We start from the raw sequence: 109,802 nt of genomic DNA, 5'->3' as shown, positions 1-109,802 counted from the left end.
GGCGTAGGCGTCGTCGCCGAGGTCGCAGGCCTCGGAGTAGTCGCCCGCCAGCCGTACCGCGCGGGCCAGGCCGTTCAGCGCGTTGAGCATGCTGGCCATGACGGTACGGCTCTCCTGCTGCTTCCAGCCCATGAACGACCGGTGGTGCAGCTCGCGGGCCCGCCCGTAGTCGCTGATCAGGCCGTAGTCGATGGCGAGGTTGTTGACGGCGCGGAGCGTGCCGGCGTCCTCGGGACCGTACTTGTCCTCGTAGCGGCGCAGCGCCTCCCGGTCGCGGTCGAGCGCGGCGCGGAAGTCGCCGGCGGCGCGCAGGTCGGCGGCCGACCCGCGCAGCGCCAAGAGGGTGACGTCGTGGTCGGAGCCCAGCACCTTCTCCGACGCGGTGAGGATCTCGGCGTTGAGCGTGGACGCCTCCTCGTAGTTCCCGAGTTCGCGCAGGGTGTTGGTCTGCGCGAGCTGGACCTCGATGACGTCGCGGTGCTGCGATCCGGACTCGGCGCTCCACCGCTCGATGAAGTCGTCGGCCAGGGTCTGGGCGGAGTGGTAGTCGCCGGAGCTGAACAGGTAGCGCAGCATCCGGATGGCGAACGCCCGTACCTCGCGCGTCGGGCAGTCGGACACCTTCGCGGGCGCCAGGTGGCCCAGGAGGTCGCCGTACTTGGGCCAGCTCGTGTCGTCGTCGGGGTCGCCGGCGTTGTACGCGGCCAGCAGCAGGTGGACCTCGTGCTGGATCTGCTCCTGCTCCTCGGGGGACAGCTCGTCCTGGACCAGCTTCTGGACCAGCCGGTGCACCTGGATGGTGCGGCCCGGGATGTCGAGCCGGGCCAGCGCGTACCGGCCGAGTTCTCCGACCGCGCGGCCCAGCCGGATCGGGTCGGAGATCAGGCCCGCGACCTCCGGCCGCAGCCCCGGCGGCGCCTTGCCGATGGCCTCGCGCGGGATGGGCTCGGAGCCGAAGAAGGCGCAGATCCGCAGCAGGTCGACGGCCTCCGGGAGGCTCTCGCTGAGGTTGGCCACCGACACGCTCCAGGCGGCCGTCATGGGCACCGGGTACTCCGCCGGGCGGCCCTGCGAGAGCAGTTGGCTGGTGCGGTCGGCGAGCTGTTCGAGGTACTCCGAGGCGCTCATGCCGCGTTCGAACAGCAGCGCCCCGGCCTGCTCCAGCGCCAGCGGCAGGTCGCCCAGCTGTTCCGCCAGCCGCGCGGCGTCCTCGGGGCTGATCGCGCCGCGCACCCGCTTGGTGAGGAACTCCACGCTCTCCTCGCGGCGGAACACGTCGACCGGGACCGCGTCGAACAGGCTCTCCCAGCGATGGTTGCGCGAGGTGATGAGCACGTGCCCCGAGTCGCGCGGAATGCTGTCGAGCAGGTCCTCGGGCTGGTCGGCGTTGTCGAACACCAGCAGCCACTTGTCGTACGGCTCTCCGCGGCGCAGGGCGTCGAGCACCTCCCGGGCCGCGTCCTCGATGCCGCTCACCGCGGCGGGCGGCAACCCGAGGTGCGGGGCGAGGTCGGCCAGGGCGGTCTTGACCATGAAGGGCTGGTCGGAGGGGATCCACCAGACGACGTCATAGGTGTGCCGGTAGCGGTAGATGTACTCGACCGCGGTCAGCGTCTTGCCGACTCCGCCCAGTCCGTGCAGCGCGTGCGGTTGCGGGACCACGGCGGTGACCTGGCTGGCGATGCCCTCACGGAGGGCGGCCAGGAGTTCCTCGCGACCGGTGAAGTTCTTGTTGCGCTGGGGAACGTTCCCCCAGACCGGGGGGACGCGCATGTCCTGCGTCGCGCCGGTCTTCTCTGGGCCAGCCACTCGGTTCGCCTCCGCATCACCCGGTCCAACCGATGATTAGCAAGACTATGTCCGAAACGGCGCATTCCTCTACGCGGCCGGAAAATCTTCGCGCGCGTGTGTGTCAAATGACATAGACGGACCACGGGTGCGCCAAAACTTGGTTAACGCCACATGCAGGAAAATGCAGGAAAACGAGTTATATTGTGGTGACAATCCGGACCGGGCAGCGGACTCACCGGGGAGGCATCATGCCACCGCTCACCATCGACCTGCGGGGAGTCACCTCCGACCTCCTGCGATCCGCCGACAACCCCGTGCTCAAGAGTGCTGTCCTGGAGGCGATCCAGCCGGCCCGAGAGATGGCCGACGGAGCGGGATTCGACAACAAGCTCTGACGTCCGGGGTTCCAGCGGGCCCGGCGACTTCCACATTCGGCCAGATTTCCGCCTTGACTTCGTTGGCTCGGCGGCAGGGGCGGGTGTAGGTGTAGTCGTCAATCACCCCGCCGAAGCTCGACCCGTTGGTCATCCCGGTAATGACGTGATCATGCTATGAGCACGCGTTCCCCTTTCGTCGGCTCACGTCCGTTCGACACGGCGGATGAGGCGATCTTCCACGGCAGGGCCCGCGAGGCGGCGGCCCTGGCGAAACTCTGGCGCGATCACCGGGTGACGATCCTCCACGGCCCCGCGGGGGTGGGGAAGACCTCATTGCTGCGCGCCGGCGTGCTGCCCGCACTGGGCGCGGGCTCACGCGTGCTGCCCATCGGACGGCTGGCGTTCCTGGCCGACTTCCCGCTCGCCGCGCTGCCCGACATCAACCCCTTCACGTTCGCGCTGCTGGCGTCCTGGTATCCGGAGGACCCGCCCACGCGCATCGCGGGTTCCTCGATCCGCGGTCTCGTCCGCAAGAACGCCGGCGTCGACCGGCACGGCGACGCGATCCCCGTGTTCGCCGCGATCGACCAGACCGACCTGCTCTTCTTCGGCACCCGCGAGAGAGACGGCCATCGCCGGCGGTTCGCCGACGAGCTCGTCGAGGCCACGGCGGCCCGGCACGAGCTCCATCTGCTCATCACGGTCCGCACCGAGAACCTCGACGAGCTCCAGGCGCTCCTCGTGCGCTCGGGCCTGCCGGTCCGGCAGGTCACCCGGTTCCCGCTGACCGCCCTCAGCCCGTCCGCCGCCCGTCAGGTGGTCAGCGGGCCGCTGGGCGACACCGGCCACCCGCTCGCGGCCAGTGCCGGGCGGCTCGTCGAGGAGCTCGGCGCCGGGGAGACGTCCATCGATCCGGCCTTGCTGCAGATCGTGTGCAGCCGCCTGTGGGACGAGCTCCCGCCGGACGGCGACGACGAACGCCTGCCGAAGGCGGTCGACCGCATCCTCGGGGACCACTGCCTGCGGTCGCTGGCGACCGTCGCGACGGCGTACGGCGAATGGCCGAGCGCGCTCACCACGTGGTACCGCCACGTCTTCGGCCGCAAGCCGGACGCCGACGGGGTCACCGAGGGGCGGCGCCTCACCCGCGACCTGCCCAACGCCGTCGTACGGGCGCTGGAGGACGTGCGCCTGCTCGTGGCCGACCGGCACGCGGGCCGGCGCCGCTACCGCCTGCCGCAGGCGCGGCTGCGCCCGGTCGTCCGGCGTCTCGACGCGGAGGCGGCGGTGTCGGCACGGCACGAGCGGCCGCGGCTCGACGCGGCGGAGACGGCCTTCACGGCCGGCGATCTCGATCTGGCCCGGCGTCTCGCCTCGGCGGTGGCGCGCGAGGCCGGCGCCGACCGGCCGGTGCGCGGGGCGGCCGAGTGTCTGCTGGGCACCATCGCGTACGGCCAGGGACGGATGGAACGGGCCGCCGCGCACTATGAGGCCGCGATCGGCGTGTTCGGCGCGCTCGGCGACACCGCGCACGTCGGCATGCTCCTGGCCGCGGTGGGCCGGTTGAAGATCGGCAGTGAGACGACCGAGGCCGTGAGCCGGCTGCGGGCCGCCCTCACCCAGCTGCCCGGTGACACGTTCGTCAAGACCGCACTGGCCCACGCGCTCTGGCACGCCGGCCGCGCCCAGGCCGCGATCGCGATCCTCGACGACGCGCTCAGCCAGAACGGCGCGACCCCGGAGGCGATCCGGCTCCGGGGCGAGATGCTGGCCGACCTCAACCGCGCCGAGCCCGCGCTGCGCGACCTCGACCGGGTCAACTACGGCGACCGGCCCTCCAGCCGGGCCGCCTGGTTCCTGGCCAAGCGGACCTGTGAGGACACCGGGGTATCCGGCGCGGAAGAGCGTGAACTCGTCGACGACGCCGATGACAGCGGCCCGGTGCTGCTCCGCGTCGCCCGGGTCCTCCGGCTGGAGGGTGACGCCGACACCGCGGCGGGGCTGGCCGAGCGCGCGGTCAAGGCCCGGCGGCCTCCGCTCCCCGAGCACCTTCGCAAGGAGGCGGAACGTCTCATGGCGCGTTGAAACAATTTCTCCGAGCGCCTTCCGACCGCGTGGACGGCGCTCAGGAATCACGTGCCAGACGTTCCATTTGTCTTTGGATGAATTCGGTTGGTCATCAGGTGAAGCGCTTCAGGCACTGGTACGGTGCGTAGCCGGGTATCTAGGTGACGAGCGTGGCGCCGTACCCTGGAGCGCCATTCCTTGCGTCCATAAAAAATGTGGATATACAGCAGATGCCCGTTTTGTCCGGCAACGCGCCGGAATAAGCGGTTGCCGTCATTCGACGGTGCTCTCATCGCCGGACGAACGGCCGGTGAGAGCGGTCGCTCCGGAGGAACCCAGCGCCGATGAGATGGCGTGACTTCACACTGCTGTGGAGCGCATCAGCCGCCTCGCAGTTCGGGGGGATGTGCGCCGCGACCGCCAACCCCCTGCTGGCGCTCGTCCTGACCCACTCGCCGGTCTTCGCCGGTTACGTGGGCGCGGCGAGCACCATCCCCGCCCTGCTGATGTACCTGCCCGCGGGCTGGTTCGTCGACCGTTTCAACCGGCGGCTGCTGATGTTCGTCGGCCAGCTCGGGCGGCTCGCGGCCTGCGCCCTGGTCGTCTACGCGCTCGGGTTCGGCAGCCATCCCAAGCCGGTGCTCATCGTGGCCTCACTCTGCGAGGGCTCCTTCCTCGTGCTCTACAGCGCCGCCGAGATCACCGCCGTACAGCGCGTCGTGAACCCCGCCGAGCTGCCGTCGGCCCTCGCGATGAACGAGGCGCGCGGCCACCTGGCGTTCATGGCGGGCAAGCCCCTGGGCGGTTTCCTCTTCGGCCAGCGGGAGTCCTATCCCTATTACGTGAACCTGCTGGCCTCCCTGTGGTCACTCGTCGCCCTGCTCATGATGGACAAGACGAACTACCAGCCGCAGGGGGCCGATCAGCCGGCGAACACCCGTCCCCGGATCTCGCTGTTCGACGGCCTGAAAATGGTGATCCTCAACTCGTTTCTGCGCACGGTCGTCGTCGTCTGTTCGGTGGGCAACTTCCTTTTCCAGACCGTCCTGCTGCTCCTCGTCGTGCTGGCCGAACAGCAGCACCTGTCGAGCGCGCGGATCGGCGTGCTGCTCGCCACTTCCGGCGTCGGCGGGCTGATCGGATCGGTCGCCGCGCCCAGCGTCGGCAAGCACGTGCGCGACGAGCGGAACATCATCAAGGTCTGCGTCGTCGCGTGGGCCGCGCTGACCTTCATCGTCGCCGTGTCCGCCCAGCCGGTCGTCGGGCTGGGCGCCTGGGGCGGCCTGAGCGTCACCGGCGGCTTCCTCAACGTCGCCATCGTCAACCACCAGACGAAACAGGTCCCCGAGCACCTGCTCGGCCGGGTGATCGGCATCAACCGGTTCCTCACCAGCGGCGCGGTGCCCCTGGGCGCGCTCAGCGCCGGCTACATCGTGGCCGAGCTGCAGCCACGGGCGGCCGCGTGGTTCGTCTTCGGCGCGATCGTGCTGACGGCGTTCGCGGTGCCGTTGCTGATCCGGCCGGGACGGTGGCTGCCCGCCCGTACGGTGGCGCGGATCAAGAAGCGCCTCGCCCCGGAGGAGATCCGGGAGCCGGTCGCGGTTCCGTGACGTTCTGCGTCATCTGACCTTGACGGGCTCGCGGCGGTTCGTGCTACATGGTCTCGGGGGATCGTGAGCGGACAGGGGACCGAGGCGACGGCGCATGCCCAGACGTTACGGCGAGTGGACACCCAACGGCCTGTGCTCGCTGTTCGTGTGCGACATCGCCTCCTTCGGACACCGTTCGCGCACCGACCTCGACCGCCGCAAGATCCGTACGGCGCTCTACGAGGGCCTGCGCGCGAGCTTCGACGACACCGGCGTCCCGTACGACGGGTGTTACCGGGAGGACCGCGGCGACGGCGCGATGGTCGTGGTCCCGCCGTCCGTCGACACGGCCCTGCTGCTGACCTCGGTGACCGGGCGGCTGCGGGCCGAGGTGCGCCAGCACAACGACGTCTCCGTCGAACCCGCGCGGATGCGGCTCCGGCTGGCCGTGCACATCGGCGTCGCACGGTCGGACGCCGAAGGCCTGGTGGGCACCGACGTCAACCACGCGTTCCGGATCCTGGAGGCGCCCCACCTCAAGGAGATCCTGCGGATGACCGGCGCCGAGCTCGCGCTGATCGCCTCCGAACGCGTCCACACCGACGTCATCCGGCACGGCCTGGGGCTGGTGAACCCGGCCGAGTACCACCGGATCGAGCTGCGGGTGAAGGAGACCGTCACCACCGCGTGGATCACGGTGCCGGGGCTGGCGGCACCCGTCCGCCCGGTGCCGGCGGCGCCGCCCACGATCACCGACGCGGGCGTCATCGTGTCCGCCGTGCCCACGGCGCCGGACCCGCCGCAGTTGCCGCCGCCCCCGGCGGCGGTCACCATCGCCGAGCGGTCGCCCGCCCTCGACGACGTCGTCGACCGCGCGCTGAGCGTCCGCCAGCTGCGCAGCCGGCACCTGCGGGACCAGATCGTCGCCGAACTCCCGCTGGCCCTGGCGAGGGTGATCACACCGCGCCGGTCCGACGACGACCGCACCGACATGACCGCGATCCTGCGCACCTGCGAGGAGCATCCGAACGGGCTGACCGACCTGCTCCGCGTGGTGCGGCAGTTCGCAGGCGACTCGATCCAGGTGGACGACCTCAGGAAGTCGATCGCCGAACTGGGACGAACGTAGCGTGCCGGGCCCCTATCCCCGGCGACCCGGCGACCCGGACCGGATCGGGGACCACCAGGTGATCGCCCGGCTGGGTGAGGGCGGCCAGGGCGTCGTCTACCTGGCGACCACCTCCGACGGCCGCAAGGTCGCGATCAAACTCCTGCATCCGTCGTTCAGCGGCACCGTACGCGGCCGGCGGCTGTTCGCCCGGGAGATCGAGGCGGCCGGCCGGGTGAAGAACTACGCCGCGCGCGTCCTCGACTCCGGCGAGCTCCTGGGCCGGCCGTACATCGTCAGCGAGTACATCGCCGGGGAGTCGGTGCTGGAACGGGTGCACCGGGACGGGCCGTACGACTCGGCCGGGCTGCTGACGCTCGCCGCCGGCACCGCCTCCGCGCTCGCCGCCATCCACGCGGCGGGTCTCGTGCACTGCGACTTCAAGCCGGCCAACATCCTGACCGGCCCCGACGGCGCGCGCGTCGTCGACTTCGGGATCGCCCGCGCGCTGGCCACGATCGCCCAGCCGGACCGCGACCGGCGGGGTACGCCCCCGTACATGGCGCCGGAGCAGGTCACCGGAGGGCCGCTGGGGCCGCACACCGACGTGTTCGCGTGGGCGTCGACGATGGTCTTCGCCGCGACGGGCAAGCCGCCGTTCGGGTTCAGCGACGACGACTACGGCCACGGCGTGATGTACCGCATCACGCACGACGAACCCGAGGTCGGCGGGGTGCCCGAGCCGCTGCGCGACGTCGTCTCGGTCTGCCTGCTGAAGAACCCGGCCAAGCGGCCCAGCGCCACCGACGTCGTGTCCATGCTGAACAACCGGACCACCTCCGGTTCGCTGCCGGCCGGCACGCCGATCGGCGATCCGCTGACCGGGCACACCCGCACCATCGCCTGCGTGACGTACGGGCGGCTCGGCGATCGCCCGATCGCGGTGACCGGAGGCCACGACCGCACCGCGCGGGTGTGGGACCTGACCGCGCACCAGCAGTACGGGCCGCCGCTGCGGCACGACACCGCCGTCCTCGCGGTGGCCTGCGGGCGGCTGGGCGACCGCTCGATCGCGGTCGCCGGCTGCCAGGACCACGCGCTGTACCTGTGGGACCTGGAGTCCGGCGAGCCGGCCGGCGAGCCGCTGCGCGGCCACACCGGCGCGGTCGTCTCGATCGCGCTCGGTGTGCTCGACGGCCGGCCGGTGGCGGTGAGCGTGAGCGACGACCGTTCGGTACGCCTGTGGGACCTCACCTCGCACCGCGAGGCCGGTCCTCCGCTGGTCCGCAACAACAGCGTCATGTCGGTGGCGTGCGGCGAGGTCGACGGGCGTGCCGTCGCGGTCGTCGGCGGCGCGTGGGACCAGTCGGTGCGCGTCCTCGACCTCGGCGACCGGCGTGCGACCGGACTGCCGCTGACCGGGCACACGAACTCCGTCATGTCGGTGACGTGCGGACGGCTGGCCGACCGGCCGATCGCGATCACGGGCGGGTACGACCAGACCGTACGCGTGTGGGACCTGGCCACCCGGCACGAGACGGGCGAGCCGCTGGTGCACACCTGCGCGGTCATGTCCGTGGCGTTCGGCGTACGCGGCGGACGGCCGACCGTGCTGACCAGCGGCGCCGACCGCGCCGTCCGCGTGTGGGACCTGGCCACCCGGGAGCAGCTCGGCGACCCCCTCCCCGTCGAACCGACCGTGCCGGTCGCCTTCGGCGAACTCTCCGGTCACCCGATCGCCATCACCTGCGGGGAGAACCTCGCGATCACCCTGTGGAGCCTCGGCGAATCCTAGGTGTCCTGAGCCGTTGACTCGCAGCCGGCTGTGTGCAGGATGATCCCCGGATGAACCCGGAATCGGTCACGGCCACGGTGATCGGTGACGTCGCCTTGGTCGTCGTCGTGTCCTGGCTGCTCGGCACGCTGGCGCGCCGGTGCGGTCAGCCGACCGTCATCGGCCAGATCATCGCCGGCGTCGTGCTGGGACCGACCCTGCTCGGGCGGCTGCCGGGCGATCTCACCGACCGTCTCTTCCCCGCCGACGTACGCCCCTTCCTGTCGGTGCTGTCGCAGGTCGCCATCGTGATCTTCATGTTCGTGGCGGGCTATGAGATCGACTCGCGGATGCTGCGCCGTGGCGGCCACAGTGCGGGAATCGTCGCACTGTTCGCGCTGCTGATCCCCATGGGGCTCGGCGCCGGAGCGGTGCAGATGTTCCACGGTGTGTTCGCGGCCGTCGATCCTCATCACGTCGACGCGCGGCCGTTCCCGCTCTTCATGGCCGTGGCGGTCTCGATCAGCGCGCTTCCGGTGCTCGCGGCCATCGTCCGCGAGCGCGGCATCGCGGGCACCCGAGCCGGCACGGTGGCGATGTCCGCGGCCGGGCTGATGGACGTGGGCGCGTGGCTGATGCTGGCCGCGGCACTCACCGGCACCGGAAGCGCGCCACGCCGGCACTGGCCGGTCGTGCTCGTTCTCGTCGCGGCGTTCGTCCTGATCATGTTCCTCGTGGTGCGTCCGGTCCTCGCCTGGTGGCTCGGGCGCTCCGGCGCGCTCCTCGCCGAACGCGTCCCGATCGCGCTGGGCCTCGCGCTCGGAAGCGCGTGGGTCACCGCCTCACTCGGCCTGCACGCCGTGTTCGGCGGCTTCCTCGCCGGACTCGCGATGCCGCGTGAGAACGGCGTGCCGGATGAGAGGGTGCTCCGCCCGATGGAGCAGAGCGCCGAACTCCTCCTGCCGCTCTTCTTCGTCGCAACGGGCCTGTCGTTCGACATCGGCTCGGTGGACGGCGACGGCGTCCTGCTGCTCGCGATGATTCTGGTCATCGCCGTGGCGGGCAAGCTCGGTCCGGCCTACGGGGTCTCGCGGATCAGCGGACTCGACCCGCGCCAGTCGGCCCTCGTCGCCGCCCTGGTGAACACCCGGGGCCTGACAGAACTGGTCGCGCTCAATGTCGGACTCGCCTCCGGGATCATCAACGGGGAGCTCTTCGCGGTACTCGTCCTCATGGCGCTGATCACCACGCTTATGACCGGCCCGCTGCTGTCATGGATCGGCCTCGCCGAGGACGTGACGTGCGCGGAAGAGGCGGATGCGGCTGGACACGGGGTTTAGGGAGTCGTGGCGTACGCCAGGGCCGCACCGTACGGAGGGGATTGGGTCCTTCACAAACCGGAGTTTCAGCGTTACAGTCCTATCCGTTGCCGAACGTAGGCATCTGAATACTGAATCGCCGTTATGTCCACATAGTTCCTTCGATTCGACGGATGTTCGTCGACCGGAGAATGCTCAGCGGCATCTTTGCGTGCCGCGACATATGTTCCATAACCCCGGGCGGCTCGGTCCCGGCATTCTCGGGCTGGAACGCGCCAACGTCATGACCTCGCGTCTATCACGTCTAACCCCCCTTGCAGGGCTGAGCTGTGGCTTGTCCCGAAGTGGCGTCGCCGAGACAGGTGAGGAACGGTGAAGACACAGCCCCAAGGTCTCCGGTCGCCCGTACTCGACACAGGACGGGTCGGCCAGGGGACGCCGGCCATCCCGTCGGTGGTCTATTTCCCGCCGGCGGGCGGCTCGAACTGGACCTTCCGTACGCTGGTCGCGGCGGGTCCCGTCACGCGATCGTCCACCGTGCGGTACACCACCGCTGAGGATGCCGGGCGGCCCGTCCCCGAGGTTCCGACCGTGGCGGAAGCGGTGGCGGATCGGCTGCGGACCAGCGCCGATACGGCCCCGACGATCCTGGTAGGAGCCAGTCTGGGCGCATTGGTGGCCCTGGAGACGGCGCGGCGGCTCGCCGGCGACGTGGCGCCGACCGCTCTGGTGGTGGCGGGATGCGCGGCGCCGCGATGGTGCGGTTTCGCGCGAAACCAGCCTCTCGACGACGCGTCGCTGCTGGAGTTCATGGCCCGTTGTGGCGACACCGATCCGGCCGTTCGGTCCCGTACGGCGGCGGACCCGTCCTTCCTGGCCCGGCTGCGCCGCGACCTGGAGATGATCCGTCGCTATGACTCGCCACCGGTGGAGCCACTGGCCTGCCCGATCGTCGCGGTACGCGGAGAGGCCGACCGCCTGGTCGCGGACTGGACCGTACGCGACTGGGCGGAGTGGACCACGGGTTCGTTCGACTCGTTCACGGTGCCGGGTCCGCACCTCTTCTTCTCCCACGATCGCGCGGGAATCGCCGCCTTCTGGCAGGAGCTGGCTCGCCACATCGAGGTCGGCTCGTGAACGGCGGACGGGTCGCGCGGGCATCGGTCCTGGGACTGTTCGAACACCAGGCGAATCGGCGGCCGGACGAGGTCGCCGTGGTCTGTGGATCGCAGTCCGCGACCTTCGGGGAGTTGAACACCGCGGCCAACGCGCTGGCCCGCCGGCTGGTCCGCCATGGCGCCGGCGCCGAGCAGGTGGTCGGATGCGTGCTGAATCGTTCCATCGCCTCCGTACAAGCGCTGCTCGCGGTGCTCAAGGCGGGTGCCGTCCACCTGGCGATCGATCCGCGCGACCCGCGAATCGCCCTCATGCTGGGGGACGCGAACCCGGCCATTGTGCTGACCGACGAGCGGAGCGCTCCGCATCTGGCGCCCTCAGTCGACCGGATCATCGTGAATGGACCGACGGCGGATGAGGACACCCGGAACCTGACCGATGCCGAACGCGGTGGGCCGATCCTGCCGCACCACGCCGCGTACGTCGTCTACACGTCCGGATCGTCCGGCGCCCCCAAAGGCGTGGTCGTCGAACAGCGCAACCTCACCAATCTGTACGCCGAGCACGAGCGCTCGCTGTTTCCCGTCGCGGTCGAAGCCGCGGAGCGTGAGCGCCTGAACGTGGCGCATTCATTCGCGTTCTCCTTTGACGCGTCCTGGAATCCCCTGATGTGGATGCTCGCGGGGCACCGCCTGGTGCTGGCGGACGGAAGCACTCATCGTGACCCTCGCGCGTTGGTCGACCTCGTCACGGAGCATGACATCGACGTCATGGAGGCCGTTCCCAGCATTCTTGAGCCGATGATCACCGCCGGGCTGCTGGAGACCGCCCGGCCGCCGGCGATGGTGCTTCTCGGCGGTGAAGCCGTCGGACAGGGACTGTGGAACCGCCTGCGGGAAGCCCCGCGCACGATCGCCGTCAACCTGTACGGCCCGAGCGAGTGCACGGTCTTCGCCACCTCGGCGCGCGTGGCCGATCACCGGCAGCCGGTGATCGGGACCCCGATCACCGGTGCCGACGTCGTGGTGGCGGGCCCGGACGGACGACCGGTGCCCGACGGTCAGGCCGGGCAACTCCTGATCAGTGGCGCGTGCGTGGCCCGCGGATACCTGAACCGGCCTGAGCTCACCGCCGAGCGATTCGTGGGAGATCCCGCCGCCTATCAGACCGGTGATCGTGTCCGCATGCGCCCTGACGGTGCACTGGAGTTCCTCGGCAGAGTCGACCAGCAGGTCAAGGTCCGGGGACATCGCATCGAGCTCGGCGAGGTCGAGCGAGCGCTGCTCGCCCACCCCGCGGTGAGCCAGGCGGCCGTCGTCCTCGTGACGCGTGGCGGCGGACGGCAGTGTCTCGCCGCCTACCTGGTGGCACAGGGCGAACCGACCGCCACGGACCTGCGCGCGTTCCTGGGCGGGCGGTTGCCCGGCTTCATGATCCCCGCCGTGTACGTCCTCCTCGCCGCACTGCCGTCCACCGCGCACGGCAAGGTGGACCGGGCGGCGCTGCCCGCTCCCGAGTTCGCCCGCCCGGCGCTCACCACCCCGTACGTGCCTCCCGGCGACGGCCTGCAGCAGACGATCGCGATGCTCTGGTCCGAGCTGCTCAACGTCGATGACATCGGCGCCGACGACGACTTCGTCGACCTGGGAGGGGACAGTCTCCTGGCCGCGGAGTCCGCGGCCCGGCTCACCGCGATGGGTGTCCGGTGCGAGCTGGAGGACCTGCTCGACTTTCCCACCGTCGCGAGCCTGGCGGACCACCTGGGGCCGGACGGTCCGGCCGTCCGCCGATCGAGTTGACAAGGAGCCATTCATGACGGCATCGCCCACTGAGGTCTTCGATGTGGTCGTGGTCGGTGGCGGGCCCGCCGGCTCGACCGTCGCGACGTTGGCCGCCCAAGCAGGTCACCGGGTGCTCGTGCTGGAACGGGAGACCTTTCCCCGTTACCAGATCGGCGAGTCGCTGCTCCCCGCGACCGTGCACGGGGTCTGCCGCATGCTCGGCGTCGCCGACGAGATCGCCGAAGCCGGATTCGTCCGTAAACGCGGCGGCACGTTCCGATGGGGGGCCAGCGATGAGCCGTGGACCTTCACCTTCGCCACCTCCCGCCGCATGGCGGGGCCGACCTCACACGCCTACCAGGTCGAGCGGATGAAGTTCGACGACATCCTGCTGCGGAACGCCGCGCGCAAGGGAGCCGAGGTCCGCCAGGGCCATACGGTCACCGGCCTGGTCGAGGATGACGACGCCGTACGCGGCGTACGGTTCACCGACCCGTCCGGCGACGAGCGGCAGGCCGACGCCCGCTTCGTGATCGACGCGTCCGGGCACACCAGTCGCGTACGGAAGGGTGTACGCGGTGAGCGGCAGTACTCCGAGTTCTTCCAGAACATCGCCCTGTTCGGCTACTTCGAGGGCGGCAGGCGCCTGCCCGCGCCCAACGCCGGCAACATTTTCTGCGCGGCCTTCTCCGACGGCTGGTTCTGGTACATACCGCTGAGCGCCGAGCTGACGAGTGTCGGCGCCGTCGTGAAGCGGGAGATGGCCGCACGCGTGCAGGGTGACCCGGAGCAGGCCCTCATGGCGCTGATCACGGACTGCCCGGAGATGGCCGACTTCCTCAAGGACGCGAAACGGGTGACGACCGGGCCGTACGGCCAGATCCGGACGCGGAAGGACTACTCATACCGCAACACGGCCTTCTGGCGGCCGGGCATGGCCCTCGTCGGCGACGCGGCGTGCTTCATCGACCCGGTCTTCTCCTCGGGCGTGCACCTGGCCACGTACAGCGGGCTGCTCGCGGCCCGTTCCATCAACAGCGTCCTGGACGGTGGCATGGAGGAGGCACGGGCCTTCGCGGAGTTCGAGGCCCGCTACCGCCGGGAGTTCGGCCTCTTCTACCAGTTCCTGATCTCCTTCTACCAGATGCATGTCGACGAACAGTCCTACTTCTGGGCGGCGAAGAAGGTGACGAACTGCCCGGACAGTGAGATCGAGGCCTTCGTCGACCTCGTCGGCGGTGTCGCCTCCGGCGAGAACGCCTTGGTGAGCCGATCCGCCCGAGAGCGTGTCGCCGGGGCGGCCCGCGAGTTCGGTGACGCGGTCGACCGGATCGCGGGCCGGCCCGACGGCGAGGTGGGCGCGGTCGGCCGCAGACCGTTCGTCCCGGGTCTCATGGACGAGGGCTCACGGCTGCAGTCACGGGCCGCGCTCGGCGAACTCGCCGAAGAGGCGCCGTTGTCCCCTGGCGGCCTCGTCCCCTCGTCCGACGGACTGCGCTGGGAAGAACCGCCCAGTTCATCGTCCACAACCGTTTCCCCGGCCTGACCAGAGGAGAAAGACGATGCCCGCCGAATATCCCGCCGAGCCCTGGCGGATCAAGGTCGTGGAACCGATCCGGACCAAGAGCCGGGAGGAACGCCGGCATGCCATCGCGGAGGCCGGCTTCAACACGGTTCTCTTGCGGTCCGATGACGTCTATATCGACCTGTTCACCGATTCGGGCACGAACGCCATGTCCGACCGGCAATGGGCCGCGATGATGATCGGCGATGAGGCCTACGCGGGGGCGCGGAGCTTCGACCGGCTGGAGAGCGCCGTCCGTGCCCACTACGGCTACGAACACATCATCCCCACCCACCAGGGGCGGGCGGCGGAGAACATCCTGTCCCAATGCCTGATCACGCCCGGCGACCACGTCCCCGGGAACATGTACTTTCCCAGTACCCGGCTGCACCAGGAACGCAACGGCGCGACCTTCCACGATGTGATCATCGACGAGGCCCACGATCCGGCCGCCGAACTTCCGTTCAAGGGCGACGTGGACCTGGCGAAGCTGACCGCCGTCATCGACGAGGTCGGCGCGGACTCCGTCCCGTACGTGTCGATCGGGGCGCCCGTCAACATGGCCGGTGGCCAGCCCATCAGCATGGCCAATCTGGCAGAGGTCCGCGAAATCACCCGGCGGCGAGGCATTCTCCTGATCCTCGACGCGGCCCGGGCGGTGGAGAACGCCTGGTTCGTGCAGCAACGTGAGCGTGGCTGGGAGGGCCGCACGATCGCCGAGATCCTGCGCGCGATGTGCGACCTGACCGACGGCGCGACCATGTCGGCGAAGAAGGACAGCTTCACCAACATCGGCGGATGGCTGGGGGTGCGCGATCCGGATCTCGCGGCGAAGGCCCGTGACCTGTGCGTCGTCTACGAGGGCCTGCACACCTACGGCGGCATGGCGGGCCGCGACATGGAGGCGCTGGCAGTCGGCATTGAAGAGTCGATCGTCGATGAGAGCATTCGGGCACGCGTGCAGCAGGTCGCCTACCTCGGCGAACGCCTGATCGATATGGGTGTGCCGGTGGTACGGCCCATCGGCGGGCATGCGGTGTTCCTGGACGCGGCGGCGATCCTGCCGCACATCCCGCGCGCCCAGCTTCCCGCCCAGACTCTCGCCGCCGCGCTTTACGCCGACGCCGGGGTACGCGGAGTCGAACGCGGCATGGTGTCGGCCGGCCGCGACCCGATCACCGGACAGAATCGCGTCCCCGCCCTCGAACTCGTCCGGCTGGCCATCCCGCGACGCGTCTACACCCGCAACCACATCGACGTTGTCGCCGAAAGCGTCATCCGTGTCTTCAAAGAGAGGGACGCGATCACCACCGGTCTCACGTTCGTCCACGAGCCCGAACACCTCCGCTTCTTCCAGGCCCGTTTCGCGCCGGTGGAAGGAGACTCGATCTTTTAGGTCGTGGAGCCGCGGGACTGGTCGCGGAGGACGCCGGCGACGTCCGGTGGGGTGTAGCGGCCGGACTTCATGACCTTGCCGTCCTCGCGCAACAGCACCCGGCCGTCGGCGTCGAGCTTGGTCATGTTCGACCGGTGGACCTCGGCGAGCACCGCGTCGAGGTCGATGCCGTAGGTCACGGCCGCGCCGTAGGCGACGTAGACGACGTCGGCCAGCGCGTCGGCGATGCCCACGATGTCGCGGTCGTCGGTGGCGGCGGCGAACTCCTCGACCTCCTCGGCGAGCAGGCGGACGCGGAGCGCCGCGACCTCGGCGGGCACGTCGACCGTGGGAGTGTCGTTGCGGGGCAGGCCGAACGCGGCGTGGAACGCGGCGACGTCGGAGGCGATGCCTCCGACGTCGCCTCTGGAGCGGGACGATGGCATGCGACCAGCCTGGCACAGCGACGGCGCCCACTCTCGCCATGGGACCGTTGCGCCCTGTCGCCACCCGCGAGTGAGTTCACGCTCCACGAAGACGTGCGGCGGACCTACGCCACGGTGAGTGCCGGCTTGCCGCCGGTCGCCTCCAGCACCGTGCCGTTCACATAGCTCGCCGCCGGGGTGCACAGGAAGGTGATCGCGGCCGCGATCTCGGCCGCGTCGGCGGGACGGCCGGTGATCGTCGTCGCCCCCAGCGCGTTGATCATCTCCCCGAAGCCCTCCGTGCCGGGCGTGTACGCCGGCCCGGACGAGACCGCGTTCACCCGGACGCCCGACGACCCGAACTCATCGGCCCACACCCGCGTCAGCAGTTCCAGTGCCGCCTTGGACGCTCCGTAGATCCCGCCGCTGCGAACCGGGGCCGACGCGGCGACCGTGGAGACGTTGACCACCGAGCCGCGCCCGCGTGCCGCCATGCCCGGTGCGAGTTCCTGGACCAGGATGAACGGCGCCCGCAGGTTCGTGTCGATGTGCTCGTCGAAGGTCGCGTCGTCGACCTCCGACGTGGCGCCGAACCGGTAGACCCCGGCGTTGTTGATCAGGATGTCCACGTCGCCCGCCTCCTTGGCGAGCCGGCGCACCTCGTCCGCGGCGCCCAGATCGGCGGCCACGAAGCGGGCCCGGCCGCCCGCCGCCTCGATCTCCGCCACCGTCTCCCGCCCGCGCGCGGTGTTGCGGCCGTGCACGATGACCTCCGCGCCGAGCTCGGCGAGCTGGAGCGCCACCGCCCGGCCGATGCCGGCCGTCGCGCCCGTGACCAGCGCGATCGATCCGTCCAGTGATCCCATGACTCCTCCGGGGCTCTCATTGGAATGACCTTTCCAGTCCTAGCCGACGGCGATTGGAATGTCAATTCCAGTCGGATACGCTGATCACATGGCGCAACCGGGACGCGAGGTGACCAGCCGAGGACGTCCCACGCGCGATCGGATCGTCCGCGCCGCCGCGGAGCTGATGTTCCAGAAGGGCGTCGGGGGCACGAGCATCCCCGACGTGCAGGAGGCCGCCGGCGTCAGCGCCTCGCAGATCTACCACTACTTCGGCGACAAGCAGGGCCTGGTCCGGGCGGTGATCGCGCACCAGATCGACGCCACCCTCGAGAAGCAGCGGCCCGTCCTCGACTCCCTCGACAGCTTCGAGGCCCTCGAGATGTGGCGTGACGGCGCCATCGCCGCACAGGAGGCACGCGACTGCGCCGGCGGCTGCGAGATCGGCTCCCTCGCCGGCGAACTCGTCGAGACCGACCCCCTCGCGCGCGAGGACCTCGTCGCGGCCTTCAACCGCTGGGAGGCCCCGATCCGTACGGGACTGGCCCGGATGCGGGAGCGCGGGGAGCTGTCCGCCGACGCCGACCCCGCCTCGCTGGCCACCGCGATGCTGGCCGCCGTGCAGGGCGGCCTGCTCCTGACCCAGATACGACGGAGCACCGTGCCGCTGTACGTCACGGTGACCGCCGTGATCGAGCACATCCGGAGCTTTGCCACTTAACGCCAAGACCGCACAAATCGCGCAATCCCGTACAACACTGGGTCCTGGCCGCATCGCCGCGAACGGCCGGGAGGTCAGATGAAACGCCCGACGAGGCGCCGTGCCTGAGGGGATCGACTACGCCTTCGGGCGTCCCTCCATGTCCGCGCTCACGTCCGCCGGCATCAAGTTCGTCTGCCGGTACCTGTCCCACAGTCCCTCGAAGAACCTCACCGCGTCCGAGGCCCGCAAGCTGACCGACGCCGGCATCTGGATCGTCGTCGTCTGGGAGACCACCGCCAAGCGCGCGCTGGCCGGCAAGGCCGCCGGCGCCGCGGACGCCACGGACGCCCGTACCCAGGCACGGGCCTGCGGAATGCCCGACGGCCGCCCCGTCTACTTCGCCGTGGACTGGGACGCCTCGTCGGGTCAACAGAGCGCCATCAACGCCTACCTCGACGGCGCCGCCTCGGTCCTCGGCCGGGACCAGGTCGGCATCTACGGCGGGTACGGCCCGGTGAAGCGCGCCCTGGACGGCGGCCACGCCACGTGGGCGTGGCAGACGTACGCCTGGTCCGGCGGGAAGTGGGACAAGCGCGCCCACCTGCAGCAGTACAGCAACGGCCACACCATCGGCGGCGTCGGCTGTGACTACGACCGGGCCGAGAAGAGCGACTACGGACAGTGGCGCGTCGGCGCCACACCGGGAGGAGACGACGACATGGCCCTGGTCTGCAGCCTCGGCGTCGACGGCACGCAGGTCATCGACGCCGGCACGAACGCCGACATCAAGTTCACCAAGGAGTACAGCGACAAGCACGGCCTCCACGGCGAGAACGGCGTGTCGGTGGCGATCGCGACCGCGGCGTACTGGGTCAACGCGGACGCGCTGTTCGAGCTGGGCGGCCTCGCCCCCGGCACGAAGATCGACGTGGCGTGGACCCGGGTCAAGGACGACGGGACCTTCATCGACGACCCGTGGCGGCTCACCTACACCGCCGACGAGAACGGCACGATCCGCGACCAGATCGGCGGCCAGTTCGGCGTCGACGCCACGAACCGGCTGCGGATGTGCGTCTACAACACCTCCGACCAGGCCGTCACCGTGCACGGTTGCCTGGCGAAGGTCTCCCTGCTCAAGTACTAACGCAGGTAGGAGGCGCCGTTGAGGTCGATCACCGCGCCGCTGGCCCACAGCGCGTCCGGCGAGGCGAGCCAGGCCACCGCCGCGGCGACCTCCTCCGGCTCGGCGACGCGGCCGAACGGGCTCTGTGCCCGGACGGCGTCGCCCGCCGGGCCGGAGAGCAGGGTCTCGGCCATGTCGGTCCGGACGAACCCCGGGGCGACGGCCGCGACGCCGACGCCGTGCGGCGCCAGGGCGACCGCGAGCGACTGGGTCATCGCGTGCACCGCCGCCTTGCTCGCCCCGTACGCGACGGCGACCGGCTCACCGCGGTAGGCGCCGCGCGAGCCGACGTTGATGACCCGCGCGCCCTCGGCGCCCTCCGGCCGGGTGCGCAGGTGGTCGACGACGCACCAGGTCACGTTGGCCGTGCCGTGCACGTTGACGTCGATGACCCGCCGCCAGCCCTCCTGCCACTCCTCGTACGAGGTCGCGTCGATCGGCTGCGCACCGTGGACCGCCGCGTTGTTGACCAGCACGTCCACGCCGCCGAGCCCGGCGATCGCCTCGCCGACGAATTGCTGGACCTGTGCCGGGTCGGCGAGGTCGCCGGCGACGACGACATGGCCCTCGCCCGGAAGCCCGGCGGCGACGGCCCGCGCGGCGGCGACGTCGGACCCGCAGTGGACGGCGACGGTGAAGCCGTCCCCCGCCAGCCGCGCGGCCACGGCCGCGCCGATGCCCCGCGAACCACCGGTGACGAGCGCACGCTTTCCGGACACGCGATCCCTCCCTGGAAGACGTCCGATAAACGTAGCGTGCCGCCCTGTAAGAAACCGGTCCCACCCGTCACTGCACCCATGGAAGGCGCCAACCACGACGAAGGGGCCCGATGGTGACAGACGCGGACGCGGTCGGCCGGTTCACCGCCCTGTACGACGAGTTGTATCCGCGCGTGCACGCCTACGCGGTCAGCCGTACGGGGCGGACGCTCGCCGAAGAGGTGACGAGCGAGACGTTCTGCGTCGTCTGGCGGCGTTTTCACGACCTGCCGGACCCGCCGTTGCCCTGGATCCTCGGCATCGCACGGAACGTCCTGCGGGAGAACTACCGCGCCAAGGCCCGCGAGGATTCGCTGGCCGCCGAGCTGCGGCACTGGACCTCCTCCGTCCCCGACATCGGGGAGGACGTGCAGGAGCGCGCCTCGGTGCTGCGGGCGCTGGCGGCGCTCTCGGACGCCGACCGGGAACTGCTGACGCTCGTGGCCTGGCACGGCCTGTCGACCGACGAGGCCGCGAAGGTCATCGGCTGCTCGCGCGCCGCCTATTTCGTACGGCTGCACCGAGCACGCAAACGCCTCGAACGGGCGATGACCGACGAAACGCCCGCGCCCGTACGCCGCCAGGCCACCGCCTACCGAACGGAGACGACGCGATGAAGATCATGGATGCGCTGGCCGCGGCACGGCCGGCGGACCTGGAGGCCACTCCGGACGCGGACCGCCGCTACCGCGACCTGGAGAAGGCGCTCGCCCAGCCGGTCGAGAGCCCGCGGCGTCGCGGGAGGCCGGTGCGGCGGCTGGCGATCGGCGTCGTGGCGGTCGGCGCGGCCGCGGCGGTGACCGTAGCGCTCACCGGACACCAGAGTGGCACCCCCACGCCGGGGAAGACGCCCGGCGACGGAAAGGTGGGCGGCGAGCCGATCATGCTGGCCGCCGACAAGGCCGAGGCGCAGCCGCTGGGCCGGTACTGGACCTCCGACACCGTCTGGGGCCAGTCCTACATCGTCTCGGCGAAGACCGGGAACTACGCGATCACCGGTGCGGGGTGGGAGACCTTCGAGTGGACCGCCGTCAAGGCGGGAGGCGGCAACCTGTTCTACGGCCGTGACCTGCCCGCGCGGCCACAGACACCCGAGGACAAGGCGGCCTGGCGTAAGGCGGGCTCGCCGAGCAGCTTCCGCGTCTGGTCCAACGACCACTACCAGACCTACTCCCGGGCGGCCGGGAGCTGGAGTGCCGACCATCCGCAGGCCAAGCCCGGCGGCCGGTTCGAATTCTCCGGAATGGGCGACGAGTCGAGGGCCGACGGCGTGACCTTCGACCAGCTGAGGCATCTGTCCACCGACCCTGACCAGCTACGCCAGAACTATCTCCAGAGCCCCGGGAACCCGGCGCAGCGGCTGCTCTCCGTCTCCGAGGACCTGATGAGCGCGCCGGTGCCGCCCAAGCTCCGGGCCGGCATCATGCGAATGATCCCGCGGCTGCCGGGCGTTTACTCGGTGGGCACCGTGACCGACCCGCTCCGCCGGAAGGGCATCGCGTTCGCCGCCGACTGGCCGGCCAGCGGCCCGCTCAACCATGGGTACGGCAGCCGTACCGAGATCGTCTTCAGCCCGGACGGGGAGTTCCTCGGCTCGGAGGACGTGCTGACCAAGCCTGGTGGTGAGTACGCCAAGCAGCGTCCCGGCTTCGTGATCAACTATCACGTCGCACGCGGATCGGCGTGGAGGGACAAGAAGCCGTCTCCGCCCGCCAAGCTGCCCTTCTGACCCGGCAACCGGCATCGCCCGTTCGTCACAGAACGGGCGATGCCTAGCATTAGCGACAATTCCCCACATACAAAAAGGATCACATTGCCATTTCTTGATCCGGGTATTGCCGACGTCGCCATGGGGTAAGCCTTTTTCCATGCAGCCTTTCGTGATGCCTGACTTCTACATGCCGTATCCCGCCCGAATCAACCCGAATCTTGAGCGTTCACGAGAGCACAGCACCGCCTGGGCACGGAAGATGGGAATGCTCGACGCTCCCAAACCCGGAGGCGGTCTCGTCTGGGACGAAACGGACTTGGCACGGATGGACTACGGCCTGATGTGCGCCTACACCCATCCCGACTGTGACGGCCCGACGCTGGATCTGATCACCGACTGGTACATCTGGGTGTTCTTCTTCGATGATCAGTTTCTCGAGGAGTTCAAGTACTCACGGGATCTCCCGGCCGCCAAGGCGTACGTCGACCGGCTCGAATTGTTCATGACCGAAACTCCACCGGATCCGGAGAACGCCGCCGAGGCCGGGTTGAAGGACCTGTGGGAGCGCACCGTCCCGGCGATGTCGGACGACTGGCGGCGTCGCTTCGTCCTCAGCACCCACAACCTGATGGTCGAGTCGATGTGGGAGCTGGACAACATCGACCAGGGCCGCATCGCCAACCCGATCGAGTACGTCCAGATGCGGCGGCGCGTCGGCGGCGCACCCTGGTCGGCCAACCTCGTGGAGTACGCCGCCGGCGCCGAACTCCCCGCGCGGTTCGCCCGCACGCGGCCGATGCAGGTCCTGTCGGACACCTTCTCCGACGCCGTCCACCTGCGCAACGACCTGTACTCCTACGAGCGCGAGGTACGGCAGGAGGGAGAGAACTCCAACGCCGTGCTGGTCTTCGAGCGCTTCTTCGGCTGCCCGACGCAGGAGGCCGCCGAGCTGGTCAACGACCTGCTGACCTCACGGCTCCAGCAGTTCGAGACCACCGCGCTGACCGAGGTGCCGAGCCTGCTCGCCGGGCACGGCGCGTCGCCCGCCGAGCAGGTCGCGGTCGCCGCGTACGTCAAAGGCCTGCAGGACTGGCAGTCCGGCGGGCAGGAGTGGCACGCCCGGTCCAGCCGGTACATGAACGACGCCGCCTCCCTGCCGTCCGGGCCGACCGGCCTCGGCACCTCGGCGGCCACCGTCGCGATGGGCCTACGACACCGCATCCGGCAGCACTCCTTCCGCCCGTTCGAGCCGGTCGGCCACCTGCCGCTGCCGGAGCTGTACATGCCCTTCACACACCGCACGAGCCCGCACATCGACGACGCACGGCGCCACTCCGCCGGCTGGGCGCGGGCCATGGGTTTCTTCGACTCGGTGCCGGGAGTGGAGGCCGGCGGGGTCTGGGACGAGAAGCGATTCCTCGGGCTCGACCTGGCCCACTGCGCCTCGATGATCCACGCCGACGCCGAGCCTGAACAGCTGCGCCTGTCCACCGACTGGCTGTCCTGGGGCACCTACGGTGACGACTACTTCCCCGCCGTCTTCGGGCCCAGCCGCAACCTCCCGGCGGCCAGGGTCTGCAACGACCGGCTGTCGCTGTTCATGCCGCTGGAGGACGACCGGCCGGTCCCCGAGCCGGCGAACCCGCTCGAACGCGGCCTGGCCGACCTGTGGGGCCGTACGGCCGGGCCGATGACGCCCGCGGCGCGGTGCCGGTTCCGCACCGCGGTGGAGGACATGACGGCGAGCTGGCTGTGGGAGCTGGCGAACCAGGCGCACCACCGTGTGCCGGACCCGATCGACTACGTCGAGATGCGGCGCAAGACGTTCGGCTCGGACCTGACCAGGAGCCTGGCCCGCCTCCCCCACTCCGAGATCGTGCCCGAGGAGATCTACCGCACCCGCGTCGTGCACGAGCTGGAGACGGCGGCGCAGGACTACGCGTGCTTCACCAACGACCTGTTCTCCTACCAGAAGGAGATCGAGTTCGAAGGCGAGCCGCACAACATCATCCTGGTCATCCAGAACTTCCTCGGCGTCGACCGCCTCGCCGCCCGCGACATCACGGCCGAGCTCATGGCCGCCCGCATGCGCCAGTTCGAGCACATCGCGGCGGACGACCTGCCGGTGATGTTCGAGGAGCACGACCTGGACGAGCGGACCCGCGCCATCCTCACCCGTGACGTCGAGGACCTGAAGGACTGGATGTCCGGGATTCTGGAGTGGCACCGCCGATGCGTCCGCTACACCGAGCCGGAGCTCCTGCGCCTGCGGAGCGAGGCGATGTCCCCGCCGCTCCCGGCCGCTCCGGAACCACCGGCGCCCCGCCCGCTCCCCACCGCACCCACGGCTCCGCCGCCGACGACCCCCGCGCCTTCGTCGCTCCTGAACACTCCGGGAGCACCCACGGTCCCGGCGCCGGCTCCGGTGTCGCCCGCGCCCGCGGCGTCGTCCGGGGCTCCGGTGCCGCGGGCGTCCTCGTTGCGGCCGGCCGGCCTGGGCACCTCGGCCGTACGGCTGCCGCCCCACCCCACCCGCGAGTCCCGCCCCTGAGCCGCCGGGCGCTCGGTCACGGGGCCGGCGTGGGGTCGTCGCGTGCCGCGGCTCGGCGGGCGCGGTGGTTGGCGACGTTGACGCGGTTGCCGCACAGGCCGGGCATGCAGTAGCGGCGGCGACCAGGCCGGGTGGTGTCGATGAACGCCCCCCGGCAGGTGGGCGCGCCGCACGGCCGGAAGCGCTGCTCGCCGAGGGTGTGCACGACCCCGAGGATGCCGACGCCGCAGATGAGCGAGAGGGCGTCGGCGACGGTCGCTCCGGCGCGGAGCGGGACGGCCCAGCGTGCGCGATCGGGGAGCAGGGTGGCGCCCCGGCCCGGCGAGGTGAGCGTGGTTGCGCCTTCGATGAGGTGGTCGCGGCCGGGGTGGTCGATCAGGTCGCGCACGGTCGTCCGCAGCGCGTGGACCGCACGAAGGTCGGCCGGGCGTGCTCGGCGGGCCAGTTCGGACAGTGCTCCCGAGAGGTCGTCGTCTCCGGACCGGTCACCGTGCAGGTCGGCGAACGCCACCAGGGCGGCCAGGTCGGGCAGGTGGTCGTCGCCGCGCCAGACCTCGGCAGTGGTGTTGACCAGTTCGGTCGCGACCCCGGCCGCCCAGACATGGTCGTCCAACGCGACTTGCATCCCTGCTGAGCCTCTCGCTACGTTCGATTCAAAACAGCATTTTACCCCTTACATGGACGACCCCTGCCGCGTCGGGAGACCACACCTATGACCGAGTCCGAGATCGACGCCATCGTGTTCGACGTGCTCGGCACACTCGTCGACGAATCCGCCGGCATCCGCGCCGGCATCCGCGGCCTCGCCCCGTCGCTCGACGATGCCGAGGCCGAGCGGCTCTTGTCTCTGTGGCAGCGGCACGTCGACCGCGAGCAGCGCCGCGTCGTCGACGGCGACCGGCCCTACGTTGCCGGCGACGTTCTCGATCGGGAGGCCGCCCGGCTCGTCGCAGACGCCACCGGGGTGGACGACCCGGACGCCGTGGCGGCGCTGGCCCTGGCGGGCCGCCGGCCACCGCCGTGGCCCGACACCGTGGCCGGGCTCGCCCGGCTCGCCGAGCGGTTCCCGCTGATCGCACTCTCCAACGCGAGCCGGACGGCGCTGCTGGGGCTCAACGCCCATGCCGGACTGCGCTGGCACCAGGTCCTGTCCGCCGAAGACGCCCGGACCTACAAGCCGGACCCGGCCGTCTACCGGTCGGCCGTCACCGTCTCCGGACGACCGCCGGAGCGGCTGCTGATGGTCGCCGCCCACGCCTGGGACCTGCGCGGAGCACAGGACATCGGCCTGCGCACCGCGTACGTCGCCCGCCCCGGCGGCGACCCGCCCACCGCGTCGGACCGGTTCGACCTGCACGCCGACGACCTGGCCGACCTGGCCGACGAGTTCGACAAGGCCGGCTGAGCGTCGCTACAGCGTGCGGATGGGCGCGCCGTTCAGGAAGGCGGCGATGTCCTCCACCGCGTCGGAGTAGAAGACCTGGTAGCTCTGCTCGGTGACGTACCCCATGTGCGGCGAAAGGAGCGTGCGCGGTGAGGAGCGCAGCCAGTGGTCCGCCGGCAGCGGCTCGACGTCGAACACGTCGAGCCCGGCCCCGGCGATCCATCCCTCCTCCAGCGCCTTCCGGAGGGCGTCCTGGTCCACCAGGCCGGCGCGCGCGGTGTTGACGAAGAACGCACTGGGCTTCATCGCCCGCAGGTCGGCCTCCCCGACCAGGCCCCGCGTACGGTCGCTCAGCGCCATGTGCAGCGACACGATGTCGGCCGAGCCGAACAGCTCCCGCCGGTCCACCCGCCGCACCTCGTGCTCGGCGGCCCGCTCCGCCGTCAGGTTCGGGCTCCACGCGATGACGTTCATGCCGAACGCCGGTCCGACCCGGGCCACCCGCGCGCCCAGCCGGCCGAGCCCCACGACGCCGAGCGTACGACCGTCCAGGTCGAGGCCGACGGCCTCCTGCCAGCCGCCCGCCCGGATCCGGGCGTCGTCGGCCGCGACGGTCCGTACGAGACCGAGGATCAGGGCCCAGGTGAGCTCGGCCGTGCCCCCGGCGCTGCCGCGGGTGCCGGAGACGGCGACGCCGAGCTCCCGCGCCGCGTCCAGGTCGATCGAGGCGTTGCGCATCCCCGTCGTGACCAGCAGCCGCAGCCGCGGCAGCCGCGCGAGCACCTCACGGGGGAAGGGCGTGCGTTCCCGCATCGCGACGACCACCTCGAACGGCTCCAGCGCGGCCACCAGGGCGTCGGGGTCGGCGATGTGTTCGGCGAAGAACCGCGTCGAGACGCCGGGCAGCCCGGCCCAGTCCGCCATCGAGGCGGCCACCCGCTGATAGTCGTCCAGGACGGCGACCCGAACCTCACTCACGCGTACTCCTTCGACACGGCGACCAGGGGAGTCCGCCCCCCGGGAGACGAGCGTAGGAGCCGCGGCGCGACGCACCGCCTCGGGGCCCACCGGCTCGACGAGCGGGCGTCCGGTCAAGGTCTACGCTGCCGGGCATGCTTCCCGCCGACCTGGACGCGATCGGGCTTCCGGCGCTGTCGCGTCCGATGCCCGGACGCGGACGCGGACGCCGGCTGGCCTGGTGCTGGGGGTCGTTCGCCGTGTCGGTCGCGGTGACGGCGGTCGTCGTGGCGGCCGGGTTCTCGACCGGGGCGCTGTTCGTCGAACCGCTGGCTCAGCTCGTCGTCTTCGCGGTCCTCCCCGCCGTCCACCGCCTGCGGCTGGCCGGTCTGCTGGCCGACGGCCGGTATCGCACCGTGCCGGCGCCCGCGCTGGCCGCCGCCGTGCTGGCCGTCACCGCACCGAGCGGGGTGCGCGAGGTCACGGTGCGCGTCGGTCAGGTCGGCGGGTTCACCCGCTGCTTCCGTGCCGGTGGGCGAACCGTCGTGCTGGTGCACGAACGCCTGCCGGTGGTGCCGGAGGCCACGCGGTTCTTCCTCGCGCACGAGGCCGCTCACCTGGCCCGGTACGACACGGTCCGGCGGCCGGCCGCCCTCATGACCGCGCTCGTGTGCCTCTACGCTGTGGGCACGGCCTGGCCGCTCGCGCTGGTCCCCGGCGTGGTCGCCGTCGTCGCGGTCGTCGCCGTCGTCAACCGGAGCGGCGAGCGCGACTGCGACCGGCTGGCCCTACGCTGGGTCGGCCTCTCTCCGGCCGAGCGGGCGTTCTCGGTGGCCCAGCGGGCGTACCGCCGTTCGGTACGGTCGCTGCTCACCCATCCCGCCCCGGCACGGCGACTCGCCGCCTGCCGGCTCAGCGCGGAGGAGTGAAGGTCCAGCCCTTGCCGAGGAGGGCGTCGACCGCGTCGACGGCCTCGCTCAGGCGGCGCTCGTGCGGGCCGGCCACGACGACGTGCGGGAGGCGGCGTCGCCGCAGTTCTTCGGCGAACCGCGCCGACATCGCCTCGCGGATGGTCTCGCCGTCGCGCCAGCCGTCCTGCTCGAACGGCACACCGGCCGTGTCGGTGAGGATCCACAGGTCACCACGGCCACGGGCCAGAGGCGGGGCCGGCGTGCCGACGTAGCGCTCGTGCCACAGCTCGGTGGCGAAGGCGTCGGTGTCGCACACCAGCAGCGGCGAGCCCGCCCTCGCGGCGGACTCCTCCCAGGCGAACTGGCGTTCGGCGATCACGGTGAACTCCTCCGACTCCCAGTCGAGGTCGCCCAGCCACAGGCTCGGGTCGCGGCGGCGGGCGAGGGCGAGCTTCTCCTCGCAGTACAGCCGCCCGTACTCCGGCACCCACCGCGTCGCCGCCCACACGCCGCCGCGCCGCGCGTAGTGGGCGGCGAGAGCGCGGGCCAGCGTCGTGGTGCCCGACGACTCCGGAACCTACATTCAACACCTAAGGGGACCGGCCATGACTAGCGGAAACACCGTCTACCGTGCCGTTCGCGTCGGCGCGGGCAAGGTCACGCATGCTACGGCGGTCGCGCACGATGAGTTGAACGCCCGTACCGTGTGTGGCCGTCTCGTGACATCGGAAGCCCGGTCCGGTGCGCCGGTTACGTGTGCACGTTGCAAGCGGGTCGCGGCTCCTTCCGAACGTCGCCGGGCCGTCCCCGCCAACATCGCTCGCGACGCGGTTACGGTCCGCGTTCCGGCGCGTAACGTGGACGGCATGTCCTGGGAGGATCTTCGCATCGCGTCCTATCTGCGGCTGTCGCGGGACGACGACGACTCGGCGAGCATCGCTCACCAGGACGCCACAACGGACCGCACCGCGAAGGCGCACGGCGGGACGGTGGCCGCGCGGTACACCGATGACGGTCTGTCGGGCACGTTGCCGCTGGAGGACCGTCCCGACATGGCGCGGCTGGTCGCGGACATCCGCGCGGGCAAGTGGGATCTCGTCATCGCCCGTATGTCGGACCGCTACGCGCGGGACGAATATCAAATGCGGCGACTCGCCAATGTTTGCCGTGTCGCGGATGTCGCACTGTGGTCGGTCGAAGAAGGCGCACTTACCGACGAAGACGGCCAACTCAATATGGCTGCGATCACCGCGTCGTTCGTGAACGCGATTTACACGAAAGACGGGTCGAAGAAAGCGCGCGACTCGAAAGCACAGATGCGGACTCAAGGCCGCTGGACTTCCGGCCGCGCACCGTTCGGATACCGAGTCGTCCCCGCGACCATCAATGGTGTGCACGGCAAGTACCTCGCGGAAGACACCGAGTACGCCGACCGTATCCGGGACGCAATCGCGCGGGTGCTGAATGGCACACGTGTGCGGACTATTGTTGACGAGTGGAACGCGGAAGGTGTCCTGTCCCGCGACGAGCGGCAACGGGAGTTGTACGGCCGTCCGGCAATCGGTAAGCACGGGAAAACACAGTGGGACGCGAGCACACTTAGGGACATGCTTACGTCGCCGCGTCTGCTCGGGCTCATGCTGTGGGACGACACTCCCGCGCGGCACAAGACGGACGAGCACGGCAAGCGCCGTAAGGTGAAGTCGCGGGACATGAAAGTCTTCTACGGCGCTGACGGCCGACCGGTGACTGTCACTGTGAACGGAAAAGGAATCATCGATGAGCAGACGCTTTCGCTCGTACGGCATGAGTTGCTCGTTACGCGGGCAGTGGAGACGAGCGGCTACGAAAGCCGCACCCTGCTAAGGGGAATCGCGAAGTGCGGAACGTGCAGCAGCAACCTAGTACGCAACGCACAGAAAGACGGGCGGGCCGGTGGACACACCTACCGGTGCACGAACCGCACGTGTGTTAAGCGAGTGAACATCTCCGGCCCGGCGCTAGAAACGTACGTCGAAAGTGAGTTCCTCGCTGTGTGGGGAGATGTCACCCTGTGGCACACGGCCGAATCCGGGGAAGGCGAAGCGGTGCGCGCCGCTCTCCGCGACGCGGAGACCCGCATGGCGACGCTCGCGGAACGCATGGCGGATGCGGACATTCACCCTGCCGCGCTGGACGCGCTCACCGCGAATCTGAACCGCGTAGCCGCTGAGGTTGCAGCGCTGCGGGAACGCGCGGACGCCGAGCCAACCGTAACGACGGTCTACGACGACAAGACGCTTGGTGAGCGCTGGGCAGACGGGGACACCGACGTGCGCCGCGCGCTGCTCCGCGACCTGGGCATCGTGGCCAACGTCGGCGTCGGACAGGGGCGCGGCCGGTGGTCGCGGCCGGAGGACCGGGTCAAGGTCCGTGCGACGAGCGAGCTTGCCGGTCACATCCTTAACGCTCTCAGTGCCATGGAAAGCATCTAGGACGCCACATAACGCGCTAAGAGCACCGCTAATGGCTCCAAAAGGAAAACCCCGCACCGATTATCGGGTGCGGGATTTTCTCGCGTTTACAGGGCTCTCAAAGCCGCACAAACCGTCTGTGCTGCCTGCGCCGCACGAGGAATCACGCGGAACGCCCCGCATCGCTCCAGCGCTTCGCGCTCGCATCACGTGGGGGCATCGCCCCGCGAGGTACGACCACGCGTCCAACGCGTTCTAGAGGCCGCTAACGCCTCAATAGAGAACCTCGGAACCCTGAATCTGGGGTTCCGAGGTCCTCTCGCGCCTACGGGGCTTAGCACGCGCGCAGCGACGTAGTGCCGTAGCTTTCAGGGAGAAGAAACGAGGAACCCCCGGCCGACTGGACCGGGGGTTCCGCCACCTTCTAATATAAATCAAGACTTTCACGCTTCGACGTCGACTAAAATATTCGCTTATTTCGTCGAAATTTTCAATAGCGCCGCAAATCTCCTGAGTCGACTCGCGTGCGAAATATTTTGTGCGACGGTTCTTGTTTCTTCTCCATCGGACGGATCGTCGCCATTCCGTTCGATTTGCGGATTTGGATCCGCCTTTCGGCGGACCTCTATGCTGATCAACCCGAAGCGAACCACAAGCTCTTCCACCCCGTCTCGTCTGGCTCGCCAAATAAGCAGGCAAGTCCCCAGGATGACGAGTCCAAGGCAGCAGAGCAGAATGTGGCCGCTCGCGTGGCCGATCGCATCGAAGCGATCGGCCATAGTTGATCTAGCCTTCCGTCTCCTCGTTCCGGCCCACGGGGCCCCTCCTTTGACTCCATGTCGGCGGATTCCGACCGCGCCATAGTACCCGCCAGGCATCCACCTGTACGACATTTTGTTGCTGTCTATGGTGATTTCGCATTTCCGACAATTCAAGCAGTTATGCGAGTACGGACGGGATGCAACGGGGCTGCGAGCGTGCCAGGGACGCGGCCAGGGGCCGCTAGGCGACCCGCGTGTGTCCGGCCGACACGATGGGATGACATGCGTGGCATGCGGTACGTCTGCCGGTTCACGTACGAACGTCGGGCGAACGGCTCGCGAGCGACCGGGCCGCTCACTCGGATTTGATCACTCTCCGCGCCCGCCGGCCGTTAGTACGTACAGGTCAGAGACGCGCGGCCCTTAGCGGTGTTCGTCACGCAACGTCACTCCGAACCACCACCCCAGGCCACGCGCGGCGCTACGGGCGGACGGCTCGGAGCGACCCGCGAGGGACCAGGCCGCCGACGCGCACGGCTCGCGGGCGGCACGGGCAACCCCGGGACGGCTCGCGGGCGATGCGGAGAGGCCAGCGGGCAAGCTCGTGCGGTCCGCGAGCGTTCCCGAGCGGCCAGCGTGTGTCCCGCGAAGATCAGAGCGACCACCACAAACCCTCGTTGCGGCCCTGAGAGCCATGCTGGCGACCTCCCAACCTCCGAGGCACCTCGGATACGGGTAGAGAGCTGCGCGCGCCTCCTGGGGCTTCTGAGTGCTTCCGAGGTGGAAGAGGCTCGCGAGTGGCCCTGCGGGTCGCGGGGGTTCGCGGGGATGCGTTCCCTCTCCGTCCGGCCGTACGGCCTGCTACCTGCACAAACGTACGCGGAAGCGGGATAAGCGCAGATCAGAGGGTGCGTAACATTAAATGACGCGATAGGGCTCAGTCTGGTTTTCCTTTAGAGATCTCTAAAGGAAAACAGAAATTAGCTCTATCACGTCATTTAATGTTACGCACCTGTCGGAGGGTGGCCCGCCCTGCGCCGCGACCTGCACGAATGGCCATGACAGGGGCGTGAGGGGGCGCGGGGGTTCCTGCCGCGAAGCGCGACGGGACTTGAACGGCGCTGCACAAGTCTGGTCGCTGGAAGATTCTTCCGAGGTTCTGCGAACACTTGCCGCGTTGGGAGCCGTAACTCCCATGTAGACGACCTAACAGATATCGAAGGGACGTGCGGCATGGTCATCAAAGCGGACACCACTACGTGCCACGCGCACGGATGCACGCGTACCGCGCGCTGGGCGTACAAGAAGCGCGAACACGCGGTCTATTGCTCCGCTACCTGCCGTCGGAACGACATCGCTGCGAATCGCGGGAAGCCGTGGGAATCTCAGTGGGCCCATGCGCGTGCACAGCTTGCTCTGTGGGGCCGGTATCGCACCGTGAACCCGCCGGTTCCGCCTGCCGTTCCTATTCTCTGCGCCGCGTAACTCGCGCGCAACTCGATCTACCAACCCCCGTCACGACCGGAGCCCCTAGAGGACGGCGTGGCGGGGGTTACTTATGGCTTGGAGATCTAACACATGACTAACGCACTGGTGGCGGAGTATCTCGCCGCGAGATCAGAGCTACGCCACGGGCGCGAGTTGCCGTTGATGACTGCTGAACGACGCGCCGCACTCTTGCTTGCCGAGTCGCTCGACGGGACGTGGCCGACACAACGCCGCGACGCAGGATTTGCGTTTGTGCAGAGACAGCTACGTGAGGCGTGGAGTTGGGAAGTCGCGGACCAATACCACCAGTTCCCCAGAAATTACCGGCGCGGTCCGGCGCTACTAGTGAAGCCCACGGGGAAGTGCGGAAACTGTGGCACGAGTCTCCGCGACGGGCAGGTCACATTCTGCTCTCAGCGGTGCCGTATGCGTTTCAAGCGGCATGGACCAGGGAGTGCGGTCCGGCATTGCAGGGGTTGCAAGCAGGCGCTGCCCGCAAGCTGGACCGGTGTCTACTGCATTTTGTGCTGCGAAACACGGGCTGCGGACACGCATCTCGCCATGGATGACGTCTGGGAATCCAAACCTTGCGCGGTCCCTGGCTGTGAGGGAGTCGCGGAGGCGATGGGTGAGCGCGGGCGACCGCCGAAGTTCTGCTGTGACTGCGCAACTCCGGCTGCGCGGGCGCGGCGTAGACGGGCCGCGAAGAAAGCAGGTGCGCGGTAATGGTGGCGGGCGGTAAGGGGTTTAACGGTCGCTGTAAAGAGAAACTCACTCTCTCCTAAGAGTGACCGAGTAACCCCTTGCCGGGCACGCTTCTCCCGCCGCTTCTGCCGCGAACACCAACCCTCTGACCTGCGCTTCGTCACGCTGTGTCCCCGCCGGCCGGAGCGGAGCGTAATCACGACTTGTGGCGCGTTGATCAGCGCCACACAACTGTAAGCCGCCTGTCATAGCGGCTGACTACCGAATGAGCGCCCAATGCACGCTGACGAGCATTATGCCCAGATTGAAGACGCTCCGAACCCCTGCCATCGTGAGCCGCGACGGCTCCGCCGACGTATGGCGGAAACCGCCGGACGTGACCTGAACGCGATCAACGCGGCCCGCAGCATGTGCGGACTTCTCGCGCTGATCCCGGACGTACCGGACGCATCCCAGAACTTCGCGCGGAAGCCCGCAGAGAAGCCCACGCCGTCCGCGAACGCCTGGCCTACTGACTTCCCCCGGCCGACGAACGCGAAATTCAAGTACCCGGCCGTGGGTGCGCTCGTCGCGTGGCTGGGGCTGGAGAACCGCAAATACGACGCGCACGAAATCGCGGATATGACGTCGGTGTGGGCGACGGAGGCGACCAAACGCGGATTGCTCGCGCCTGACCCGACGAAGCCCACGGAGCGCACGACGATTCCTCGTAAGCCCGTACCGCGCCCCGGACGTGTGGCGAATCTCGGCAACCGGCGCGCGGCATGACCGCGACTATCGCGCTACAGATTCTCGCGGCCCTACTTGCGCTTGCGTATAGGTCGGTGTGGCGCTTCGCAGACACTGACCCTTACCCGCGTATGCCCCGGGCTGTATGAGGCCGTTACGGGGGCTCTCACGACTTGGCAGCGCGCGTTCCGCGAGTGGCGCGCGCTGCCTTCTCACTCGCGCCGCTCGCGAATAGGAGACTGACAACAATGAATCTGGACATCAACCCCACTGCCCCCTATATACCGGGCATTGCGGAGGCGGAGGCCGAAGCGCTCGCGGACGCCGTGGAGCGCTACGAAGACGCGCTGGAGGAATACCGCGACGTTATCGCCGACGATTGGCAGGACCGCGCTATCGCTCGCGAGACGGCTTTGACCGCTCGCGAGGTTGCCGAGAACGGCAAGCGCGACGACAAGCGGCCTCCGGAGCTCACCACGGCGTCCGTGAAGCGCGCGGAGGCGCTCGCGCGTCTCGGCGTGATCCGCGCGGAGGTCAGCCGCTGTGACACGGCAGCAAAGGACGCTATCCGCGAGCAGGTCCCGGCGGATGTCGCGCCGTCTGCGGAGCGTGTCAGGGATGCTCTCGCCGCGTATGAGGCCGCTATTGAGGCGCTCGTCAAGGCGGAGCGCGAGGCGCGGGAGGCTCTCTCGCGTGCGGTGGCGATTCGACACATCGCGGACGGTGGGAGTCTCCACCAGGACCCCGGAGTGTTCGCGGGGGATCACGCGTTCGGCAGTGCCAGTACGGCCGTGGCCCAGGCTCGCGAGGTGCTCATCCGGGCCCAGAACTACGCCACGCGAAAGGTCGGTGTTCGGTGATGCCTGCCGATGACTCGCTCGCGTGGCTTGAGGAGATGCGCCGCGAACACCCGGAACTGGAAGGGGCAGACGCGGCGACGCTCGCGCGGGACGCGGAGATAACGCGGCGCATGAACCAACGCGACGTGGTGACTGGCTCCGGCGCGCCGCCGCTCGAAATCGTGGAGGGTCTGCTTGGCACTCCGGCCGGTGACGCACACGCATTTGTGTACGGGTTGGACGTCGGCGACCTTTCAACCGATCAGATTCTCGCGATGCGTGCGCGCGGGATGTCTTGGGCTGAGATCAACACCCTTGCCCAGGCGCGGCGAAAGCGCCGTTTCTAAGCGCCGCTGAGCGGCTTTAACCGGGTGGGGGCATGGTCCGGGACACCGCCCCCGCCCTATCCGCTCGCTCACGGCTTTCTGAGCGCTTCCCCGGCACTGCTCCGCCGACACCCACCAGCACCCCGCGCGTGTCCGGCGCGGGGTGCCGCCCCACCGCGAGGGACCAGCCGACCAGGCCGCGTGCCGCTCGCGGCGTACGCGGTGGCCTGCCCGCTGACGTACGCGTGCGGCCTGCCTGCCCCCCTGCCCCCGGCGGGGCGGGGTGGTGCGTGTGCGTGTTGCCGACGACGACGAAGCACGAAGCGTTGACGAGATCTTTGGGTTGTTGACCTGCGGTGATAACGGCGGGTAGCCGGGGGATGGCTCGACCGGCAAGACCCTTCCTGCACGGCGGGGGTTAGCAAGCGCGGTCGGATACCGAGCATGCATCGCCTGTTTCCACGTAATAACTGGTCAACGCGTTTCGCGTGGCCTACGAAAGGAGTTACCCGCAGTGACCATCACACCGACCCCGCCTGAACCTCTCGGCACTGACGGCACGCGGCTATGGACCGAAGTGTTCGGCGAGTACGACCTTGACGACTTCTCCCCTGGAGATCTCCGCATTCTCGCGTCTGCCGCCGCGTGCTTGGACACAATCGCTGCGATGCGCGAAGCGCTTACGGACGCGCCGCTGATCGTGCAGGGGAGCATGCGGCAACAGGTCGCCAACCCACTCATTGCGGAGATTCGCTTTCACCGCGCGCAGTTCGCGGCGTTGATGCGGCAGCTTGGCTTGGAGGCTGCCGGTTCTGACAAGGACTCCCCGCGAGTCATGACGAGAACTGAGCAGGCTTCCCGAGCGGCCCGAGCACGGTGGGCACGATGACCGCTAAGAAACCCCGCCGGAGAAAGCCAGGAAACGACGTTGTGCCTGTCCCGCCGGAGTGGTTCGACCCGGACGCGGGCGTAAACGCCCTTTTCCACGAGATGATCGGTTCGCCTGACGCCGTAAAGTGGCGTCAACTGGAAGACGACGTTGACGAGTGGTGTCGTGTAAACGATGTCGAGTTGCGCCCCGAATGGGGCGGCAAGGTTACGGCGCGGTGGCTATGGGATGACACATCTGGCCGCGTGGTGCGGAATCGTTAACGCGTGAGTGTCGCCGGTTTCCATAGCCGTAAATCCGGACGCCAGCGGCCGGCAAAGTCTGCCCAGGTCCGAGCACATACAACGCATTTACGTATCGCAAGTAGCACGCGACATGGCGCGCAATCTCAGGGTTATCCGGGTGACGCGCGTGTCGCGTGGCCGCGTCGCGCGTTACGCCGGGAGTTGTCAGCATGCGTCGCCGGTGACGTTCGGTGTTAATGCGAGTGTCGCCCCGTAGCCCCGCGAGGTTCCGCCGTTGACGTTTGCGTGTTTCCAATGCCGCCGGACTTGTCGCCCGGACGGAAACCGTTGACGCGGCATGTCGCCCGCGAGGTAAAGCCGTCAACGGAAGAATTTCCAGTGTCACCCTGGACCGCCGGACCGGTCCGGGGCTTTTCACATGTGGATCTCTTGTGCAGCGCTGCACAAGTCGCGCACCGATGAGAGACCCCCGCAAAACGTCTTGCGGAGCCCTGCGTGAGGCACTCACGCGACAAGTATTGTGCAGCGCTGCACACATTTGCAGAACGTAGCGAATGGGCTTTATGGTGACCGGCGAAACGCATCGATCCCCGCGAAACTCGGAGGGACATCATGGCCGCTGCCACTCACTGCGCGCTCTGCAAAGCACCGTTCGACTTCTGGGCCGACACGGAGCTGTTCGGTTACGACGCTCGCGGTACAACTGTCGAAGCACACTCCGAATGCGATGCGGACGTGCTTGCGGTGTACATGGACGGCGAACACCCCGTGAGCGTGCTGAATTCATACGGCGTGGTGCCGCTCGCGTGAGCTGACCACACGGCCACGCCCCGATCATTCGGGCCTTACTCGGCGCGTACCGCGCTGGGCAAGGCCGGAGCGGTCGGGGCGTTCGTGTGTGTGCGCAGTCGCGAACTACTCGCCCGCATCCTCCGCGTCCGGCCGGACGAACGTCCCGCGTCCGGGTACCGACACGGCCGCGCCACGGTCGACCAGTTCGCGGACGGCGCGAGCCGCTGTCGCGTGCGCCACGCCGTACGTCTCTGCGATGACGCGGACGCCCGGCAGGCGTCGGCCGACGTCACCGGCCGCGATCCGGCGCTGTAGGTCGTCCGCTATCTGCACATACAGCGGAGTTGGCCCGTCCAGATCGATCGGCATAGAACCACGCTAGAACGGCCTGTGACGTGCTAGAACGCACGGTACTGTCAATACTAACTAGCACGGAGTAGAACGGTGTGGGACGCTGGGAGGTCCAGACAGCAGACGACCCCGCGCAGCGATGACGCGCCACGCGGGGTCTAGGTCCGACCGCCCCGGGAGGCGACCAGTCCATGAACAGTCAGCGTACGGCCACCGTGTCCCCACGGTGGCAACCGCCCGAGCAAAGCGCGGACGGCGGCTACTGGCGTGCCCGACTCGCGGTGCAACGACTGTCCGCCGCAGAGCAGACAGCGGGGCTAGAACCCATCGTGTACGGCCCCACGGCCGACGCGTGCCAACGCGAAACCGTCCGGCAAGACCAGATCTGGGCAGACATGCCACTACGCACGGGTGACCACGCCGAAGCGGTTCGCCGCGTCCGGTACCTCTCCGGCGACGACTCCGACGAACCCGTATGGCTACCAGCGCACGGGTCCGACGTCCAAAGCGGCGACATGATCGCGGAGGGCCACACCATCTACCAGGTGAAGCGCCGGAAGTACACGCCGGTGTACGACCCGCGCTTCCGCATCGTCTTGCCGGACGGCTCCGAAGTGACGATCTACAAGAACACAGCGATTCGGATCTTGGACCCGGACGGCACGGTCCGGGAACGGCTGTTCGGCGTCGACCAGGCGGAGGAGCAGTGAGCGCGGCGGTAGCGCTGGCGGTTGCCGGTGGCGTGTGGCTGGCCGTACTGGTCACCGTTGCTGTGACTGTCGATCGGCGTAGGCCGTCGTACGTCGGCCGTCACCGCGATTGGAGGTACTCGCGATGAACAGCGGAACTGATGGGATCCCCACGCCCGAGCAATACGCATGGGCGCGTGAGGTCTTGCGTATGGACCCGCCGCCCGCAGTCGACCAGGACGACGAGACAGACGACGACGCAGACGATTGACCGTCCCACGCGGAACGCACGGACCGGCCCTCACCTGCACGGGTGGGGGCCGGTCCGCATGTCCGGACCGTGCACGGGCACGGGAGGCACGCATGTTATGGTGTGTTTTCCCAGTTCCGGAAGACTCCGCGCCGACGACCACGACGCGGCGTGCCAGGTACGCGCGGACGGCCGGTGACAGCCACTCCCAGCAGGCCACCGGGTCCGCGCGGACGGCCGTGCCGCTGACCGGGTGGCGCGTGCGCGCCGGGTCGACCGGCACGTGCACGGCGTCGAGGCGGTGGGCCAGTTCGGGCCCGTAGTCCTCGGAGCTGAACACCAGGTCGACCGGGTCCGCCGCGGCGGCGCGGAACACCGCGACGTGCGCCGCCCAGACCTCGTCGGAGTCGTAGTCGACCTCGTTGTCGTCGACCGCCGCGACGATCTCCACCTGCGGCTGCGGATGGCGTTCGCGCAGCCAGGCGGCGCGCAACGCGATCGGGATGGTCTCCACCGGGGAGGCGGCGACCACGACGGTCAGCCGGTCGCACCGCGCGGCGGCGGTGTCGATGAGGTGGTGGTGACCGGCGTGCGGCGGGTAGAACTTGCCGATCACCAGGCCGTGACTCACGTCGCCGCCGGTACGGGCGTCGCCGCCTGCCGTGCCACCCACTCGCGTCGCCACGCGATCAGCCCGGCCACGCACAGGGCCAGGAACAGCACGTACAGCACGCTCGTCAGGTACAGGTGCTTGTAGGCGTACAGCGGGATGTAGATCAGGTCGGCGGCGATCCACAGCCACCACGACTCCAGCAGCTTGCGGCTCTGCCCATACGTCGCGGCGAGCGAGATCGTCGTCGTCAGCGCGTCCCAGAACGGCACGGTCGAGTCGGTCCAGGCGCTGAGCATCCAGGTCAGCAGGGCGGTCGCGGCGACCCCGGCCACGGCGAGCCCGACCCACTCGGCTCGCGAGGTGCGCTGGGTGACGAGTTCGGTACGGCCCCGGCCGCCGTACAGCCACTGCCACCAACCCCACACCTGGAGGACGACGTAGACACCCTGCAGGCCCGCGTCGGCGTACAGGCCGCCGTCCACGAAGATCAGTCCGAGCAGGACGACGTTGGCGATGCCCACCGGCCAGTTCGCGATGTGCTGGCGGACGACGAGCCAGACGTTGACCGCGCCGGTGACGAAGCCGAGCACCTCTGCCCAGGAGGTCGGCGTGCTCCCGAGGGTGAACGCCGGATGGAGCAACGGCTCCAGAAGGTCGTGCAGGGACATGACCTTGAAATTACCTCGTGACGACGGTGGCCACCTCGACGCATTCGCCGCCGTTGCTGCCGGAGCGGCTGCTCCTGCACCACTCGTCGTAGGCCGTGGTCACAGTCCCTCCAGGGTCCGGCGGATCAGTTCCAAGGGTGCCACGCATTCGTCCAAGGGTGCCACGCATTCGCGGCCCAGCGCCTCGGGGCGACATCCGAAAAGTCGCGGATCGGCACCATGTTTGTGGGAAACTCGCTGAAATTCATAAGATGCGCGAGCTGTGCGTGAGGGCCATCACCCGAAAGGTATGACCGTGGACAGTGCGAAGTCGAAAAACCGGCGATTCCTCGTCGTCGCCGGCAACCTCCTCGCGGCCGCGCTGGTCACCGGCCTGGTGACCGCCTGTTCAGACAACGGCAACGGCCGGTCTGACTCCACGAGTACGCACGGCCGGCCCGGCTCCACGAGTGCGAGGCCGGCGACCCAACCCCGCAAGTACGTCGCCATGGGCGGGAATGGCGTGAGGCACTCCATGCTGGCATTCCAGGTTTACCCCGAGGGTGGCCAGCTGAGCGGGACGTACACGACGGTGATTTACGGCGGCTCCGGCCAGGAGGTCCGGGATACCACCGACTTCAACGGGCACGGCTCGGACAGCACATTCCAGTTCGACGGCCTGTCCACCTATGGGCCCATCACGGGCACCCTCTCCGGAGACCGAACCCGTCTGACGACCGACCATGACTTCGGTGGGACGTCGGAGTGGACGATCGTCTCCTCCGAGGCCGTGTTCGAGTCAGCCCTCAAGGAGTACGCCAAGCGATTCGAAGCCTGTCGCAAGAAGAACGAGGTGTCCCCCTGTGAGCACGTGCATTGAACACGCGTCGACCGCGTCGCGAGCCACCCGTAACCTCGCGACGACCGTGGCCACCTCGACGCACTCGCCACCGTAGCCGCCGGAACGGCTGCTCTTCCGCCATTCGTCGTGGTGGACGGTCATAGCCGCTCCCGCGTGCGCTGGATCAGTTCCAAGGATGCCGCGGCGGTCTCCGTCACCAAATGCAGGGCCTGATAGACGGCGAACCAGCCGTGGACCAGGTCCGGCCGCTCCTGGAAATGCCCGCGCTGGTGGTCTTCGGTGTAGGCGACGTCCGGTTCGTCGGTGAAGCTGAGGATGGTGAACGCGGACGTCAGCCCGGCGTGCGCGCCGGTCGCCAACGGGATGACCTGAACGGTGATGCCCGGACGCTGGGCGGCCTCCACCAGGGCGTCGAGTTGCGCGCGGTGCACCTCCGGCCCGCCGACCGGACGCAGGAGCGCGGTCTCGTCGATGACCAGCCACAGCGTGGGAGGATCGTCGCGGGCCAGGATCTCCTGCCGCTCCAGCCGGGCGGCGAGGAGGCCCTCGACCGTCTCCGGCCGGGCGCTCGGACGGCCCGCCGCGATCAGAGCATGCGCGTAGTCCGGTGTCTGGAGCAGGCCGGGCAGGACCAGCGCGTGATACTGCCGGATCACCGCGGCGCGGCTCTCGGCGTCCGCGTACCGCTCGAAGGAGATGACCGGATGCGGCTCCTCGTACCTGATCAGATCGAAGATGTCGAGGAGCACCTTCTCCGGGAGTCCGAGCACCTTCTCCAGCTCGATGACCGCCTGCTTCTGCGGGCAGAGCTGACCGGTCTCCACGTTGGCGAGCCACCCGTTGCTGTAGTTGACCAGCCCGGCGAGATAGTCCTGGGTCATGCCGGCCGCCTCGCGGTGCCGCCGGATCGCCGCACCGAGGGTCCGCAGTGAGGGGCTGATGGGCTTGTTCATGGACGGCATTATCGAGCGTAGCCACAGCAGGACTCAGGGTAATGGCGAGATGGTCGGGCCTTTGTCGGCGGTCGCCGGATGAGGGCCCTGCTGTGGGTGCGCGTCCTCAATCAGGTCGGCGCGTTCGCGCTCGCGTTCCTGGCGGTGGTGGCCGGTCCGCGCCTGGTCACGCCGGTGCTCGTGGTGTTCGGCGTGGCGGCGCTGGCCTCCCGCTGGGCCGGCGGCGTGCTGCTCGACCGGGTACGGCCCCGCACGCTCGTGGTCGCCGGGCTGGCCGCGACCGGCGTCGCGCTGCTCGCGCTCGCCGCCGCGCGCACGCCGGGGCAGATCCTGGCCGCGACGGCGGCGACGGGCCTGGCCTTCGAGCTGTACGAGCCCGCCACCAGCGAGTTCCTGGCGCGGCTCGCCGAGGGCGATCGGCGGCGCGACGCGTACGCCCTGCTCGGCACCGCTCTGGCCGCGGCGGGCGCGGTGTCCGGGCTGCTCGCCGCGGCGCTGCTGCCGTTCGGGGTCCACCGGCTGTTGCTCGCCGACGCCGCCACCTGCCTGGCCGCGGCGGCGGTCGCGCAGGCGTTCCTGCCACGACCGCCGTTCGCGGCGACCGCACGCCGGCGGGACCGCTGGCGGCCACCGGCCCGCCTGGTGCGGCTGACCGCCTCCGCCACCGCGTACGCCTTCGGCTACCTGGCCGTGCTGATGTTCGCGCCGTTCGTGCTGCTCCAGCGCGGCGCCCCCGCCTGGCTGCCCGGCCTCGTGCTGGCGGCTGCCGCGCTGCTCGCGCCCCTGGCCCGGCGCCCGCTGTCGGGCCGCCCGCGTACGGCGCTCCTGCTCTCCTGCGTGCTCGCGGCGACGATGGCTCTCGTACGGGACGTCCCGCTGACCGTGGCGGCGTACCTGGCGTGGGCGATGACGGGCAGTGCGCTGCTGGGTCACTGGCCGGCGCTGGCGGCCGACGCCGCGCCCGCCGCCGACCGGCCGCGGTGGTTCGCCTTCCTCGGGCTGTCCTGGGGTGTGGCGCAGCCCGCCGTGCCGGGCGTCGTCGGCTTGGTCGCGGCGGCCGGCGGGCGTACCGCCGCGGCACCGCTGGCCGCCGCCGCCGCGTTCCTCGTCGCGGTCAGTGTGGATCCGCGCCCGTGAGGTAGTGCTCAGTCGCGGTAGGCGGCGGCAGCGATCCGCACGAACGAGCGGATCAGTGGATTCGTGTCGCCCTCGTTCCACGCCACCACCACACGGCTCGGCGGCATATCGATCAGCGGCACCACGGTGAGCCCCGCCGGCGGCTCATGGTCCAGGAGAGTCATGCCGACGGTGCCGTTCCAGAGAACGGCCTGCCGGCATTCCTGGACGACGCGCACTACCGGGCCCTCGCGAAGTTCTCCGCCACTCCAGTACGACTGCCAGAGGGGATCGGTGCCCTCCGGGAACAGGAACCAACGGCGATCGGCAATGTCGGCCAGCTTGAGGCTGTCGGCGCGAGCCAGCGGATCGTCGGCGCGCAGCAGCGCGCCCACCGGGTCGGCGCGCAACTCATGCACCGTCAGGCCCGTCTCGTCGAACGGGCCACGGGTCAGGGCGACATCGACCAGTCCGGCATGCAACCCGCAGGTGGGATCGGTCAGGTCGGTCTCGCGGACGCGGACCTCGACGCGTGGATGCCGCCGGTGATAGGCGACGGCGAGCCGGGCCGCGCCCGGATCGGTGCCGTCACCCAGGATGCCGACGGTGATCGTCGCGGCGCCGGCCGCCGCGGCCACGTGCACGCGTAGGCGGTCGGCCTGGTCGAGCAGGGCGCGTGCCTCGTCGAGCAGCACCGCCCCCACCGGAGTGAGCGCGACACCGGCGGACGATCGATCGAACAGCGCGGCACCGAGCTCGGTCTCCAATTGCTTGATCGCCCGGCTCAGGGGCGGCTGACTCATGTGCAGCCGGGCCGCGGCCCGGCCGAAGTGGAATTCCTCGGCGACCGCCACGAAATAACGCAGCGTCCGTAGTTCCATGACGCGACGATACCCGTACGGTATCGACGCCACGGAATGTGTCTTGGACAGGCGCCGTGTCCTGGCCGTGGAATCGAAACATGACTGATGAGCCGAACACCACTGAGCCGATCACCGCCGTATCCGTGGTCGGTCCGGACGACGGAGAGACGATCGTGCTGGGCACGACGCGGCTGCGCGTCCTCGAAGACGGCAGCAATACCGGGCACCGCCTCGGGCTGGCCGAGTCCGTCCTCGCACCGCACACGCCCGGACCGCCGCAGCACCGCCACGCCCAGCACGATGAGGGCTTCTACATCATTTCCGGCACGGTGCGGTTCACCGTCGGAGACGAGGACTACGACGCGACGCCGGGCACGCTCGTGATGGTCCCGCCCGGAGCCCCGCACACTTTCGCCAACCTGACCGACCGACCGGCCGTCATGCTCAGCACTTTCACACCGGACCTGTACGTGCAGTACTTCCGGGACCTGCAGGACATGATCGCCGGCGGCCGGGAACCGACCCCACAGGCGAGCATCCGAACGATGAGGCGTTACGCCACCGAGCCCGCCACCGACTTCGTCGAAAAGCCGCGAGGATGATCATCCGGGCGCACGCGCGCGCAGACCGGTGAAGACGATGGCGAGGGCACGTTCGCGCAGGTCGGAGTCCCAGCCGCCCTGAAGCGCGCCCTGGCAGGTGGCCGCCAGCAGGGCCATCACCTCGTCGATCCGCACGTCCGTACGGACGGCGCCGGCCCGCTGTGCGTGGTCCAGCAGCGCGGCGACCTCCTGCCGCAGCGGCCGTACGGCGTCCGCCATGGTGAGACCGGCGCCGGTCGCGGAGAGGAGCTCGACCACGGTCTTCTTCTCCGCGGCCTGCGCGACGAGATCGGCGAAGAACGTGAACAGCGCGGTGCCCGGATCGCCGTCGGCGGCCAGCGCGGTCGCCTGCTCGGTGAGCCGCGACAGCACGTCCTTCATGATCGCCTGGAGCAGTTCGCGCTTGGTCGGGAAGTGCCGGAACACCGTGCCGATCGCCACGCCCGCGCGTTCGGCCACCTCCTCGGTCGAGGCGGAGGGCCCCTTCTCGGCGAAGACCGCCTCGGCGACGGCGAGGATCCGCGCCCGGTTGCGCCGCGCGTCGGCGCGCAGCGGCCGGGACTCGTCAGGCACGCGCGTACCTCCGGAGGGTTGACAACATGAGTCGCGACTCAGGATAGTGCTTAATATGAGTCGCAACTCATGTTAACCATCGGAGGGGCAGCCATGTCCGAGAACCCGGGTCCGCGCGAGATCTTCGAACAGATGCAACGGCACTGGCTCGACCCGGCCCGTCGGTTCGGCGACCTGCTCGCCGACGACGCGATCGTCGAAACGCCCTTCGCACCGCCCGGCCGGCCCACGCGCGTCGAAGGCCGCGAGGAGTGGCTCCGCCGCACCGAGCCCGAGCGGGCGAACTTCCCGGTGCGGTTCGAGGAGGTGCGGAACGTCGTCGTGCACGAGACGACCGACCCCGAGGTGATCGTCGTGGAGTACGAGCTGGCCGGGGTGATCCCCGCCACCGGCCACCGGGACTCCGCGGCGTTCATCGGCGTCCTGCGCGTACGGGACGGGAAGGTGGTGCACTGGCGCGAGTACCAGAACACCCTGGCCATCGTCGCCGCGCTGGGCGGCCTGCCCGACCCGGCCGGTCGACCGGTTTCCCCATGAGCGATACGGAGCGGACGGGCGGGCGGCACCTCGACGGAGGCCGCCCGCTGGCCGCCTACGCGGATCCCCTCTACGTCGTGTGCCCGCGGTGCGGTTCCCGGGCGACGGTCATGACCCGTCCGGACCTGCCCGAGCTGCGCTACTACGCCGAACTTCGCTTCCGCCCACGCCGGTTGACCTGCGGCGACTGCGCCCTGACCCGCGAGTGGACGGCCGAACGCCGGGGCAACGCGCTCATCGGCGTCCGGCTCGGCGGCCCGGACGATCCGTTCTTCGGCCTGCCGCTCTGGCTCCAGACCCCGTGCCGCGGCAAGGTGCTGTGGGCCTACAACGAACGCCACCTCGACGCGGTCGAGGCCCATGTGGCGGCGACGCTCCGCGAGCGCGGGAGCGGCCCGGCGATGAGCATGGTCGCCTGCCTGCCGGCATGGGTCAAGGCCGCGGGCAACCGGGACGACGTGCTGCGAGCCGTCGAACACCTCCGCGCCCAGCACGCCGACCCGCACCACCGGCCCTCCGCCGCGTACGGCCACGAGACACCGCGTCGCACGGCCGACCTGTACGCCGGGCCGCCGTACTGACCGCACGGCGGAGGCCCGCCCACCGGGGACGGGCCTCCTGCCGGCGGTCAGGGTCACACCGGCACCGGCTCGGGCGGCAGCGACGGGGCCGGCTCCTCGCCGTGCGACAGGTCCGGCAACCAGCCGAGCCAGCGCGGCAGGTACCAGTTCCGCTCGCCCAGCAGCCTCATCGCCGAGGGCAGCAGCACCGCGCGCACCACCGTCGCGTCGAGCAGGACCGCGACCGCCAGGCCCACGCCCATCTGCTTGAAGTCCTGCATCGACAGCGTGCCGAACACCGCGAAGACCGCCACCATGATGGTCGCCGCGCTCGTCACCGCGCCGGCCGTCGAGCGGATGCCCTCCGCGACCGCCCGCGAGGTCGGCACGCCCCGGTCGTGGGCCTCCCGGATCCGCGACACCACGAACACGTGGTAGTCCATCGACAATCCGAACAGCACCACGAAGACGAACAGCGGCAGCCAGGCCTCGATCGCGCCGACACCATGGGTGCCGACCAGGCTCGCACCCCAGCCGTGCTGGAAGACCGCCACCATCACGCCGTACGCCGCCCCGACCGACAGCAGGTTGAGCACGATCGCCGTCGCGGCGATCGGCAGGGACCGGAACGAGACCAGCATCAGCAGGAACGTCACGCCGAGCACGAAGACGAAGACCGGAACGATGCTGCCGCGCAACTGGTCGTTCCAGTCGTCGGAGAAGGCGAGCGTGCCGGCCACGTGTGCCTCGGCGACCCGGTCGAACGCCCGGGGCACCATGGCGCGCAGGGTCTTCAGCGCGTGCTGTGAGGTGGCGTCCGACCCGCTCCCGGCCAGCGGCACGTCGACGATCGCCACGTCCGGTCCGGCGTACACCCGCGTACGCACCGACTGCCCGAACTCGGCGTTGCCGCGCACGGAGGACTCGAAGGACGCGATCGCCGACTTCACCGCGGGCGCCTCGATGTCCTTGGCCTTGAGCACCACCGTCGCCGGGTCCGGACCGCCCGGGAACGCGGCCGTGATGTGGTCGTAGGTCTGCATCAGCGGCGTGTCGCGCGGCACCTGCTGCTCGATGCCGAGCTTCTCGGTGTGCATGCCGAGCGCCGGCGCCGCCAGGACGAGCAGCACGCCGGCGGCCAGCACCGCCGAGATGCCCGGACGGCGCAGCACCGGACGGAGCACGGCGTCCCAGAACCGCCCGGTCGAGCGCCGGCGCCGCAGGAACGGGACCCGCCCGAACTCCACCTTGTCGCCGAGCAGCGACAGCAGCGCGGGCAGCACGGTCACCGACCCGAGGACGGCGATGAGCACGACCAGGATCGTCGCCACCGCGAAGCCGTCGAACAGCAGCATCCCCGAGAAGAACATGCCGGCCATGGCCACCATCACGGTCAGCCCGGACACCAGCACGGAACGGCCGGACGTCGCCGCCGCGATGCGCAGCGCGGTCTCCCGGTCGCGGCCCGCCGCGCGTTCCTCACGTTCGCGGCGCAGGTAGAACAGGCAGTAGTCGACGCCGACCGCCAGGCCCATCAGCAGCATGACCGAGCTGGCCGAACCGTCCATGTGCAGGCCGTGGCTGACCACCGCGAGCAGGCCGTTCGCGGCCAGGAACGCCGTGACCGCGATGACGACGGGGACCACCGCGGCGAGGAGGGCCGCGAAGGCGACGAGCAGGATGCCCAGCGCCAGCGGCACGGCGGTCAGTTCCGCACGGGAGAAGTCCTTGCCGAGCGTCTGGTCGAACCAGTGGTCGCCGCTCGCGTCGCCGAACTGCTCGATCCGCACCTCGGGATGCCGTGCCCGCACCGCGGCCACGGCGTTCTGCACGGGAGCGACCCGATCCCCCGCCGTCTTCGGATCACCGGTCATGTCGAACTGCACCAGGGCGTCATGGCCGTCCCGCGAGACCAGCGGCTCACGCGGCGCCGTCGCCTGCCCGCTCGACCGCACGGCCCGCGTCACGTCCGGCAGCGCGGCGCGGAACCCGTTCACGGTCGCGCTGTGCACGAGCACCATCTCCGACGCCGGCTTCGTGATGCCGGCGTCGGAGACGATCCGCTGGGCCCGGCCGGAGTCACCGACGCCGTCCTCGCCGTCGGTCAGCGACTGCTGTCCCACCATCCCGCCGATGAGAACGGCGGCCACCACGAACAGCAGCCAGCCGAAGATCGCGGTCTTACGATGGCGTGCGCTCCAGCCGCCGAGCCGGGCGGCCATATTGGGTTTCATCAGCGTCTCCTCGCTCGTTGAACACGCTGATGACGCTAGAAATCAGGGGCTCGCGATCCCATCCCGGCGGCCCCCGGATCGTTTCGGGGGTGGACACCTCCCCGGCGGTGGTGCCAGCACCACTGCGGTGCCGCCCGGAGCCCTACTCGTGCTCCGCCAGGACGATGTCGTGGTCCGCGGTCGCGTCCGCGGCGAACGTGAGGAGCCGGGAGCCCTCGGCGACCAGCGCGTCGCGGGTCACGATGTCCAGTGGCTCGTACGGCGTGAGGTGCAGCACGGCGGTCTTCGAGCTCCGCTCGATCCGCCAGGTGCCGCGGACGAACCCGTCGACCAGGAACGTGCCGGGGAAGACCCCGTTGGGCACGGCGAAGGTCCGCTTCCGCGCCTCCTCCGACATGATCCGGCGGCGGTCGGCGTGGGACAGCAGGATGTTGTCGAACTCGGCGACGAACCGCACCGGAGCCTCGGTGTCCGGCCCGGGTCTCGGCGCGTCGGGCAGGTCGAACAGCTCCTTGCCCCGGTCGTCGCGGAACACCGCCAGACGGGGCCGCAGCCGATCGAGGACGGGTTTCAGCCGCGTGACGCCCATCCACGTCTGCACGTCCTTCACCGTCGCCGGGCCGAACGCCGCCAGATAGCGCAGCACGACGTCCTCGATCGACGGCGCGGAGTGCAGCGGCCGCCCCAGCCACGCCTCGGCCGAGGTGACCCGCGTCTGCCCGCCCATGCCCCAGACGCCCCGTGGCGGCACCTGCACCAGGGGTACTCCCGCCCGGACGGCCTGGGCCAGCGCGGCGGGGGCCCGGCCGGTCCAGCGCGGATCCTCGGCGAGACGAGCGCCCAGCTCGCTCATCGTGTGCGGCCGGGACTCCACCAGAGCGCGCCCCGCCGCGAACAGCGCCGGCAGCTCGATCCCGTCCAGCGGTCTGCGAAAGGTGGACCGCAACGCCCCGTCGAGGATCGGCTGGGTGAGAGGACGGAGCGTCCGGCAGTCCGCGGCGCTGACCAGGTGGACCGTGCCGCGCATGAGGCCGATCCGGACCACCTGGCGACCGGTGAGCAGGTGGGCCAGTTCGTCCTGGCGGAAACCCGCCAGCCGCGACCAGAGCCCGTAGTACGGCGGCCAGGGAGCCTGCGCCTGCAGGCCGACCAGCCGCTCGATCATCTCCAGCGCGGACGCGGCCGACCGCTCGAGCAGCGACTGCCGCTCCAGGAGTGCCCGGTTGAGCTCCCGTACGCCCAGGACGTCCATCCGTGCATTATTCCTTGGTCACCGGACCCAGTCGGGACGGCGGCCGAGGTAACGCAGCAGTTCGGCGACGGCGTCGTCCTCGGGTTGCGGGGCGAGGGCCGGCGCGTAGGCGAAGCCGCGAAGCGGTTCCGCGAGGGTGGTCGCGACGGGCATCAGCAGGGTGGCGAGATCCGCGCTCAGCGGTGAGGGCAGGCCGACGGCGACCGCGATGTCCCAGGCGTGCACCGCGGCGTCGAGTGCGGCGGCGCCGACGACGGTCTCGGCCGGCAGCGAGCCCTGCGGGAGGGGCGACGGAACGGCCTGCGTGCCGGGGCTCACCGTCGCGAAGGCGCGGACCGAGCCGTCCAGTGCGGCGGCGAGCAGCTCCTGCGGGTCGGCGGGAGCGTCTCCGGCGGGCTCGAAGGGGTTCTCGCTCGGGCCGCCGCTCCCGGTGATCGCGGCGACATAGGCGAGCTGGTCACCGGCGGCGTGCCGCAGCACCTGGGCGGCGTTCCACTGCTCGCACGGCGTGGGCAGCTTCCAGTCGGTGTCGGCGACCTTCGCGACGGTCGTCCGCAGTGCGCCGTGGGCCTGGTCCAGGACGTCCCAAGAGATGGCGGTCATTTCGTTCCCTTCGATCCGAACGGAGTGATCCGTTCCGTTTGAGAACTCTATCGGAACGGATGATTCCGTTCAAGTGCTAGAGTCCAGGACATGGAGACCAGGACCGGGCGACTGAGCGGACGTCAGGCCGAGGCGGCGCGCAACGACGGAGTGATCTTGGACGCCGCCCGGGAGGTGTTCATGCGGGAGCCCGGCGCACCGATCTCCGCGGTCGCCGAGCAGGCCGGTGTGGGCGTGGGTGCGCTGTACCGCCGTTACGCGGGCAAGGAAGAGCTGCTGCGGACACTGTGCTCGGACGGGCTGCACCGGTTCGTCGCCCTCGCCGAGGCCGCTCTGGCCGAGGACGGGGATCCGTGGGAGGCGTTCGCCGGCTTCGTCCGGGGGGTCACCGACTCCGACGTGCACTCCCTGACGGTGCGTCTGGCCGGCACGTTCACCCCCACGCCCGAGTTGCACGAGCTGGCCGCGCACGCGAGCGCGCTGGCCAACCGGGTATTCCGCCGCGCGAAGGCCGCCGGCGTACTACGGCCCGACCTGCACGCCAATGACATACCGATGATCTTCGAGCAGATCACCGCGATCCGCCTCGGCGACGCCGAGCGCACCGCCACGCTACGCCGGCGTTACCTGGCGCTGGTGCTGGACGCCGTGCGCGCCCAGCCGGGCGCCACCCGGCTGCCCGGCCCGCCGCCGAGCGCAGAGGAGTTCGGCGCACGCTGGCGGCCTGAGGCTTAGGCCGAGGATGCGCGGACCCCGCCCGGCAGGACGGGGCTCACACGAGAGAGCGCCGGTCAGCGGATCCCGGCGAACAGGTCGTCCTCGTCGTCGGGGACCGCGACGTCGCTCTTGACGCGGACGAACGCCTCGGTGCCGAGCACCTGCGGCAGCAGGTCGTCCGGCAGCCGCAGGAAGAAGATATTGTCGGCCTGGCTCGCGTGCGCCGCGAGGGCCTTGCGCTTGCGCTCGACGTACGGCCGCACGTCGACGTACGTGGTGACCTTCTCGTCCGGCGTGCCGAAGTCCTCGGGCAGTTCGTCGAAGTTGAAGTCGAAGTCCACACCGGCCTCCTGCAGCAGGGGGCCCATCGCGCGGAACCGGGACCGGGGCATGGCCGTGTGGTAGAGCTTGTGCGGAAGGCCGCGCCTCTCCCGCTGCGCCTCCGCCGCGACCACCGCGATGCGGTGTGCCTGGATGTGGTCGGGGTGACCGTACCCGCCGTTCTCGTCATAGGTGACCAGCACCTGGGGGCGGTACTTGTCCATCAGGGCGGTGAGCTTGGCCGCGGACTGTGCCAGGGGGACGTTCGCGAAGACGTCGTCGCGGCTGTTGGCGTCCCAGCCGACCATGCCGGAGTCGCGATAGCCGAGCAGCTCCACGTGCTGGATGCCCAGGTGTGTGACCGAGTCGCGCAGCTCGGCGAGCCGCGTCTCGCGTACCGCCTCCTCGTCATGGCCCGGCTCGCCGGGCTTGACTCCGCCCGGTCCGTCGCCCTGCTCACCGTTCGTACAGGTCACCAGGACGGTGCGAACGCCCTCCTCGGCGTAGCGCGCGAATATGCCACCCGTGCTGAGCACCTCATCGTCCGGATGGGCGTGCACGGCCATGAGCGTGAGTTCAGATTCCATGCCTTCCAGAATGCCCCGGCGCACGGACAGTTCTATGCTCCGCCGAGTGAACGCTCACGAACGTTACATCTCCGCCGCCGAAACCGAGATCGCGAAGTTCGTCGAGGTCGTCGGCCAGGCCGACCCCGCGACGCCGGTGCCCACCTGTCCCGGCTGGACCGTCGCCGACCTCATCCGGCACTACGGCACGGTGCAGCGCTGGATCACCCACATCGTGCGCACGCTGCCGGAGGAACGCGTCGCGGAAGGCGACCTCGACCTGGGCCTGCCCGACGACGTGAACGACTATCCGCGCTGGCTCGCGGACGGCGTACCGCCGCTGGTGACGACGCTGCGTGCGACGCCGGGCGATACGCCGGCCTGGGCGTTCGGGCCCGACCAGCACGTGCGCTTCTGGTCGCGCCGGGTGCTGCACGAGACCGTCGTCCACCGCGCGGACGCCGAGCTCGCCCTCGGCCGCGAACCCGTCATCGACCGCGAGCTCGCCGCGGACGGCGTCGAGGAGTTCCTCACCACCTACACCCACCATCCGCGGATCGCCCGCCGGATCGCGGAGTTCGGCCGGTTCGGGGAGACGCTGCACCTGCACGCCACCGACGGCGACGGGGAATGGATGATCACGCTCGGCCCCGACGGCACGCGGTGGGAACGCGGTCACGGCAAGGGCGCGGTCGCCGCACGCGGGACGACGAGCGACCTGCTGCTCCTGTCGTACGGGCGGTACGAGCCGAAGCGCTGCACCGTCTTCGGCGACGAGGACCTGCTGTCCGGCTGGCTGGCCGCCGCCGCGCCACGCTGACGTAGGTCAGCGCGACCGGCGTCGCCGGCGCTTCCAGATGGCCGCGCACTCCGCACAGGTGTCCGGTGGCGGGGAGGCCGAGGACTCGCCGCGCACGGTCATGACGGCGCCGCAGTAGGCCACGACGGTCGAACCCACCGGCCGGGCGGGCGGAGGGTAGCCGTGTGTGACCTCGTCGGCGCCGTCATCGGCAGGCCGGGGAACTGACTCGGTCGAGGACTGCGACGCCACCCCTCAAAGGTAAGCCACCCGGCCCCGCGCCGGTCCAGAACCCGGTACGGCCACCCGCGAAGGCAGGAGTCGCTGACTCCGGAGCCAGGTCGCGAGTCCGGACCGTCCCCGCGCGCCTGGTTGCCGACGAAACATCCGGGCTGTCAGCATGCACGGGTATTCCCCCACCCCCTGGAGCCCCCATGCGTCTCAGCGCCCGCCTGATCGCCACCGGAGTCGTCGCGGGACTGCTGGGCGTCGTCCCGGTCGCCGCCGAAGCCGCGAGCCCGGCACAGAGCAGACTCGTGGCCCGTACGACGCCCGCCGGCCCGGTGACCCCGGCGATCACCACGGCCGCCTCCGGCCCGTCCGGCGTCTCCGCGAAGGGCGCCTACCTGTACGACATGGACACGGCCAAGAAGCTGTGGGGCGTCGCGACGACCACGAAGCGGCCGATCGGCAGCATCACCAAGATGATGACCGCGGTCATCGCGCTCCGCGCGGGCGGCCTCGACAAGACCGTCACGATCAAGAAGTCCTACGTCGACCACGTCAAGAACAACGACGCGAGCAGCGCGGGCCTCAAGGCCGGCGACAAGGTGACCGTGCGGCAGCTGCTGAACGCCATGCTGCTGCCGTCCGGCTGCGACGCCGCGTACGCCCTGGCCGACATCTACGGCCCCGGTCAGACCAACTTCGTCGCGAAGATGAACAAGGAGGCCGCCGCGCTGAAGATGACCTCGACGCACTACCTCAACGCCGACGGCCTGCCGACGTCGACGCACAAGGAGGGCTACTCCACCCCGCACGACCTGATCCTGCTGGCCCGCTACGCCATGACCAGCACGAACTTCAAGGCGATCGTGACCCGCCAGTCGTACTCGCTCAGCAAGACCAGCGGCCACGCGGCGTACAAGTGGGCCAACACCAACCTGCTGCTCGGCTCCTACAGCGGCGCGATCGGCATCAAGACCGGGCACACCAACGCGGCGGGGTACTCCCTGGTCTTCGCCGCCCAGCGCAACGGCCGTACGCTGCTCGGCCTCGTGCTGAACAGCACCTCCACGGACTCCAACCGCCGGTTCAAGGACGCCGCGGCCATGCTCGACTGGGGCTTCGGCGCCAAGACGACCATGCGTCAGCTGAGGTCCCTGCCGCCGGGCCAGGCCACGGACTGACATGCTTGGTCCATGGTCGATGACGAACGCTGGAAGGCACGGTTCCGCGCGGCACGCGTGAGCCTGCCGAGCTGGGCCCATGACGCGCCGCACCGCAGCGTCTACCGCTCCAACGCCACGGGCACGTGGGAGATCTACGCCTGGGACCGCGAGACCGACGTCCGCCGCCAGGTGACCGACCGGCCGAACGGCACCTGGATGGGCGGCGTCGACCCGACCGGCGACTGGATCTGGTGGTTCGCCGACACCGACGGCGATGAGTTCGGGGTGTGGCGGCGTGAGCCGTTCGGCGGCGGCGAGGACGCCGCTCCGAAACTGGAGCCGTCGTACCCGGCCGGGCTGGCGGTCGGTTCCAGCGGGCTGGTCGTGATCGGCCGGAGCACCGAGAGCGGCTCGACCGTCCACTGGTGCGCCCCGGGCGAGGAACCGCGCGTTCTGTACGCCCACGACGAGGACGCGTACATCATCGACCTGTCCGAGGACGAGTCGCTCATCGCGATCAATCACAGCGAGCACGGCGACAGCCGCCACATGGCCCTGCGGGTCGTACGGCCGGACGGCTCCACCGTGGCCGACCTGTGGGACGGGCCGGGCAAGGGCCTGGGCGCGGTCGCGTTCTCCCCCGTGGTCGGCGACCAGCGGCTGCTCGTCGAGCACGAGCGCCGCGGCCGGTCCGAACCGCTGATCTGGGACCCGGTGAACGGCACGGTCGAGGAGATCGCGCTCGACCTGTCCGGCGAGGTCGGCGCCGACTGGTACCCGGACGCGTCGGCACTGCTGGTCTCCCGCTCCCACCACGCGCGCGACGAGCTGTACCGCTACGACCTGTCCACCGGGACGCTGCGGCAGATCGACACGCCGCGCGGCGTCATCGGCTCGGCCACGGCCCGCCCGGACGGCACGGTGGAGTTCTCCTGGTCCTCCTCGGCGTCCCCGCCGGTGGTCCGCTCGACGTCCGGCGCGGTCGTGCTGACCCCGCCCGGCGAGCCCGCGCCGCCGTCGGTGGCAGTCGAGGACGCCTGGGTGACCGGCCCGGGCGGCGACGTCCACGCCCTGATCTCCAAGCCCGCGGGCCCGGGCCCGTTCCCGACCGTGTTCGACGTCCACGGCGGCCCGGCGGCCTACGACGACGACTCCTTCTCCCCGGACGCCGCGGCGTGGGTGGACCATGGCTTCGCCGTCGTCCGGGTGAACTACCGCGGGTCCAGCGGGTACGGCAGCGAGTGGCGTGACGCGATCGAGGGCCGGCCGGGGCTGGTGGAGCTGGAGGACATCAAGGCGGTACGCGACTGGGCGGTCGCCACGCACCTCGCCGACCCGTCACGGCTGGTGCTGACCGGCGCCTCCTGGGGCGGCTTCATCACGCTGCTGGGCATCGGCGTGCAGCCGGACGACTGGTCGGTCGCGATCGGCATCGTGCCGGTGGCGGACTACGTCGCGGCGTACGAGGACGAGATGGAGGCGCTGCAGGCGTTCGACCGGTCGCTGTTCGGCGGGTCGCCGGCCGAGGTGCCGGACCGGTACGCCGCCTCGTCGCCGATCACGTACGCCGACCGGGTCACCACGCCGGTGCTGGTCATGGCAGGGGAGAACGACCCGCGCTGCCCGATCCGGCAGATCGACAACTATCTGGCGCGCCTGCGGGAGCTGGGCAAGGAGCACGAGGTCTACCGGTACGACGCGGGTCACGGCTCACTCGTGATCGAGGAGCGGATCCGGCAGATGGCCGCGACGATCGACTTCGCCCGCAAGCACCTGGACCTCGTGTAGGTGCGCGCCAGGCGGGCCGGACCGTGTCCGTTCCGCCGTCCAGCGTCACTGCCCTGACGGCGGTGGGGTGTCCTGTGCCAGGCCCGCGAGGAGCAAGTCGATCATGCGGCGGGCCTGGTAGTCGGGGAAGGTCTCGGCTCCGATGCACAGGTTGCCGACGGCGAGCATGAGGTCGTAGGCCCGTATGTCCGCGCGTGTGCGGCCGGCGGCGGCGGATGCCTTCAGCAGCTGGTCGAGTACGGGCAGCAGGCGGTCGACGAACTCGGCGTGCAGCCTCTCGAACCCGGCCTGATCCGAGTGCAGCGCCTCGGCCAGGCCGTGCTTGGTGACCAGGAAATCGGCGAACCGCGCGACCCATGACCGCAACGCCTCGTAGGGCGTTTCGTCGGCGGCGGGGGTGGTGGTCGTAGCGTCGGCGAGCGCGTCGAGCTGGTGCCGGAAGACCGCGACCACCAGGTCGGCCCGGGTGGGGAAGTGCCGGTAGATGGTGCCCATGCCGACGCCCGCTTCGGCGGCGATCTCTCGCACGGGAGCGTCGACGCCCGCACGGACGAACACCGCGGCGGCGGCGTCCAGGAGCGTCTGCTGGTTGCGGCGGGCGTCGAACCGCTTACGCCGGCCGACGTCGACGGGCGGCGGCTTGTCGGCCGGCGTCATTCGAGGTGCCTCCTTCTCACTTGCCAATCGGAGCGATGTTCCGTATATGAGGCGGAGCATTGATCCGGAACGGAGCAACGTTCCGGATGTCCATGGTGCCAGATCGATGCACTACAGGCCATCACGCCCCGGCTTAAGAAGGTATTCATCTCATGAGCGACACGACATCGCCGATCATCTCGGTGGCACCGATCACGCTCGCGGCCCCCAACCGTGGCCAAGACCTGCAGGTACGGGTCTCAGCGCCGACGACCGGTCACGACCTGCCGGTCGTTGTCCTCTCGCACGGCATGACCTTGTCCATGGACGATTACGCACCGCTGGTCGACTTCTGGGCCGCCCGCGGGTTCGTCGTCATCCAGCCCACCCACCTCGACTCGCTCGGCCTCGCCCCCGACGACCCGCGCACCCCGCTCATCTGGCGCATCCGGACCGACGACCTGACCTGCGTCCTCGACCAGCTCGACGCCGTCGAAGCCGACGTGCCCGGACTCGCCGGACGCATCGACCACGACCGCATCGCGGTCGCCGGACACTCATGGGGCGCACAGACCGCGAGCACGCTCGCGGGCGCGCGGGTCATCGACGCCGACGGCAGACCCGGTGAGAGCATGGCCGACCCGCGGGTCGGGGCGGCGGTGCTGCTCTGTCTGCCCGGAACCGGCGGCGCCGACCTGACCCCGTTCGCCGCCGAACACTTCTCGTTCATGAGCCCTGATTTCGCCGGGATGAAGACGCCCAGCCTGATCGTCGCCGGCGACCACGACGACTCCCCGCTGACGGTTCGCGGCCCGGACTGGTTCACCGACGGCTACCGCCTCGGCCCGGGCGCCACCGATCTGCTGACCCTTTTCGGTGCGGAACACGGGCTCGGCGGCATCCAGGGGTACAACGACACGCGGACCACCGACGAGAGCCCTGAGCGCGTCGCGGTCATTCAGCGGGCCACCCTGGCGTATCTGCGTACCGCGCTGGGCCTCGACGACGGCGCGTGGCCTGCCACCCGCGCGACCCTGGCCGCGACCAGCGACCCACTGGGACGGATCGACTCGAAATGACCGGCATCTCGCGGAGCACGGCCTAAGCGCCGGGCCGCTCCTCCTGCCCGGTGATGGCGGCGACCATCCGTACGACCGCGTCGCGGACCTCGTCGTCGGTCAGGTCGGCGGAGGGGTTCGCGGTCCGGCCGAAGGGGAAGTCCGGGGACCACGCGGTGGCGAGCGCGAGGACGGCCATCAGGAGCAGCGTCGGCGGGATGTCGTCGCGTACGGAGCCTGACTTCTGCCGCTCGCGCAGCAGGTCGAGCTTGCGGTCGTGCTCCTGCTCACGCGTCGACGGCAGGGCCGCGGTGCGTTCCAGCGTCGCCCAGGCCAGCAGCCGGTAGACGCCGGGGTTGGACCGGGCGAGGTCGAACACCCGGCCGGCCAGTCCGGGCAGGTCGTCGGGGTCGAAGGGGGCCCCGGCGTAGGCGTCGGACAGGTGCCGCTGCAGCACCGTGGCGAACAGCGTCTCCTTGTTGTCGAAGTAGACGTAGATCAGGTTCTTGTTGCACCGGGCGTTCTTGGCGATCCGGTCGACTCGCGCGCCCGCCACGCCGTACTCGGCGAACTCCGCGAACGCCGCGTCGAGGATGCGTTGCTTGGTCTCGGTCGCGGTCACCTCGCCAGGCTACCAATTGACTAACCGGTTAGGCAGGGCCATGATTTAGCTAACCGGTTAGTCAAAAGCCTCCTCACGAAGGAAGAGTGACCTCAATGACCACGCTGGCAGGAACGCTCACCCTGTCCGACGACCTCACCATCTCCCGCATGGGGTACGGCGCCATGCAGCTCGCCGGGCCCGGGGTGTTCGGGCCGCCGCGCGACCGCGACGAGGCCATCGCGGTGCTGCGGGAGGCCGTCGACCTCGGCGTCACGCACATCGACACCTCCGACTTCTACGGGCCCGCCGTCACCAACGAGCTGATCCGCGAGGCGCTGCACCCGTACCCGGAGGGCCTGCACATCGCGACGAAGGTCGGGGCGCGGCGCGGGAACGACGGCTCCTGGATCCACTCATCGGACCCGGCTGACCTCGTCACCCAGGTGCACGAGAACCTCGACCACCTGCGACTCGACGTCCTCGACATCGTCTACCTGCGGCTGGAGACGTTGACCCCGAACGATGGCTTCATCGACAAGTCGCTCGCCGAGCCGTTCGGCGCGCTCGCCGAACTGCGGTCCCAGGGCCTGATCCGCCACCTCGCGCTCAGCGGCGCCTCCGAGGCCCACCTCACCGAGGCGCAGGGCATCGCGCCGGTGGTGGCGATCCAGAACTTCTACAACATCGTCAAGCGCGACGACGACGCGATGGTCGAGCGCACCGCGCGGGAGAACATCGCGTACGCGGCGTTCTTCCCGCTCGGCGGGTTCACGCCGCTGCAGTCCGACGCGTTGAACAAGGTCGCCGCGCGGCTCGGCGCCTCCGCCCAGCAGGTCGCCCTGGCGTGGCTGCTCCAGCGCTCGGCGACGACCGTCCTCATCCCCGGCACCTCATCGCGGGTGCACCTGCGCGAGAACGTGCGTGCCGCCGAGCTCGACCTCCCCGCCGACGCACTGCGCGAGCTGGACGCGATCGCCGCTCAGTGAGCGGACGAGCGCAGGACGAGGCAGACGAAGCCGAAGGCGTCACGGTAGGCGCGCAGCCATCCGTCCCGATGCTCGGTCGCCACCGCGAGCGCCTCGGCGGCGTCGGGGTCGTCCGGGTGGTCGAGGGCCCAGGAGGCGAGGGAGCCGCTCCAGGACCACTCGTACTCGTCCAGCTCCTGACGTGTGCTGATGTGCCCGTACACGGGGATCCAGCCGTCGCCGGTCACCTTGTCCACGGTGGCCGGAAGGTCCTCCATCGCACCGAAGATCTCGACCGCGGCGGGACTCGGCGGGTGCTCCCAGAAGCCGTCGCCGACGATGACCCGGCCGCCGGGCGCCAGGTGCCGCCGCGCCGCCGCGAGCGTGGGGAGCAGGCCGCCGAACGCGTGAGTCGCCCCCACGCAGAGCACGACGTCGAACGGCTCGGCCGGCTCGTACGCCGCAGCGTCGGACCGGTGGAGCGCCAGCCGGTCCCGTACGCCGAGCGCCCCGGCGCCCTCCTCGGCCCGCGCGAGGGCCGGAGCGGACAGGTCGACGCCGTCGGCCCGCACGCGGGGATGGTCGGCGAGGGCGCTGAGGAGCCACGCACCGCCGCCGCAGCCGAGGTCGAGGAACCGCTCGTCGCCGCGCCGGACCGCCTTGGCGATCAGCTCCCGTACGGACGCGGGAGCCAGCGGACCGGCGATGGGATGGTCGGCGTGGGCGAGCGCGGAGATCGTCTGTCGGTCCATCCGGGTCAGCGTGGCAGCACCGTACGGCCCGCCGCACCCGGTTTTCCGCGTCACTCGCCGGGAGGAGCGTCTCGATGTTCACCTGCGCAGGTCGCGGTAGGTGGACAGGGCCTCGCGTACGACGCCGCGCATGCCGGGCAGACGAGCCATGCCGACCAGTTTGTCGATCAGCGGCACGGTGCGTTCGACCAGGCGGTAGGTCTTCTCCGCGTCCGGGCTGCTGTCGTAGACCCAGTAGAGGACCACGCCCATGGAGTACAGCCACAGCAGTTCGGGCAGCTCGGCCCGGATCTCGGCGTCCGTCTTCAGCGTCGAGCCCGCCACGACGTCGCGGTAGATCGCGATGGACGCCTCCCGGACCGGGCCGGACTCGGTGCTGAACGGGCTCAGCGGGCTCGACGGCTCAGCCGCGTGCTTGAAGAACTTGCCGGCGAACTCCTTGTACGGCTGGAGCGTGTCGATGCGGGCGCGCAGCACGCCGAGCAGCCGGGCGCGGAACTCCCGCTCCGCGGCCAGCACCTCACGGCACGCCTCGGTGTGGTCGTCCTGGGAGTGCTCGTAGTAGAGCTGGATCAGCTCTTCCTTCGAGGCGAAGTAGTAATACGCGTTTCCCACCGAAACGCCCGCCTCGGTGGCGATGGCCCGCATGGTCGTGGCCTCGTAACCGCGTTCGCGGAAAAGCCGCAGAGCGGTCTTGGCGATCAGATCCCGGGTCTGCTCGGACTTGGTCGGTACGGCCACAGCCGACACTGTACGTCTCTTCCCGGACCGGGTCGGCGCAGGCCAACAACGAGCCAGGATTCCGCGCCCGTTTCGCAAAACGGCGCGTCTCCTGCAGCGCCGTCGCGTCGCACGTGGCAGATGCTGCCGCTGGGCGCATGCGACGGCACAGGGAGGTTGGATGTCGACACGGCTGACCGTCATCACCGGCTGCGCCACGGCATTTTTCGCCTTAACGGCCGGCACGGCCCAAGCATGGACGCACGACCGGAAAACACCGTCGGAACCCCTGCACCAGCAGGAGGCCGGCTCTCTGCTCCGCGCGGCGGGGCTTCGCTGGATCTCCTCCGGGCACTGCATGCGCCGGAGGAACCCGCACTGCACCTCGTTCGAGGGGCTACGTCCGTCCACACTCGACGGCGTGCTCCGGCTGAGAGAGGCGAGCCGCTGCGGCCTGGTGATCTCAGGCGGCACCGAAAGGGGCCACGCGCACGGCCAGTACAGCCACGGCTCGGGCTACAAGCTCGACATTCTGCCCAACCACTGCCTCAATCGCTTCGTTCGCCACCACTACCAGCGCATACACCGGCGAGGCGACGGCGCGGCGCTCTACCGGACGGCCGACCGCGACCTGTTCGCACGTGAACCGTCGCACTGGGACGTCACATTCATGTGATCAATGTTTCGCGTGAAACGTGGAGGCCCGGGTGGCACCGGGCCTCCATCGCTCGGCGTCGGGAACTCAGCCGGTGAACTCGGCCGCGACCAGTTCGGCGATCTCCGCGGCGTTCAGGGCCGCGCCCTTGCGCAGGTTGTCGCCGCACACGAACAGGTCGAGGGTGTTCGGGAAGTCGATCGCCTGCCGGATCCGCCCGACGTACGTCGGGTCGGTGCCGACGACGTCCGCCGGGGTCGGGTACACGGAGTTCGCCGGGTCGTCCATGACCACCACGGTCGGGGCGGCCTCGAGGATCGCCCGCGCGCCCGCGACGTCGACCGGCCGCTCGAACGTCGCGTGCACGGCCAGCGAGTGCGTCGTGATCACCGGCACGCGTACGCAGGTGGAGGAGACCTTCAGGTCGGGGATGCCGAGGATCTTGCGGGACTCGTTGCGGAGCTTGAGCTCCTCCGACGCCCAGCCGTCCTCCTTCAGCGAGCCCGCCCACGGCACGACGTTGAGGGCCATCGGCGCCGGGAACGGCGACTCCGCGTCGCCGAGCCGGCTCTCGATCGCCTTGCGCACGTCACCGGCGGTCTGGCCGAGCGTACGGTCGCCGGCGACGGCCTCGATCTCGGCGTACAGCCGCTCGCTGCCGGCCACGCCCGCACCGGAGACCGCCTGGTAGGAGGCGACGACGAGCGCGTCGAGGCCGTACTCGGCGTGCAGCGCGCCCATCGCGGCCATCATCGACAGCGTCGTGCAGTTGGGCGTGGAGATGATGCCGCGCGGCCGATCGCGTACGGCCTCGGGGTTGACCTCGGGCACGACGAGCGGCACGTCCGGCTCCATCCGGAACGCGCCCGACTTGTCCACGACGACCGCGCCGCGCTCGGCCGCGATCGGCACCCACTTCTTCGAGACCTCGTCGGGGACGTCGAACATCGCGATGTCGACGCCGTCGAAGACCTCCGGGGTCAGCTCCTGGACGACGAGTTCCTCGCCGCGTACGGGCAGGCGGCGGCCGGCCGAACGGGCGGAGGCGACGAGACGGATCTCGCCGTAGACGTCCTCGCGGGTCGAGACGATGTCCCGCATGACGGTGCCGACGGCGCCGGTGGCGCCGACGAGGGCGAGAGTGGGCTTCCGTACGCTCATCGGCCGGTCCCTCCGTAGACGACGGCCTCGACCTGGTCGGAGTCGAGGTCGAACGCGTGGTGCGCGGCGGTGACGGCGGAGTCGACGTCGTCCTGGTCGACCACCACCGAGATCCGGATCTCCGAGGTGGAGATCATCTCGATGTTGACGCCGGCGTCGGCGATGGAACCGAAGAACTTGGCGGTCACGCCGGGGTGGGAGCGCATGCCGGCGCCGATCAGCGAGACCTTGCCGATCTGGTCGTCGTACCGCAGCGAGTCGAACCCGATGCGCTCCTTGATCTTGTTGAGGGCGGCCATCGCCGTCTGCCCGTCCGTACGCGGGAGGGTGAAGGAGATGTCCGTACGGCTCGTCGCGGCGGCCGAGATGTTCTGCACGATCATGTCGATGTTGATCTCGGCGTCGGCGAGCGTCTGGAAGATCGTGGCCGCCTCGCCGACCTTGTCGGGCACGCCGACGACCGTGATCTTGGCCTCGCTCCGGTCGTGGGCGACGCCGGAGATGATCGCTTGTTCCATCGTGCTTCCCTCGATGCTGGACTTGACCCAGGTGCCGGTCTTGTGGCTGAACGACGACCGCACGTGGATGGGCATGGCGTAGCGCCGGGCGTACTCCACGCAGCGCAGGTGCAGGATCTTGGCGCCACAGGCCGCCATCTCCATCATCTCCTCGTAGGAGATGTCGGGGATGCGCCGGGCGGCCGGAACGATGCGGGGATCGGCGGTGAAGATGCCGTCCACGTCGGTGTAGATCTCGCAGACGTCGGCGCCAAGCGCGGCGGCGAGCGCCACCGCCGTCGTGTCCGAACCACCACGGCCGAGCGTCGTGACGTCCTTGGAGTCCTGGGACACTCCCTGGAATCCGGCCACGATCGCGATCAGGCCGTCGTCGAGGGCGCCGCGGATGCGGCCGGGCGTGACGTCGATGATCCGTGCCTTGCCGTGGCTGCCGTCGGTGATGACGCCGGCCTGGGAGCCGGTGAAGGACCGCGCCTCGTGACCGAGGTTGGCGATGGCCATGGCGAGCAACGCCATCGAGATGCGCTCTCCCGAGGTGAGCAGCATGTCGAGTTCACGTGCCGGCGGCAGGGGGCTGACCTGGTTGGCCAGATCGATCAGCTCATCCGTCGTGTCCCCCATCGCGGACACCACAACGGCGACGTCATGTCCGTCGCGTTTGGTGTTGGCGATGCGCTGGGCGACGCGCTTGATGCTTTCCGCGTCCGCGACGGAGGAGCCACCGTACTTCTGCACGACTAGAGCCACGCGTGAGCACTCCTCGGTTCAGGCGTTGTTTGACGCGCCGAGTCTACCGAGGTCAGGGGCCTGCGCCGCGAGGCGATATCCCGCTATGCGAGATTTGCGCCTTTCCCGGCAACAGGCGGGAAACCTTCCGTCAACCCGCGACCTGTTCCTCCATGACGTCCAGACGCGCACTCGCCGAAACCGCATAAAGAGCACGGAGCGCAGCCCCGGCGTGGTTGCCCCAGTGGTTGAAGTAGCTGTACTGCCACCACCACAGCGCCTCGAGCTTGCGGTCGGCCTCGTAGTGCCGGCGGCCGTGCACCAGGTCGCTGGCGACGTCGACGAGGTCGTCGGAGAGCCGGTACGGGGTCGCCTCGGTGTCCTTGTACGGGTCGAAGACCTCCATGTAGTCGTCGACCTGGGTGAGGCGCTCGGCCAGCCCTTGCCGTACGGCGTCCAGATCGGGGTCCTCGCCGACGTCGGGCTCCCAGTTGTCCGGGAGGATCACGTCGGTGCTGGCACCCAGCCGCGCCCCGGCCATCGCGATCTGGGAGACCTCGAGCAGCAGGTAGGGCACGGCGTGCTCGCCGGCCTCGCCCTTGGCGACGGCCTCGAGCCCGGCCATATATGTGTCGACATGCTTCGCCACTCGATCGGCGAGCGTGGTCCAGCTGTTCTCAGACATCGAGCAGCCTCCGTCCTTCGAACGCACGGCCGAGTGTGACCTCGTCGGCGTATTCCAGATCGCCCCCCACCGGCAGGCCGCTGGCGAGCCGCGTGACGGTGAGGCCCATCGGTTTCACGAGCCGGGCGAGGTAGGTCGCGGTCGCCTCACCTTCGAGGTTCGGGTCGGTGGCCAAGATGAGCTCGGTCACCTCTCCGTCGGCGAGCCGCGTCATGAGCTCCCGGACCCGCAGATCGTCGGGGCCGACCCCTTCGATCGGGCTGATCGCCCCGCCGAGCACGTGGTAGCGGCCTCGGAACTCGCGCGTCTTTTCGATCGCGACGACATCCTTCGGCTCCTCCACCACACAGATCACATGCAGGTCACGACGAGCGTCCCGGCAGATCCGGCATTCCTCTGCCTCGGCCACATTACCGCAGACTTTACAGAATCTGACTTTCTCTTTGACCTCACGCAACGCCTCGGTCAGCCGCGAGACGTCGGCGGGGTCCGCAGCGAGCAGATGGAAGGCGATCCGCTGCGCGCTCTTCGGCCCGACGCCGGGCAGCCTGCCCAACTCGTCGATGAGGTTCTGCACGACCCCCTCGTACACGGCTCCCTCCCTTCTGTCGGTGTTGTTCTGGGCGAAGATCGTAGGGCGTACGGCAACGGCTCGTCGGGGCTCGGCCCCGGCCCCTCAGAGCCGGCTCCGGCTCGTCAGAGTCCGGGAAGACCGAGCCCGCCGGGCAGGCCACCCCCGGGACCGCCGCCGAGACCGCTCAGACCCTCGGTCAGCGGACCCATCTTGGTCTCCTGGAGCCGCTGCGCCTCCTCGCCGGCGTTGTGGATCGCGGCGACGACCAGGTCGGCAAGGGTCTCGGCGGTGTCCTGCGGGTCGCCCGGGTCGATCGCGGCCGGGTCGATGACGAGCTTGACGAGCTCGTTCTGGCCGTTCACCGTAGCCGTGACCAGTCCGCCTCCCGCGGTGCCCTCGATCTCGGCCTCCGCGAGCTCACGCTGCAGGTTGATGAGCTGCTCCTGCATCCGCTGCGCCTGCTGCAGCATCTGCTGGATATTCGGCTCGCCTCCGGGTTCCACGGCGTCTCCTCGTTCGATCGTCCGATGGCACGAGACTACGGGGTCCGCCGCCGATGCGGTACGCGCCCACCCGTGATCGAAATTCCGGTCATCTCCCGTACCGCTGACCGCGTACGGCGGAGCGCGACCCGCTCCTGGCAGCCACCGGGATCAGAGTGGCCTACGGACGCGGCAAATGGGCTTAATCCCCAGGTCAAGCGTTGTCGATCTCCTGGATGACCTTCCCCCCGAGTACCTGCTCGATCAGCGCCATGCCGGTCAGCGCGCTGTCCGCGCCGGCGTCGGCGTCACCTTCCGGGTCGACCTCGTCGGCCTCGTCCATCGGCCCCGGCGGTGGCGGCACGAACCCCGGCGGCGCGGGCGCCGCCGGCGGAGGCTCGGGCGGCCGGTGCTCCTGCTGACGCGGCGGTGGGGGCGGGGGCTGCGCGGGCGCCGAGGCGCCCCAGCCGCCGCCGGTGTCGGGCGGCGGCTGCGGTGGCCCCTGACGACCACCGCCTCCGCCGTTGTCGAGTACCGCGTCGATGCGCCACTCGACGCCGAGGATCTCCTTGAGCGCCTCGCGGAGCACGACCTCCTTGCCGCCGGTGGTGAACCCGCGGCGCTTCCCCTCGTTGGCGAACGCGAGAGTGAGGACGTTACCGTCGAGCGAGGCGACCTCGACGCCCTCCATGAGGACGATCCAGGCGACCTTGCTGCGTTGCTTGACCGCCTCGAGGATGTCGACCCACATGCGGCGGATGGCGCCGACGTCGACCGTTCCGGGGTCTCCTTGCTGGGCGGGTGCCTGCGTCTGTTGCGGTGCCTGCGTCTGTTGCGGTGCCTGTGGTCGCGGTTGTGCTGGGGCCGGCCAGTCGGCGTCGCTCGCGGCGCGGGAGCCGTTGCGTTCGCTTGGGCGCGCGGCCTGCCCGGACCGGTCCGAGCGGCTCTCGTCGCGGCCGGTCGGGGCCTGTTGCCCGGGAGAGGCGCTCGGAGCGCCCCAGGAGGCCGCCGCGGAGGCGACGGAAGGCGGACCGGCCGGAGGCTCCGGAGAGGCCGCCGGCTTGGGAGTGGCGGCGGCCGAAGCCGCCGAGCGGGAGCCGGAGTCGGCCGAGTGCGAGCCCGCCGGCCCCGAAGGGTCCGAGCCGGCCGAACGGACCGAGCCGGCCGGCGCCGAAGGCTCGGAAGCCGAACCCGACGAGGCCGCTGCGGAGTTATCCACAGCCCCCCGCGCACCTTCCGCCCCGCCGCTCCCGCGCTGGACAATGGAAGTGGGGTCGCCCCCCTGGGCGGGCGGGGGTTGTCTTACCGGTGAGGGTTGGTTCTCGCTTCCGGCGGCCGGGTCGCTGCGGGGGGCTCGGCCTGGGGCGTGGCGTTCTTCGGCGGGCTGTGGGGGCTGGGGGCGGCGGATCGGGGGCAGGTCCGCGGGCGGGGCGCCGTCGCCGATCGCCAGGCGGCGCTCCAGGCGGTCCAGGCGGGTCAGGAGCGAGGCCTCGTCGTCGTACGCCCCCGGCAGCAGGATCCTCGCGCAGATCAGTTCGAGCAGCAGACGCGGCGCCGTGGCCCCGCGCATCTCCGTCAGGCCCGTGTGCAGCAGGTCCGCCGCGCGCGTCAGCTCGGCCACGCCGAGTCGCGACGCCTGCGCCTGCATGCGTTCGAGCTCGTCCGGAGGCACGTCGAGCAGCCCGGTCGCCCCCGAGTCGGGCACGTTCGAAAGGATCACCAGATCGCGGAAGCGTTCGAGCAGGTCGGCCGCGAACCTCCGCGGATCCTGCCCGCCCTCCATCACCCGGTCGATCGCGGCGAACACCGCCCCGCCGTCACGGGTGGCGATCGCGTCCACCACCTCGTCCAGCAGGGTCGCGTCCGTGTAGCCCAGCAGCGAGACCGCGCGGGCGTACGTGATGCCCTCCTCGCCGGCGCCCGCGAGGAGCTGGTCCAGGATCGACTCGGAGTCGCGCGCGGACCCGGCCCCGGCGCGTACGACGAGCGGGATCGCGGCCGGCTCGTACGGGACGTTCTCCTTCTGCAGGATGTCCTCGAGCAGTTCGCGCAGGGTGCCCGGCGGGATCAGACGAAACGGGTAGTGGTGCGTACGGGACCGGATCGTCCCGATGACCTTCTCCGGCTCGGTCGTCGCGAAGATGAACTTCAGGTGGGCCGGCGGCTCCTCGACGAGCTTCAGCAGCGCGTTGAACCCTTCGCGGGTCACCATGTGCGCCTCGTCGATGATGTAGATCTTGTAGCGCGCGGCCACCGGGGCGAAGAAGGCACGTTCGCGCAGGTCACGCGCGTCGTCCACACCACCGTGGGAGGCCGCGTCGATCTCGATCACGTCGATGTGCCCGGCGCCGGACGGACCCAGCGCGACGCAGGACTCACATTTGCCGCAGGGCTCGGGCGTCGGCCCCTGCTCACAGTTCAGCGAACGCGCCAGGATCCGCGCGCTGGAGGTCTTCCCGCAGCCGCGCGGCCCGCTGAACAGGTACGCGTGATGGATGCGCCCGTTTCGCAACGCCTGCTGAAGCGGCTCGGCGACGTGTTCCTGCCCCTTGAGCTCGGCGAACGTCGCTGGCCGATACTTTCGGTATAGAGCCAGACTCATCGGGGGTCCGTCCTCGTCAGAAGCAAAGGACCCCCCGCACACCCGCCAGAGCCTGCTTATCCTTGCTGCCTTCCGGCCCTGGGGAGGTTCACAGGATGACGCCATGCGAGGGGTCTCGACTGAGTCTATGGCATCCGGAGGACGTGTTCGGCCCGTACGCTCTCCTCGGTTCCAACGATCCCCGGGAGAGCCACGTATGACGATCTTCCACATCGCCGAACGCACCGACTGGGAGGCCGCCCGCGAGTCCGGCGGCCCGTACGAGATCTCGACCCGCGGCCAGACCCTCGCGGATGTCGGCTTCATCCACGCCTCACGAGACGAGGAACAGGTCCGCAAGGTCCAGCGGGCGTTCTACGCCGACCTGGACGACCTACTACTCCTCACGATCGACCCGGAGGGTCTGGACGTACGCCACGAGGCGGTCGGCGACGACGTTTTCCCGCACATCTACGGCCCGCTCCCGATCGAGGCCGTCATCGATGTACGGCCGCTGCCGCGAACCCGGTAGGCTTCTCCGCGGAGGATTCGCCTAGTGGCCTAGGGCGCACGCTTGGAAAGCGTGTTGGGGGCAACCCCTCGCGAGTTCGAATCTCGCATCCTCCGCCACGCTGATCAGGCAAGACGTCGGGCCGGTACCCAAGGGGTACCGGCCCGACGTGTTTCCTAGTCTCAATTGATCGTCAGGTGTGGTGGCCGGCCACTCGACCATGCCGTGGAGCAGCGTCGCGAGCGCCACGCCAGCTGAGTGCGTCGAGCTCCGCAAGTCGACGTGCGGAGCTCGACTCCGCGGCTCGCGTAGACCTCATGCGGCGTATCCACCATGTCGACCATCGGTTGGAAGCTCGGCACGCACTTCAGGGACAAGGGCCGCTACCTCACAGCCCGCCGACGCGCCCCGCGGCCGGTCGTCCGGGCCGCGGGGCGGTGTGTGAGGGTTCGGCGGTTCAGGCGCCGGGGCGGTTCGCGGTGGGGAGGGTGATGGGGGTCTGCGTCGCCGACGTGCCGTTGTTGAGGTACAGCATGGCGACGCCGCGAATGAACGCGTCGAACAGGGAGTAGCCGTCGGGGATGATGTTCGACGTGCCTTCGCGGAACGCGACGTAGAGCGGCCAGCCGGTCTGGATCAGGGTGCGTGAGATGAGGTCGTGCGGCAGCTTGAGCCAGTCCGAGTAGGTGTCGCCGATGAGGTAGCGGACCATCTCGCTGACGAAGCCGGTGTCCACGCCCAGGGTGGGCTTCTCGATGTAACCGAGCAGCGTCTGGGCCAGGTTGACGCCCTCGGTCGTGGAGGCGAGGTTGGGCCACAGCATCTGCTGCGCCTGTGCCTGAGCGTCGGCCCAGCTCTGCGGGATGAACTGGTCCTGGACTCCGAGCAGGTGGAGGGCGACCTGCCAGGCGTGGAGGTCCGCGGCCTGCTCTGCGGCCGACAGCTTGACGCCCCACTTCTGCATGTTGTTGTGCGCGACGGTGGCCACCGAGTGGAAGGTGCGCAGGATGTCACCGTTGCTGATCGGCTTCCATTCGTCCGCGGTCGCCTCGTAGTGCGTCGAGGTCGGAAGCAGGTTGCGCACCATGGAGTGCACCAGGCGCGTCTTGTTGGCGCTGACGATGAAGTGGCCGTTCGGGTGCCAGGCCGTCCCGCTGTGCAGGTCGTACCCGAAGGTGAAGGTCTTGGCCGCGCGGGCCTTCATGTCGGCGCCGCCCGCGGACCAGTAGACCGCGCGGGCCTCCCGTGGGATCACGGTGCTCAGTATCCCGCTACCGAGGCTCTCGGACACGAACAAGTAGCTGCTCAGGCGCGTGTAGAGCTTCTCGGACGCGGCGAGCACGCTGGGGTCGGCCCAGGAGGGAAGCTGGTTGACCTGCTGCAGGTACGAGACCAGGTAGCTCGGCATTCCGGACGGAAGCGGATCGCTGTTGTCGACCCACGACTGCCAGGCGGTGTTGACCGCTGAGATCTTGCCGTCGGCGAGCAACTGAGCCGCCACCTGGTCCGGCACGGGGTCCCACACCGAGAACGGGTCGGTGACCGTATCGGCCTTGGCGATCGAGCCTGCCGACGACCACGACCACGCCTTGGGTGACGCCACGCTCGTGAGACCGAGGGCGGCGCCGAGCGTCAGGACACGCCTCCTGTTGAGACTTTCCATTCACTTACCTACTTCCGCGTGGGACCAGATGCATCTAAGACACCTAGGGTGGAGCGGATCTGAAGGGGGGAGGTGGGATGTGAATATTCATTAACATAACCAGGTGGTTCGAGGACGACAAGGGCCCTTTTGGGACGACGTTTCCTGTTGCCGCGATGGCCATGCGCACCTGGGGGCTGATCCAGCCCCCTGTGGTTGACTGCGCGTATGGCCCTGTTCGTCGGTACGGCCGACCGAGTGTCGCCGTGACGCCACGGACGGGCGCGGCCACCCGCCCGCGCAACCGCAAGCAGTTGATCATCGAATCCGCCAGCCAGGTGTTCAGCGACCGGGGTTACCACGCGGCGCCCATGGAGGAGATCGCCGCCAGAGTCGGCATCACCGCGGCGGCCCTGTATCGGCACTTTCCGAACAAGTACGCGCTGTTCGCCGAGTGCGCGAACGTGACGGTGGACAGGCTCGTCGGGGCGCTCGACGGGGTGCCCCCCGAGGCTTCCCTGGCGGAGGTGCTCAGCGCGCTCATCCGGGTGACGGTGGAGTACCGGACGTCGGGAGGCCTCTACCGGTGGGAGGCTCGGTATCTGAACGACGCCGACCGCCGACGGGTTGGAGGCAAGTTCGCGCAGGTCGTCGAGCGGGTGACGGCGGCGGTGCGCCGCGAACACCCGCTGCCGTCGGAGGGGCTGCGTACTGTCGCGGCGCTCGGCGTGATCGGGTCCATCACGACGCATCACACCTCCATCGCGCAGCGTCGGCTCGAAGGGGTGCTCCTCTCGGCCGCGCTCCGGGTGGCGGCGACCGATCCGGCTTCGGGTGGGCGCGTGCGTTCCGCCGACCTGCCCGCCCGGCCCGTGCCGCGTACGCGACGGGCGGAGATCCTCGCGGCGGCCATCCCGCTGTTCGCCCGGGACGGATTCGCCAACGTCACGAACGGGCAGATCGCGAAGGCGGTCGGGCTGGCCCCTTCCGCGCTCTACCGGCACTATTCCGGCATGGTCGACATCTTGGCCGCAGCCTGCCTGCAGGCCGCCGGAATCCTGGCCCAGGCCGTCGACCAGAACCTGCACGACGTGGCCGACCCCCACGAAGCGGTGCTCGCGCTGGCCGCGACCTACGTGGCCTACAGCTTCGAGTACACCGCGCTGACCACCGTCGCCCAGGCCGAGATCCCCGGCCTGCCGCCGGACGTACGCGAGCCCCTCGCCCTCGCCCAGCGCGAACACATCACCGTCTGGGAACAGCAACTCCGCCTGGTCCGCCCCGACCTGGACGCACGCCAGGCCCGAGTCCTGGTCCACGCGGGCCTCGGCGTGGTGGCCGAAGCCGGCCGCGCCCTCCGCTGGGAGGACACCCTCGACCACCGGAACGCCGTCACCGCCCTGGTCGTAGGAGCCCTGGGCCTGTGACCGGCCCGGCCGCCGGCTGAGACGTCCGGTTACTCCGTGCCGGTCAGAGGCGGGGCGGCCGTCACTCCGGCGACGCGGGCGAGGTCGACTTTGGTCTCGTCCTCGCTGCCGGGGACGGTCGTGTAGATGACGATCTTCAGATCGGTGTCCGAGTCGGCGAGCACGTCGCAGTCGACGACGATCTCGCCGATGGTCGGATGGTGGATCGTCTTGCGGTACTCCGCGTGGCCGCCGAGGGCGCCGGAGTGCCACAGGTCGGCGAAGCGCGGGTTGCCGTCCAGCGTCTGGCGGATCAGTTCGCGCAGCCGCGGGTCCTCCGGGTAGCGGGCGGACGCGCGGCGCAGGTCGGCGGCGATGGCCAGGTCGGAGGCGTCGTCGTTCTCCGCGTTCTCCGCGACGACGGGCCATGCCGCGATGCGCCCCGGATGGGAGGCCACCGGGAAACGCACGCGCACCAGGTTCCGTTGCTCGGGCGCGGTCAGGGAGGGGTCGCCGAGGAGGGCCGCCCAGACGCGGTTCCACCACAGCAGCCGCCAGTCGGCGGCGAACACGGCCACCGGTCTGTCGCCGAGCCGGGTGAGCACGCGCTGCATTCCGGGCGGGATGTGGTCGCTGATCAGGTCGTCGCGGGGCGGCTGCAGTCCGGCGAGCCGGTAGAGGTGGTCGCGCTCCGTGCGGCTGAGCTGTAGCGCCCGCGCCAGCGCGGCGGCGACCTGGGCGGACGGCGTGGTCGCCCGGCCCTGTTCGAGCCGTACGACGTAGTCCACCGAGACGCCCGCGAGGTCGGCGAGTTCCTCGCGGCGCAGGCCGGTGGCGCGGCGCACGCGGCCGGCGGGCAGGCCGACCGTCGCCGGGGAGAGCCGGTCGCGCCAGAGCCGGATCGTCGCGCCCAGGCTCGTCTCGTCTGCGGTCATACGTTCATTGTGGGCCGGGGACGACGGGCCAGGGTGGTACTGCGTGTCCTACCGGTGAGCTCTCCCTGGCCGGCCGTGCCGGGTGCGCCGATGCTCGAACCATGACCATCACCTTCATCACCGGAGCCAACAAGGGCCTCGGATTCGAGACCGCCCGCCGCCTCACCGAGCTCGGCCACACCGTTGTCCTCGGCGCCCGCGACGCCGAACGCGGGCAGGCCGCGGCCGACGAGCTCGGTGCGCGCTTCGTGCGGATCGACGTCGGCGACGACGCGTCCGTCGCCACCGCCGCCGCCGACGTCCGCGCGCGCGAGGGCCGCGTCGACGTCCTCATCAACAACGCCGGGATCCACGGCCGCCATGCGCCCGTCGAGGAGCTGACCGGGGACGACGCGGCCGAGGTCTTCCAGACGAACGTCGTGGGCATCGTCCGCGTGACGGGCGCCTTCCTGCCTCTTCTGCGACGGTCGGAGCACCCGGTGATCGTCAACGTGAGCAGCGGCATGGGATCGCTCGCCCTCACCAGCGACCCGGAGCGCCCGGAGTCGAAGGTCGTCGCGCCGCTGTACACCTCGTCCAAGGCCGCGGTGACGATGCTCACGACGCAGTACGCCAAGGCGCTGCCCGGCATCCGCGTCAACGCCGCCGACCCCGGCTACACCGCGACCGACCTCAACGGGCACAGCGGTCCGCAGACCGTGACGGAGGGCACCGACGCGATCGTCATGCTGGCGACCGAGGGCGCGGACGCCGGCACGGGGCGATTCGTCGATCGCTTCGGGCCCGTACGGTGACGGCACCTGGAGCGCCATAGATCACCTTTTGTTGAAAAGTCGGCGGACGACGGACACAGCTTGCGATCATCCGACTCCTGGAAGTAGACGCCGTCGGACGGCGCGTTCAGGGACGAGGGAGCAGGCTTGTTCGCAGCAGACCGGACCGGTGGGGTCCTCCGGCCACGGACGTTCGTACCGGTGGTGGCCGTCCTGATGGCCGGAACGGCCCTCACGGGTTGCAAGTCGTCCGACACGGCGTCCGGTGCGTCGTCGCCGTCGGCGAAGGGGTCCCCGGCGTCGCCGAACCTCGTGGCCACGGTGCCGGCCGCAGGGGGCACGCCGCCCGTGGCCGGCGGGCCCGACCAGGCCACCATCCAGAACACCATGACCCGTACGGTCGAGGTGGCGGCGCCGACGGTGCACTTCGCGCCGGTCGCTTCGCCGGTGACCGCGTCGGACCGGACCGGCGGCGCGCTCACCGCGGTGGTCGGGCGGCGCACTCCGACCGCCGACGGCCACGGCCAGCTCGTCTTCTTCTGGCAGGGCAACCGCTTCATCGGCTGGGACGCCGAGACCGAGGCCATGTCCATCACGAAGGTCACCGGCGGGAACGGGTACTTCACCGTCACCTACCCGCACTACGCCGCGGACGACCCCGCGTGCTGCGCGTCGCTGCCGCCGGTCAACGTGACGTACGTCTGGCAGGACGACGGGTTCGTCCCCTCCGGCGGCACCCGGCCCACGTACGGCGCCCCGGTGCGGGTGAAGCTCAACCCCTGACGGAGCTCACTCCGTGAGGTCGGCGATGGCTCTCGCCGCCGTACCGCAGACGCGGAAGTCGGGCTCGCCCCTCTGGTACGTGCTGATCTCGATGAGGTTGTCGTCGGGGTCGCGCAGGTAGATGCTGAGGATCGGCCCGACGGCGCCGGTGCGTGCCACCGGCCCCTCCTCGATCCGCACTCCGTGCTCGGCCAGCTCCGCGGCCACCAGCTCGATCGGCGTCTCGGTGATCAGGCACAGGTCGGCGCTGCCCGGTGTCGGGTGGGCGGCCTTCGGCTCGTACTCCCGGCCCGCCGGATGCAGGTTGATCTTGCTTCGCCCGAACGCGAGCGCCCGCCGTCCCTCGCCGAAGGCGACCTCCTCCATGCCCAGCACGCGTACGTAGAACTCGACGGTCGCGTCCATGTCGGCGACGGTCAGCACCAGGTGGTCCAGCCGGTCGATGCGCATCCGGTCAGTCCATCACCGCCGGAGACCGGTGACCAGTGCTTCGGCGGCACACCCGGCTCACGCGGGGACGGCGGCCGGCGCGGAACGGACGAGCGGCACGAACGCCATGAGCATCAGCAGGCCGCCCGCCGGCAGCAGGTCCAGGTCCGTCGCCGAGGCCACGGTCGAGAGCGTGATCGCGATGGGCGTCCACACCGGTACGACCCGGCGCGCCGCCAGGTGGGCGACCGCGACGATCAGGCCGACGTAGAACAGCATCGGGCCGGCGTCGTAGACGGCCAGGGCGACTCCCGGCACCTCCTGTACCCGGTCGAACATCGGCCCCATCGCGGCGTGGTCACCGGCCCGCAGCCCGACGACGACGTCGATGGTGATCTGCGCCATGGACAGCACCACGCCGGCGAGGCCGACGGCGGCGGTGGCCGTGGCGAGGCGCCCACCGCCGGCCGGCCGCCGCAGCGTCAGCAGCACGGGCACGAACAGCACCAGGGCCCCGAGGAAGGCGAGGTGCCCGGTGGTCCAGGCCGGCCCGGGACCGCGTTCTCCGTCCAGGCCGTCCGCCAGGCGGATCAGCCCGTACGCGGTGAGCAGGACGGGAGCGGCGAGAAAGGCGAAGCGTGGGTTCATGCGGACAAGCCTCGTCGCCGCGTGTCATCCGGACATCGTCGACGCAGGCGATTCTTCGTCTCCCTCGCGGGAGCGATCCGGCCACCCTCACGCCGCCCTCTCGTGACACGTTGGGGATGCTGGTAGGTGCGGGCTGGTGTCGCGCCGTACGGGCCGGCCGCCGTCAGGAGCTTTCCCGGAGGTGTCAGATGAACAGCAGCCGTCCTCCGTTCCCGCCGTTCACCAAGCAGTCGGCGGCGCAGAAGGTGCAGGCCGCCGAGGACGCCTGGAACACCCGGGACCCGGTCACCGTGGCGCTCGCCTACACCGAGGACTCGGTCTGGCGTAACCGCGACGCCTTCCTCGAAGGGCGCGAGGCGATCGAGAGGTTCCTCGCCGACAAGTGGCGGCGTGAGCTGGACTACGCGCTGCGCAAGGAGCTGTGGGCGTTCGACGGCAACCGGATCGCGGTGCGGTTTCAGTACGAGTGCCACGACGCCGGCGGCCGGTGGTGGCGCAGCTACGGCAACGAGCTGTGGGAGTTCAGCGAGAACGGCCTGATGAGCCGCCGGGAGGCCAGCATCAACGACGTGCGGATCGAGGAGGGCGACCGTCGCATCCACGGCGTGCGCCCGAAGAGCGAGCACGGCATCCCGTTCCCGATCCGCTGACAATTCGTTTGCCGCCCCGGTCGCGCGGGTGGTCGTCTGGGCCGCATGGATCACGCAGCGGTGCTGGCCGCCTTCGACGAGCAGGTACGACGCCGTCCGCGCCCCGGTGACGGGCACGTCGAGGACGACGGCGACGTCGTCCGTACGGTGTCCGCGGGCGACGGCTGGAACGGCGTCGACTGGACCGCTCTCACCTCCGCGAACGCCGACGCCGTGATCCGGGCGCAGATCCGGCGGTTCGCCGAGGTCGGCCGGCCCTGGGAGTGGAAGCACTACTCCTACGACCGGCCGGAGGACCTGCGCGAACGCCTGGTCGCGGCGGGCCTGACCCCGGAGGAGGACGAGACGCTGCTCGTCGGGGCGATCGCCGACCTGGACCTGGAGGTACGCCCGCCGGCCGGCGTCGAGCTGCGCGCCGTCGGCGACCGGCACGACCTCGACGCCCTCATCGCGGTGCACGACGAGGTCTTCGGCGGCCACCACGCGAGCGGTCCCCTGGCGGCCGCCCTGGAGGACGGTACGGCGGCGGCCGTGGTCGCCTGGGCCGGTGAGACGCCGGTCTCCGCCGCGCGCGTGGAGTTCAACCCCGGCACGGAGTTCGCCGGTCTGTGGGGCGGCGGCACGCTGCCCGCCTGGCGCGGCCGGGGCGTGTTCCGTTCCCTGGTCGCGTACCGCGCCGCGCTCGCACGGCGGGCGGGACACCGCTACCTCCAGGTCGACGCGTCCGCCGCCAGCCGCCCCATCCTGCGCCGCCTGGGCTTCACCGAACTCGCCACGACGACCCCGTTCACCCATCCGGGCCGGTGAGGAAAATCCGTCCCCGTGTGTCCAGAACCGCGACCGGCCGTTCGTCCCTACAGTGAACGCCGGCGATACGGTGCCGGCCGACCAGGGGAGAGACCATGCCGATGTACGCCGCCCTCACCTACACCCGCGACGTCGACTGGACGCGTCCGGAGTACGCCGAGGAGATGAAGGACTACCGGGAGTTCGGCCAGGCCGCCGCCGCGGTGATCAGGGGCGGCAACGCCCTCTACCCGACCGCCACCGCGACCACCGTACGGGTCACGGGCGGCAAGGGCGGAGAGGTCATCACCAGCGACGGGCCCTACGCCGAGACGAAAGAGGCCCTGACCGGTTTCTACCTGTTCGAATGCGCCGACCTGGATGAGGCCGTCGCCTATGCCTCGCGGCTGCCGGCCGCCTGGGATGGCGCGGTCGAGGTTCGTCCCGTCATCGAGTTCTGACCGCCCGGCCGATGATCGAAGCCGGTGACGCGCTCGCCAGGCTGGTACGCGCCGAGGGGACCCGCGTGCTCGCCACTCTCGTGCGCGTCACCGGCGACATCGATCTGGCCCAGGACGCCGCGCAGGACGCCGCCGTACGGGCTCTGGAGACCTGGCCGCGCGACGGTGTGCCGGACAACCCGCGCGCGTGGCTGCTGGTCACCGCCAAGCGGCGTGCGATCGACGTCATCCGGCGCGAGACGCGGCGCGCCGGGAAGGAGACCGAGGCCGTCATGTTCACCGAACCCGGCCATGAGCCCGCCGAAACCGTCGACGACGACCTGCTCCGGCTGGTCTTCACCTGCTGCCATCCCGCACTGTCGGTCGAGGCGCAGGTGGCGCTCGCGCTGAGGACGCTCGGCGGGCTGTCCACGGCGGAGGTCGCCCGTGGCCTGATGGTGTCCGAGGCGACCATGGCCAAGCGGCTCACCCGGGCGAAACAAAAGACGCTGCTGCTGCTCCAGGACGCGCGCCGCGACGCGCGGGTGGACGACGAAGGCCGGGTGCTGCTGCTGAAGGACCAGGACCGCGGCCGATGGGACGCCTCGGCGATCAAGGAGGGCATCGAGCTGGTCGGCCGGGCGCTGCGCCGTACGCCGGACCGGCCTGACCCGTACGTCGTCCAGGCGGCGATCGCGGCGTGTCACGCCCTGGCGCCCACGTACGCCGACACGAACTGGGATGCGGTCCTGTCCTGGTACGACGTCCTTCTCCGGGTGCAGGACGGCCCGGTCGTCCGGCTGAACCGCGCCGCCGCCGTGGCCGAACGCGACGGACTCGAGGCCGGGATGGCCCTGGTCGAGGCGATCGAGGGCCTCGACGCCTATCCCTGGTGGCACGCGACGCGCGGTGAGCTGCTGTGCCGCATGGGCCGGCCCGCGGCGGCACGGGCGGCGTACGAGCGGGCGCTCGCACTCGGCATGAGCGCGCCGCAGGCGGAGCACATGCGCCGGCGCATCACCGGGCTGTCCTGACACATCCGTCGTCGCGCCAGTGTCCGTCTCAGTGATTAATGCCTTACTATCAGTAACGAAAAATCTTCCTCCCCCGGGGAAAGGACCCGCCTCCCATGGAGGACGCACGACAGAGCCCGACGGTCCGGCGACGGCGGCTCGCCCGGGAGCTTCGCCGCCTCCGTGAAGCCGCCGGGCTCACCGCCGATGAGGCGACCCGGCAGCTCGAATGGGCCGCCGGAAAGGTCAACAAGCTCGAACGCGCCCAGGCCGTACGCCCGCGCGTGACCGACATCCGGGCGATGCTCGACCTGTACGGCCTGACGGAGGAGACCGAGCGGGAGGCGCTGCTCGACCTGACGCGCGAGGCGCGCCAGCGTGGCTGGTGGACGGCGTACGGGCCGCTGTCGGACACCTACACGGAGTTCGAGAGCGAGGCCCGGAAGATCAGCACGTTCGAGCTGTCGGTCATCCCGGGGCTGCTCCAGACGCCGGCGTACGCCCGGGCGCTGCAGCGTGGATGGCTCCTGCGCGACGAGAAGGAGATCGACCGGCTGGTCGAGTTGCGGATGCGGCGGCAGAGGCTGCTGGAGTTCGACAACCCGCCGCGGCTGTGGGCGATCATCGACGAGAGCGCCGTGAACCGGTCGTTCGGCTCGGCGGAGACCAAGCGCGAACAGCTCCAGCGCCTCATCGACACCGGCCCGCTCGATCATGTCGACATCCAGATCCTGCCGACGGCGGTCGGCTTCCATCCGGGTCTGGCGGGGTCGTTCGTAATCTTGGACTATGAGCAGGATCCCAGCCTCGTCTACCGCGAGATCTCCCCGAGCAGCCTCTACCTGGAGGGGCGAGACCAGGTAGAAGAACGCCGCCGGGTCTTCAAGCACCTGAGCGCCACGGCGCTCGGGCCGGAGGAGTCGATCGCCTATCTGCGGCGGCTGGCCGAACGATCCTGAAGAGGTAGCGCCCGTGCCCGACCACCCCAGCCCCGAGTGGCGTACGAGCACCCGCAGCCAGGGAGGCGACGGTAACTGCGTCGAGGTCGCCGTCGTCCCCGACCGGGGAGCGGGGCGTCCCGACCCTCGCCGGGCGACTCCGTGTCCATTCTGTTGCCTGGCGGGTGTTTGATCACCTTTCTGGCGGAGATCTCTGGTGCATCTCGGGGGAGACGTTCGACCCTGTGGAGGAAAAAAGATGCTCGCCATAGTCGCCGCCATCTGCTTCGCCGTCGCCCTGCTCTGCGACTGGCTCGGCACCGGCTCGGACTTCTTCAACTACCAGACCCTCGACACGCTCGGGTTTCTGCTGATCGCGCTGCACCTGGCCGGGTTCGGAGCCGGCTACGACTGGCGGGGCCGCAGCCGCTCGTGGCGCTCCAGACGACGCTGACAACGACCGAAAAGATCATCAACGCGGGCCGGTATCCGTGCGGGTGCCGGCCCCTGTGATTCGTATGCCACACAACGGCTTATCGGCGAAAAGTGATGCAGACGAGGACCGCAACAAGTGGCGTGATCACCGGCATCGCCGCCTAAACTGCTTGGCGTGATCTTCAAGGCCGTGGGAGAGGGACGCCCTTACCCGGAGCACAACCTCAGTTCACGTGACTGGGCGAATGTTCCGCCGCGTCAGGTGCGCCTCGACCAATTGATCACCACGAAAGCCGGGCTCGATCTCAACTCGCTGCTCGCCGAGGACTCCACGTTCTACGGTGACCTGTTCCCCCACGTCGTCCAGTGGCGTGGCCAGCTCTACCTCGAAGACGGCCTGCACCGGGCGCTGCGCGCGGCCCTGCAACAGCGCGTCATCCTGCACGCGCGGGTCCTCGACCTGGACGTGGTCGACGTCGCGCCGCCCACTAGATCTGGGCCGTCACCCACGTGAACATCTTCGGGAACGCCGCACGCCACGCGACGTAGTTGTGCTGGCCCCCCTTGATCACCAGGAACGGCGCCTGCGGCTGGTACTGCTTCACCAGATCCATGAACGCCTGCGCCTGCACCATGTCGGTCTGCGCAGCGTTGCCCGACATCACCCAGAACCGCGGGAGCGGCGTGGGCGGCACCGCGCGGGCCAGGATCTTCAGCGGGGAGTTCGCGGCCCGCAGTGAGCGGTCTCCGGCGAACGGGTCCACCGCGCGCGGCAGCCGGTTGGTGCGCAGGGGCTCGAAGTAGCCGCTCAGCGCCGCCGCGGCGCCGTACCGGTCGGGATGGCGCAGCGCGAGGTTGGCCGCGCAGAACCCTCCCTCGGAGAACCCCGCGATGCCCCACGCCGGCCCGGGACGCTGCACCCGCAGCCGCCCGGCGACGTCATTCGGGACGTCGGTGGCGAGGTAGGTCTCGTCCTGCTCTCCGTGGACGGTGTTCAGGCACTGGGTGGAGCGGTCGAGGCCGCCGTCGGCGTCCGGGATGACCAGCACGACCGGCCTGGCCTTGTGCTGGGCGATCAGCTTGCGGAGCATGCCGGAGATCTTCAGCCGGCCCTCGTAGTCTCCCGGAGTGCCCGGCGAGCCGTGGATCAGCTCGACGACCGGGAAGCGCTCGGCGGCGTACGGCTTCTGGAAGTACTGCGGCGGGAGGTAGATCACGCCCTGGCGGATGATGCGGCTCTGCGGGCCGGGCAGCGTGGTCTCCATGGCGAAGCCGTTCTTGCGGGCCTGGCGTTCGCGTACGGCCTCGCGCAGGACCTGGTCCAGCCGCCCGTCCAGGTCGGGCACCCGCGCGACGCTCGCCGGCGCCTGGTTGGTGAGGTCGCGCCAGGCGTCGTCCCAGCTGTCGTAGTAGCCGTAGAAGTCGTTGACCAGCGCGATGCCGAACATCATCGCGGGCGGAAACGCGAGCACGCCGGCCACCACCTTGAGCGCCACGTGCCGAACCCGGGTGAGCCAGAACAACGCGGCCCCGAACAACACCAGGAGCACAGCGAAGACCGCGAAGCCCTGCGGACCGAACATCGATCCTCCCCCGCCCGACAATCCGGACCACACCGGACGAAAGGCCAGGTCACCCGACCCACGCCCCGTACCGCTCTGGTCAGGATGACGTCCACAACAAAGGCTTAGATCCCGATCAAGCCCACGAGGACGGTCAAAACTTCTTTACCGAGAGTAACGACCCTGTCTCGTTTAGGTGAATGCGACACCGCCCCGAAGGGCCGGCAAACAAGAAGACAGAACCACCAGACGTCCGACCGCAACCATCAATCGCGGGGGCTCCGGGGGCTCGGCCCCCCGGAAAAAAGGAGCGGGCCCACCGGCGAAGCCGCCCAAGGGGCGGCGAGCAGGTAGGCCCGAGACCGCACTACACAGTGGCAAAGAGTCAACGACATGACGCCCGACCGGATGTGAGGCCGCAACCACCAGACGTCCGACCCCAACCATCAATCGCGGGGGCTCCGGGGGGCTCGGCCCCCCGGGAAAAAGGAGCGGGCCCACCGGCGAAGCCACCCAAAGGGCGGCGAGCAGGTAGGCCCGAGACCGCGGTGGAGGTGGGATTTGAACCCACGGATGAGTTGCCCCATCACACGCTTTCGAGGCGTGCGCCCTCGGCCACTAGGCGACTCCACCAAGACGGGAGCCTACCGGAAGCCGGGACCTCCTCTGTCCCGTCGCCGGGCGAAGAATTCGGTGAGGAGGGCGCCGCACTCGTCGGCGAGGACGCCGCCGACGACTTCGGGCCGGTGGTTGAGGCGCCGGTCGCGTACGACGTCCCAGAGTGAGCCGACCGCGCCGGCCTTGGGGTCGATGGCGCCGTACACGATGCGGTCGACGCGGGCGAGTACCGCGGCCCCGGCGCACATCGTGCAGGGTTCGAGGGTGACGACCAGGGTGCAGCCGGTGAGCCGCCATTCGCCGAGGCGTGCCGCCGCCCGCCGGAGCGCGATGATCTCCGCGTGGGCGGTGGGGTCGCCGGTGCGTTCGCGTTCGTTGCGGCCGGTGCCGGCGAGGCGGCCGGAGGCGTCGAGGACGACGGCGCCGATCGGCACGTCGCCGGCCGCGAGGCGGGCTTCGCGCAGGGCGAGGCGCATCGCCTCCCGCATGTCCGGCTCGCGCATCGGCGGCCTACCGGAGTCGGTCGTATTCCTCGGCGAATCCGGCCCGCTCGGCGATGGCCGACAGTGCGTCGCCGGGGAGCGTGCGTTCGCCCAGCTCGGTCAGTTTGTCGGGTGCGGTGCCGAGGTCGGAGAGGAGTCCGGCGTCGCCGACGGGATCGTCGGTGGGGACCTCGTCGACGTCGCCGATCTGCTCGTGGAGCATGCGTGCGAGGTCGCTGCCGAGGGCCGCCCGGGGGTCGGAAAGGAAGACACGGGGGTCCTCGCCGTCGTCCAGGCGTACGACGGCGAACCATTCGTCCTCTTCCTCTACGAGGAGGAGGACCGTGTCGCCCGCCGTCTCGACGGCGGTCTCCCGCATGATGTCGGTGATGTCGTCGAGACCGGCGACCTCGGTGAGGTCGGTTTCGGTCCCGATCCAGCCGGCGTCGCTGCGCGCGAAGGCCACGGAGAAGTACGGCACGCCTTCATTGTCTCCAAAAGACGGCGGTTATTCGATCGCACGCTCGAAAGCGGCTCCGAATCCGAGGCGTGCGGCGATGCTGGAGAGCATCTCGTCAGGGTAGAGATCGAGGTCACCCGAGAGCGCCCCGAGCTCCATCTCGTCCAGGCCGAGGTCCGCGAAGATCGACATGTCGCCGGCCGGGAGCACCTGGTCGAGGTCCTCGTCGTCGGGGATGTCGAGCTCGAGGAACTCCACGACCTGCCCCGCCAGCGGCCAGTCGAGGGAGGCCGTGACGTCGGACAGGAAGACCATCACCTCGTCCGCCAGCACCCGCAGCGCGACGAAGAAGTCGTCGCCGACCGCGGCCAGCCCGATCGTGCCCGCCATGCTGGGCTGCTGCCGGAGGGCATGGATCAGCCCTGCCAGGTCCTCGGTCAACGCGATGGGAAGCTGTTCGACTTCCCAAGCATCGTCTTCACGAGAGACCACGACAGCGAAATCCGCCGTGTCCAGTTCCGTCATCTTCACCCCACCGCCGCGCGTCCTGCTCGGGCATCTTGGCAGATGTGGGGCTGTCGTACTCACGGCACGGGCAAACCCGGGGGCATCGACGGCTCTAGTTGGCGCGGAACGTACGCATGCGGAGCGCCTCGCGAGTGCGTTCCTGGCGCCATCGCCGGGGACTGACGCGCTTGCGGAGTTCGCGCGCCTCGGCCAGCTCTCGCAGGAACACCGCCCGGCGGCGGAGTCGATCTCGTACCTCCTCAGAACTCATGCGATCGTCCATGCGAGGTACGTTCCCCATGCTCAGATATCCATTCGGCTACCGTGATCCGATATGAGAACCCTGGTGGCCGATCACCCCCTTGTCGCCCACAAGCTGACCACCCTTCGCGACGAGGCGACAGACTCCCCGACCTTCCGGCGCCTGGCCGACGAGCTGGTGACGCTCCTCGCGTACGAGGCGACCCGCGACGTGCGCGTCGCCGATGTGACAGTGAACACACCGGTCGGACCGGCCGAGGGCGTGCGCCTGACCCGCCCGCAGCCGCTCGTGGTGCCGATCCTGCGCGCGGGCCTCGGCATGCTGGACGGCATGACCCGCCTGCTGCCGACGGCCGAGGTCGGCTTTCTGGGCATGGTGCGCGACGAGGGCACGCTGAAGGCCACGACGTACGCCACGCGTCTCCCGGACGACCTGTCGGGCCGCCAGTGCTACGTGCTCGACCCGATGCTGGCGACCGGCGGCACCCTGGCGGCCGCCGTCCACCTGCTCCTGGACCGCGGCGCGGACGACGTCACCGCGATCTGCCTCCTGGCGGCGCCGGAGGGCATCGCGCACATGGAGGAGTCCCTGGCGGACCGTACGGTGCCGGTGCGCGTCGTGACGGCCGCGATCGACTCCCATCTCAACGAGTCCGGTTTCATCGTGCCGGGCCTCGGCGACGCGGGCGACCGCCTGTACGGCGTCGTCTGACCGGCAGTCAGACGACGCTTTTTGAATTCAAAGAGGTACGAACGCCCCCGGCGACGCTCATCCACCCGGGTCGGTTGTCCCTCCCGCGCACATGGCCGATCAAGGCCACTCCCAGGGGCTTTCCGCCCGCCCGGCACTCCCGTCACGCGTCTCCGAGCCGGCCGCTGGAACGGTCCTTCCCGCGGCCGGTTCAGGCCAATTTCGCCCACCCCTCGCGGCCGGCTTGAGGGGGACGCGTTCAAGATCCGTACGCGGAGGGTAATAGCCTGCTACGGATTGTGACCGGTGTGCCGGGCGGCGTTCTCGCGGCCGCGGCGGCTGATGCGGAGAGTGCCATGGCGTGGACGTTTGAGACGGTCGCCGAAAATCTCGCGGATGAGTTCGGCGAGGTGCACCCGGCCGAAATGGTCATCCGGTGTGTCGAGGCGGCACGCCACAGCGCCGAGGAAGTGATCGGCGAAGCCTCCCCTGAGCTGGTCGAACGCATCGCACGCAAGCATCTGGAGGTGCTCGCCCTGGCGGCCGCGGAAGGGCACGGCGGCGGCTGACCCTCCTGACCGCTCCTGACAGGGCGGATCAGGCCTCGCAGATACGGTCACGAACCTCTTTGCAGCCCTGCTCCACGGCTGGTGTACTACTTGAGTTGGGTCAGTGGGTCAGGGCTTCGGGAGGCAGGGTTCCTTGAAGAAGTACCTCACTTGGGCACTGGGGATCTTCGTGGTCTTCTACCTGCTCAATTCCCCGGGCGGGGCCGCGCGCATCGTTCACAACGCCGCCGGCAGCCTCGCGTCCGCCGGTAACTCCCTCTCGCGGTTCGTCGACGCACTATGAGGCTCGTCACCCCCGGCGACTCCGCGCCGGCGTCGATTCACCGGTACCTCCTGCCTCACGAACAGCAGGTCATCACCGTACGACGGCATCCGGCCGTGCTGATGACCCCCATCGCCTTCGTCCTGGGCGGCCTTGTGGTCGCGGGCGTGCTGAGCAACGTGGTCGTCGGCAGCAACGGCTCGCTGGTCAACTGGATCTGGTGGGCGTGGCTGGTGCTGCTCGCCTGGTTCGTGTGGAAGGTCGCCACCTGGTCGGTGGACTACTTCGTGATCACCAATCAGCGCATGTTGCTGACCACCGGCCTGCTCACGCGTAAGGTCGCGATGATGCCGTTGGCCAAAGTCACGGACATGAGCTTTCAGCGCTCCATGAGCGGTCGCATGCTCGGCTATGGCGAGTTCGTCCTCGAGTCCGCCGGTCAGGACCAAGCCTTCCGCGTAGTCAGCTACCTCCCGTATCCTGAACAGCTGTACCTAGAGGTCTGCAGCATGATCTTTCCAACCAGTGATTCTTCGGACGACTGATCTCTACTGGGTAACTTGACCCGGACTCCTACACCTTGTCCAAGTTGTTTGGGTTACCCTCCTTGTGTGAGGTAGTGCAACTCACAATCAGGTCGTAACCCAATCCGCGTGTAGCCCTTCGGTAAGTGAGACGTGATGCCGGGTCAAGGAAGCGTTGGTGAGCGAGTCCGTAACCTGCGGCTGAGTAAGCACCTCTCTCAGGCGCAGCTTGCCGGGACCGAGTTGTCCGACAGTTACATCTCATTGATCGAGTCCGGGAAGCGCACCCCGACTCCCGCCGTCGTACGGCTGCTCGCCAGCAGGCTGGGCTGCCTGCCGGAATACCTCTCCGAGGGCATTGAGCCCGAAGAACGCCTCCACCTGCAAGTACGCGCGCGCCACGCCGAGCTCGCACTCCTTTCGGGCGACGCCGAGCAGTCGCTCACGTGGTTCAACGAGATCCTCGACGCGGTCGACAACGACCCGGAGCTGATGAAGCGCGCCCGATGGGGCCGCGCACGCGCGCTGGAGACGCTGGGCCGCGGCGAAGAGGCGATCAAGGCGCTCGAAGAGCTGCGCGAGGAGGCCACGCGCGACCGTGGCCGCGCCGGCTGGCTGCCGGTGACCATCGTGCTGGCCCGCTGCTACCGCACCGCCGGCGACCTCGGCCGCACCCTCGCACTCGGCGAGTCCGCGCTGAACCGCCTGGCCGACCTCCGCCTGCTCGGTGGCGAGGACGCCGCCGAGATCGGCCGTACGCTCATCGCGACCTACCTCGACCGCGGCGAGCCCGACCCGGCGCACGAGCTGGCCGAGCGGCTCCTGGCCGCGGGCGAGCCCGACCCCGCCGTGATGATCACCGCCTACGTCGAGGCGAGCCGGCAGGCCCTGGAGGAGGGCGAGGGCGGCGAGTCGCTGTACCTCGCCGAGCAGGCGCTCGCCCTGCACGCCGGCGGCGACCAGGCCAAGGCCCAGGCCCGCCTGCGCGTCACGGCCGCCCGTACTCTCCTGCCCTCGGGTGCTTCGCCGGTGGACGCCGGCAAGGCGCTCGAACTTCTCAACGAGGCCGAGCCGGTCCTCAGCGGCATGGACGCCGCCGAGTGCCGCATCGAGATGGCCCGCTCGAAGGTGCTGCTCGGCGAGCCGTCGGCCGCCGTCCGCATCGCCGAGAGCGTGCTGGCCGACGTCACCGCCGAGCCGCGGGCGTCGGTCACGACGATCCGCGCCCGGCTGATGCTCGCCCAGGCGCTCGTCGCCGACAAGGACCGCGAGAAGGCGCTCACCGCCCTGCGCGCGGCCCGCGACGAGCTGGCCGGTCTGGAGGCCTCGCGGGCCACCGCGCGGGTCTGGCGTGAGCTGGGCGACCTGTTCGGCACGGCCGAGGACTCCGCCGCGATGATGGACGCCTACCGCAAGGCGCTGGAGTCGGCCGGTCTGCGGTCCAGCCCGCAGCACTCCGACATCGTCGTCAACCTCCGATAGCGCGGGGCGGCGCCGGTCAGCCCGACGTGACGAGCCCGACGCCGGCCACGGCGACGACGAGCCCGACGCGCTGAATCGGCCGGAGCCGTTCGCCGTACACCAGCCGGGCCAGCACCACGGTGCTCGCCGGGTAGAGCGAGCTGAGCACGCCGGCGATGCTGAGCATCCCGGCGCGCGACGCCAGCACGTACAGCGCGTTGCCGAGCACGTCCAGCGACCCGGCCAGCAGCGCGATGCCGGCGGTGACGCGGTCGTGCACCGGCGGCCGGCTGCGGGTCGCCAGGGCGGCGATGACGACGATCACGACGCCGACCGCCTTGGAGGCGACGAGGGGCCACAGCGTGCCGTCGTCGCCCTGCTGAATGAGCACGAAGAACGCCCCGAAGCCCGTGCCGGCGAGCAGGGCCAGCAGCGGGCCGCGCAGTCCCGCGCGGGTCCGCTGCTCGTCGCTCGGCTCGATGCTGACGAAGCAGATGGCCACCAGGCACAGCACGATCCCGGCAATGGCCATGGGCGACAGGCGGTCCCCCTGTGCCACCCCGACGACGGCGGGCACGACGGCGGCCATCAGGCCCGAGACCGGGGCGACCACGCTCATCGGCCCCTGCGCCAGGGCACGGTAGAAGACCAGCAGGGCCCCGCCGCCCGCGAGCCCGGAGGCGACGCCCCATGTCAGGGCGCCGCCGCTCGATCCGTCACCCAACGCCAGGGCCACGGCCAGCAGCAGGACCAGCCCGGCGGGCAGGCTGAGAACCAGGACGCCGGTCGCTCCACCGCGCCGCGACGCCGCGCCACCGCAGAAGTCGCCGGCGCCGAAGACGATCGCGGAGCTCAGGGCCAGTGCGATGATCATGGCTCGATCAGCCGGGTGGTGACGGTGGCCCCGGGCGTGATCGCGCGCAGCAGTCCGGCCAGCTCGTCGCCGGCCTCGATCAGCCGGTCGAGCGAGTACGGCTCGAGCCGTTCGAGGATGAACAGGGCGTTCTTGGTCTGCTCGGTGATGCGCGTGCGCGTGCACTGGCGCCAGTTCCAGCGGCGGCAGGTGACGCCCACGTCGTCACGCCAGATCACCTCGCCCGGCTCGGGGTGCTCGACGACCGGTTCGCCGTCCTTGACGGTGCCGAACTCCTCATCGCCCACCGCGCGGGTCAGCCGCGCCGGGCCGACGTACGTGTCGAGGTCCTCGCCGCCGATGGGCAGACCGTGGCGCACGCTGATCAGGTTGTAGGCGTCGACGACCCCGTTGATGGCGGGCAGCTCGGGGCGGCGGAGCAGGGCGTCCACGGAGGGGCGGGCGCGCTTGGGGTTCACGCCGAACCCGCGGTACGCCTCGCGCCACGCCTCGACGTGCGGGGCGGCGGCCTCGGCGAGGCCGTCGGTGGTCTCGCTGCCGGCGGACGGGCCGTTGACCAGGCCTTCGGCGGTCATCAGGAGGACGGCGAAGTCGGGCCGCAGCGCGCGTACCGTGTCATCGACGCTGATTCGTTCGAGCATGGCGCCCTCTCCCCGGGTTCGGTCGGAATATAGTACCGAGTAGTTCACTATAACGACCATCGAGAGTGGCCCATGACAGACACGGTCGGCGACGCGGTGGCCCGCACCGTTCGCGCCCTGCGCGGCGCGCACGGCTGGAGCCTCGACCAGCTCGCCGCGCGCGCCGGGCTCAGCAAGGGCGTGCTCGTCGCGCTGGAGCAGGCGCGCGGCAATCCCAACCTCAGCACGCTGATCCGGGTCGCCGACACCCTCGGCGTCCCGCTGACCCGGCTCGTCCAGGTCGAGGAGGAGCCGCCGATCCAGCTGTTCCCCGCGAACCGCCACGTCGTGCTGTGGAACGGCCCGTCGGGCGGCACCGGCACGCTGCTGGCCGGCAGCGACCCGCGGCCGTCGCTCGAACTGTGGCGATGGAAGCTGCGGCCCGGTGAGCGCCGCGACAGCGAGCCGCACAGCTCGGGCACCCGGGAGATCATCAGCGTCGAGTCGGGCGTGCTGTCCCTGGTCGTCGGCGAGAGCCGTACGGAGGTGGCGGCGGGCGACGCCGCTCTGTTCCACGGCGACCGCGCCCACGCGTACGCGAACGAGACCGACGAGGACGTCCGCTTCATCCTCACGGTCATGGACTGAGTCCCCGGTATGACGCCCGCGATGGCTCTTGCGGGTGACGCGGGCCACGGCGCGCGATTCCTAACGTGACCACCCAGTCGATCTCCACGGGAGGGTCACATGAACATGTACGCACGGGCGCTGGGCGCCGCACTCACCCTGGCCATGGGCCTCGCGTCGTCCGCGGCCCTGGCCGGGCCGCGAGCCGCCGCCCAGTCGACCGGCCCGACGGCCGGCCACACCGCGGTCCAGCAGGTGCTGAACCGGCTCACCACCGACGACGGGGCGCCCGGCGCCCTCGCCGAGATACGGAACCGGCATGGCGAGACCGTGCTGACCAGCGGCGTCGCGGATCTGCGCACGAACGCTCCGATGAAAGGCGACGGCAACTTCCGCATCGGTAGCATGACCAAGCCCTATATCGCGACGGTGGTGCTGCAGCTCGTGGGCGAACACCGCGTCGCCCTGGACGCCCCGGTGGAGCGCTACCTGCCCGGCGTCGTGCGCGGCAACGGCAACGACGGCCGGCGCATCACCGTACGGCAACTGCTCCAGCACACGAGCGGGCTGCCCGACTACCTGACGTACCTCAAGCCGCAGGACATCCTGACCGACCGGTACGCGCACCACGACCCCGCCGAGCTTCTCGGGATCGCGCTGGCGCACCCACCGCTGTTCAAGCCGGGTAGGAAGTGGAGTTACAGCAACACCAACTACCTGCTGGCCGCGATGCTGATCGAAAAGGTGACCGATCAGCCGTACGCCACGGAGGTCGAGCGGCGCATCCTCGTGCCGCTCGGGCTTCACTCGACGTCCGTGCCCGGTGACGCGACCACGATCCCCGGATCGCACGCGCGCGGCTATGTCCGGCCGGGCGCCGACGCCGAGCCGATCGACGTGACGGAGTTCAACCCGTCGGTCGCCGCCGGATCCGGCGACATGATCTCCAGTGCCTCCGACACGTCACGGTTCTTCGACGCGCTCCTGCACGGGCGTCTGCTGCGTCCGGCGGAACTGGCCGAGATGACGCGCACGCGGGCGACCGGGAGCTCGGGCGGCCGCGCGTACGGGCTGGGCCTGGAGCGGTACCCGCTGCCGTGCGGTGGCGTGTACTGGGGACACGGCGGCGACATCTTCGGCTTCGAGACGGTGAGCGGCGCCACGACGGACGGCCGGCAGGCCACGGTCATGGTGAACCTCGACCCGGGCGGCTCGGACGCCCAGGACGCCGACATGCGGGCCGCGGTGACGACCGCCCTGTGCTCCTAGAACGACTCAGAGCCCGAACCCCCCGGTCACGCGCTCGACCAGTTCGTCCTCGCTCATCGCGGTGTCGACCTCGACGACGGGCAGGCCAAGGCGTTTCGTCTCCTCGGCGAGGCGGTCGGTGAACAGCTCGTCGCGCGCGAGCAGGTTGCGCCGGGCCCGACCCGGATCGCTGGTCTTACGCGGGATGTCCCAGGTCGTCCCGCGGGTGTCGAACGCGGCCCGGCGGAACGCGGGCGTCGGCAGGAGCCAGACGGCCTGCCCGGGCTCGGCGAGCAGCGGTTCGACGAGGGACGGCAGGAGCCGGAAGCCCTCGGCGATCACGCCGGTCTCCGCCGGCAGTCGCAGCAGGTCCTCGACGATCAGGCCGAATCCCTCGCCCCGGAACCAGTGGAAGGTGTCGAGCATGACCTCCGGAGACCGGGTCACCCACCGCTCGTCCATGTCCATGGCCTTGAACCTGCTCAGCTGCGGGGCGTCCTCCGGAGTGCTGCGCCCGGCGTGATCCGGCATGGCGTCGTCGGTCGCGTACACGTGGAGACCGTGCCGGGCCGCGATGCGCCGGGCGATGGTCGACTTGCCGGCACCGCTGCCGCCGCCGATCCAGTAGACGTGCTTCAACCGCGCGCGCAGTGCTGACGACAACGTGGCTCCCGGAGGTCGGGCGGTTCGGAGGTTCTTCTGAGCGTAGAGAATTCCGCTGTCACGAGAACGCCTGATTCATTACCTCGCGCGTAATCGATCTCCTGCCGGGGCGCTGGCATCGTCACGGGTGTCCACAACAGGAGGAAATACCATGAACGACCTGGTCAACCGCTACATCGACGTCTGGAACGAGAAGGACCCCGCCGCCCGCCGCGCACAGGTCGAGGCACTGTTCGCCGCCGACGGCCGGTACGTCGATCCGCTCGCCGACGTCACCGGGCACGACGGGATCGACGCCGTCATCGGCGCCGTCCAGGAGCAGTTTCCCGGCTTCGTCTTCCGGCTCGGGCCGTCGGTGGACGCGCACCACGACCTCGCCCGGTTCACCTGGGAACTGGGCCCGGAGGACGGCGAGGCCGTCGTCGTCGGCTTCGACGTGGCGGTGCTCGCCGCCGACGGCCGGATCCAGGACGTCCACGGCTTCCTGGACAAGGTCCCCGCCCAGTAGCACGGGCAGCGGTCGGGGTGCCCCGGAAACGGGGCACCTTCGCCGCAGCATGACGTCCCGAACGCCTCGTCCTGCATCGCGCCCCGGCGGTGGGCGGATCCATCACCACCAGCAAGAATCCGTTCCGGTGGTGATCACGCACCGTCGAGCCGGACGGCGCCTACCCGGTGCCGGACGGTCCCGGCGTGGCCCGAGGCGACACCCTCATCACGGCATCGCCGATGGGTCCCCTGGCCGGCCGCGGCCCGCCCCACCACCCGGTGGAGAGTCGCTCGCCCCAACGGCGAGGATCAAGCAACACGGTCACTACACGACCAACGTTGCTTGACTCGACACTAGGCTTTCCTGACATGCGGATTCTTGTGACCGGCGGTGCCGGGTTCATCGGCTCTCATGTGACGGACGCCTTCGCCGCCGACGGGGACGAGGTCGCCGTCCTCGACGACCTCTCCCATGGGCGGCCAGGGCGCGTCGACCCCTCGGTCACGGTCTTCAACGCCGCGATCACCGACGCCGACGCGCTCACCGAGGCGGTCGAGCAGGCCAAGCCGCAGGTGATCTGCCATCTCGCCGCCCAGATCGACGTACGGGTGTCGGTCGACGCGCCCGCGGCCGACGCGGCGGTCAACGTCGTCGGCACGGTGAACCTGCTGGAGGCCGCGCGGGCCGTCGGAGCGCGGGTGCTGTTCGCCAGCACGGGCGGGGCGATCTACGGCGGCGACGTGCCCGTCCCCACGTCGGAGGACGAGCGGCCGGCGCCCGAGGCGCCGTACGGGACCGCGAAGTACTGCGCCGAGCAGTACCTCGCCCTCTACAACCGCCTCCACGACACCACCCACGCGGCGCTGCGGCTCGCCAACGTCTACGGACCCCGGCAGGACCCCACCGGTGAGGCCGGGGTCGTCGGCATCTTCTGCGGCCGGGCGCTGCGCGGCGAGCGACCGACCGTCTACGGCGACGGGCAGCAGACCCGCGACTACGTCTACGTCGGTGACGTCGCCGCGGCGTTCCTGGCCGCCGCCCGCACCGAGACCCCCGGCGTCTGGAACATCGGCACCGGACGCGAGACCAGCGTGCTGGACCTCATCGACGTCGTCGGGCAGGCCGCCGGTCGCACGCTCGAACCGGAGTTCCAGCCGGCCCGTCCCGGCGAGGTGCTGCGCAGCGCCCTCGACTCCGCACGTGTCCGCGCCGACCTCGGCTGGAGCGCCCGCACCACCCTGGCCGACGGCGTACGCGAGGTCTACCGCTGGATCGAGGCCGGCTCGCCCGACCGGGCCTGACCGATCCGGTAGTGGTACCCGTGTGACCGGGTGAAACCGGCCCGGGCGTAGAGCCGTCGCGCGGTGTCGTTGTCGTCCTCGACCTGGAGGTACAGCCGGGTCGCCCCCTGGTGGGCGGCCCACCGTGCCCCGGCGCCGAGGACGGCGGTCGCGATGCCCTGGCCGCGCAGGTCCGGCCGGGTCGCCATCGCGAACACCCCCGCCCAGCCCGCGTCGGCCGCGAACAAACCCATCCCCGCCGGGCGCCCGTCACGGGTCACGCTCAGGAAGGCCGCGGGCGTCGCGATGCGGGAGATCACCTTCTCGCCGACCTCCACGCTGTCGGCGCGCGCGTTCAGCTCGGCGAAGATCTTCAGCCACGCGTCGGGCGTCTCGGCCAGGTCGACGGCCGGCGAGGCGGTGCACGAGGCGTCCACGACATCCGAGGTCAGGGCGGTCATGACGGACGTGAGCGCGTCCTTGCGGTAACCACGCTCGGCCAGGGCCGCGTCCAGGTCCCGGTGCGCCGGGCCGAGCTGCACCATCGCGGGCAGGCCGCGCGCGCGGTAGAACGCCTCCAGGTGGTCGATCGACGGCTCCCCGGCGGGCACCGCCGAGTTCGAGCGCCGCCGCCCGACGCCCGGAGTGTGCCGCAGCAGCCAGCCGGCCTCCTCCACCACCGTGCCCGCGGGCCACGCCGCGAACGCCCGCCGCTCGACCTCCCGTACGACCGAGGCCGCGCACGCCGCCACGACCGGGCCGACCAGACCGGCGAGTGTCTCCTGGTCCTGCGGCCGCGCGGGCTCGTACTCGGTGATGCCCAGACCGGCGATCTCCACGCGTCCGGCGAGGGCGGTGACCATGTCGACGACCTGGCCGGGCGTCAGCCCGCCGGCCTCGGGCGTGCCCACCGAGGCGAACACGCCGGGGTCGAGCACGTCGAGGTCGATGTGGACGTACACCGCGTCCGCGTCGCCGACCGCCTCCAGCAGAGACGCCGCGTCGGTCACGACGGGCAGCCCGTCGGCGTACGCGCGCTCGGCCGGGTCCAGCGCGCGTACGCCCGCGAGCACCACCTGGTCACGCCGCAGCGGCCGGTCGGGCACCAGCGCGGGCGGCCCCTCGCCGAGGAGCGTACGGAGCACCATGCCGTGAAAGGCCCCGGACGGTGAGGACTCCGGCGTGTTCAGGTCCCCGTGCGCGTCGAACCAGACCACCGCCAGCCGCTCGCCGTGCCGCCGTACGGCCGCGGCGACCGGTGCCAGCTCGACGCCGCAGTCGCCGCCGACCGTGACCGTCAGACGTCCCCGGGCGCGGTCGAGCGCGGCCCGGACCTTCGCGACGTTGGCGGCCAGCACGTCACCGGGCTCGGCGGGAACGTCCACGCGCAGGTGTTCCGCCGCCGGTACGAGGCCGGCCAGCAGCCGGGCGCCGTCACGCAGACGCCGTGCGGTCGCCGCGCCCGACCCTTGCCACTGGGGCACCTCCACGACCGCGATCTCCGACACCGGTATCCCCCTCTTTGTCCGGATAGCTGGTCCGGAGCCTAACAACGCGGCGCGCGAGCTCCCGGGTGTCACCCGCCGGCGTACGGTCAGATGTCCCCCTGGGGGAACCGCGCCCTCCCCGCACTGCGGCATAGCCTGAGAGCGATCAGGTGACTTTCACGAGCAGGGTTCGCGCTCCGGAACGGCACATGCCGGCCGGGCGCGCCGTGGAAGGACCGGGGGGTCTCCATGAGAATCCGGACACGCATGGCGACGGCCATCGGTGGCGCCGCCGTGGCGGGCATGACCGCGCTCGCCGTCGGCACCGCGACGCCCGCCGGCGCACAGCAGGCCAGGCCCGCCGTTCAGGCCGCGAGCGTCACGCCGCTGCAGGCCACGACCGCCCAGGGCTGCTGGGGGGACGACTGCTGGGGCTGGGACGACGACGACTACGGCTGGGGCGGCGGCTGGGACGAGGACTGGTACAGCTACCACAGCTGGGGCCATGGATGGTGACGCGCCAGTCTGACCGAGTGTGGTGAGCCGTTCGGGCGCCGGATGGCGCCCGAACGAGGCGTCGGGCTGCTCGCGTCCCTCGACAAGGTACGACATTTATCGTACCTTTCTCGGTACGAATCCGATCGTACCTATGGAGGCCCTCGGATGCTGTGCGTGTTCGACGTGAACGAGACGCTGCTGGACCTGGCCGGGCTCGACGACCTGTTCGGTTCGGTGACCGGCCACCCGGACGCCCGGCGCGAGTGGTTCGCCCTGATGATTCACAACGCGCTGGCCCTGACGGCCGCGGGCGCCTACCGTCCGTTCGGCGAGATCGCGGCGGCGTGCCTGCCGCCGATCGCCGAGCGGTACGGCCGGACCGCGACAGCGGACGACCAGCGAGAACTGGGCCTGCGGATGCGCCGGCTGCCGGCCCATCCAGACGTCCCGGACGCCCTGCGGCGGCTGCGCGAGGCCGGGCACCGGGTGGTGACACTGACCAACTCGGTCGGCGACGTGGCCGAGGACCAGCTGCGCAACTCGGGCCTCCGCGAGCTGGTCGACGCGGTCTACTCGGCGGACCGGGCCGGCCGGCTGAAGCCCGCCCCCGAGCCGTATCGCCTCGTGCTGGAGGACCAGAGCGTGGCACCGTCGGACGCGGTACTCATCGCGGCACACGGCTGGGACATCACGGGCGCCCACCACGCGGGCCTGCGGACCGCCTTCGTCTCCCGCGACGGCGGCACCCCGCTGCCCGCCGACGCCGCTCCCACGATCTCCGGCCCCGACCTGGGCACGGTCGCCACCCACCTCATCGCGCAGGGCCAGGGGCGTCGCCCGGTCACAGGGTGAGGCCGGGTTCGAGGTGGGCGATGGCCTGGTCGATGAGGGCGGGGAGGTCGGCGTCCGGATCGTCGGCGACCGCCGCGGAGACCGCCATGGCGGCACCGACGACGGCGCCGGCGACGGTGCGGACGGCGAAGTCGTCGGGGCGGCGGCCGGCGCGTTCGGCCATGGCGCCGGCGAGGAGCCGGATGGCCTGGGAGATCTGGTCGAGCATGGCCGCGCGCAGCCGGGGGACGGCGAAGCTCAGCGCGATCCGGTCGTTCTGCTCGGCTCGCTGCTGGGCGGTCATCTCCTCGAAGACCTTGGCGAACGCGGCGCGCAGGGCCGAGACCGGCGACATCCCGGGCGGCTGCGCCTGGAACGCCTCGATGAGCATCGGGTCGTAGTCGTCGTGCAGGACCACGTCTTCCTTGGTGGGGAAGTAGCGGAAGAAGGTCGTCTCGGAGACCTCGGCCGCGTCGATGATCTGCTCGATGGTGGTGGCGTCGTACCCCTGCTCGCGGAACAGGCGCATGGCGCATGCCTGGATCGTGGCGCGGGTCCTGGCCTTCTTACGTTCGCGCAGTCCTGGCCTGGCCCGGCTGGTGTTCGAGTCGGTCACTATGGTCCTCCGAGGCAAGGATGCCGCAGATCGGCCCCCTGCCACACCTCGCTCATGCCGCCGCGAACAAGGCCGCGGTGCGCTCAGACGCTCATCGGATCCGATGCGTGTAGACGACTCGGTCGACGAGGCGCTCCGCCTGGCCCGGCTCGGTGAAATAGAGGTCGAAGGCAGGGTGACCCTTCAGGGTGATCACGGTGCGCATCGCGATGGTCCGGCCGGCCGGCCCCAGCAGGCCCGGGTCGGTGAAGGTGCCCGGGATGGAGAGTACCGACGGGAACCCGGAGACGGGGGCGCCGCGGTAGGTCATCGCCGTCGGGGTGACGCTGTCGAAGGTGGTCCACTCGTAACGCCGGTCGACGTTGGAGAAGCCCAGGACGCCGAGCCGATAGTAGGGCTTACCGGCGAGGGTGCCCTCGGTCTGCTCCTGCAGGAAGCGGCCGCCCGTCTTGGTGATCCAGCGCGTCTTGACCGTGATGTCGTGGGAGACGACCGGCGTGCCGTCGCCACCGAGGATGTAGTTGTACTTCACCGCCTTCCAGGTGCCGACCAGCGGATCGAGGCGGCGCTGGTAAGGGCCGGGGTCGATGTAGTCGTCGGTGGATGAGGCGGCCGCCTGAGCGGTGGACACGGCGGGCCGGTTCCTCACCGTGGCGGCGGACGCGCCTGTCACACCCGCCAGGCCCAGGGCGAGGACGGCCGGCGCGGCCCAGATCGCGAGCTTTCTGGTCAACTCACACATCTCCGTTCACGAATGTAAGGGAACGCTCCCTAACATTAGCCGAACGCAGAATCCCTCGCACGGCATCCGGTTCGATGGCCTTCCTCACTCCTCGCTGAACGCGAGGAGTTTCTCGACCAGAGACCTGACGCGCTGGGCCGGGCCGGTGGCGTCGAGAGCCTGCGCGCTGGCGTACACGCCCTCGATGAGCAGCGCGAGATGGTCGGCGAGCAGGTCCGGGTCGCCGATCGGGGCGGTCTTGGCCAGCTCGGCGGTCAGATCGCCGAGCCGGTCCCGTACCCAGCGTTTCAGCACGACGGCCTGCTGGTGGGCCGGATGCTCGGGGTCGGGGAACTCGGCCAGCGCCAGGAGAAACGGGCAGCCGCGGCACTGGCGCGGATGGACCTGACCGGTCAGGGCGTCGAACACGCCGAGGATGCGGGCGCGGGGGTCGGCGTCGCCGGCGGCCGCTTCGAACCACTCCTGGTAGAGGTGGGTGGCGCGCTCCAGGTAGGCGGCGATCAGGTAGTCCTTGGAGGCGAACAGCCGGTAGAGGGTCGTGGGCGCGACGCCGGCCTCGGCCGCCACCCGGTCGACGCCCACGGCCCGGATGCCGTTCCAGTAGAACAGGTCGTGCGCGACCTGCAGCACGTGCTCGCGGGTCTCGGCCGCACTTCGTCGCATCAAGCCTCTTGCCTGTTCGGTTACCGAGATTCTAGGTCTGGCCGCGGAGGACGCGGGCCACCCCGAGACCAGGCGGCTCCTGGACGCCACCGCCCTCACCGCGAAGTGGGCTTAGCACCACCCCCATTGACGTCCTGGCCCTACTGCCCGGCGAGTGCCCCCGGCCCGAGCATTGGTGGCATCACCGCCGGGAAGCACCCGGCTCCGGCCGCATGAAGGAGTGATGGACACATGAGCGGGTCCAGGACTCGAACCACGGCGCTGTGCGCCGCGCTCGCCCTCGCCGGGACGTTGGCCTCCGCGATGCCGGCCCACGCCTTCGCCGGGCGCCGGCCCGCCGTGCAGAGGATCCGGTCCTCCGGAACCACGGAACTGACCTCCGGCTGGGCGATCCGGTCGTCCGCCGACACCCACGACACCGGCGCCGAGATCTCCAAGCCGGACTATTCGACGAAGGACTGGCTGCCGCTGTCCCGGCCCGAGACGCTGATGGCGGGCCTGCTGGAGAACGGCCGGTACCCGAACATCTTCGACAACGACAACATGGCGAAGGTCCCGGCCAAGCAGTTCGACGTGAACTGGTGGTACCGCGAGCAACTCACCGTCCACCCCCGGAAAGACGGCCGCACGTTCCTGGTGTTGAACGGCGTCTCCGGGAAGGCCGACCTCTGGATCAACGGGAAGAAGATCGCCGGAGGCGCGCAGCTCCAGGGCTCGTACGCCCGGCTGGAATACGACATCACGCCCTACGTCCGGGACGGGGCGAACGCCATCGCGCTCGACGTCTCCCGCAACGACGCCGACATCACCAAGTTCGACACGCCAATGCGGTACCTGACCCAGAACCAGGTCGACTGGAACCCCATGGCACCCGACCAGAACACCGGGCTGCAGTACGCGCCGCAGATCGTCCAGGAAGGCCCGGTCTCGGTCCGCAACGCGCACGTCCTGCAGGACGACGCGCCCGACCTGTCCAGCGCCGACCTGACCGTCAAGGCCGACGTGCGCAACAACACCGGGTCGGCGCAGCGGGTGGTCGTGTCCGGCACGGTGACGCACGGCTCCACCCGCGTCGCCTGCAAGGCCACGGTCACGGTGCCCGCGCACGCGACCCGCACCATCGCGATCACCAAGGCGGACTGCCCCGGCCTGCACCTGGAGCACCCGGCCGTGTGGTGGCCGTACCAGATGGGCGACCAACCGCTCTACCACCTCGCGCTGGACGCGTCCGTGGCCGGAACGGTGTCCAGCGCCGCCACCGAGGACTTCGGCATTCGGACCGTTGAGTCGCGGCTCACCAAGCCCGTCCCCGGCGAGACCCACGGCAAGGACGGCTACCGGCAGTTCATCGTCAACGGCAAGCCGCTGGTCATCCGCGGCGCCGGATGGTCGCCGGACCTGTTCCTGCGCTACTCCCCGTCCAACGTCTCCGACCAGATCTCCTACATCCGCAACATGGGCCTGAACGCGGTCCGGTTCGAGGGCAACTTCCCGCCGGACGACATGTTCGCCCAGCTCGACCGGGCGGGCGTCCTCGCCATGCCGGGCTGGCAGTGCTGCGCCCTCTGGGAGAGCAAGTCGTCGACCTGGTCGGACGACGTGAAGGCCAACGCGTCCAACCAGGCGGGCACGATGGCGGAGCGGCTCCGCGACCACCCGAGCGTCTTCACCTTCTTCCAGGGCAGCGACGACGCGCCCGACGCGGAGAAGGAGGCCCTCTTCCTGAAGGCGTTCGAGCAGGCCGACTTCCGGCTCCCCCAGGTCGCCGCGGCGGAGTACAAGTCGTCGCCCAAGCTCGGGCCGGCCGGTACCAAGGAGGGCGGCTACAACTACTTCCCGCCGAGCGCCCTGTGGAACAACAGGCGGGAGACCGTCAACACCAACGACCCGACACTCAGCATGACCGGCAGCGCCTGGGGGTTCGACACCGAGGTCAGCACGGGGAACACCATCCCGACGCAGGACTCGCTGAACCGCTTCCTCACCCCGGATGAGCAGAAGAAGATCTGGGACCCGGCGACCGCGCAGGGCCAGACCGCCGGCCAGGACATGTACCACACGTTCTTCTACGCCGACTACACGCGCCTGTCCCGGATGGGCGTCTACAACACCCCGCTGTGGCACCGGTACGGCCCCTGGAAGGACGCCGGCTCGTACCAGAAGACCGTCCAGATCGGTGAGTACGAGGTCACCCGCGCGCAGTTCGAGTCGTACATCGGCAACTCCACCGATAAGGCGAACCCCAGCACCGGGATCATCTACTGGATGCTGAACAAGGCGTGGCCGTCGCTCCAGTGGAGCATGTACGGCTCCGACTTCGACCAGCCGGGCGTCTACTTCGGCGCGAAGAAGGCCAACGAGCCGGTGCACGTCATGTACTCCTACGACGACGGCTCCATCAAGGTCGCCAACCTGACCGGCGCCCGTCAGGAGGGCCTGCGGGCCACCGCGCAGATCATCGACCTCGACGGCAAGGTCCGCGCCACCGCCACCGCACCCGTCGGGGCGCTGGGCAGCCAGGACGTGCGGACCGTCCTGCACCCGAAGGTCCCGGCCGGGATCTCGAAGACCTACTTCGAGAAGCTCACCCTCACCCGCGGGTCCGAGGTCGTCAGCCGCAACGTGTACTGGCTGTCCACCAAGGCCGACCAGGTCGACTGGCCGAAGACGCACGCGCCCGGCCAGTACACCCCGTCCAACGGGTTCGCGGTCTTCCAGAAGGACGGGTACGCCGATCTGACCGGCCTGCGCGCCCTCAAGCCCGCCGACATCCGGGTCAGCGCGACGACCCGCCGCGAGGGCCGCGAGATGGTGACGAGCGTGACCGTCCGCAACGTCGGCCACGGCGGCACCCCGGCCCTGTTCACCCGGGCCGACCTGTTCGCCGGCGGCAAGCAGGTGCTGCCGATCCGTTGGAGCGACAACGACGTCACGCTCTGGCCCGGCGAGCAGCAGACCATCACCGCACGCTACTCCGCCACGGCCGCCAAGCCCGACGTCCGCGTCAACGGCTTCAACGTCCCCGACCAGACCCGCCACACCGGCTGACCCCGAACGAAGGCCGGATGGGGGCCCGCCCCCATCCGGCCGTTGCGGCTTGTAGGATCCGCGTTCGGAAGTGGTCCACGGTTGGTCACACCAGGGGCGGCGCGGCGCTCAAGCGGTGTTCGTCTTGGCTGCTGAGCGTGGTCATCCTCGGGGCACGGTGCTTGCCCTGCTGGCTGCTCGCCGGGACATCGCGGTTGTCGTTGTTCCCAATCCTGCCAGCACCGCGGCCACGATCATGGCTCCGCGATAGCCGGAGGCGACCGCGGAGGCAGTGGGGTACCCGCCGGTCGCGGTGAACGCCGCCGAGGCCACTGCGACGCCGAACGCCGCGCCCACCTGTCGGACGGTGCTGAACAGACCCGACGCAGTGCCGATGTCGGCAGGCCTGACCGAGCCGACGACCGACTTGGTCAGTGCGGGCACGGCAAATGTGAAGCCGACGGCTACGACCGCCATGGCCACCGCCAGTATCGGATACCACAGCCCGGGACGCGCGAACACCGCCGGGATGGTCGTGCCTGCCGTCTGCAGCGTCATGCCTGCCGCGATCATCGGCCGGGTGCCCACACGGTCGGTGGATGTGCCGGACCAGGGCCCGAGGGCAAGGGGCACCAGTCCGAGCGGCAGCAGGCGGAGCCCGGCTACCAGCGGACTGTCGCCCTGAGCGTCCTGGAAGAACTGCGCGGTGAAGAACACCAGGGCTGTCAACGACGCCGACTGGAGGAAGATGCCAGCGATGCCGGACGCGAAGGCGCTGTCGGTGAACAACCGCAGCGGAATGAGCGGCTGGCTCGCTCGACGCTGCCAGGCGAGCAGGGCGACCAGGGCCACGCCGCCGAGCACGAGTGCCCCGGCCACCGCCCGGTCGCCCCAGCCGTCTGTGGCGGCGCGAACCACACCCCATACCAACGCCAGCACAGACGCACCGCCGAGGACCAGTCCGAGCAGGTCCGGCACACGCCGCCTACCCGGCCCATCGACTCGAACGTCGCGGATGCGCAGCAGCACGGCTACCGCAGCCGCTACACCGACGGGAACGTTGATCCAGAAGATGTATGACCAAGCGAGCATTTGGGTGATGGCACCGCCGAAGACGGGTCCGAGCACGGTGGCCAGGCCGGTGACCGCGCCGAACACACCCTGCGCCCATCCTCGTCGTTCGGTTGGGAAGGCGGCGTTGATCAGGGCGAGCGCCGTGGGCATCGTCACGGCGGCGCCGATTCCCTGCACCGCTCTGGCTCCGATGAGCACCGCGCCGTTCGGCGCGAGCGCGCAGGCCACCGACGCTACGGCGAACAGCAGCAGACCGCTCGCGTACACCCGTCGCCGGCCCCAGCGGTCTCCGAGCGCCGCCGCGGTCATCAGCAGTACGGCGAAGGTGAGTGTGTAGGCATTGATCGTCCAATCCAGTGTGGTGATCGAGGCATGCAGCGCGACCCGTAGTGCCGGCAGGGCCGTCGTCACCGCGAACAGGTCCAGGATCACCAGGAACGAACCGACACTCGCCAGCGCGAGCGTCCACCGCTGATCGGCGGTCAGTTGATTCGAGGGCGGTGCGGTGAGTGTCGATCGGGATGACATCGGTCTCCTCGGGTTGGCCGGCAGTGACACTGCTGGGTAGACCCGCTGTACGCCGAAAACCGGGCGCGCCCGGTTTTCGGTGCGGCCGGTGTCATCACAACTGGACGATTATGCGAGGTCGGACGCAGCGAGGACGGGGTCATGGACGAGGTGTTGCTGTCGGGAGCACGCGAGGGCGACGCGGAAGCGTTCGGCAAGCTCACCGAGCCGTACCGGAGGGAGCTTCAGGTGCACTGCTATCGGCTGGTGGGTTCGGTTGCCGAAGCCGAGGATCTGGTCCAGGAGACGCTGTTCGCGGCCTGGCGCGGGATCGGCGGTTTCGCGGGGCGTTCCTCGATACGCACCTGGTTGTACCGAATCGCGACCAATCGCTGCCTTAACGCGTTGCGTGATCGCAGCCACCGGCCGTCTTCGGTCGCCGCTGCGCCTCCGGTTCCGCTGCCTGAGCCGAATCGGCTCAGCGAGGTTCCGTGGCTCGAGCCCTACCCCGACATGCTGACCGGGTTCAGCGAGCCGGTCCCTGGCCCAGAAGCGCGTGTGGAGAGCCGCGAGGCCGTATCACTGGCGTTCGTCGCCGCCGTGCAGACCATGCCGCCGCGCCAGCGGGCCATCCTCGTGCTGCGCGACGTGCTCGGATACCGAGGCGCCGAAGTCGCGGAGATGCTCGGCACAACCGTGGACGCCGTCGCGAGCGGCCTCAAACGGGCCCGCAGCGCATTGGCGAATCGCGAGCAGTCAGCACACCCGCCGCTACCGAACTCCCCGACCGAGCGTCGCGTCATGGACGCGTTCGTCGCCGCCTTTGAGCGGTGCGACGTGCCCGCACTGGTCGAGCTGCTCACCGACGACGCCTGGTTCACCATGCCACCACTGCCGCAGGAATACCAAGGCCATGACGCCATCGCTGACTTCTTCACTGAAATCGGCTTTGTGCGCGGTACTCGGCGGTTCCGCCTCATTCCGACCAGAGCCAACGGTCAGCCCGCATTCGGCCGCTATCTGCGCGACCCCTACGCCGGCATCGCCCGCGCGCACGGACTGACCGTGCTCACTCTCGACGGCGACCACATAAGCCAAATCACGGCCTTCCTCGACACCGGCATGCTCCCGCGATTCGGCCTGCCCCGCATCCTGGCCGACAACGGATGAGCCCGCCGGGAGCGGCTCTGGAGACCGCGCCGTCGGCACCGGCACGGACTGCCGGTAGATCACCCGTCACGCCCCTCACTCCTCATCGGGGTCGGCGGCGGCGGGGTAACGAAGATCGCGCAGCTGTTCGCCCAGCTCAGGAGGGTGAAACGGGTAGAAACCGGCAGACGACACGGAAATGCGGACTACGACATCGAAACGCGGACCCTACACGGCTCTGGAGGAGGTCAGTGGGCCATGTCGACGAAGCGGCTGTAGTGCCCCTGGAAGGCGACGGTGACGGTCGCGGTCGGGCCGTTACGGTGCTTGGCCACGATCAGGTCGGCCTCACCGGCGCGCGGCGACTCCTTCTCGTACGCGTCCTCACGGTGGAGCAGGATCACCATGTCGGCATCTTGTTCAATTGATCCCGATTCGCGCAGGTCCGACACCATGGGCTTTTTGTCGGTTCGCTGCTCAGGGCCTCGGTTGAGCTGGGACAACGCGATGACCGGTACTTCCAGCTCCTTCGCGAGGAGCTTCAGCGACCGGGAGAACTCCGACACCTCGACCTGGCGGCTCTCGACACGCTTTCCGGACTGCATGAGCTGCAGATAGTCGATGATGACCAGGCGCAGGTCGTGCTGCTGCTTGAGGCGCCGGCACTTGGCGCGGATCTCCATCATCGACATGTTCGGCGAGTCGTCGATGAACAGCGGCGCCTCGGCGACCTCGCTCATGCGGCGGGCCAGGCGGGTCCAGTCCTCGTCGTTCATCGAGCCCGACCGCATCGCGTGCAGGGCGACCCGAGCCTCGGCGGACAGCAAACGCATGGTGATCTCGTTGCGCCCCATTTCGAGGCTGAACACCACCGTGGCCAACTGGTGCTTGATCGCCGCGGCCCGGGCGAAATCCAGGGCCAGGGTCGACTTGCCGATGGCCGGACGGGCGGCGACGATGATCATTTGGCCGGAGTGGAGGCCGTTGGTGAGGGCGTCGAGGTCGGTGAAGCCCGTCGGGACGCCGACCATCTGACCGCCGCGGCTGCCGATGGCCTCGATCTCGTCCAGGGCGCCCGGCATGATGTCGCTCAGCGGCGCGTAGTCCTCGCCGGACCGCTTGTCGGCGATGGCGTACACCTCGGCCTGCGCGCGGTCGAGCAGGTCGTCGGCGTCGGCGCCGTCGGTGCTGTAGCCGAGCTGCGCGATGCGCGTGCCGACCTCGACCAGCCGCCGCAGGACGGCCTTCTCCTGGACGATCTTGGCGTAGTAGCCGGCGTTGGCGGCCGTGGGCACCGACGCGACGAGGGTGTGGAGGTAGGGCGCGTCGCCGATGCGGCTCAGCTCGCCGCGCTTGAGCAGCTCGTCCTTGATGGTGATCGCGTCGACGGGGTCGCCGCGGCCGTACAGGTCGAGGATGCGGTCGAAGACGGTCTGGTGGGCGGGACGGTAGAAGTCGCGAGGCTGGACCATCTCGATGACCTCGGCGATGGCCGTCTGGGAGAGCAGCATGCTGCCGAGCACGCACTGCTCGGCCGCCAGGTCGTGCGGTGGCGTGCGCTCGAACTCGCTCTCGTGTGACGACATCTCGGTGACACTCACATCCACACCCCCCTGTCGCCCCCGTGTTCACATCTATCTCACCGCTCCGACAGTTTGGGTGCTGTCCCGTGCTTACGCAAAGGCGGCTGTGGAGGGCCCTGTGGACGGCCTGTGCATACACGCCGAGGTGGCTGTGCACAGCACCTGTGGACAACGTGTGGATTTCCGCGCCGCTCGTGAGGACGACCATCGTGAGCTGCGGAAATGCCGTCCACCGCCTGTGAGTTGAAGAAACCTCCGAGCCGCGTCATCCACAGGCTGCCCACAGCACCCGGTAAGCGACAACGAGCCTTTGTGGGTTACGGTGGCGAATTGTGGCGTTTCGGCACCCGCACGACTCGGAGATCCTGCGGCTCGCGCTGCCCGCGTTCGGCGCGCTGGTGGCCGAGCCGCTGTTCCTGCTCACCGACTCGGCGATCGTCGGGCGTCTCGGCACCGTTCCGCTCGGCGCGCTCGGCGTGGCCGGCCAGATCCTGTCCACGTTCGTGAGCGTGTGCGTCTTCCTCGCGTACGGGACGACCGCGTCGGTCGCGCGGCAGATCGGTGCCGGGAACCTGCGTGAGGCGATCCGCCAGGGCGTCGACGGCATCTGGCTCGCCGCGCTCATCGGCGCCGTCGTCATCGCGGTCGGCTGGCCGCTGGCACCGGCCGTCGTCGACGCGTTCGGAGCGTCCGCCGCGGTGGCGCCGCAGGCCGAGACGTACCTGCACATCAGCCTGTTCGGGGCGCCCGGGATGCTGATCGTGCTGGCCGGCACCGGAGTGCTGCGCGGCATGCAGGACACCCGCACGCCGCTGTACGTGTCCGTGGGCATGTTCACGGTCAACGCCGCGCTCGGCGCCATCTTCGTGCTCGTGCTCGGCTGGGGCATCGCGGGGTCGGCCTGGGCGACGGTGCTGGCGCAGACGGGCGGGGCGATCCTGTACGCCGGGGCGGTCGCGCGCGGCGCCCGGCGGCACGGCGCGCCGCTCCGGCCGGACGCGCGGGGCGTACGCGCGTCGGCGAGCGCCGGGTTCAACCTGATGATCCGCACGCTGAGCCTGCGGGTCGTGCTCATCCTCGGCACGGCGGTGGCCGCGCGCATGGGCGACGTCGAGATCGCCGCCCACCAGATCGCCTCGAACGTCTGGAACCTGCTGGCCTTCGCGCTCGACGCCATCGCGATCGCCGGACAGGCCATCACCGGCCGGTACCTGGGCGCCTCGGACGCCGCCGGAGCCCGCGCGGCGACCCGGCGGATGATCCAGTGGGGCATCGCGGCCGGCGTGCTGTTCGCCCTGCTCGTGCTGGCCTTCCGCCCCTGGCTGCCGAACCTGTTCACCTCCGACCCGTCCGTACGGTCCCAGCTGCTCGCCGCGCTCGTCGTGGTGGCGCTGCTGGAGCCGATCGCGGGCGTGGTGTTCGTGCTGGACGGTGTGCTGATCGGCGCGGGCGACCAGGGCTATCTGGCGATGGCGGGGGTGATCCAGACGGTGGCGTTCCTGCCGGCCGCCTGGCTCGTGCACGCCTACGGCGGCGGGCTGGTGGCGCTGTGGCTGGCGATCGGGGTGTGGATGGCCGCGCGGCTGGTCACGCTGGGCGTGCGCGCACGCGACGACGCATGGCTCGTCATGGGCGCGGTACGCCGTTGACCTGGGCGCGCATCCCGTCGAGCAGGCATTGCAGGCCGTACTCGAACAGTGTGTCGCGCTCGAGAACGGCCTTGCCTCCGGCGGCGAGGAGAGGGAACTCCTCGGGGTCGAGGGCGGGCGGTTCGTCGTCCTCGCGATCGGCGTCGCCCTGCTCGTCGAGGACGAAGCCGCTCACGTAGTGGCCGAGGACGATGACGGCGCGCGCCGCGTCTTCGGGGGTGAAGCCGGCCTCGACCAGCACGCCCAGCGTGCGTTCGATGCGCGGGAAGCTGTCGGGCGTGGGCCGGTTGCCGGACGCGAGGCGCGCCCCGTCGCGGTGGGCCAGCATCGCGCGACGCCGTACCCGCATGCCCTCGGCCAGCCACTCGTCCCAGGTCTCGCCGGGGGCGGGGAGGCCGGTCGTGCCCTGCTCGGCGCGGTCGTTGGCGGCGGCGACGAGGTGGTCGAGCAGCTCCTTCTTGCTGGAGAAGTGCCAGTAGAGCGCCGGCGCCTGGACGCCGAGCTCCTTGGCCAGCCGGCGCAGTGAGAGGCCGTCCAGCCCCACCTCGTCGATGAGCCGCAGGGCCGTGTCCAGCACCTTCTCGCGGTCGAGCGCCATCGCCACCTCCCTCGTTGACAACTTAACACTGTTCAGGGATCCTTAACGGCGTTAAGTCCTTAACGGTGTTAAGGGGGCACTGATGTACGACGTGATCATTTCGGGGGCCGGCCCCATCGGGCTCTTCCTCGCCTGCGAGCTGCGCGCGTACGGGATCCGTACCGTCGTGCTCGAACGCCGGGAGGCGATCGATCCCACGCTCAAGGCGGGCGCGGTGAGCGGCCGGGGAGCCGACATCCTCACCCGCCGGGGCGTCGTCGACCTGCTCGGCGATCTGCCCTCGATCGCCGACCTCATGGGCGGCCGCAAGCCGGGCGCGGGCAGCCTGCAGTCGAAGACCGCCCCGGGCGGCGGGGCGCCGCGGGGCCACTTCGCGGGCCTGTGGATCCTGCGCGGCGGCTCGTCCACGTCGAGCGCGTTCGTGCTCGCACCGCAACAGCGCATCGAGGAGGCGCTGGAGACCCGGGCGCGGTCGACGGGGGCGGAGATCCGGCGCGGACATGCCGTCGAGGCGTTGGACCAGGACGCCTCCGGCGTCACGGTGACCGTCGCGGGGCCGGACGGCCCGTACGAGCTGCGGGCGCGGTGGCTCGTGGGCTGCGACGGGGGACGCAGCGCGGTGCGCAAGGCGGCCGGCTTCGACTTCCCGGGCCTCGACGGCATCATGACCGCCTACCAGGCGATGGCCGACTTCGACGACCCGGAGTTCGCGCCCATGGGCTGGCACCGGATGCCGCGCGGCCTCATGGTCCACGGGCCGCACCCGCAGCGGGTCCTCGTCGCGGAGTTCGACGGGCCGCCGGCCGACCGGAACGCCCCGATCACCCAAGCGGAGCTGGAGGCCGCGGTACGGCGCGTGTCGGAGACGTCGGTGACGATCACGGCGGTGCACTCGGTGACGAGGTTCACCGACAACACGCGTCAGGCCTCGACGTACCGGCGGGGCCGGGTGCTGCTGGCGGGCGACGCGGCGCACGTCCATCCGCCCTTCGGCGGCCAGGGCCTGCACCTCGGTCTCGGGGACGCGATCAACCTCGGCTGGAAGCTCGCCGCGACCGTACGGGGATGGGCGCCGCCCGGACTGCTGGACACCTACTCCACCGAACGCCACCCGGTCGCGGAGCGGGTCCTGCACAACACGCGGGCGCAGGTGGCGCTGCTGCGGCCGGGGCCGCGCGTGGACGCGCTGCGGGACATCTTCACGATGCTCGCGGAGACGCCGGAGGCGAACCGCCTGCTCACGGACCTGATGGGCGAGCTGGACATCCGGTACGGGGCGGCCGGTGACCATCCGCTCGCCGGCCGGTACTGCCCCGATCTCGCGCTGAAGACCGCCACCGGGGAGACGCAGGTCGCCGACCTGTCGCGCCGGGCGGGGGCGCTGCTGCTCGACCTGTCCGACCGCGCGGACGTCCGCGAGGCGGTACGGCCGTGGGCGGATCGGATCTCGGTCGTCACGGGAGTCGTGTCGTCGTCATCGGAGGACGCCGAGGTCGGCGAACTTCCGGACGCTCTTCTCGTACGGCCCGACGGCCACGTCGCCTGGGCGGGCGCCGACGTCGCCGAGCTCGGTGAGGCCGTACGGGAGTGGTTCGGCGAGTCGGCGGATCCGGCCAGGTGACCAGGGCGCGTTCGCCGCGTGTGCGGGGTGGCGGAATCTGTCGGTGCCCGGGGGCAAGCTGTTCCTGACCCTCTGGTCACTGGACCGCCGGGTCGCGTCCGCCCCAGGCTGAACGTCGCTTCAGAGGTCTCGTAAAGCCACTCGGATGTCGGTGGATCACGCTAGACTTCGAACATGTGTTCTACTCATGGCGAGCGGCTGGCCAGCCTCACCCGAGCGATCGACGACCTCGCGGCCGAGGGCCTCGGCGGTCTCCCGCCCGACGCCTGGGCCGAGCGGGTCGCGGGCATCTGGGCACTCGTCGAAGGCCTCGACCCGGATGTCGCCCGGCGACGCGCCCGCTACACCACGATGGAGTCCTGATGCCGTCCGCACCGGGGCCGCTCTCGCTGACGCGGCAGCCGTAAGGCCCGCTCGCGGGCCTTACGGCTGTCCGAGAGTCAGGTCCGGGCCTGGTCCCACGGGGCGCTGGGCCGAAAGTAGGTGTCGTAGAGCTCCTGGACCTCCAGGAGGGATTCAGGCGGCCGTTCGCCGTAGGCGATGCGTTCGAGGTGGCGGAAGTACTCGAAGCGCTCCACGCCCGGGGTGATGACGATGAGGATGTCGGCGTCGTGGCCCGGGGCGGCGGCGAAGGCGTGAGCCAGACCAGGCGGGACGATGACGAGGTCGCCGCGTTCCGCGGTGATGACCTGGTCTCCGGACAGGAGTTGGGCCGCGCCGTCGAGCAGGTAGAACATTTCGGCCGAGTTGGCGTGGTGATGCGGCTTGGCGCCGTCGGCGCCGTCGGTGAGGGTGACGCGCTGAGTCGACAGGGCGCCGCCGGTGGCACTGGCGTCGGCCAGCAGGCGGATGGTCGTGGGGGCTCGGCCGACGACCTCGGCGTCGGCGGAGCGGACGATCACGGACTCGGTGAAGTCGGGGACGAGCAGAGACATGGTCGGATCCTTTCCTATTGCCGGCGGTTGAAGGGCGTCAGACGGCGAAGAGCAGGGCGGCGTTCACCAGGACGATCACGGCGGTGGCGAAGTGGACACCGAACGCGACCGCCTTGGTGCCGCCGTTGCGCAGCACGACCACGGTGTCGCCCAGGGGATTGATGGCGACGACCAGCATGAACCACGCCGCGGCGTGGGCACCGGCGAAGGCCAGCAGGGCCAGCCCGAGCAGGCCGTAACTGCCGTCGCGCAAACCCTTGATCGTGAGATAGGCGGAGTCACCGTCTTTCTTCGCCGGGACGCCATAGCCGGCGGCCGCGGCGCGGGGGACGAGCAGAAAGCGGGCTCCGATGAACACGATGAACAGGTTGAGGACGATCGCAAGGCCGTAGGCAATGGGGGTGAGCATCCGCTTCTCCGTATCTAGCGTTGCTAGGAACGAGGTCGACGTTAGCAGAGCATCGACAATAACGCTAGCGCCGCTAGAGTCGACACATGTCGATCCAGACGCGCCGACGGCGCGAACGTGCGGAGCGGGAGCGGATGATCATCGCGGCGGCCCGGGAACTGGCCGAGGCGGAAGGCTGGGAGGCGGTGACGATCCGGCGGCTGGCCGAACGGATCGAGTACAGCCAGCCGGTGCTCTACAGCCACTTCAAGGGCAAAGACGCGATCATGGCGGCCGTCGCGGTGGAAGGCTGTGCCGACCTGGCCGTCGATCTGCGCACGGCCCGTACCTCGACACCGGACGCCAGGCGTGCCGTCGCCGAGGTGAGCACGGCCTACATCAGGTTCGCCGACCGGCGTCCGGCCCTCTACGACGCGATGTTCGGCCAGAAGCTCGACCTGCCGTTCGCCACGCCCCAGGCTCCGGCCGTCCTACAGGCGGGCTTCGCCGAGTTGGCGGAGGCCATCCGGCCGCACGCGGGCAGCGACGATCTCGGCCTGCTGACCGAGACCTTCTGGGCGGCCCTGCACGGCCTGGTGACACTCACCCGCGGCGGCAGGACCCCTCGCGAGCAGCACGACCGCAGGCTGGCGCTCCTCCTGGCCCGCTTCACCCACTAGCGGCCGGCCTGTTCGTGGCGGATCCTCAAAGCCGCCGGTACATGATGTGCAGTCCGACGTAGCCGTGAACCGGATGGTGGAAGCCCTCCGGGAGGGTGGTCATCACGTCGAGGCCTAGTTGTACTGACCACGGAGGTTGGTACGGCGACACGGGTGGATGATCTTGAAATAGGTGAGGGCCTTCTGGCTCGGTGTGGATTGCGACATCTACATCGACCAGAAAGGCCCCCATGCCGCACCGTAACG

115 protein-coding genes, 2 tRNA genes, 1 other RNA gene and 2 pseudogenes (1 of these 120 running past the window's edge) are annotated in these 109,802 nt (G+C 70.0%); 67 read left to right on the top strand and 53 right to left on the bottom strand.

Annotated elements, in window-relative coordinates; genetic code table 11:
• Positions 1-1,809: the 5' portion of an FxSxx-COOH system tetratricopeptide repeat protein gene (fxsT, locus tag QSK37_RS48970; RefSeq protein WP_285636270.1), read on the bottom strand. The gene continues 726 nt to the left of window position 1, outside the view; only the first 1,809 of its 2,535 coding nucleotides appear in the window; its start codon is at positions 1,807-1,809; its stop codon lies beyond the left edge, outside the window.
• 230 nt (positions 1,810-2,039) lie between these two features.
• Between fxsT and QSK37_RS48965 the strand changes: the two genes are divergently transcribed.
• From QSK37_RS48965 to QSK37_RS48920, 10 genes are all read left to right on the top strand, one after another.
• The gene (locus QSK37_RS48965; protein ID WP_285577041.1) at positions 2,040-2,186 is read left to right on the top strand and encodes a hypothetical protein; all 147 of its coding nucleotides are present in this window, start codon (positions 2,040-2,042) and stop codon (positions 2,184-2,186) included.
• Between the two features lie 156 nt (positions 2,187-2,342).
• Positions 2,343-4,253, top strand: a complete 1,911-nt coding sequence (locus QSK37_RS48960) for an nSTAND1 domain-containing NTPase (RefSeq protein ID WP_285636267.1) — start codon at positions 2,343-2,345, stop codon at positions 4,251-4,253.
• Between the two features lie 326 nt (positions 4,254-4,579).
• The gene (locus tag QSK37_RS48955; RefSeq protein WP_285636264.1) at positions 4,580-5,845 is read left to right on the top strand and encodes an MFS transporter; all 1,266 of its coding nucleotides are present in this window, start codon (positions 4,580-4,582) and stop codon (positions 5,843-5,845) included.
• 94 nt (positions 5,846-5,939) lie between these two features.
• A complete protein-coding gene (locus QSK37_RS48950; protein WP_285636261.1) occupies positions 5,940-6,953 on the top strand; it encodes an effector-associated domain 2-containing protein in 1,014 nt (337 codons plus the stop codon).
• Between the two features lies 1 nt (position 6,954).
• A complete protein-coding gene (locus tag QSK37_RS48945; protein WP_285636258.1) occupies positions 6,955-8,727 on the top strand; it encodes a serine/threonine-protein kinase in 1,773 nt (590 codons plus the stop codon).
• Between the two features lie 50 nt (positions 8,728-8,777).
• A complete protein-coding gene (locus QSK37_RS48940; RefSeq protein ID WP_285636255.1) occupies positions 8,778-10,046 on the top strand; it encodes a cation:proton antiporter in 1,269 nt (422 codons plus the stop codon).
• Positions 10,047-10,397: 351 nt separating this feature from the next.
• A complete protein-coding gene (locus QSK37_RS48935; protein ID WP_285636251.1) occupies positions 10,398-11,162 on the top strand; it encodes a thioesterase II family protein in 765 nt (254 codons plus the stop codon).
• Positions 11,159-12,940, top strand: coding sequence for a non-ribosomal peptide synthetase (locus tag QSK37_RS48930; protein WP_285636248.1), 1,782 nt, complete (start codon positions 11,159-11,161; stop codon positions 12,938-12,940). The genes QSK37_RS48935 and QSK37_RS48930 overlap by 4 nt, the downstream gene beginning before the upstream one ends.
• Before the next feature lie 13 nt (positions 12,941-12,953).
• Positions 12,954-14,468: a tryptophan 7-halogenase gene (locus QSK37_RS48925; RefSeq protein ID WP_285636245.1), complete on the top strand. Its 1,515-nt coding sequence runs from the start codon at positions 12,954-12,956 to the stop codon at positions 14,466-14,468.
• Between the two features lie 16 nt (positions 14,469-14,484).
• A complete protein-coding gene (locus QSK37_RS48920) occupies positions 14,485-15,882 on the top strand; it encodes a tryptophanase (RefSeq protein WP_285636243.1) in 1,398 nt (465 codons plus the stop codon).
• On the opposite strand, the gene QSK37_RS48915 is transcribed toward QSK37_RS48920, so the two are convergent.
• The gene (locus QSK37_RS48915) at positions 15,879-16,307 is read right to left on the bottom strand and encodes a pyrophosphohydrolase domain-containing protein (RefSeq protein WP_285636241.1); all 429 of its coding nucleotides are present in this window, start codon (positions 16,305-16,307) and stop codon (positions 15,879-15,881) included. The genes QSK37_RS48920 and QSK37_RS48915 overlap by 4 nt on opposite strands.
• Positions 16,308-16,411: 104 nt before the next feature.
• Positions 16,412-17,152 (bottom strand): SDR family NAD(P)-dependent oxidoreductase, encoded by a 741-nt coding sequence (locus tag QSK37_RS48910; RefSeq protein ID WP_285636238.1) that lies wholly within the window; start codon positions 17,150-17,152, stop codon positions 16,412-16,414.
• Between the two features lie 88 nt (positions 17,153-17,240).
• Here QSK37_RS48910 and QSK37_RS48905 point away from each other — a divergent pair, with 88 nt between their 5' ends.
• Positions 17,241-17,852: a TetR/AcrR family transcriptional regulator gene (locus tag QSK37_RS48905; protein ID WP_285577059.1), complete on the top strand. Its 612-nt coding sequence runs from the start codon at positions 17,241-17,243 to the stop codon at positions 17,850-17,852.
• 100 nt (positions 17,853-17,952) lie between these two features.
• Positions 17,953-18,978, top strand: a complete 1,026-nt coding sequence (locus tag QSK37_RS48900; RefSeq protein ID WP_285636235.1) for a glycoside hydrolase domain-containing protein — start codon at positions 17,953-17,955, stop codon at positions 18,976-18,978.
• Here the strand turns inward: QSK37_RS48900 and QSK37_RS48895 are convergent.
• Positions 18,975-19,736: an SDR family NAD(P)-dependent oxidoreductase gene (locus tag QSK37_RS48895; protein ID WP_285636232.1), complete on the bottom strand. Its 762-nt coding sequence runs from the start codon at positions 19,734-19,736 to the stop codon at positions 18,975-18,977. The genes QSK37_RS48900 and QSK37_RS48895 overlap by 4 nt on opposite strands.
• Before the next feature lie 110 nt (positions 19,737-19,846).
• On the opposite strand from QSK37_RS48895, the gene QSK37_RS48890 reads away from it, so the two are divergent.
• From QSK37_RS48890 to QSK37_RS48880, 3 genes are all read left to right on the top strand, one after another.
• Positions 19,847-20,392 carry an RNA polymerase sigma factor gene (locus tag QSK37_RS48890; RefSeq protein WP_285636230.1) on the top strand — a complete coding sequence of 182 codons (546 nt, stop codon included), beginning with the start codon at positions 19,847-19,849 and terminating at the stop codon, positions 20,390-20,392.
• Positions 20,389-21,504 (top strand): hypothetical protein, encoded by a 1,116-nt coding sequence (locus QSK37_RS48885; RefSeq protein WP_285636227.1) that lies wholly within the window; start codon positions 20,389-20,391, stop codon positions 21,502-21,504. The genes QSK37_RS48890 and QSK37_RS48885 overlap by 4 nt, the downstream gene beginning before the upstream one ends.
• 154 nt (positions 21,505-21,658) lie before the next feature.
• Positions 21,659-24,037: a terpene synthase family protein gene (locus QSK37_RS48880; RefSeq protein WP_349498056.1), complete on the top strand. Its 2,379-nt coding sequence runs from the start codon at positions 21,659-21,661 to the stop codon at positions 24,035-24,037.
• A 16-nt stretch (positions 24,038-24,053) separates the two neighbouring features.
• On the opposite strand, the gene QSK37_RS48875 is transcribed toward QSK37_RS48880, so the two are convergent.
• Positions 24,054-24,662 (bottom strand): CGNR zinc finger domain-containing protein, encoded by a 609-nt coding sequence (locus QSK37_RS48875; RefSeq protein ID WP_285636221.1) that lies wholly within the window; start codon positions 24,660-24,662, stop codon positions 24,054-24,056.
• Between the two features lie 87 nt (positions 24,663-24,749).
• Between QSK37_RS48875 and QSK37_RS48870 the strand changes: the two genes are divergently transcribed.
• Positions 24,750-25,442 carry a haloacid dehalogenase type II gene (locus QSK37_RS48870; protein ID WP_285636218.1) on the top strand — a complete coding sequence of 231 codons (693 nt, stop codon included), beginning with the start codon at positions 24,750-24,752 and terminating at the stop codon, positions 25,440-25,442.
• Positions 25,443-25,448: 6 nt separating this feature from the next.
• Here the strand turns inward: QSK37_RS48870 and QSK37_RS48865 are convergent, their stop codons facing one another.
• Positions 25,449-26,399, bottom strand: coding sequence for a D-2-hydroxyacid dehydrogenase family protein (locus tag QSK37_RS48865; protein WP_285636215.1), 951 nt, complete (start codon positions 26,397-26,399; stop codon positions 25,449-25,451).
• A gap of 134 nt (positions 26,400-26,533) precedes the next feature.
• Between QSK37_RS48865 and QSK37_RS48860 the strand changes: the two genes are divergently transcribed.
• Positions 26,534-27,307, top strand: a complete 774-nt coding sequence (locus QSK37_RS48860; protein ID WP_285636212.1) for a M48 family metalloprotease — start codon at positions 26,534-26,536, stop codon at positions 27,305-27,307.
• Here QSK37_RS48860 and QSK37_RS48855 read toward each other — a convergent pair.
• A pseudogene (locus QSK37_RS48855) lies at positions 27,291-27,851 on the bottom strand (AAA family ATPase); the annotation flags it as partial. The gene QSK37_RS48860 and the pseudogene QSK37_RS48855 overlap by 17 nt on opposite strands.
• A 304-nt stretch (positions 27,852-28,155) precedes the next feature.
• On the opposite strand from QSK37_RS48855, the gene QSK37_RS48850 reads away from it, so the two are divergent.
• The 7 genes from QSK37_RS48850 (at position 28,156) to QSK37_RS48820 (ending at position 36,534) form a co-directional block, all read left to right on the top strand.
• Entirely contained in the window at positions 28,156-29,763 is a 1,608-nt protein-coding gene (locus tag QSK37_RS48850; RefSeq protein ID WP_285636209.1) for a recombinase family protein, read from the top strand.
• Positions 29,764-30,266: 503 nt separating this feature from the next.
• Positions 30,267-30,527: a hypothetical protein gene (locus QSK37_RS48845; RefSeq protein WP_285636207.1), complete on the top strand. Its 261-nt coding sequence runs from the start codon at positions 30,267-30,269 to the stop codon at positions 30,525-30,527.
• A gap of 2,445 nt (positions 30,528-32,972) precedes the next feature.
• The gene (locus tag QSK37_RS48840) at positions 32,973-33,464 is read left to right on the top strand and encodes a hypothetical protein (protein ID WP_285636204.1); all 492 of its coding nucleotides are present in this window, start codon (positions 32,973-32,975) and stop codon (positions 33,462-33,464) included.
• 209 nt (positions 33,465-33,673) lie between these two features.
• Positions 33,674-34,285, top strand: coding sequence for a hypothetical protein (locus QSK37_RS48835; RefSeq protein ID WP_285636200.1), 612 nt, complete (start codon positions 33,674-33,676; stop codon positions 34,283-34,285).
• The gene (locus QSK37_RS48830; protein ID WP_285636197.1) at positions 34,285-34,611 is read left to right on the top strand and encodes a hypothetical protein; all 327 of its coding nucleotides are present in this window, start codon (positions 34,285-34,287) and stop codon (positions 34,609-34,611) included. The genes QSK37_RS48835 and QSK37_RS48830 overlap by 1 nt, the downstream gene beginning before the upstream one ends.
• Positions 34,612-35,104: 493 nt before the next feature.
• A complete protein-coding gene (locus tag QSK37_RS48825; RefSeq protein WP_285636194.1) occupies positions 35,105-35,479 on the top strand; it encodes a P27 family phage terminase small subunit in 375 nt (124 codons plus the stop codon).
• Between the two features lie 857 nt (positions 35,480-36,336).
• Positions 36,337-36,534, top strand: coding sequence for a hypothetical protein (locus QSK37_RS48820; RefSeq protein WP_285636192.1), 198 nt, complete (start codon positions 36,337-36,339; stop codon positions 36,532-36,534).
• 105 nt (positions 36,535-36,639) lie between these two features.
• Here QSK37_RS48820 and QSK37_RS48815 read toward each other — a convergent pair whose 3' ends face one another.
• Complete coding sequence (locus tag QSK37_RS48815; protein ID WP_285636189.1) at positions 36,640-36,885, bottom strand: GntR family transcriptional regulator; 246 nt, start codon at positions 36,883-36,885, stop codon at positions 36,640-36,642.
• Positions 36,886-37,058: 173 nt separating this feature from the next.
• Between QSK37_RS48815 and QSK37_RS48810 the strand changes: the two genes are divergently transcribed.
• The gene (locus tag QSK37_RS48810) at positions 37,059-37,577 is read left to right on the top strand and encodes a hypothetical protein (RefSeq protein WP_285636186.1); all 519 of its coding nucleotides are present in this window, start codon (positions 37,059-37,061) and stop codon (positions 37,575-37,577) included.
• Here the strand turns inward: QSK37_RS48810 and QSK37_RS48805 are convergent.
• Genes QSK37_RS48805 through QSK37_RS52020 form a run of 3 tightly spaced genes read right to left on the bottom strand, consistent with a single transcriptional unit; the run spans position 37,490 to position 39,235 of the window.
• Complete coding sequence (locus tag QSK37_RS48805) at positions 37,490-38,479, bottom strand: adenylyltransferase/cytidyltransferase family protein (protein WP_285636183.1); 990 nt, start codon at positions 38,477-38,479, stop codon at positions 37,490-37,492. The genes QSK37_RS48810 and QSK37_RS48805 overlap by 88 nt on opposite strands.
• The gene (gene pnuC / locus QSK37_RS48800) at positions 38,434-39,087 is read right to left on the bottom strand and encodes a nicotinamide riboside transporter PnuC (RefSeq protein ID WP_285577097.1); all 654 of its coding nucleotides are present in this window, start codon (positions 39,085-39,087) and stop codon (positions 38,434-38,436) included. Before pnuC ends, QSK37_RS48805 begins: the two co-directional genes overlap by 46 nt.
• A gap of 10 nt (positions 39,088-39,097) precedes the next feature.
• Entirely contained in the window at positions 39,098-39,235 is a 138-nt protein-coding gene (locus QSK37_RS52020; protein ID WP_432705680.1) for a DUF397 domain-containing protein, read from the bottom strand.
• Positions 39,236-39,382: 147 nt separating this feature from the next.
• Here QSK37_RS52020 and QSK37_RS48795 point away from each other — a divergent pair, with 147 nt between their 5' ends.
• On the top strand, positions 39,383-39,946 hold the full coding sequence (locus QSK37_RS48795; RefSeq protein ID WP_285636180.1) for a hypothetical protein: 564 nt from the start codon (positions 39,383-39,385) through the stop codon (positions 39,944-39,946).
• Here the strand turns inward: QSK37_RS48795 and QSK37_RS52015 are convergent.
• Together QSK37_RS52015 and QSK37_RS48790 are read right to left on the bottom strand one after the other, a co-directional pair.
• Entirely contained in the window at positions 39,866-40,069 is a 204-nt protein-coding gene (locus tag QSK37_RS52015) for a DUF397 domain-containing protein (protein WP_432705679.1), read from the bottom strand. The genes QSK37_RS48795 and QSK37_RS52015 overlap by 81 nt on opposite strands.
• Positions 40,066-40,881 (bottom strand): helix-turn-helix domain-containing protein, encoded by an 816-nt coding sequence (locus QSK37_RS48790; RefSeq protein ID WP_285636177.1) that lies wholly within the window; start codon positions 40,879-40,881, stop codon positions 40,066-40,068. The genes QSK37_RS52015 and QSK37_RS48790 overlap by 4 nt, the downstream gene beginning before the upstream one ends.
• Positions 40,882-40,959: 78 nt before the next feature.
• Between QSK37_RS48790 and QSK37_RS48785 the strand changes: the two genes are divergently transcribed.
• Entirely contained in the window at positions 40,960-42,018 is a 1,059-nt protein-coding gene (locus QSK37_RS48785) for an MFS transporter (RefSeq protein WP_285636174.1), read from the top strand.
• Positions 42,019-42,026: 8 nt separating this feature from the next.
• Here the strand turns inward: QSK37_RS48785 and QSK37_RS48780 are convergent, their stop codons facing one another.
• On the bottom strand, positions 42,027-42,878 hold the full coding sequence (locus QSK37_RS48780; protein ID WP_285636171.1) for a LysR family transcriptional regulator: 852 nt from the start codon (positions 42,876-42,878) through the stop codon (positions 42,027-42,029).
• A gap of 80 nt (positions 42,879-42,958) precedes the next feature.
• Here QSK37_RS48780 and QSK37_RS48775 point away from each other — a divergent pair, with 80 nt between their 5' ends.
• Positions 42,959-43,462, top strand: a complete 504-nt coding sequence (locus tag QSK37_RS48775) for a cupin domain-containing protein (RefSeq protein WP_285636168.1) — start codon at positions 42,959-42,961, stop codon at positions 43,460-43,462.
• On the opposite strand, the gene QSK37_RS48770 is transcribed toward QSK37_RS48775, so the two are convergent.
• A complete protein-coding gene (locus QSK37_RS48770) occupies positions 43,463-44,035 on the bottom strand; it encodes a TetR/AcrR family transcriptional regulator (protein WP_285636165.1) in 573 nt (190 codons plus the stop codon). It lies immediately after the preceding gene.
• A 93-nt stretch (positions 44,036-44,128) separates the two neighbouring features.
• Between QSK37_RS48770 and QSK37_RS48765 the strand changes: the two genes are divergently transcribed.
• Both QSK37_RS48765 and QSK37_RS48760 read left to right on the top strand, forming a co-directional pair.
• Positions 44,129-44,572 carry a nuclear transport factor 2 family protein gene (locus QSK37_RS48765; protein ID WP_285636162.1) on the top strand — a complete coding sequence of 148 codons (444 nt, stop codon included), beginning with the start codon at positions 44,129-44,131 and terminating at the stop codon, positions 44,570-44,572.
• Complete coding sequence (locus tag QSK37_RS48760) at positions 44,569-45,153, top strand: hypothetical protein (RefSeq protein ID WP_285636159.1); 585 nt, start codon at positions 44,569-44,571, stop codon at positions 45,151-45,153. The genes QSK37_RS48765 and QSK37_RS48760 overlap by 4 nt, the downstream gene beginning before the upstream one ends.
• 53 nt (positions 45,154-45,206) lie before the next feature.
• On the opposite strand, the gene QSK37_RS48755 is transcribed toward QSK37_RS48760, so the two are convergent.
• The 3 genes from QSK37_RS48755 to QSK37_RS48745 all read right to left on the bottom strand — a co-directional run bounded on the left by QSK37_RS48755 (position 45,207) and on the right by QSK37_RS48745 (position 49,221).
• Positions 45,207-47,366 carry an MMPL family transporter gene (locus tag QSK37_RS48755; protein ID WP_285636156.1) on the bottom strand — a complete coding sequence of 720 codons (2,160 nt, stop codon included), beginning with the start codon at positions 47,364-47,366 and terminating at the stop codon, positions 45,207-45,209.
• 142 nt (positions 47,367-47,508) lie between these two features.
• Positions 47,509-48,618, bottom strand: a complete 1,110-nt coding sequence (locus QSK37_RS48750) for a winged helix DNA-binding domain-containing protein (protein WP_285636154.1) — start codon at positions 48,616-48,618, stop codon at positions 47,509-47,511.
• Positions 48,619-48,636: 18 nt separating this feature from the next.
• Positions 48,637-49,221, bottom strand: a complete 585-nt coding sequence (locus QSK37_RS48745; protein WP_285636151.1) for a TIGR03086 family metal-binding protein — start codon at positions 49,219-49,221, stop codon at positions 48,637-48,639.
• 90 nt (positions 49,222-49,311) lie between these two features.
• On the opposite strand from QSK37_RS48745, the gene QSK37_RS48740 reads away from it, so the two are divergent.
• On the top strand, positions 49,312-49,956 hold the full coding sequence (locus tag QSK37_RS48740) for a TetR/AcrR family transcriptional regulator (RefSeq protein WP_285636147.1): 645 nt from the start codon (positions 49,312-49,314) through the stop codon (positions 49,954-49,956).
• A gap of 56 nt (positions 49,957-50,012) precedes the next feature.
• Here the strand turns inward: QSK37_RS48740 and QSK37_RS48735 are convergent, their stop codons facing one another.
• On the bottom strand, positions 50,013-50,846 hold the full coding sequence (locus tag QSK37_RS48735; protein WP_285636145.1) for a PIG-L family deacetylase: 834 nt from the start codon (positions 50,844-50,846) through the stop codon (positions 50,013-50,015).
• 46 nt (positions 50,847-50,892) lie between these two features.
• On the opposite strand from QSK37_RS48735, the gene QSK37_RS48730 reads away from it, so the two are divergent.
• The 3 genes from QSK37_RS48730 (at position 50,893) to QSK37_RS48720 (ending at position 54,803) form a co-directional block, all read left to right on the top strand.
• On the top strand, positions 50,893-51,645 hold the full coding sequence (locus QSK37_RS48730; protein ID WP_285636142.1) for a maleylpyruvate isomerase family mycothiol-dependent enzyme: 753 nt from the start codon (positions 50,893-50,895) through the stop codon (positions 51,643-51,645).
• 413 nt (positions 51,646-52,058) lie between these two features.
• Positions 52,059-53,033 carry a D-alanyl-D-alanine carboxypeptidase family protein gene (locus tag QSK37_RS48725; RefSeq protein WP_285636139.1) on the top strand — a complete coding sequence of 325 codons (975 nt, stop codon included), beginning with the start codon at positions 52,059-52,061 and terminating at the stop codon, positions 53,031-53,033.
• A 12-nt stretch (positions 53,034-53,045) separates the two neighbouring features.
• Positions 53,046-54,803, top strand: a complete 1,758-nt coding sequence (locus QSK37_RS48720) for a S9 family peptidase (protein WP_285636136.1) — start codon at positions 53,046-53,048, stop codon at positions 54,801-54,803.
• 45 nt (positions 54,804-54,848) lie between these two features.
• Here QSK37_RS48720 and QSK37_RS48715 read toward each other — a convergent pair whose 3' ends face one another.
• Complete coding sequence (locus QSK37_RS48715; protein ID WP_285577140.1) at positions 54,849-55,460, bottom strand: TetR/AcrR family transcriptional regulator; 612 nt, start codon at positions 55,458-55,460, stop codon at positions 54,849-54,851.
• A gap of 152 nt (positions 55,461-55,612) precedes the next feature.
• Between QSK37_RS48715 and QSK37_RS48710 the strand changes: the two genes are divergently transcribed.
• The gene (locus QSK37_RS48710) at positions 55,613-56,518 is read left to right on the top strand and encodes an alpha/beta hydrolase family protein (RefSeq protein WP_285636133.1); all 906 of its coding nucleotides are present in this window, start codon (positions 55,613-55,615) and stop codon (positions 56,516-56,518) included.
• Between the two features lie 22 nt (positions 56,519-56,540).
• Here QSK37_RS48710 and QSK37_RS48705 read toward each other — a convergent pair whose 3' ends face one another.
• On the bottom strand, positions 56,541-57,119 hold the full coding sequence (locus QSK37_RS48705) for a TetR/AcrR family transcriptional regulator (protein WP_285636131.1): 579 nt from the start codon (positions 57,117-57,119) through the stop codon (positions 56,541-56,543).
• Positions 57,120-57,214: 95 nt separating this feature from the next.
• Here QSK37_RS48705 and QSK37_RS48700 point away from each other — a divergent pair, with 95 nt between their 5' ends.
• Entirely contained in the window at positions 57,215-58,087 is an 873-nt protein-coding gene (locus QSK37_RS48700) for an oxidoreductase (RefSeq protein WP_285636128.1), read from the top strand.
• Here QSK37_RS48700 and QSK37_RS48695 read toward each other — a convergent pair.
• Together QSK37_RS48695 and QSK37_RS48690 are read right to left on the bottom strand one after the other, a co-directional pair.
• Positions 58,081-58,818, bottom strand: a complete 738-nt coding sequence (locus QSK37_RS48695; RefSeq protein ID WP_285636125.1) for an SAM-dependent methyltransferase — start codon at positions 58,816-58,818, stop codon at positions 58,081-58,083. The genes QSK37_RS48700 and QSK37_RS48695 overlap by 7 nt on opposite strands.
• 78 nt (positions 58,819-58,896) lie before the next feature.
• Positions 58,897-59,559, bottom strand: coding sequence for a TetR/AcrR family transcriptional regulator (locus tag QSK37_RS48690; RefSeq protein ID WP_285636123.1), 663 nt, complete (start codon positions 59,557-59,559; stop codon positions 58,897-58,899).
• A gap of 160 nt (positions 59,560-59,719) precedes the next feature.
• Between QSK37_RS48690 and QSK37_RS48685 the strand changes: the two genes are divergently transcribed.
• Positions 59,720-60,214 (top strand): hypothetical protein, encoded by a 495-nt coding sequence (locus tag QSK37_RS48685; RefSeq protein WP_285636120.1) that lies wholly within the window; start codon positions 59,720-59,722, stop codon positions 60,212-60,214.
• 66 nt (positions 60,215-60,280) lie between these two features.
• Here QSK37_RS48685 and QSK37_RS48680 read toward each other — a convergent pair whose 3' ends face one another.
• From QSK37_RS48680 to ffs, 7 genes are all read right to left on the bottom strand, one after another.
• Entirely contained in the window at positions 60,281-61,354 is a 1,074-nt protein-coding gene (locus QSK37_RS48680; RefSeq protein ID WP_285636118.1) for an aspartate-semialdehyde dehydrogenase, read from the bottom strand.
• Positions 61,351-62,619: an aspartate kinase gene (locus QSK37_RS48675; protein ID WP_285577162.1), complete on the bottom strand. Its 1,269-nt coding sequence runs from the start codon at positions 62,617-62,619 to the stop codon at positions 61,351-61,353. Before QSK37_RS48675 ends, QSK37_RS48680 begins: the two co-directional genes overlap by 4 nt.
• 130 nt (positions 62,620-62,749) lie before the next feature.
• Positions 62,750-63,283 carry a DUF5063 domain-containing protein gene (locus QSK37_RS48670; RefSeq protein ID WP_285577164.1) on the bottom strand — a complete coding sequence of 178 codons (534 nt, stop codon included), beginning with the start codon at positions 63,281-63,283 and terminating at the stop codon, positions 62,750-62,752.
• Positions 63,276-63,875: a recombination mediator RecR gene (gene recR, locus QSK37_RS48665; protein ID WP_285577166.1), complete on the bottom strand. Its 600-nt coding sequence runs from the start codon at positions 63,873-63,875 to the stop codon at positions 63,276-63,278. The genes QSK37_RS48670 and recR overlap by 8 nt, the downstream gene beginning before the upstream one ends.
• A gap of 104 nt (positions 63,876-63,979) precedes the next feature.
• Positions 63,980-64,360, bottom strand: coding sequence for a YbaB/EbfC family nucleoid-associated protein (locus tag QSK37_RS48660; RefSeq protein ID WP_285577168.1), 381 nt, complete (start codon positions 64,358-64,360; stop codon positions 63,980-63,982).
• Positions 64,361-64,553: 193 nt separating this feature from the next.
• Complete coding sequence (locus QSK37_RS48655; protein WP_285636115.1) at positions 64,554-66,941, bottom strand: DNA polymerase III subunit gamma and tau; 2,388 nt, start codon at positions 66,939-66,941, stop codon at positions 64,554-64,556.
• A 22-nt stretch (positions 66,942-66,963) separates the two neighbouring features.
• An RNA gene (ffs, locus tag QSK37_RS48650) (signal recognition particle sRNA small type) lies at positions 66,964-67,059 on the bottom strand.
• Between the two features lie 78 nt (positions 67,060-67,137).
• On the opposite strand from ffs, the gene QSK37_RS48645 reads away from it, so the two are divergent.
• Together QSK37_RS48645 and QSK37_RS48640 are read left to right on the top strand one after the other, a co-directional pair.
• Positions 67,138-67,452: a DUF952 domain-containing protein gene (locus QSK37_RS48645; RefSeq protein WP_285577173.1), complete on the top strand. Its 315-nt coding sequence runs from the start codon at positions 67,138-67,140 to the stop codon at positions 67,450-67,452.
• A gap of 10 nt (positions 67,453-67,462) precedes the next feature.
• Positions 67,463-67,550 (top strand) — tRNA-Ser (locus QSK37_RS48640).
• Positions 67,551-67,888: 338 nt separating this feature from the next.
• Here the strand turns inward: QSK37_RS48640 and QSK37_RS48635 are convergent.
• Positions 67,889-69,094: an oxygenase MpaB family protein gene (locus tag QSK37_RS48635; protein ID WP_285636112.1), complete on the bottom strand. Its 1,206-nt coding sequence runs from the start codon at positions 69,092-69,094 to the stop codon at positions 67,889-67,891.
• A 245-nt stretch (positions 69,095-69,339) separates the two neighbouring features.
• On the opposite strand from QSK37_RS48635, the gene QSK37_RS48630 reads away from it, so the two are divergent.
• Positions 69,340-70,500, top strand: coding sequence for a TetR/AcrR family transcriptional regulator (locus tag QSK37_RS48630; protein ID WP_285636109.1), 1,161 nt, complete (start codon positions 69,340-69,342; stop codon positions 70,498-70,500).
• Positions 70,501-70,529: 29 nt separating this feature from the next.
• On the opposite strand, the gene QSK37_RS48625 is transcribed toward QSK37_RS48630, so the two are convergent.
• The gene (locus QSK37_RS48625) at positions 70,530-71,414 is read right to left on the bottom strand and encodes a helix-turn-helix domain-containing protein (protein WP_285636106.1); all 885 of its coding nucleotides are present in this window, start codon (positions 71,412-71,414) and stop codon (positions 70,530-70,532) included.
• A gap of 101 nt (positions 71,415-71,515) precedes the next feature.
• On the opposite strand from QSK37_RS48625, the gene QSK37_RS48620 reads away from it, so the two are divergent.
• Positions 71,516-72,208 carry an SDR family NAD(P)-dependent oxidoreductase gene (locus QSK37_RS48620; protein ID WP_285636103.1) on the top strand — a complete coding sequence of 231 codons (693 nt, stop codon included), beginning with the start codon at positions 71,516-71,518 and terminating at the stop codon, positions 72,206-72,208.
• A 126-nt stretch (positions 72,209-72,334) separates the two neighbouring features.
• Positions 72,335-72,970: an LppP/LprE family lipoprotein gene (locus QSK37_RS48615; protein WP_285636100.1), complete on the top strand. Its 636-nt coding sequence runs from the start codon at positions 72,335-72,337 to the stop codon at positions 72,968-72,970.
• A gap of 6 nt (positions 72,971-72,976) precedes the next feature.
• Here the strand turns inward: QSK37_RS48615 and QSK37_RS48610 are convergent, their stop codons facing one another.
• Together QSK37_RS48610 and QSK37_RS48605 are read right to left on the bottom strand one after the other, a co-directional pair.
• Positions 72,977-73,420 carry a VOC family protein gene (locus tag QSK37_RS48610; protein ID WP_285636097.1) on the bottom strand — a complete coding sequence of 148 codons (444 nt, stop codon included), beginning with the start codon at positions 73,418-73,420 and terminating at the stop codon, positions 72,977-72,979.
• 57 nt (positions 73,421-73,477) lie between these two features.
• The gene (locus QSK37_RS48605; protein WP_285636094.1) at positions 73,478-74,047 is read right to left on the bottom strand and encodes a hypothetical protein; all 570 of its coding nucleotides are present in this window, start codon (positions 74,045-74,047) and stop codon (positions 73,478-73,480) included.
• 188 nt (positions 74,048-74,235) lie between these two features.
• Between QSK37_RS48605 and QSK37_RS48600 the strand changes: the two genes are divergently transcribed.
• The 8 genes from QSK37_RS48600 to QSK37_RS48570 all read left to right on the top strand — a co-directional run bounded on the left by QSK37_RS48600 (position 74,236) and on the right by QSK37_RS48570 (position 78,823).
• Entirely contained in the window at positions 74,236-74,697 is a 462-nt protein-coding gene (locus tag QSK37_RS48600; RefSeq protein WP_285636091.1) for a nuclear transport factor 2 family protein, read from the top strand.
• Positions 74,698-74,742: 45 nt separating this feature from the next.
• On the top strand, positions 74,743-75,504 hold the full coding sequence (locus tag QSK37_RS48595) for a GNAT family N-acetyltransferase (RefSeq protein ID WP_285636087.1): 762 nt from the start codon (positions 74,743-74,745) through the stop codon (positions 75,502-75,504).
• A gap of 95 nt (positions 75,505-75,599) precedes the next feature.
• A complete protein-coding gene (locus tag QSK37_RS48590) occupies positions 75,600-75,944 on the top strand; it encodes a YciI family protein (protein ID WP_285636084.1) in 345 nt (114 codons plus the stop codon).
• An 11-nt stretch (positions 75,945-75,955) separates the two neighbouring features.
• On the top strand, positions 75,956-76,957 hold the full coding sequence (locus QSK37_RS48585) for an RNA polymerase sigma factor (RefSeq protein WP_285636081.1): 1,002 nt from the start codon (positions 75,956-75,958) through the stop codon (positions 76,955-76,957).
• 95 nt (positions 76,958-77,052) lie between these two features.
• Positions 77,053-77,895, top strand: coding sequence for a helix-turn-helix domain-containing protein (locus QSK37_RS48580; RefSeq protein ID WP_285636078.1), 843 nt, complete (start codon positions 77,053-77,055; stop codon positions 77,893-77,895).
• A gap of 13 nt (positions 77,896-77,908) precedes the next feature.
• Positions 77,909-78,067 carry a DUF397 domain-containing protein gene (locus tag QSK37_RS52010; RefSeq protein ID WP_432705678.1) on the top strand — a complete coding sequence of 53 codons (159 nt, stop codon included), beginning with the start codon at positions 77,909-77,911 and terminating at the stop codon, positions 78,065-78,067.
• Positions 78,068-78,133: 66 nt separating this feature from the next.
• Positions 78,134-78,328 carry a hypothetical protein gene (locus QSK37_RS48575; RefSeq protein WP_285577200.1) on the top strand — a complete coding sequence of 65 codons (195 nt, stop codon included), beginning with the start codon at positions 78,134-78,136 and terminating at the stop codon, positions 78,326-78,328.
• Positions 78,329-78,484: 156 nt separating this feature from the next.
• Positions 78,485-78,823: a type II toxin-antitoxin system VapB family antitoxin gene (locus tag QSK37_RS48570; RefSeq protein WP_285577202.1), complete on the top strand. Its 339-nt coding sequence runs from the start codon at positions 78,485-78,487 to the stop codon at positions 78,821-78,823.
• Here QSK37_RS48570 and QSK37_RS48565 read toward each other — a convergent pair.
• From QSK37_RS48565 to QSK37_RS48540, 6 genes are all read right to left on the bottom strand, one after another.
• Positions 78,798-79,892, bottom strand: a complete 1,095-nt coding sequence (locus QSK37_RS48565) for an alpha/beta hydrolase (protein ID WP_285636075.1) — start codon at positions 79,890-79,892, stop codon at positions 78,798-78,800. The genes QSK37_RS48570 and QSK37_RS48565 overlap by 26 nt on opposite strands.
• Before the next feature lie 525 nt (positions 79,893-80,417).
• Positions 80,418-80,504, bottom strand: a tRNA-Ser gene (locus QSK37_RS48560).
• A gap of 11 nt (positions 80,505-80,515) precedes the next feature.
• A complete protein-coding gene (gene tadA / locus QSK37_RS48555; RefSeq protein ID WP_285636072.1) occupies positions 80,516-80,992 on the bottom strand; it encodes a tRNA adenosine(34) deaminase TadA in 477 nt (158 codons plus the stop codon).
• Positions 80,993-80,999: 7 nt separating this feature from the next.
• On the bottom strand, positions 81,000-81,452 hold the full coding sequence (locus QSK37_RS48550; RefSeq protein WP_285577209.1) for a tRNA adenosine deaminase-associated protein: 453 nt from the start codon (positions 81,450-81,452) through the stop codon (positions 81,000-81,002).
• Positions 81,453-81,479: 27 nt separating this feature from the next.
• Positions 81,480-81,956: a tRNA adenosine deaminase-associated protein gene (locus QSK37_RS48545; protein ID WP_285577210.1), complete on the bottom strand. Its 477-nt coding sequence runs from the start codon at positions 81,954-81,956 to the stop codon at positions 81,480-81,482.
• Positions 81,957-82,050: 94 nt separating this feature from the next.
• Positions 82,051-82,209 (bottom strand): hypothetical protein, encoded by a 159-nt coding sequence (locus tag QSK37_RS48540; RefSeq protein WP_285577212.1) that lies wholly within the window; start codon positions 82,207-82,209, stop codon positions 82,051-82,053.
• 63 nt (positions 82,210-82,272) lie between these two features.
• Here QSK37_RS48540 and upp point away from each other — a divergent pair, with 63 nt between their 5' ends.
• The 5 genes from upp (at position 82,273) to QSK37_RS48515 (ending at position 85,727) form a co-directional block, all read left to right on the top strand.
• The gene (gene upp / locus QSK37_RS48535) at positions 82,273-82,911 is read left to right on the top strand and encodes a uracil phosphoribosyltransferase (RefSeq protein WP_285636069.1); all 639 of its coding nucleotides are present in this window, start codon (positions 82,273-82,275) and stop codon (positions 82,909-82,911) included.
• Positions 82,912-83,246: 335 nt separating this feature from the next.
• Positions 83,247-83,459, top strand: a complete 213-nt coding sequence (locus QSK37_RS48530; protein ID WP_285577855.1) for a hypothetical protein — start codon at positions 83,247-83,249, stop codon at positions 83,457-83,459.
• Positions 83,460-83,592: 133 nt separating this feature from the next.
• On the top strand, positions 83,593-83,742 hold the full coding sequence (locus QSK37_RS48525) for a hypothetical protein (RefSeq protein WP_285577217.1): 150 nt from the start codon (positions 83,593-83,595) through the stop codon (positions 83,740-83,742).
• On the top strand, positions 83,739-84,266 hold the full coding sequence (locus QSK37_RS48520; RefSeq protein ID WP_285577218.1) for a PH domain-containing protein: 528 nt from the start codon (positions 83,739-83,741) through the stop codon (positions 84,264-84,266). Before QSK37_RS48525 ends, QSK37_RS48520 begins: the two co-directional genes overlap by 4 nt.
• A 135-nt stretch (positions 84,267-84,401) precedes the next feature.
• On the top strand, positions 84,402-85,727 hold the full coding sequence (locus QSK37_RS48515) for a helix-turn-helix domain-containing protein (protein ID WP_285636065.1): 1,326 nt from the start codon (positions 84,402-84,404) through the stop codon (positions 85,725-85,727).
• A gap of 16 nt (positions 85,728-85,743) precedes the next feature.
• Here QSK37_RS48515 and QSK37_RS48510 read toward each other — a convergent pair whose 3' ends face one another.
• Together QSK37_RS48510 and QSK37_RS48505 are read right to left on the bottom strand one after the other, a co-directional pair.
• Positions 85,744-86,580, bottom strand: a complete 837-nt coding sequence (locus QSK37_RS48510) for an EamA family transporter (RefSeq protein ID WP_285636063.1) — start codon at positions 86,578-86,580, stop codon at positions 85,744-85,746.
• Positions 86,577-87,221 (bottom strand): B3/B4 domain-containing protein, encoded by a 645-nt coding sequence (locus QSK37_RS48505; protein ID WP_285636061.1) that lies wholly within the window; start codon positions 87,219-87,221, stop codon positions 86,577-86,579. Before QSK37_RS48505 ends, QSK37_RS48510 begins: the two co-directional genes overlap by 4 nt.
• 72 nt (positions 87,222-87,293) lie before the next feature.
• Here QSK37_RS48505 and QSK37_RS48500 point away from each other — a divergent pair, with 72 nt between their 5' ends.
• Positions 87,294-87,848 (top strand): helix-turn-helix domain-containing protein, encoded by a 555-nt coding sequence (locus QSK37_RS48500; RefSeq protein WP_285636059.1) that lies wholly within the window; start codon positions 87,294-87,296, stop codon positions 87,846-87,848.
• Between the two features lie 99 nt (positions 87,849-87,947).
• Complete coding sequence (locus QSK37_RS48495) at positions 87,948-89,096, top strand: serine hydrolase domain-containing protein (protein ID WP_285636056.1); 1,149 nt, start codon at positions 87,948-87,950, stop codon at positions 89,094-89,096.
• A 6-nt stretch (positions 89,097-89,102) separates the two neighbouring features.
• On the opposite strand, the gene QSK37_RS48490 is transcribed toward QSK37_RS48495, so the two are convergent.
• Positions 89,103-89,738: a hypothetical protein gene (locus QSK37_RS48490; RefSeq protein WP_285636054.1), complete on the bottom strand. Its 636-nt coding sequence runs from the start codon at positions 89,736-89,738 to the stop codon at positions 89,103-89,105.
• Positions 89,739-89,889: 151 nt separating this feature from the next.
• On the opposite strand from QSK37_RS48490, the gene QSK37_RS48485 reads away from it, so the two are divergent.
• The gene (locus QSK37_RS48485; RefSeq protein ID WP_285636051.1) at positions 89,890-90,246 is read left to right on the top strand and encodes a nuclear transport factor 2 family protein; all 357 of its coding nucleotides are present in this window, start codon (positions 89,890-89,892) and stop codon (positions 90,244-90,246) included.
• Between the two features lie 350 nt (positions 90,247-90,596).
• Positions 90,597-91,529: an NAD-dependent epimerase/dehydratase family protein gene (locus tag QSK37_RS48480; protein WP_285636048.1), complete on the top strand. Its 933-nt coding sequence runs from the start codon at positions 90,597-90,599 to the stop codon at positions 91,527-91,529.
• Here the strand turns inward: QSK37_RS48480 and QSK37_RS48475 are convergent.
• Positions 91,490-93,016 carry a GNAT family N-acetyltransferase gene (locus QSK37_RS48475; protein WP_285636045.1) on the bottom strand — a complete coding sequence of 509 codons (1,527 nt, stop codon included), beginning with the start codon at positions 93,014-93,016 and terminating at the stop codon, positions 91,490-91,492. The genes QSK37_RS48480 and QSK37_RS48475 overlap by 40 nt on opposite strands.
• 228 nt (positions 93,017-93,244) lie before the next feature.
• On the opposite strand from QSK37_RS48475, the gene QSK37_RS48470 reads away from it, so the two are divergent.
• Together QSK37_RS48470 and QSK37_RS48465 are read left to right on the top strand one after the other, a co-directional pair.
• A complete protein-coding gene (locus QSK37_RS48470; RefSeq protein WP_285636042.1) occupies positions 93,245-93,511 on the top strand; it encodes a hypothetical protein in 267 nt (88 codons plus the stop codon).
• Between the two features lie 147 nt (positions 93,512-93,658).
• On the top strand, positions 93,659-94,345 hold the full coding sequence (locus QSK37_RS48465; protein WP_285636039.1) for a haloacid dehalogenase type II: 687 nt from the start codon (positions 93,659-93,661) through the stop codon (positions 94,343-94,345).
• Here QSK37_RS48465 and QSK37_RS48460 read toward each other — a convergent pair.
• From QSK37_RS48460 to QSK37_RS48450, 3 genes are all read right to left on the bottom strand, one after another.
• The gene (locus QSK37_RS48460) at positions 94,335-94,940 is read right to left on the bottom strand and encodes an acyl-CoA-like ligand-binding transcription factor (protein WP_285636036.1); all 606 of its coding nucleotides are present in this window, start codon (positions 94,938-94,940) and stop codon (positions 94,335-94,337) included. The two genes, QSK37_RS48465 and QSK37_RS48460, sit on opposite strands and share 11 nt — an antisense overlap.
• Positions 94,941-95,031: 91 nt before the next feature.
• Positions 95,032-95,673, bottom strand: a complete 642-nt coding sequence (locus QSK37_RS48455; RefSeq protein ID WP_285636033.1) for a DUF1579 family protein — start codon at positions 95,671-95,673, stop codon at positions 95,032-95,034.
• 93 nt (positions 95,674-95,766) lie between these two features.
• Positions 95,767-96,345 carry a TetR/AcrR family transcriptional regulator gene (locus QSK37_RS48450; protein WP_285636031.1) on the bottom strand — a complete coding sequence of 193 codons (579 nt, stop codon included), beginning with the start codon at positions 96,343-96,345 and terminating at the stop codon, positions 95,767-95,769.
• A gap of 231 nt (positions 96,346-96,576) precedes the next feature.
• Here QSK37_RS48450 and QSK37_RS48445 point away from each other — a divergent pair, with 231 nt between their 5' ends.
• Positions 96,577-99,393, top strand: a complete 2,817-nt coding sequence (locus QSK37_RS48445; RefSeq protein ID WP_285636029.1) for a glycoside hydrolase family 2 protein — start codon at positions 96,577-96,579, stop codon at positions 99,391-99,393.
• A 141-nt stretch (positions 99,394-99,534) separates the two neighbouring features.
• Here the strand turns inward: QSK37_RS48445 and QSK37_RS48440 are convergent, their stop codons facing one another.
• Positions 99,535-100,974, bottom strand: coding sequence for an MFS transporter (locus QSK37_RS48440; RefSeq protein ID WP_285636027.1), 1,440 nt, complete (start codon positions 100,972-100,974; stop codon positions 99,535-99,537).
• A gap of 141 nt (positions 100,975-101,115) precedes the next feature.
• On the opposite strand from QSK37_RS48440, the gene QSK37_RS48435 reads away from it, so the two are divergent.
• A complete protein-coding gene (locus QSK37_RS48435; protein WP_285636025.1) occupies positions 101,116-102,123 on the top strand; it encodes a sigma-70 family RNA polymerase sigma factor in 1,008 nt (335 codons plus the stop codon).
• Between the two features lie 227 nt (positions 102,124-102,350).
• Here QSK37_RS48435 and dnaB read toward each other — a convergent pair whose 3' ends face one another.
• Positions 102,351-103,688: a replicative DNA helicase gene (dnaB, locus tag QSK37_RS48430; RefSeq protein ID WP_285636326.1), complete on the bottom strand. Its 1,338-nt coding sequence runs from the start codon at positions 103,686-103,688 to the stop codon at positions 102,351-102,353.
• A gap of 329 nt (positions 103,689-104,017) precedes the next feature.
• On the opposite strand from dnaB, the gene QSK37_RS48425 reads away from it, so the two are divergent.
• Positions 104,018-105,334 carry an MATE family efflux transporter gene (locus tag QSK37_RS48425; RefSeq protein ID WP_285636023.1) on the top strand — a complete coding sequence of 439 codons (1,317 nt, stop codon included), beginning with the start codon at positions 104,018-104,020 and terminating at the stop codon, positions 105,332-105,334.
• Here QSK37_RS48425 and QSK37_RS48420 read toward each other — a convergent pair.
• Positions 105,312-105,932, bottom strand: coding sequence for a TetR/AcrR family transcriptional regulator C-terminal domain-containing protein (locus QSK37_RS48420; RefSeq protein WP_285636020.1), 621 nt, complete (start codon positions 105,930-105,932; stop codon positions 105,312-105,314). The two genes, QSK37_RS48425 and QSK37_RS48420, sit on opposite strands and share 23 nt — an antisense overlap.
• A gap of 82 nt (positions 105,933-106,014) precedes the next feature.
• On the opposite strand from QSK37_RS48420, the gene QSK37_RS48415 reads away from it, so the two are divergent.
• Both QSK37_RS48415 and QSK37_RS48410 read left to right on the top strand, forming a co-directional pair.
• Positions 106,015-107,553 (top strand): FAD-dependent monooxygenase, encoded by a 1,539-nt coding sequence (locus QSK37_RS48415; protein ID WP_285636017.1) that lies wholly within the window; start codon positions 106,015-106,017, stop codon positions 107,551-107,553.
• A gap of 174 nt (positions 107,554-107,727) precedes the next feature.
• Positions 107,728-107,916 carry a hypothetical protein gene (locus tag QSK37_RS48410; RefSeq protein WP_285636014.1) on the top strand — a complete coding sequence of 63 codons (189 nt, stop codon included), beginning with the start codon at positions 107,728-107,730 and terminating at the stop codon, positions 107,914-107,916.
• A 77-nt stretch (positions 107,917-107,993) separates the two neighbouring features.
• Here the strand turns inward: QSK37_RS48410 and QSK37_RS48405 are convergent, their stop codons facing one another.
• Together QSK37_RS48405 and QSK37_RS48400 are read right to left on the bottom strand one after the other, a co-directional pair.
• Positions 107,994-108,488, bottom strand: coding sequence for a cupin domain-containing protein (locus QSK37_RS48405; protein ID WP_285636011.1), 495 nt, complete (start codon positions 108,486-108,488; stop codon positions 107,994-107,996).
• 37 nt (positions 108,489-108,525) lie between these two features.
• Positions 108,526-108,897 carry a DUF4267 domain-containing protein gene (locus QSK37_RS48400; protein ID WP_285636008.1) on the bottom strand — a complete coding sequence of 124 codons (372 nt, stop codon included), beginning with the start codon at positions 108,895-108,897 and terminating at the stop codon, positions 108,526-108,528.
• An 86-nt stretch (positions 108,898-108,983) separates the two neighbouring features.
• On the opposite strand from QSK37_RS48400, the gene QSK37_RS48395 reads away from it, so the two are divergent.
• The gene (locus QSK37_RS48395) at positions 108,984-109,556 is read left to right on the top strand and encodes a TetR/AcrR family transcriptional regulator (protein ID WP_285636005.1); all 573 of its coding nucleotides are present in this window, start codon (positions 108,984-108,986) and stop codon (positions 109,554-109,556) included.
• A gap of 25 nt (positions 109,557-109,581) precedes the next feature.
• On the opposite strand, the pseudogene QSK37_RS48390 reads toward QSK37_RS48395, so the two are convergent.
• Positions 109,582-109,802 (bottom strand): annotated as a pseudogene (locus QSK37_RS48390) (hypothetical protein); the annotation flags it as partial.

The sequence above is a fragment of the Actinoallomurus iriomotensis genome (assembly GCF_030269445.1).
Classification (GTDB): Bacteria; Actinomycetota; Actinomycetes; order Streptosporangiales; family Streptosporangiaceae; genus Actinoallomurus; species Actinoallomurus iriomotensis.
The sequence above is the reverse complement of the archived record's forward strand: the minus strand, read 5'-3'. Positions and strand labels throughout refer to the sequence as shown.

What these genes read in the sequence shown, in the direction of transcription:
- QSK37_RS48965 (WP_285577041.1), top strand. Translation starts at nt 2,040, where the DNA reads ATGCCACCGCTCACCATCGACCTGCGGGGAGTCACCTCCGACCTCCTG.
- QSK37_RS48960 (WP_285636267.1), top strand. Translation starts at nt 2,343, where the DNA reads ATGAGCACGCGTTCCCCTTTCGTCGGCTCACGTCCGTTCGACACGGCG.
- QSK37_RS48955 (WP_285636264.1), top strand. Translation starts at nt 4,580, where the DNA reads ATGAGATGGCGTGACTTCACACTGCTGTGGAGCGCATCAGCCGCCTCG.
- QSK37_RS48950 (WP_285636261.1), top strand. Translation starts at nt 5,940, where the DNA reads ATGCCCAGACGTTACGGCGAGTGGACACCCAACGGCCTGTGCTCGCTG.
- QSK37_RS48940 (WP_285636255.1), top strand. Translation starts at nt 8,778, where the DNA reads ATGAACCCGGAATCGGTCACGGCCACGGTGATCGGTGACGTCGCCTTG.
- QSK37_RS48925 (WP_285636245.1), top strand. Translation starts at nt 12,954, where the DNA reads ATGACGGCATCGCCCACTGAGGTCTTCGATGTGGTCGTGGTCGGTGGC.
- QSK37_RS48920 (WP_285636243.1), top strand. Translation starts at nt 14,485, where the DNA reads ATGCCCGCCGAATATCCCGCCGAGCCCTGGCGGATCAAGGTCGTGGAA.
- QSK37_RS48915 (WP_285636241.1), bottom strand. Translation starts at nt 16,307, where the DNA reads ATGCCATCGTCCCGCTCCAGAGGCGACGTCGGAGGCATCGCCTCCGAC.
- QSK37_RS48910 (WP_285636238.1), bottom strand. Translation starts at nt 17,152, where the DNA reads ATGGGATCACTGGACGGATCGATCGCGCTGGTCACGGGCGCGACGGCC.
- QSK37_RS48905 (WP_285577059.1), top strand. Translation starts at nt 17,241, where the DNA reads ATGGCGCAACCGGGACGCGAGGTGACCAGCCGAGGACGTCCCACGCGC.
- QSK37_RS48890 (WP_285636230.1), top strand. Translation starts at nt 19,847, where the DNA reads ATGGTGACAGACGCGGACGCGGTCGGCCGGTTCACCGCCCTGTACGAC.
- QSK37_RS48885 (WP_285636227.1), top strand. Translation starts at nt 20,389, where the DNA reads ATGAAGATCATGGATGCGCTGGCCGCGGCACGGCCGGCGGACCTGGAG.
- QSK37_RS48880 (WP_349498056.1), top strand. Translation starts at nt 21,659, where the DNA reads ATGCCTGACTTCTACATGCCGTATCCCGCCCGAATCAACCCGAATCTT.
- QSK37_RS48875 (WP_285636221.1), bottom strand. Translation starts at nt 24,662, where the DNA reads ATGCAAGTCGCGTTGGACGACCATGTCTGGGCGGCCGGGGTCGCGACC.
- QSK37_RS48870 (WP_285636218.1), top strand. Translation starts at nt 24,750, where the DNA reads ATGACCGAGTCCGAGATCGACGCCATCGTGTTCGACGTGCTCGGCACA.
- QSK37_RS48860 (WP_285636212.1), top strand. Translation starts at nt 26,534, where the DNA reads ATGCTTCCCGCCGACCTGGACGCGATCGGGCTTCCGGCGCTGTCGCGT.
- QSK37_RS48850 (WP_285636209.1), top strand. Translation starts at nt 28,156, where the DNA reads ATGTCCTGGGAGGATCTTCGCATCGCGTCCTATCTGCGGCTGTCGCGG.
- QSK37_RS48840 (WP_285636204.1), top strand. Translation starts at nt 32,973, where the DNA reads ATGCACGCTGACGAGCATTATGCCCAGATTGAAGACGCTCCGAACCCC.
- QSK37_RS48835 (WP_285636200.1), top strand. Translation starts at nt 33,674, where the DNA reads ATGAATCTGGACATCAACCCCACTGCCCCCTATATACCGGGCATTGCG.
- QSK37_RS48830 (WP_285636197.1), top strand. Translation starts at nt 34,285, where the DNA reads ATGCCTGCCGATGACTCGCTCGCGTGGCTTGAGGAGATGCGCCGCGAA.
- QSK37_RS48820 (WP_285636192.1), top strand. Translation starts at nt 36,337, where the DNA reads ATGGCCGCTGCCACTCACTGCGCGCTCTGCAAAGCACCGTTCGACTTC.
- QSK37_RS48815 (WP_285636189.1), bottom strand. Translation starts at nt 36,885, where the DNA reads ATGCCGATCGATCTGGACGGGCCAACTCCGCTGTATGTGCAGATAGCG.
- QSK37_RS48810 (WP_285636186.1), top strand. Translation starts at nt 37,059, where the DNA reads ATGAACAGTCAGCGTACGGCCACCGTGTCCCCACGGTGGCAACCGCCC.
- pnuC (WP_285577097.1), bottom strand. Translation starts at nt 39,087, where the DNA reads ATGTCCCTGCACGACCTTCTGGAGCCGTTGCTCCATCCGGCGTTCACC.
- QSK37_RS52020 (WP_432705680.1), bottom strand. Translation starts at nt 39,235, where the DNA reads ATGCGTGGCACCCTTGGAACTGATCCGCCGGACCCTGGAGGGACTGTG.
- QSK37_RS52015 (WP_432705679.1), bottom strand. Translation starts at nt 40,069, where the DNA reads ATGACCGTCCACCACGACGAATGGCGGAAGAGCAGCCGTTCCGGCGGC.
- QSK37_RS48790 (WP_285636177.1), bottom strand. Translation starts at nt 40,881, where the DNA reads ATGAACAAGCCCATCAGCCCCTCACTGCGGACCCTCGGTGCGGCGATC.
- QSK37_RS48785 (WP_285636174.1), top strand. Translation starts at nt 40,960, where the DNA reads ATGAGGGCCCTGCTGTGGGTGCGCGTCCTCAATCAGGTCGGCGCGTTC.
- QSK37_RS48780 (WP_285636171.1), bottom strand. Translation starts at nt 42,878, where the DNA reads ATGGAACTACGGACGCTGCGTTATTTCGTGGCGGTCGCCGAGGAATTC.
- QSK37_RS48775 (WP_285636168.1), top strand. Translation starts at nt 42,959, where the DNA reads ATGACTGATGAGCCGAACACCACTGAGCCGATCACCGCCGTATCCGTG.
- QSK37_RS48765 (WP_285636162.1), top strand. Translation starts at nt 44,129, where the DNA reads ATGTCCGAGAACCCGGGTCCGCGCGAGATCTTCGAACAGATGCAACGG.
- QSK37_RS48760 (WP_285636159.1), top strand. Translation starts at nt 44,569, where the DNA reads ATGAGCGATACGGAGCGGACGGGCGGGCGGCACCTCGACGGAGGCCGC.
- QSK37_RS48755 (WP_285636156.1), bottom strand. Translation starts at nt 47,366, where the DNA reads ATGAAACCCAATATGGCCGCCCGGCTCGGCGGCTGGAGCGCACGCCAT.
- QSK37_RS48750 (WP_285636154.1), bottom strand. Translation starts at nt 48,618, where the DNA reads ATGGACGTCCTGGGCGTACGGGAGCTCAACCGGGCACTCCTGGAGCGG.
- QSK37_RS48745 (WP_285636151.1), bottom strand. Translation starts at nt 49,221, where the DNA reads ATGACCGCCATCTCTTGGGACGTCCTGGACCAGGCCCACGGCGCACTG.
- QSK37_RS48740 (WP_285636147.1), top strand. Translation starts at nt 49,312, where the DNA reads ATGGAGACCAGGACCGGGCGACTGAGCGGACGTCAGGCCGAGGCGGCG.
- QSK37_RS48735 (WP_285636145.1), bottom strand. Translation starts at nt 50,846, where the DNA reads ATGGAATCTGAACTCACGCTCATGGCCGTGCACGCCCATCCGGACGAT.
- QSK37_RS48725 (WP_285636139.1), top strand. Translation starts at nt 52,059, where the DNA reads ATGCGTCTCAGCGCCCGCCTGATCGCCACCGGAGTCGTCGCGGGACTG.
- QSK37_RS48720 (WP_285636136.1), top strand. Translation starts at nt 53,046, where the DNA reads ATGGTCGATGACGAACGCTGGAAGGCACGGTTCCGCGCGGCACGCGTG.
- QSK37_RS48715 (WP_285577140.1), bottom strand. Translation starts at nt 55,460, where the DNA reads ATGACGCCGGCCGACAAGCCGCCGCCCGTCGACGTCGGCCGGCGTAAG.
- QSK37_RS48710 (WP_285636133.1), top strand. Translation starts at nt 55,613, where the DNA reads ATGAGCGACACGACATCGCCGATCATCTCGGTGGCACCGATCACGCTC.
- QSK37_RS48700 (WP_285636128.1), top strand. Translation starts at nt 57,215, where the DNA reads ATGACCACGCTGGCAGGAACGCTCACCCTGTCCGACGACCTCACCATC.
- QSK37_RS48695 (WP_285636125.1), bottom strand. Translation starts at nt 58,818, where the DNA reads ATGGACCGACAGACGATCTCCGCGCTCGCCCACGCCGACCATCCCATC.
- QSK37_RS48685 (WP_285636120.1), top strand. Translation starts at nt 59,720, where the DNA reads ATGTCGACACGGCTGACCGTCATCACCGGCTGCGCCACGGCATTTTTC.
- QSK37_RS48680 (WP_285636118.1), bottom strand. Translation starts at nt 61,354, where the DNA reads ATGAGCGTACGGAAGCCCACTCTCGCCCTCGTCGGCGCCACCGGCGCC.
- QSK37_RS48670 (WP_285577164.1), bottom strand. Translation starts at nt 63,283, where the DNA reads ATGTCTGAGAACAGCTGGACCACGCTCGCCGATCGAGTGGCGAAGCAT.
- QSK37_RS48655 (WP_285636115.1), bottom strand. Translation starts at nt 66,941, where the DNA reads ATGAGTCTGGCTCTATACCGAAAGTATCGGCCAGCGACGTTCGCCGAG.
- QSK37_RS48645 (WP_285577173.1), top strand. Translation starts at nt 67,138, where the DNA reads ATGACGATCTTCCACATCGCCGAACGCACCGACTGGGAGGCCGCCCGC.
- QSK37_RS48635 (WP_285636112.1), bottom strand. Translation starts at nt 69,094, where the DNA reads ATGGAAAGTCTCAACAGGAGGCGTGTCCTGACGCTCGGCGCCGCCCTC.
- QSK37_RS48625 (WP_285636106.1), bottom strand. Translation starts at nt 71,414, where the DNA reads ATGACCGCAGACGAGACGAGCCTGGGCGCGACGATCCGGCTCTGGCGC.
- QSK37_RS48620 (WP_285636103.1), top strand. Translation starts at nt 71,516, where the DNA reads ATGACCATCACCTTCATCACCGGAGCCAACAAGGGCCTCGGATTCGAG.
- QSK37_RS48610 (WP_285636097.1), bottom strand. Translation starts at nt 73,420, where the DNA reads ATGCGCATCGACCGGCTGGACCACCTGGTGCTGACCGTCGCCGACATG.
- QSK37_RS48605 (WP_285636094.1), bottom strand. Translation starts at nt 74,047, where the DNA reads ATGAACCCACGCTTCGCCTTTCTCGCCGCTCCCGTCCTGCTCACCGCG.
- QSK37_RS48600 (WP_285636091.1), top strand. Translation starts at nt 74,236, where the DNA reads ATGAACAGCAGCCGTCCTCCGTTCCCGCCGTTCACCAAGCAGTCGGCG.
- QSK37_RS48595 (WP_285636087.1), top strand. Translation starts at nt 74,743, where the DNA reads ATGGATCACGCAGCGGTGCTGGCCGCCTTCGACGAGCAGGTACGACGC.
- QSK37_RS48590 (WP_285636084.1), top strand. Translation starts at nt 75,600, where the DNA reads ATGCCGATGTACGCCGCCCTCACCTACACCCGCGACGTCGACTGGACG.
- QSK37_RS48585 (WP_285636081.1), top strand. Translation starts at nt 75,956, where the DNA reads ATGATCGAAGCCGGTGACGCGCTCGCCAGGCTGGTACGCGCCGAGGGG.
- QSK37_RS48580 (WP_285636078.1), top strand. Translation starts at nt 77,053, where the DNA reads ATGGAGGACGCACGACAGAGCCCGACGGTCCGGCGACGGCGGCTCGCC.
- QSK37_RS48575 (WP_285577200.1), top strand. Translation starts at nt 78,134, where the DNA reads ATGCTCGCCATAGTCGCCGCCATCTGCTTCGCCGTCGCCCTGCTCTGC.
- QSK37_RS48565 (WP_285636075.1), bottom strand. Translation starts at nt 79,892, where the DNA reads ATGTTCGGTCCGCAGGGCTTCGCGGTCTTCGCTGTGCTCCTGGTGTTG.
- tadA (WP_285636072.1), bottom strand. Translation starts at nt 80,992, where the DNA reads ATGCGCGAGCCGGACATGCGGGAGGCGATGCGCCTCGCCCTGCGCGAA.
- QSK37_RS48545 (WP_285577210.1), bottom strand. Translation starts at nt 81,956, where the DNA reads ATGACGGAACTGGACACGGCGGATTTCGCTGTCGTGGTCTCTCGTGAA.
- QSK37_RS48540 (WP_285577212.1), bottom strand. Translation starts at nt 82,209, where the DNA reads ATGAGTTCTGAGGAGGTACGAGATCGACTCCGCCGCCGGGCGGTGTTC.
- upp (WP_285636069.1), top strand. Translation starts at nt 82,273, where the DNA reads ATGAGAACCCTGGTGGCCGATCACCCCCTTGTCGCCCACAAGCTGACC.
- QSK37_RS48530 (WP_285577855.1), top strand. Translation starts at nt 83,247, where the DNA reads ATGGCGTGGACGTTTGAGACGGTCGCCGAAAATCTCGCGGATGAGTTC.
- QSK37_RS48520 (WP_285577218.1), top strand. Translation starts at nt 83,739, where the DNA reads ATGAGGCTCGTCACCCCCGGCGACTCCGCGCCGGCGTCGATTCACCGG.
- QSK37_RS48515 (WP_285636065.1), top strand. Translation starts at nt 84,402, where the DNA reads ATGCCGGGTCAAGGAAGCGTTGGTGAGCGAGTCCGTAACCTGCGGCTG.
- QSK37_RS48510 (WP_285636063.1), bottom strand. Translation starts at nt 86,580, where the DNA reads ATGATCATCGCACTGGCCCTGAGCTCCGCGATCGTCTTCGGCGCCGGC.
- QSK37_RS48505 (WP_285636061.1), bottom strand. Translation starts at nt 87,221, where the DNA reads ATGCTCGAACGAATCAGCGTCGATGACACGGTACGCGCGCTGCGGCCC.
- QSK37_RS48500 (WP_285636059.1), top strand. Translation starts at nt 87,294, where the DNA reads ATGACAGACACGGTCGGCGACGCGGTGGCCCGCACCGTTCGCGCCCTG.
- QSK37_RS48495 (WP_285636056.1), top strand. Translation starts at nt 87,948, where the DNA reads ATGAACATGTACGCACGGGCGCTGGGCGCCGCACTCACCCTGGCCATG.
- QSK37_RS48485 (WP_285636051.1), top strand. Translation starts at nt 89,890, where the DNA reads ATGAACGACCTGGTCAACCGCTACATCGACGTCTGGAACGAGAAGGAC.
- QSK37_RS48480 (WP_285636048.1), top strand. Translation starts at nt 90,597, where the DNA reads ATGCGGATTCTTGTGACCGGCGGTGCCGGGTTCATCGGCTCTCATGTG.
- QSK37_RS48470 (WP_285636042.1), top strand. Translation starts at nt 93,245, where the DNA reads ATGAGAATCCGGACACGCATGGCGACGGCCATCGGTGGCGCCGCCGTG.
- QSK37_RS48465 (WP_285636039.1), top strand. Translation starts at nt 93,659, where the DNA reads ATGCTGTGCGTGTTCGACGTGAACGAGACGCTGCTGGACCTGGCCGGG.
- QSK37_RS48450 (WP_285636031.1), bottom strand. Translation starts at nt 96,345, where the DNA reads ATGCGACGAAGTGCGGCCGAGACCCGCGAGCACGTGCTGCAGGTCGCG.
- QSK37_RS48445 (WP_285636029.1), top strand. Translation starts at nt 96,577, where the DNA reads ATGAGCGGGTCCAGGACTCGAACCACGGCGCTGTGCGCCGCGCTCGCC.
- QSK37_RS48440 (WP_285636027.1), bottom strand. Translation starts at nt 100,974, where the DNA reads ATGTCATCCCGATCGACACTCACCGCACCGCCCTCGAATCAACTGACC.
- QSK37_RS48435 (WP_285636025.1), top strand. Translation starts at nt 101,116, where the DNA reads ATGGACGAGGTGTTGCTGTCGGGAGCACGCGAGGGCGACGCGGAAGCG.
- dnaB (WP_285636326.1), bottom strand. Translation starts at nt 103,688, where the DNA reads ATGTCGTCACACGAGAGCGAGTTCGAGCGCACGCCACCGCACGACCTG.
- QSK37_RS48420 (WP_285636020.1), bottom strand. Translation starts at nt 105,932, where the DNA reads ATGGCGCTCGACCGCGAGAAGGTGCTGGACACGGCCCTGCGGCTCATC.
- QSK37_RS48415 (WP_285636017.1), top strand. Translation starts at nt 106,015, where the DNA reads ATGTACGACGTGATCATTTCGGGGGCCGGCCCCATCGGGCTCTTCCTC.
- QSK37_RS48410 (WP_285636014.1), top strand. Translation starts at nt 107,728, where the DNA reads ATGTGTTCTACTCATGGCGAGCGGCTGGCCAGCCTCACCCGAGCGATC.
- QSK37_RS48405 (WP_285636011.1), bottom strand. Translation starts at nt 108,488, where the DNA reads ATGTCTCTGCTCGTCCCCGACTTCACCGAGTCCGTGATCGTCCGCTCC.
- QSK37_RS48400 (WP_285636008.1), bottom strand. Translation starts at nt 108,897, where the DNA reads ATGCTCACCCCCATTGCCTACGGCCTTGCGATCGTCCTCAACCTGTTC.
- QSK37_RS48395 (WP_285636005.1), top strand. Translation starts at nt 108,984, where the DNA reads ATGTCGATCCAGACGCGCCGACGGCGCGAACGTGCGGAGCGGGAGCGG.